We start from the raw sequence: 115,343 nt of genomic DNA, 5'->3' as shown, positions 1-115,343 counted from the left end.
AGCTTAAATTAAATAGGGAAATTGAAGCAGATAAAGATTCCCTTTTTGGTATTTCTAATTTTAAAAGGATTTTAATATATTTTGCAGGTCCTCTTTTTAATTTAATTTTGTCTTTTATTATTTTTATTGCAATAGATATGATAGGAATTGTATTTCTTGATTATTCTAATAAAATAACTGTTGTCGATAATAATTCTTTAATTAAGTTTAAAGATGGAGATGTTATTTTAAGCGTTAACAATGATGTCATAGGTTACTTTTCCGATTTAAAGAGATTTATTCCTGTAAAGGAATCTAAAATAGCTTTTACAGTTTTAAGAGATAATGAAGAAATTAATTTTGAAGAATATTTAAATATAGAAAAGTTTTTCAAGGAAATTGGTCCTTGGATAGATCTTGTGATTTCTAAGGTTGAGAGAAACTCTCCAGCTGAAGTTGCAGGTCTTAAAAAAAACGATAGGATAATAAGTATTAATGGTGTTATTTTAATTAATAATAAGCAGTTGCAAAATTTAATTATGAATCTCGATGTTGATAAGGTGGTTGAAGTTAAATATGATAGAAATGGGGAGGTTTTAACTTCTAATTTGGTATTTCAAGATACTAATAAAATTTTGGGTGTTTATTTTTTACCTCGTCTAGAAAGATTAGCTAGAGCAGATAATATTGGGATTGCTATTGTAAATTCTTTTAATAGAGTTTTAGGAATTTTAGGTGATATTCTATATTCCATTTTTGAATTGTTAATGAATTTTAAAAAGAGCTCCAGGTATATTGTAGGTCCTGTTGGGATTATTAATATTCTTGCCTACTCTTCTTCTATTGGGTTTTTATATTGGTTTAATACTATAGCTCTTTTTAATTTGCTAGTTGCTGGGATGAACCTATTTTTTATTATAATACCCATATTTGATGGAGGTCAAATTTTTATTAGTCTAATTGAAATTTTACGTGGTAAAAGATTTAAAGCAAAATTTATTTATTATTATTATGGTATTGGTATTTTTTTTGTGTTGGGACTTTTCATTTTAGGGCTTTTTAATGACTTAAGCAATATTTTAAGATAGATTAATTAACAGGAAATACATAATTTAACATAATCAAAAAATTAGAAAAGAAATTAGAAATATTAAATATGGAAAGCATCATTCATTCTAATGCTTATTATTGGGTTAAATTCCTTACTTATTTTACTTGTTGAGTATGTTATTTCTCCTATTGTATAAAGAATGCTACCAAATACTAGTCATGAAATCCTTTTAGATATAAGGAGTTATAGGTAAATTTAATTCTAAAAATAATCATCCGTCCTACAATTATAAATATTAATCCATTTAACCATACAATGCTGTTTATGTATTTATTTAGAATCATTCTCAAAGCAGTAAGAGCCCAAACAGCCAAAAGAATTATTTTTCCCATAAACATTTTTAGTATGGAGAATTAGATAAAGTTGGAGTATAGGTGCCTGCTATAAATATGAATATAGAGATATGGTTAGCTTTTTGAAATTTTTTATTTTATTTTCTTTTAAGAAAGTAAGGTAAAGAATATTCATTATGTATATTAATATCATTGAAAGTTAATAAGTAAAAATATTATTTCTTGAAATTTTTTTTGAAATAATTTATAGAGATAACAATAATAGCATCTTCTATATTTGGTAAAATAATGTCAAATAGGTAGGATATTGAACTAAAGATACTTGATATCTATATAAATTGAAGGTTTTATCTTTTACAAACATGAATTTATTCTTTTTTCTTTTATATTTTATTAAGTTTAAATTTGTTTTTGATATAATTATTATTAATTCAAAAAATATAATTCAAATGAAAATAGTAAATAAGGCATATAGATTTAATTTAAGATAATACTTAAGTCTATTTTCGCTTTATTAAATAGAATTTTACTCTTTAATTTTTGTTAAAGTATAATTTTTTGGAAAAAAGATATATAATGATATTGCTTTAAGTTTTTGAATGGAGAGGAGTGAAGTGATAAATTTTTTAAAAATTTTTAGGTTTGCAAAGTTACAAAAATTTGCAAATGCGATAAGTTTACCAATTTCTGTTTTGCCAATTTCTTGTTTAATGTTAGGAATTGGATCTGTTATGTCTAATCCTTCTAATTTACTTTATGTTGACAATAATGTTTTACAGAGTATTTTAGGGCTTATGAAGGCTACAGGTAATATTATTATATTAAACATACCTTTGCTTTTTGCTGTAGGAATTACTGTTGGAGTTGCAAGAACCCAAAAAGGAGCTGCTGCTCTTTCAGTACTTGTTGGATATTTGACTTTTAATGTTACTGAAAATTATTTTCTTGATATGTTTTCAGAGCTTGTTGATCCCAGTTTGATGTCTTCTATTGGGCAAGTCAATGTTCTTGGTATCCAAACTTTAAATACGGGTATTGTTGGATCTTTGCTAGTTGGACTTTTAGTTGGATATTTACATAATAGATTTTATGGAATTAAATTGCCTGCACCTTTTCATTTTTTTTCTGGATTTAGATTTGTACCTATAATAGTTTTTCCCTTTTGTATTTTGTTAGGTATATTATTTTGTTTTGTTTGGCCAAATCTTGATGAAATAATTACTTCTTGTGGATTATTTATTTCTAGATTTGATTATTTGGGTAGTTTTCTTTATGGTATGTTAAACAGGATACTTGTTCCTTTAGGTTTGCATTCTATTCTTACATTTCCTTTTAATTTTACTTCATTGGGAGGTATAGAAATGATTAATGGGCAGTCTATTGGCGGTATTCAGAATATATTTTATGCTCAGTTGTCTGATCCTAAGCTTACTAAATTTTATTCAGGACTTGCTAGGTATAGAAGTGGATTTTATCTTTCTATTATGTTTGGGTTACCAGGAGCAGCATTTGGAGTTTATAGGGGTATTATTCATGATGATAAGAGTAAAATTATGTCTCTTCTTTTTTCAGGTGCTATTACTGCTTTTTTAACAGGAATTACGGAGCCCTTAGAGTTTTTATTTGTTTTTACGGCACCTTTACTTTATTTTGTGCATGCTATCTATACAGGACTTGCATTATTAATTGCCAATATGTTTAATATTGCAATTGGATCTACATTTTCTACTGGATTTTTTGGTTTCTTTATGTATGGGATACTACAAGGAAATGATAAGACAAATTGGATTTATGTATTGCCCTTAGGAATTGCATTTTTTAGTTTATATTATTTTACTTTTAAATGGATTTATAATTATTTTGATTTTCAGCTTTTTGGTGTTGATGAACCATTTTTTGGTGGAAATGAAGGCAAGGTTGAGGGAATTGGGATAGCGCATCTTATAGTTCAAGGGCTTGGAGGTCTTGATAATATACAAGAGTTTGATATTGTATCAACAGATCTAAGATTTGTTGTATTTAGTCCTGAACTTGTATCTCAGGATTTACTTAAAGAAACAGGAACTTTAAATATTCTTATAAGTGATAATACAATTAGAATTGCTTATGGAACTCATGTCTATTATATAAAACAAGCAATTGAAAATTATTGTCCCAAGAGGCTTTTTGGAGCTAGTGTTGTTGTTGCTTCTGATCATGTAAAACAGGGAATTAAGGCTTATATTGAAATGAAAGAAGATGATAAACTTGAAAAAAAAGGTAAGATAGGGAAAGTTTATAGACTTAATAAAAAAAATGATGACTAAAGCTTGTGTTGATTCAATGTATTTAGTTATTGATTTATTGGTAAATAAATAAGAATAAGGGAATAGAAAAAATTTTCTAATTATTTTGAAAATTTTTTAAAAAAGGTTTTCTCAATATTGAAAAAAGTTATACACTCTTATATACTACTTAAATGACCTTTGCCACAAGTATAGATGGTTTGTGGTGCTATAGACCATAAGGAGTTATAATGATAAGAAAGTATGAATCTTGCTTTTTATTTAAGAGTGAAGAGCTTGAATATAAAGCGGCTTTAGAAGAGGTTCGTAAACAGTTGATAGCTTTTAATGCTAGTAATATTGTTGAAAGTTCTCTTGGAGAAAGAGCGTTAGAATATCCTATTAAGAAGCAAGATCGTGGTAGATATGAGGTGATAGAATTTAAAATGGAAAGGAGTAATTTAAGAGATCTTGAAGTGCAGTTGAAGCTTATTAAAAATTTGTTAAGATATATAATTTTAATTAAAGTTAATAAAAAAATTAATACTAAGAATATTAAGAGAAGAAATTATAGAGAATTTAGAGACAATAGAGAGAATGAGTTACTAGAAGTTAATGCTGATCTTAAAGAAGGCTAAGGAATTTAAATGGCAGATATTAATTCATTAGTTTTATCTGGTAGACTTACTAGAGATTCTGAGCTTACGTACACTGAAACAGGAATGGCCATTCTTAAGTTTGGATTGGCTAATAACAGAAGAATGAAGAGAAATGATGAATGGATTGATCATGCTCAATTTTTTGAATGTGTTGTTTTTTCTAAGAGAGCAGAGAGTCTTAGTGCTTTCCTTAAGAAGGGAAAACAAGTCGTAGTAAGTGGTTCTTTAAAATATGAAAGTTGGCAGGATAGAAATACTGGAGATAAAAGAAGCAAGATTAGTATTTTAGTAGATGATCTTCAAATGTTTGGATCCTTGCCTAGTTCTCAGAATACAAATAATCTTGGATTTGAAAGTTATAAAAAGTCAGATACATTTAAAGATATTGACTTTGATGACAGTTTTAATGAGGATATACCTTTTTAGGAGTTTTAATTTATGTATAAAGATAGAGAATATCATCAGAGAGATTCACGGTCTGATGGATATCAGGATGGTTTTAAGAAAAATCCTAATTTTAGATTTTTTAAGAAAAAAGTATGTAAGTTTTGTGATATGGAAAGAGTTCCAGATTTTAAAGAATTTGATTTCCTTAAGAAGTTTATTACAGAACAAGGGAAAATATTGCCTAGAAGGATTACGGGTACTTCTGCTAAGCACCAAAGGCGTCTTGCGTTGGAGATTAAAAAAGCTAGATATATGGGATTACTTCCTTTTGTGAAGAGATAAAAGATAGATATATTTGAGGAGAAATCATGAAAGTAATTTTAAAGGAAGATTTTATTAATCTTGGTAAAGAAGGTGATACTGTTGATGTGAAAGATGGGTTTGCAAGAAATTATTTGTTGCCAAAGGGATTTGCTGTTTTTGCAAATAGTCATAATATTGATATTTTTAGGCAGAAGAAGAGATCGATACTTAAGAGACAGGACAAGAAGAGAAGGTTGGCTCTTGAACTTAAAGAAAAACTTGATGTTGTTAAGTTAGAGTTTGTAATGCAATCTAGTGGGGGTGAAAAGTTATTTCATAGTATTAATAGTTCAAATATTTCTGATGAACTTTTAAAGCTTGGATTTGAAATTGAAAGGAGAAAAATAGATGTGCATCATGGTATGTTAAAAACTTTTGGAGTATATGATATAACTATCAAGCTTTATGAGGGGATTCATTCTGTTATTAAGGTTGAGATAAAAAAAGAAGATCAAAAAAATACTCTTAAAAAGTCTAAGAGAGTTGAAAAGGAAGCTTAATAAGAGGAATAGCTTGTGGCTTTTGCTTCCGTAAATAATGCTTCTATGCTTTTTTTTAATGATGGGGCAGAAAAAGCAGTTATTTCTAGCATATTTTATAATCCAGAAAAATTAGAAGAGGCTTCGTTGTATTTAAAGTCGGAAGACTTTTACAATAATATGCATCAAATGATTTTTAGGGCTATGATTTCTCTTTATGAAAAGAGGGAAAATATTGATCCAATAACTGTATTTGAAGAAGTATCTGCTTTAACACCTAAGTCTCAGCTTTTAAGCAGCTTTAAGACTTTATCTGGGTTGCAAGATTATTTAAGTCTTTTGTCAGGATATCTCCCAACAGACAAAACAATAAATGTGCATGCAAAAATTATAAAAGAATATCGCATTAGAAGAGATGTTTCTAAAATATCTAGAGAGCTTAATGATTTAGCAAATGATTCTACAAAAAAAGTTGACCAGTTTGTAGAAGAAGCACAAAGACAGGTTCTTTCAATTAATTTAGATTATTCCAGCAAAAATTTACATCATGCAAAAGCTATTGTTGAGAGAGTGCATGCTGAAATATACGAGAGAAGCATGAAAACACGAGAAGCTAATTTTGGAATTTTAAGTGGGTTTAGAAAGGTTGATTCTCTTATAGGAGGTTTCAGAGATAGTGATTTTATTATTATTGGTGCTCGTCCTAGCGTTGGTAAGACAGCATTTGCATTGAATATTGCGTCAAATATTGCATTAAGAAGTGATAAAAAAAATAAGGTAGGTTTTTTTTCTCTTGAAATGACATCAGATGCTTTAATAAAGAGGATAATGGCATCTATGGCAAATATTGATAGTTTTAAGGTTCAAAATAGCATTTTATCTGGGCGTGAAATTCAGGCATTGAATGCTGTAGCAAATGATATTAGTAATTCTGAGCTTTATATTGCAGATACTGCTAATATGAGTTTATTGACGTTATCAACTCAAGCTAGAAAGCTTAAGAAATTTTTTGGTGTGGATATAATATTTATTGATTATATTAGTCTTATTTCGCTTGAGGCTAGGAATCTTCCAAGACATGAGCAAGTAGCTTCAATTAGTAAGGCGCTTAAGGAGCTTGCAAGGGAGCTTAAAATTCCTATTGTTGCTCTGTCTCAACTTACAAGAGATACTGAAGGGAGAGAACCTAATCTTGCAAGTTTAAGAGAATCAGGTGCGTTGGAACAAGATGCTGATATTGTTATATTGCTTCATAGAGACAAAGATTTAAAAAATTTTGTTGGAGAGGAGACACCAGTAGCACAAACTCAAGTTATTATTGCAAAACATAGAAATGGGCCTACGGGAAGAGTTGATATATTGTTTTTGCCTCATGTTGTTAGCTTTGTCAACAAAGATAACGAAAATGAGTATTAGAATTTTGTTAAAAACTATTTATCTACATATTTATGTAATAAGTGTGGATAAGCTAGAGGAAGTGTAGCATAAAAGTTTAGGGTTTAATTTCCAAACCAATTCCAATATAATGAAAGGTTAATTTATATTTATCCAATTTGTTATTATCTATGTTATAAACAAATGAAGAATAATTAATTTTTGTGAATATTTTTAAATTGTATATTGCTTCATTATATTTAAATGATTTTATTAGTATACCAGGTTCAAATTCGAATCCTAGATGAAGTGTGTCTTTTATCTTTAATGGTCTGTATATAGATTTAATATCTTTATTGTCTTTATTGTAAGACAAAAATATTCCTGAACTTATATATATTGTAAATAAACCTTTTGTAAATATTTCATATTTTATTCCGGATGAAAATCTATTGGTGAAACTATTTGTTTCAGCTATATCAATATCATAATTTGTTGCAATAGCAAAGTAATATTGTAATTCAGTCATGAATTTGTAATATATCAAATTTCTTATTTGTAGTGGAACCATAAGTTCATATCCAATAGAAAAATTTTGGTTTAGAATATGAAAATTATTTTCAAGAATATTTTCATACTCTTTAGTTAAGGTTATACCAAACCCCCCAACACTTAAAAATTTTTCTTTATTTGAAAAGTTTATTAAATTTAAATTATTTGTTGTAAAAAAATTTTTAGAGTAAAATCTATATTGAAATCCAATCCCATTTTCTGCTTTTTGTACTTTTGCATATGTTTCTATATTTTCTATTTTGCTTTGAGTCTGATAAAAAATTTGAGTTTCGATTCCAATAGATTTATTTTTAAAATTTATTCCAATGCTTGTTTTGAAAAAATAGTCAATAAAGTAGGATAGATCCAAATAAGTTTCAATGTTTAAGAATCTCATGTAAGAATAGTTTATTGCTGAACTTAAGAATCCTCTGTAATTATAATTGTCATAATTTACAGGAAATGGTCGATATTGTCTTAGAATAAAATGTATTAACTTTTGCATTAATCTTCCACCCCAGTTTCCATATAGTAGGTTTTTAATGCCAATGCCTACGTTAATTTCTCCAAAATATTTTGTTCCTGATTGCATTAAGAAAGGAAAATAGTACATAAAGCCAATTTCGAAAAGATCGACTCTTTTTCTAAGATATTCTGGATCATCTTTGTATCCTCTAAAGCTTAACATATGTGCTTCTGAATTTATTATGAAATTATATTTTGACTCGTGGGTAAATATAAGAGAACCACTTCTAAGATCATCAAAGAAGTCACTAAATGAGAATCCAAAACCATCATTTAGTGATTCAAAGTGGTATTTATCAACTTTATCATTTTTATATTTTATTGAGTAATTGTAAGAATAAGAATTAATAGTTAGAATTGTCATTATTATATTTAGATGAAATTTTGTTAAACACACTTAACAAAAAATTTTATCATATTTGTGTTTAAATAGTTAGCATTTCAAATGCTTTCTATAAATTATTATTAATAAATTAAGCTGTCTTTTTTGTGTTGATATTTTGTTATTATATAAATTAAAAATATTTTATTTGAGGTTTTAAATGAGGAAAGTAGCAATTATTGATGGACTTAGATTACCAATTACTAAGTTTGGAGGTGTATTGAAAGGAAAAGAGATGGACATTATTGAGATATCTTCAAGTATTATTAGAGCTTTACTTGGAAGAAATAACATTGATAATGTAGATGAAGTTATTATTGGAAATGTAATATCTGCAGGACTTGGTCAAAATATAGCTAGGCAAATTGTTTTAAGATCTAATTTGAGCGAAAGTACTCCTGCTTATACTGTGAATAAGATTTGTGGTTCAGGACTTAAATCTTTGGAGCTTGCTTTTAATTCTATTGTTATTGGAAATAATGACATTGTTTTATCTGGTGGTGTTGAGAATTTAAGCAGTGCACCCTATCTCTTGCCAAGAGATGTAAGATTTGATGGGTTAAAGTTTGGAGACTTTAAGATAGAAGATTTAATATATAAAGATGCCTTAGTAGATACTTTAAGCGGTACTGTTATGGGTATTACAGCAGAGAACTTGGCGGAAATGTATGAGATTTCAAGAGAAGAGCAGGATGAATTTGCATACAATTCACACATGAAGGCTAAGGAAGCTAGAGATAGTGGATATTTTGAAGATGAAATACATCCTTTGTTGGTTGTTGATAACAAAACAAATCTTAAGAAGATTATATCTAGTGATGAGGAGATACGAGATAATTTAACTTTAAAGAAACTTGCAACTTTAAAGCCATTCTTTAAAGAAGATGGTACTGTTACTGCAGGTAATTCTTCTAGTTTAAATGATGGAGCTTGTTTTTTAGTATTGGCAGGTGAAGATATTGTCCAAAATATGGGAATTAAGCCTTTGGCTTATATTGGTGGATTTAAAAGTGTAGGACTTAATCCTCTCCATATGGGATTTGGTGCTTATCTTGCTATTGATGAAATAATAAAGAAATTTAATTTACTTCCTGGTGAAATTGATTTTATTGAGATAAATGAAGCTTTTGCAGCTCAATCTTTAAGTGTTTTAAAAGCTTTGTATAAAAAGTATAATATTAAAGATAACATTATTAATGTTAAAGGAGGGGCTATAGCGTTAGGGCATCCATTTTCGGTTAGTGGCTCAAGAATCTTATTAACGCTGGCTCGTCTGATGAAAATTAATAATAAGTATAAAGGAATAGCATCTATTTGTGTGGGAGGAGGACAGGGCATAGCTTCTTACTTGTATAGATAGATTATTTTGATTATTGTAAAACTAGATTTAAATTTAATGTTTTGTTAAAATTTTGATTATTGATGTAAGGTTGGTTTTATGCGTATTTTTTTATGTTTTCTGTTAGTTTTTATGTTGAGAGTAAATTTTTTTGCTCAAAATGCTCCTGTTGTGATTGTTAATTTGCATAGTAATGAAATTATTACTAAAACAGAATTTGATTCCAAAGTGAATACTTTAAAGAAAACACAAGGACGAGATTTAAGTATTGCTGAAAAAAAACAAGTTTTACAGGTTTTAATAGCAGATATTCTTTTTAGTCAAGAGGCTTTAAAACAGGGGATTAAGGTTGAAGAATCAGAGGTTGTGCAAACTATTAAAACTCAGTTTGGGCTTACGACTTTCACAGATGAACAGATTAGGCAAATGATAGAAAAGCAAGGTACAAATTGGAGTGAACTTTTGTCTTCAATGAAGAGATCTATTTCTGCCCAAAAATTGGTTTTAAAATTTGCTCAACCTAAATTTTCTGAAATAAAAACACCAGATGAAAAAGAAGTCATTAATTATTATGAGGCTAATAAAACCAAGTTTGTTAATCCAGATATAGCAAGGGTAAGTCATGTTTTCTTTTCTTCTAAGGATAAAAAGAGATCGGATGTTCTTACTAAGGCAAAGGATATTACAAATCAGATAAAGACAAAAAAGATTACTTTTGAAGAAGCTGTAAGAAAATATTCAGAAGATGAGGGATCTAAGTCTAAGAATGGTGATCTTGGATTCTTAGCAAGAGGAGAGCAGAACGCACAAAATGTTCTTGGAGCAGATTTTATTAGAGAAATTTTTAACCTTAATAAGGGAGATATTTCTCAACCAATATCTTCAAAAGAAGGATTCCATATTATTAAAGTTACTGAAATGTATTCTCAAAAGTTTTTGGGACTTAAAGATAAAATATCTCCTAATGTAGATATGACAGTAAAAGATGCTATAAAAAATAATATGGTTAATGCTCAGCAACAACAAATTGTTGCTAAGGTGCAACAAGATATGTATGATAAACTTAATAAATCTGCTAATGTGCAAATTTTGGACTCTGATCTAAAATAGAGAGATGCTTACTATTAATTATGGACTTAAAACATAAGGTTAGAGAATTAGCTTTTAAAAAGATTTATAGTATCGATATTAATCGTAATGCAAAGGATGATATTTATGATATTTTTGTGCTTGAAGATGTATTGGAAATAGAAGAATTGAAACTATTTTATTCTGTGTTAGTTAATGGCACTTATGATAATTTAGCATCTATTGACAAATTAATCAGTGATATTTCTTTTAATTGGCAATTGGATCGTATGGATAAAGTAGACCTTGCTATATTGAGGATGAGTGTATTTTCTCTTAAATATCAAAATTTGGAAGTTCCTAAGAAAGCAATAATAGATGACGCTGTTTTGATTGCCAGAAAATATGGGAGTAAAAATTCTCATAAATTTGTTAATGGAATACTTGATGGTTTATTAAAAGATATGGAGAATTAATTTGAGATTAAGTAAAAAATTAATACTTATTTTTATATTTTTAATAATTCTGTCCTTAGGTGTTTTTTACTTTAATTCAAATCCATATGCTTTATATATGTTAAAGGGTAAAAGAGATTTTAATGAGCTTATTATGGAAGTTGATGATCATCTTTTAAAAGATGATTTATACAGTGCTGAAAGAGTAATAAAATTATCTGCATCTTATGCGGATACTGAGTTTAAATGGATTTCTTTAGTTAAGAGAGCAAAACTTTATTCTCTTAAAGTTAATGATTACTTATTGATGAGAGATATTGTTGAGTTAGGGGTTAAGATTTTACCTGGTAATTTAAAGCTTAGGGCTCTTGAAGTATATTCAAAATTAAAAGTGGGTTCTGTTTCAGAAGCTTGTAAGATTGCGAAACAATATCTTTTTGAACATGAAAAATATAGGCATTTATACAATGAAGCTTTTATTAAAAATTTGACTTTAAATTATGGTTTAAAAAGTATCAAAGATTATTTGATTAAGATAGAAAAAGAAAAGGATGCTTATACTTTTAAGAATATAGGTTTAAATCTTAAAAACAATGCATTTTTAATTAATGCAATGCTTTTATATATAGAAAATAAGGATTTAGATTCTGCCAAGGAAATACTTTTAAAAATAAAAGGAGATAAAAATTTTGCTAAGGAACTTGCCTATATTTCTTATGACCTTGGTAATTTGGAGTTTGCCATTGCTAACCTTAAGCTTATTAATGATAATAATGAACCGAGTTTAATGTTTTTACTAGCAGATGCATATCTTAAGAAAGGTGATCTTAATAAAGCTAAAGCTGAATATTTAAAACTTTATACTAGATTTCCTGATTACAGTATGATGATTTATCTTAGCTTGGCATTTATTGCAAAGAAGGAGAATGATTTTAAAAGAGCGATTGCTTATTTGAATAAAGCTAATGAAAAGTTTAAAGATAATAAAGTAATGAACTATTATTTAGCTAATACATACTTTGAAATTAATGATTATTTTAATGCAAATGAAATTTCGAAAAAATACAAGGATGATCCTTTATTTTTTAAGCTTTACTTTGTATTAAATTATTCAAATCTTAATTATGAAGCTAAAAAATCTTTTTTGTGGCGTTTATTTTATAGGTCAAACTATAGTTCTGATATTGCTCAACTTTTATCTTGGAATCTACTTCTTTATTCTGATTTAAGAGACTTAGATTTGTTTTTTAAGACTTATACTCCTGTTGGTGATGCACATAGTTGGTATTACTTTTATAAATTTTATTATGATTTTCTCAAAAAAAACTTAGATTATTCAAAAAAAATGGTTTTTGAGAATCAAGTAGGAAAATATTTATATGGTTTATATTATAATCTTGGAATTTTGCAATTTTATCAAAAAGAGTATAAGAAAGCTGAAGAGTATTTTAAGAAGTCAGTTTCTTTTTTGCCTTTTAATTTAGATGACAAAAATAGAATGAGTTTGGAAGAACGAGAGAATGTAGCAAAGGTCTATTTAAAGAGGGGTATTAATTATCTTTATTTGGGCAAATTTAAAGAAGGGCGAGATTCTATTTTAACTTCTCATAGATTTTATGAAACTAATGATAGTAAGGTTTATATGAATATGATAGAAGTGTTTAAGGAGAGGAAATAAATTGGGTTTAAGGTTAAAGTGTAAAAAAGATATTGATAAAATAAAGGCATCAGCAAGTCTTTTAGCTAAAACTTTTTTAGAGATTGAGCAAAGTATTGTTCCTGGGATTAGTACGAAGGAGCTAGATGCTATAGCGAGCAACTTTATTGAAAGCAATGGAGCTAAGTCTGCCTTTAAAGGGTATAATGGGTTTAAGGGAGTTATTTGTGCTTCTGTTAATGAAGAGGTTATACATGGAATTCCGGGTATAAGAAAGCTTAGAGAAGGAGATGTTATTAGTGTCGATTGTGGGGTTATTTTAGATGGTTTTTATAGTGATATGGCTAAGACTTTTAAAGTGGGTAATGTAAGTCCTGAAATTAGTAAATTATTAGAGGTGACAGAAGAGGCTCTTTATATAGGAATTTCAGAAATGAAGGTGGGCAATCGTATTTTAGATATATCAATAGCTATTGAGAATTATATTAAACCATTTGGGTTTGGAATAATTAGAGATTATACAGGACATGGGGTTGGCTTTGCTTTACATGAAGAGCCAAGTGTGCCTAATTATTATGCTCCTTTTTTTAAGAACGTCAGAATACAGGAAGGAATGGTTTTGGCGATTGAGCCAATGGTAAGCTTAGGGAGCCATAAAATTTCTATTAAGGAAGATGGATGGACAGTTTTTACATCTGATTCTAGTTGCGCTGCTCACTTTGAGCATACTGTTGCTGTAGTTGATGGCCTGCCTTTAATTTTAAGCAAAATTTAATGAATATTGAGGAAAAGTTATTTAAAAGATTTGATTGAATAACATGGAGGTGTTTAAAGTGAAAAAAAATTTTTTTTCTATTTTTTGTGCTAGTTTTTTAACCTTAGGTATTGGATTTTTTATTGGATTATACTATTTAAGACCAGATAAAAATGCTATTGTGTTTGCTCAGGAGAAAGAAGATGTTCTACAATCTTTTCAAGATTCTTTTAGAAAAGCTTCTAAGAAAATTTTGCCATCTACTGTAGAAGTTTATGCTACTGGAGTAATTAAGGAAAGAGATCCTTTTCATTTTTTCTTTTTTGATATGCCAGGATTTAATATTGAAAGAAAAGCTAAATGGGCTGGTTCCGGGATAATAATTGGAAAAGACTCTAAGAAATCAAATTTATTTTATGTTCTTACAAATAGTCATGTTGTAGATAAGGCTATTGAATTTGAAATTGGAACTTATGGTAGTAAGACTTATAAATCAAAACTAGTGGGTAAGGACGATAAAAAGGATCTTGCACTTATTAGTTTTGAGGCTGAGGATTCAGAAATTAAAATAGCTGAACTTGGAGATAGCGATGGCCTTGAAGTAGGGGATTGGGTCATTGCTGTTGGAAGTCCTCATCAATTTAGTTTTACGGTTACTGCGGGTATTGTAAGCGGACTTCATCGTTCAGCTAATCCTAATTTGAAGGCTAGAAATTTATTTATTCAGACAGATGCCGCCATTAATCGTGGTAATTCTGGAGGGCCTCTTGTAAATATTAGAGGCGAAGTTATTGGTATTAATACATGGATATCTTCTCCTTCTGGAGGCAATGTTGGACTTGGATTTGCTGTTCCTATTAATAATGCTAAAAATATTGTAGATGCTTTTATTAGTGGGAAAAAGATTGAATCAGCTTGGCTTGGTGTTTCTTTTTATAATTATAGAGAAAAAGATATGGAAATTATTAAAAGCTTAGGTTATGATGATGATTCTGTTTCATCTGCGATTATTGTAAACATTTATTTGGGTTCACCCGCTTTAAAAATGGGGCTTAAACCAGGTGATATAGTGAGCAAAGTAAATGGAATAGCAATGAATATTTCTCAAGATGTTGTTCATTATCTTAGTGATTTTTATGCGGGAGAGAAGGTTGAAATTGAAATTTTAAGAAAAGGAAAGAAAAAGAAAATAGAAGTTGTACTTGCTGTTAGACCTGATGATAAAGACATTTTATCAAGTAGTAAATTGGTTCCAGGGTTTGTTGTTTATCCTTTAACTAGTGAGGCTAGATCACAACTTGGTTTAAGGAATTGGATAAATGGAGTTGTTGTTGATAATGTTGACAAAAGTTTGGGGAAAAATTCTAAAATTTCAACAGGGGATGTAATTACAGTTGTTAATTCAAAAACTATTAAAAGTTTAAGGGATTTTTATGATGCACTTGAATTTGGTAAAAATACTTATAGTGTATTAAGAGGCGGACAGACTTTAAAAGTTTCTTTCTAAAAATTTAGTTTTAATAGATAGACTTGAAGATATATTTCTTTATGTCTATCTAATTGTTATTTATAGGTAAGTTTTATATTTAACCAATTTAATTAAGTTTAGATATAATGCCTAAGCTGGTCCTGAATTTTCTTCTATGTACGAAGCTAAAAGAGGTTTTAAGTAATGTATTATTGTGAGGTTTTTTGCTTGAACTATACTTTAATAGCAAATGAGAGAAATATAATAATGATTTTTTGTACAAATATTAATTTTTATGTATTTTTTGAGGAGTTATTTAGGTGAAAAAATTCATTTCTTATGAAGAAATAAGGGTAAATGGAATTAAACTCGCTTATAAAATATACAAAGATGGATTTATTCCTGATATTATTTATGTTTCTTTAAGAGGGGGAGCTTATCTTGGTAATATTATTAGTGAGTTTTTTAAATTTATTAAGATTGAAAAACCCCTTCTTTATGCTGCTGTTGTAGCAAGGTCTTACAGTGTATATAATTCTCAAAAAGAGATAATGATAGATGGATGGACTTATGATCCTAAATATTTAAGAACAGGAGATAATATTTTATTTGTTGATGATATTTTTGATACTGGCCGTACAATTATGCATTTGAAAGAAAAAGTTCTTTCTAGAGGCATAGACAGTCAAAATATTAAAATTGCTGTTTATGATTATAAAAATAGAGGGAATGTGAAATATGAGCCTGATTATTATGTAAATAAATATTCAGGTACAGAGGTAAATACTTGGATTCATTATTGTAATCACGAATTAATAGGTTTAACAGAAGATGAACATAAGCTAAACTTTAAAATTATAGATGATGAATTAAGTGATATTTTAAAATTTTTGTCAAAAAAAGTTTAATATTATTCAATTTTTATGTACTCTAGATCGTTGTATCCTTTTGTTGTTAGTATTTTTGTCATTGTTCCTAAATTATCTTCTAAGATTGGTCCAATTAAAGCAAATTCTTTGTTTATTTGTATTTTCATTTTGTTATTTATTGCGTTTATTGTTTTTATTTTTTTGAAGTTGTCATTATTATAATTTGGATAAATTTTAATGTTATACCATGTGTTTTTTTTTGAAAAGTTTTCTCTTATATTTAGTCTGTCTTTTGGATATTGTATTTTACTTGATTGTCTTATTTCTATGTTATTATTTGTAGTAATTTTTGAGTCTTCATTTTTTCTATATGATATATTATTTTCTATTTTTTTATAATTTTTCTGTGCTATAAGATTACAGTTATAAAATTTTTGTGGATATTGTATTTTACTTAATTGATTAATTCTAATATCTTCTTTATTTTCGTTTGATTTTGTCTTTAAAATAAATCCTTTATTTGTATCTGTGAATATCTTTAATATCTTTAGAGTTTCCTTTGATTCTTCTGAGAACAATATTGAAGTTGATAACATTATTAGCATTACCATGCATAAAATTTTTATTTTCATTCTTTTCTCCCTTTTCTCCTGTCTCTTTATTAGAAGCAAATATTTTTAGGAGTTCTTGGAAATGGTATCACATCTCTAATGTTAGTCATTCCCGTTACATATTGAACTAACCTTTCAAGGCCAAGTCCAAATCCGGAATGAGGGGTTGATCCAAATCTCCTTAAATCTAAATACCAATTAAGAGCTTCAACATCCAAGTTTAGCTCTTTTATTCTTTTATTCAATTTTTCTAGATTGTCTTCTCTTTCACTGCCTCCAATAATTTCTCCGATTCGTGGAACTAAAATATCCATTCCTTTCACAGTTTTATTGTCTTCATTTATTTTCATGTAAAATGCTTTAAATTCTTTTGGATAATCTATAATTACCGTGGGTTTTTTGAAAATTTCTTCTGTTAAATATCTTTCATGTTCTGTTTGCAGATCTATTCCCCAATAAGGCTTTATCTCAAAATTTTTATTTGTTTTTTCGAGTTTTTTAATCGCTTGAGTATAGCTAATAACTTCAAATTTTGAATTTATTACGTTTTCAATTTTTTTTATTAGACCTTTTTCAATAAAATTTTCAAAGAATTCCATATCTTGACTACAATTGTTCATAACTTCTTTGAGAACATATTTAAGGCAATTTTCTGCTAATTTAATATTTTCTTCAAGTGTATAGAATGCTATTTCAGGTTCAATCATCCAGAATTCTGAGGCATGTCGTGTTGTATTGGAATTTTCTGCTCTAAATGTCGGACCAAATGTATATATTTTTGATAAGGCCATTGCATATGCTTCACCGTGTAATTGTCCAGTTACATCAAGAAATACTTCTCTTCCAAAGAAATCATCTTTAAAGTTAATTTCTTTACCCTTTTCAATATTATTAAAATCTAAAGTGGAAACTCGAAACATTTCTCCACATCCTTCCCCATTATTTGATGTGATTATTGGAGTATTTACATATATAAATCCATTTTTTTGGAAGTATTCATGAATTTTATAAGAAATTTGATTTCTAATTCTGGCAATAGCTCCAAATGTATTAGTTCGTATTCTTAAGTGAGGAATTTCTCTTAAGAATTCAAAAGAATGCCTTTTTTTTTGTAAAGGATATGTTTCTTGATTTGTTTCTCCAATTATATCGAAACTTATTGTTTTAATTTCGTGTTTTTGTCCTTTTGCAGGGCTTAAAGTTAGAATACCTGTTAAAGATATGCTTGCTCCTGTTACAAGTCTTTTAAGTTCTTCCTCTTGAAATTTAGAGTCTTCTTCGTCAATCACAGCTTGTATTCCCTTAATATTTGAGCCGTCATTTATTTCGACGAATGAAATTTTACCATTACTACGCTTTGTCCTAATCCATCCTTTTACTGTGATTTTACTTTCTATTATAGGGTTGTCTATAATATCTTTTATACTTTTGTACATACTTCCTCTTAACATAACTTAATTTATAACTATTATAGCTTAAATATACTTAAATATATTATATATATATTAATTTTTATTATATACATTAATTTTGGCATATGTTGACTTTAATATTTTGCTATTTTTTATTGAAAGAAAATATATTAATACTTATACTTAAGCTTAAAGCAAGAATATGAACAATTCAAAAGATGTGGCAATTATTTTTGATTCAGGGATAGGTGGATTGTCTTATTTTGAATATATAAAAAATAGACTCAATAATAAAAACTATGTTTATATTGCGGATAATAAAAATTTTCCTTATGGAGAAAAGACTTCAGAATTTCTTTTAAAAGAGATATTGAAGCTAATTTTAAAATTGAGAGATATTTATAATATTTCTTCAATTGTTTTTGCCTGTAATACATTATCTGTTATTACATATGGTAAGCTAGATTTTAATTTTCCCATAATATATACTTTGCCTTCAGTTAGTTTAGTAAAAGAACTGTTATCCAAAAAGGTTATTTTAATAGCAACATATGCTACTATTAATAGCGAATTTGTTCAAAACGAAAAGAAATTACATGGTGATTTAGTTTTAAAGATTGCTGAAGAACTTATAAGGTTTGTAGAGTGTGGAGATAATTTTAAAGAGGATGCATTTAGGTGTTTAAAATCTTTAAAAATAGAGGTTGAAGCTAGCAAAAGAGATGTAATTTTTTTAGGATGTACTCATTATTTGCATATTAAAGATATGATTGAAAAATTTTTGGAAATTCCTGTTTATGAAAATCGTGAATTTGTAGTAAATGAACTTGTCAGAACAGTAAAAATTACTAATAATGATGATGCTTTTACAAATTGCTTTTATTTAACAAAAGAAGAAAATTTGTGCTTTTATAAAAGTTTTTGTGAAAAATATGGTCTTCAATTTAAAGGAATAATTAATTGAATGACCTTATATTTGAAGTTCTTTGGGGTGTTAATAACATTTATTCTGTTATCGAAGTTAAAACGAATCTAATTTATGAAGGAGTTATTAAAGGTAAGATTTTAAATGTTCAAAATAAGGAATATAGCCCTTTGGTACCTGGTGATTTTGTGCTAGGAGATGTTTATGACAAATGTAAGATATATATCAAAGAAAGATTGTATCGTAAAAATGAGTTTTGGCGTTATAATAAAAAGGCTGGTCTTAGGCAAGTTATTATATCAAATATTGATAGTATTTTAATTGTTAGTTCTGCTTCGATGCCTGAGATAAAAAATTCATTTATTGATAGGATATTAATAGTTGCTGAAGAACAAGGAATTAATCCTATTATTTTGCTAAATAAAGTTGATGAGGGTATAACTAATAAAGCTGAAGCTTTAGTTAAAGTTTATGAAGAATTAGGTTATAGAGTTATTTTAACTTCTGCTGTTACCTTACAGGGTATTGAAGAGTTAAAATCAATTATTAAGTATTCTAAAACTTCTTTTATTGGACAGTCTGGAGTGGGTAAGTCTTCGCTTATAAATTTGATTGATTTAAAAGCAACTCAGGCTATAAATAAAATATCTTATAAATATGCAAGAGGAAGGCATACTACAGTTTATTCCATGGCTTTTCATTCGGATAATGGAATAATAATTGATACTCCAGGCATAAAAGAATTTGGAATTGAAACTTTAGACTATTTAAAGCTGAAATATTGTTTTAGAGAATTCAGTGATTTAAATGATTTGTGTAGGTTTAATTCTTGCTTGCATATAAATGAGCCAAATTGTTTTATAATGACTCAAATTGGATTTAAAGTTTCAGAGGTTAGATATAAAAGTTACTTAAAAATTTTAGATGAGCTTAAGAAATATAGAGTTTATGCAAGATGAATATCTAGAAAAGATTAATTTTTATCAAATATTATCATTAGTCTCTTCTTTTGTAGTTATTCCAGATACTATCAATCTTTTGGATAGTCAGAGAATGATAAAAGATAAAGAAGAGCTTAATAAATTATGTTTTTTTGTTAAATTGATCAGGAATCTTATTGAAGTTTATGATGAATATCCAAATTCTTGCCTATATAGCATAAGTGATTCTATTTTTTTAATTCTTAAGGAAAATTCAAGAGTTTCTATTGAAGAAATTAGAAATATTATTTTTTTTCTAGAAGAGGTTCTAAGAATAAATTATTTCTTAGATAGAAATGAATTTAAAGCTAAAAATGAAATTGGTAGTTTAAAAGATATATTGTTTCTGGATTCAGGCCTTAAGCATTTATTAAGGTTTTTATCTAGTTATATTGATATTGATGAGCTTAAGATAAAAAAGGGTGTTGTTAAGGATTATGATGATATTAATTTTGAGATTAAAGATTTAGACAAGAAAATAGAAAAACAGATAAAGAAAATAATAGATTTAAATTTGAAATATTTAGCATCGACTCTTATTTATTATAAATCAGATAAATATACTATTGCAATTAAAAATAGTTTTAAGAATAAAATTAAGGGGAACGTGATATCTACCTCATCTTCTGGTGAAACATTTTATATTGAACCAGATGAAATAATTAGTAATAATAATAGATTGAAATTTTTAAACATAGAAAAGGAACGCATAATTTCAAGGGTACTAAATGAACTTTCATGTGAAATACGCAAACAAATTTTTCTTTTGAAAAATCTTTATAATAATTTTTTATATTATGATTCTCTTAAAGCTAGAGCAATTTATGGAATTAAAACCCAAGGAACATTTCCTAATATTGGTATTAACCTTAATATTTTAAATGCTCGTCATCCTTTAATACAGGACGCAAAAGAGATAAATTTTTGTCCATCTGAGAATAGAGTTATAGTTATTACAGGCCCTAATGCTGGTGGAAAGACAGCAACTTTAAAAACTGTTGCTCTCTTGAGTGCTATGTTTCAATTTGGAATTCCTATTCCTGTTGATGAAAATAGCACTTTTAAGCTTTTTGATAATATTTTCATTGATATTGGAGATGAACAATCAATTGAAAATTCACTCTCAACTTTTTCAAGTCATATGAGCAATATTTCTTATATTTTGAAGCGAGCAACTATAGATAGTCTTTTAGTATTTGATGAATTTTGTTCAGGCACTGATATTGAGCAAGGACAGTCATTAGCAATAGCTATTCTTGAGTATTTAATAAAAATTAATTGTTATGTGATTATATCTACTCATTATAATGCTCTTAAGTATTTTGCATATACGCATGAAGGTATTATAAATGCATCTATGCAGATGAATCTAGAGATAATGGAGCCTAATTATGATTTAATATTTTCTCTTCCAGGAGAAAGTTTTGCCTTTGTTTTGGCAAGTAAGTCTTCTATTCATCCTGATATTGTGCTTAGAGCGCAAGAAATTTACTCATCTAGCAAGACAGAGGTGAATAAAATACTTGAAAAGCTTGAGGATAAGGAAAGGGAATTGTATTTAATTGAAGAGAATTTAAAAAATAAGATTAAACTTGTTGAGTTTAGAGAGAATGAGATTAATAATGTGCAGAAGCAGATTCTTCTTAAAGAGAAAAATATAGAAGAAAAACTTATAAATGAACAAAAGGAGTTTTTGAATTATTCAAGAAAAATTTTAGAGAATTTAGTTAGAGAAACAAAAGAAGGAAAGATTTGTTTTCACAATAATAAAAAGTTTATATCCAATATTTCAGAGAAAATATCAGGCAAGACTGCTAAAGTTGAAATGCTTACTAATGAAATTACTACTAATGTCAAATTTAGTGTGGGTGATAAAGTTAGAATAACCAATACAAATGTTTTAGGGGAAATAGTAAGTATTACTAAAAAGGGACTTGTTGTAAATACTGGCGTTTTTAACATTACGGTTTCATCTTCTAATTTAGAAAAAATATTAATCAATAAAGAATCTAAAGATAGTTTACAGAGAAAATTCAGTTTTTCTTTTGAAAGTCAAGATGATGATTTATTAGGTATTACTCTAGATATTAGAGGAATGAGAGCAGTTGAGGCTATAGCTTTTTTAAGTAAGAATGTAGATAATATGTTATTAAGAAATATTAGTAAATTTGAGATAATTCATGGCAAGGGAGAGGGTCTTCTTATGAATAGCGTTCATGAATTTCTGAAAGAGTTAAAATTTATTAAGAAATATTATTTTGCTCATCCTAGTAATGGAGGAGCTGGGAAAACAATAGTAGAAATTTAAATGGGCATAGCAAAGTTTGAAGAACTTGAGAATATGTTATTTAATATTTGTCTTTATGTTGATAATGTTCTTGAAAATGAATTTGGTAGTACTTATACGGTACATCCGAATAGACCTTCTAGAGGCAAATCAGCTAATGGTATTTCGGATGGACTTTTTAGTGTGACTACATCTTTTACTCCTGGGTATGGTTCTAATTTTGGCAGGGGATACTTGATTATTATTGATATAATAACTCTTGATATAGTTAATATAGAATTTAGGATGAAGGTAATAAATAGGGGTATTTCAGTTTTTAAGGAAAAGTTAAGAGAAAAATTCCCAGGAAAAAAACTTTTTGTAGTGCATGATATTAATGTTTATAAAATTATCGGAGATTTTTTTAATAATTAATTTTTGAATTTGTTAACTGTTGCGTTTAAAAGTAATCAAAATTATTAAAAATAGATTTATTTTAAAAATTTAATTTTGATTTATACTTAAAGTATATATAAAATAACCTTGAATATTTTATATATTAGTAATAGTATTTTAATATTGAAATTTATTAATATAGTTTCTCTATTTGTTGAATGTTTTGAATATTTTATATTTACTTGAGGAGTTCTCATGCAATTTGAAGTTAAGGATCTGATAAGTAGAATTAAGAAAGATGGACTTGAAGAAGCTGAAAAGTTGGCTAGCGAGATTGTTGGCAATGCAAAGAAGGAAGCCGCTGCTATCGTTTTGAAAGCTGAAGGTGATATTAGAGAATTAAAAATAAAAGCAGAAAAGGAAGTTAGTGAATATAAGAGGCATGCTCTTGAGGTATCTCGTCAAGCTGTTAGGGATTTGATTATTGGTACTGAGAAAAACATTAAATCTCTTTTTGAGGCTGCTTTAAAGAGTTCCGTTTCTAAGCAGTATGACATTAAATTTTTGAGCACGCTTATTGTTAAGGTTGTAGATGGCTGGAGTAGAGGAGATAAGATAGACATCATAATTAATGAATCTGATTTTTCTGATTTATTGTCTCTTTTAAGAACAGAGATAAGCGAGAAACTTAAGGATAAGGTGGAAATTAGACCTTTTAGAGGAATAAATAAGGGATTTAAAATACAGCAAAGAGATAGTAATCTGTATTATGATTTTACTGCAGAAACTATTTCTGATATCCTTTTTGAATATTTAAATCCAAAATTTAAAGAAGTTATTAAGATGGCTTAAGGGGGGGAGGGAGATACTATGCTGAATCCTTATTATTATGTTATATCTTCATTGCCTTATCTTGATTTAAAGATTGGAAGAGGATTAAGTATTTCGAATTTTTTTGAGAATGTTGAAATTGCTTTAAGTAAAGAAGATTTTATATTTTTAAAGAACTTGTCAGAGTTTGTAATTGTTAGAGGAAGTTTAAATCTAATTGATTGCTTTCTTGATTTTGAAGAAGAGATAAAATATACATTGGCTTATGTTAGGGCAGAAAAATTAGGGCTATCAAGAGATTTTTATTTAGATTCTTCTTATTTTTCAGGTTATTATTTAAGTATTTTAAAAGCTATTTGTCTTAAAGAAAATCCTTTTGAGGTGGAATTAGGACTTGATATGTTAAGATGGCAATTTTTAACGGACCTTGAAATAGGGAATGATTTTAGTTTTGAGAGATTAGTAATTTATTTTTTGAAATTAATGTTAGTTTCAAGAAGATGCCTGTTTATAGAAAAAGTAGGTAAGAAAAATTTTTCAGACATTTGTCAAAAAATAAGCTTGGATATGAGTAGAAATATTAAAGAGGAATTTTGATGGAAACAAAAGGGAAAGTAATAGGAGTAATTGGGAATTTAGTTACTATTGAGGTTGTTGGTAAAGTTGCCATGAATGAGGTTGTTTTTATTAAGAGTGCTGGTAGGAGTCTAAAGGCTGAGATAATTCGTGTTAGGGATGGAGAAGTTGATGCTCAGGTTTTTGAGATGACTAGGGGGATTTCTGTTGGAGATAATATTGAGTTTACAGATAAACTATTAACAGTTGAGCTTGGTCCTGGTCTTTTAACTCAGGTGTATGATGGTCTTCAAAATCCTTTGCCAGAACTTGCTGCTCAATGTGGTTTTTTTTTAGAGAGAGGTTTATATCTAAGAGCACTTGATAAAAATAAAATTTGGTATTTCAAAGCAACTGCAACAGTGGGTGATGTTGTTACTTCAGGAGATTATCTTGGATTTATTATTGAAGGTACGGTTAAACATCAGATAATGATCCCATTTAATAAAAGAGATGCTTATAATGTTGTAGAGATTGTTAGCGATGGAAATTATACTGTAGATGATAAGATTGCTGTTATTGAAAACGATGCTGGAGATAAACACATTATAACTATGTCATTTCATTGGCCTGTTAAAATTCCTATTACAAACTATAGGGAAAGAATTATTCCTAGTGAACCCATGATAACTCAAACAAGAATAATAGATACATTTTTCCCAGTGGCCAAAGGAGGTACGTTTTGTATTCCTGGTCCTTTTGGTGCTGGAAAGACAGTCCTTCAGCAGGTTACAAGCCGTAATGCTGATGTTGATATTGTAATTATTGCTGCTTGTGGAGAGAGAGCAGGTGAGGTTGTAGAAACTCTTAAGGAATTTCCTGATCTTATAGATCCTAGAACAGGTAGGTCATTAATGGAGAGAACATGTATCATTTGTAATACATCTTCTATGCCAGTTGCTGCTCGTGAAGCTTCAGTTTATACGGCTATTACTATTGGTGAATATTATAGGCAAATGGGACTTGATGTTCTTTTATTAGCTGACTCAACTTCAAGGTGGGCTCAGGCTATGAGAGAGATGTCAGGTCGTCTTGAAGAGATCCCTGGAGAAGAAGCTTTTCCTGCTTATCTTGAGTCTGTTATTGCATCATTTTATGAAAGAGCAGGTATTGTTGTATTAAATAATGGTAATGTTGGTTCTGTAACTGTAGGTGGATCTGTTAGTCCTGCTGGAGGTAATTTTGAAGAGCCGGTAACTCAGGCAACTTTAAAGGTAGTAGGAGCATTTCATGGCCTTACAAGAGAAAGATCTGATGCTAGAAAATTTCCGGCTATTAGTCCTCTTGAGTCTTGGAGTAAGTATGAAGGAGTTGTTGATACTGAGAAGACAGAATATGCAAGATCGTTTTTAGCAAGGGGCAATGAGGTGAATCAGATGATGAAAGTTGTCGGAGAAGAAGGAATAAATAATAATGATTTCTTGGTTTATTTGAAAGCAGAACTTTTAGATTCGTGTTATTTACAGCAAAATTCTTTTGATAATATTGATGCAGCTGTTGGCCCTGAACGTCAAAATTATATGTTTGATATTATATATAATATTTTGAAGTCAAGTTTTAAATTTGAAAATAAATTGGAAGCAAGGGATTTTTTTAATGAGTTAAGACAGTATATTTTAGACATGAATCTTACTTACTTTAAAGAAGAAAAATTTAATAAATTGGAGTTTATTTTGTCTGGTTTAATCAATTCTAAAAAATTAAATTTTAGAGGGAATAAAGATGAAAAGAATATACAGTAAGATAGAGTCTATTGTTGGGAATGTAATAACTGTTACTGCTTGTGATGTTAAGTATGGAGAACTTGCTATTGTAAATGCAAAAGACAATAGTTCTTTAGCTGAAGTTATTAAGTTAGATAGGAATAAGGTTTCTCTTCAAGTTTATAATGGTACAAGGGGTGTTTCAACATCAGATCAAATTAAGTTTTTGGGTCATCCGATGAAAGTTACATTTTCTGAGAATTTGCTTGGTAGGGTTTTTGATGGGTCTGGAAATCCAAAGGATGGGGGTCCTCGTCTTGAGGATGATTTAATTGAAATTGGAGGCCCTCCTGCTAATCCTGTTAAGAGAATTATTCCTAGAAATATGATACGCACAGGAATTCCAATGATAGATGTCTTTAACACTCTTGTTGAATCGCAAAAGTTGCCAATATTTTCTGTATCTGGAGAGCCTTATAATGAACTACTTGTAAGAATAGCCTTGCAGGCAGAAGTTGATTTAATTATTCTTGGAGGAATGGGACTTAAGAATGATGATTATTTAACTTTTAAAGATTCTCTTGAAAAAGGTGGGGCTTTAAGTAGAACCATATTTTTTGTTCATACGGCTAGTAATTCTGTTGTTGAATCTTTGACAGTTCCTGATATTTCTCTTGCTGTTGCTGAAAGATTTGCCCTTCAAGGGAAAAAAGTTTTAGTATTGCTTACTGATATGACTAATTTTGCTGATGCGATGAAAGAAATTGCTGTTACTATGGAACAAGTCCCTTCTAATAGGGGCTATCCTGGCGATTTATATTCTCAGCTTGCATCTCGATATGAAAAAGCTATTGATTTTGAAGGAGCAGGGTCTATTACTATACTTGCAGTTACTACTATGCCTGGTGATGATATTACTCATCCGGTTCCTGATAATACGGGGTATATTACTGAAGGTCAATATTATTTAAAAGGAGGAAGAATTGAGCCTTTTGGATCTCTTTCAAGGCTTAAACAGATGGTTAATGGTAAGACAAGAGATGATCATAGAACAATTATGGACTCAATGATTAGGCTTTATGCATCTTCAAGGGAATCTATAGAGAAAAAAGCTATGGGATTTAATATGACCAGTTGGGATAAGAAGCTTCTTAAGTATAGTTATATGTTTGAAAGTAAATTGATGGATTTATCTGTTAATATTCCTTTAGAAGAGGCTTTAGATTTAGGATGGGATATACTTTCTAGTTGTTTTGATCCAAAAGAAACTGGAATTAAGACAGAGCTTGTAGAAAAGTATTGGCCTAAAAAAGAGGCTTAGATGGCTGGTAAAGTTAAATTAACTAAAAATGAGCTTAAGAAACAAAAAGATAGTCTTAAAATGTTTAGTAGGTATTTACCCACATTGCAACTTAAGAAACAACAACTTCATTTAGAAGTTAGAAAGGTGGAAATTATTAAGAGAGAGAAAGAGCTTGAGCAAGATAGAATAAGAGAAAATATTAGTTCTTGGGTTTCTTTATTTGGAGAAGAATTTCCTTTTCAGGATTGGATTCAAGTTAAGAGGATAGTTAGAGGTTCTACAAATATTGCAGGCATTAATATTCCTATTTTTGATTCTATTGAATATGAAGATATTAGGTATGATCTTTTATCTACTCCTTATTGGGTAGATAGAGGGATAGAAGTTATTAAGGGTGTAATTCAGATAAGTGCAGAACTTGAAGTTTTGAATGAACAGAGTAGGTTATTAGAGGCAGAGCTTAATGTTACTTCTCAGAGGGTAAACTTATTTGAGAAGGTTATGATACCTGTAACTAAAACTAATATAAAGAAGATTAATGTTTATCTTGGAGATCAACAAACAGCTGCTGTTGTAAGGGGAAAGATGGCCAAGGCCAGTTTGATTGATAGTAGGTAGGAATGAATTTATGATTGTGAAAATGAAAAAAGTTTTACTTTTGACTTTGTTGAAATATAAAAGAGAAGCGCTTGAGAATTTAAGAGAACTGGGAGTTGTCCACATTGACTTTTGCAATAAAGTTTCAAAATCTCTAGAAGAGATTGTTGAAACAAGGGAAATTTTTATACAGGCTTTAGCTTTGCTTGAAGATGATTATGAGGTAAAAACTTTGAAATCTTCAAGTGAAAATTTTTTGGATATTGCTAAAAATATAGTTAATTTAGGTAATGAGATTAAAGATCTTAGAGATACAAGACAAGAATTATTATATAAAAAAGATAGCATATCATTTTGGGGATATTTTTCTATTGATTTGGTAAATCAATTGAAAGAAAACAATATTTATGTGCAATTTTTTAAGTCTAGAATTAGTGAATATAAAAAATTATTGATGTCTTCTGATATTAAGGTTGCTCTTATTAATAATGTGAAAGGATTAGCTTATTTTATAGCTATTAATGATTCTATGCAAACAATAGAGACATCAGAGGAATATAAATTTGAAATTGATCTTATTTTAATTGAAAATAAATTAAAGATTGTTAACGAGATTTTAGATCAAAAGTTAACTCAATTATCACTTTTAAATAAGTATAAAGATGTTTTAAAAGATGAGATAAGGGAATATGATCAGATGGTTGAGTTTGAACAAGTCATAGCTGATATGAATGTAGAATATGACGATTTTGTTTATATTACAGGATTTGTTCCTGAAAATAAGCAAGAGAAACTTAGAGATATGGTTGGGGATAAATTTGCTCTGCAATTTGCAGAGCCAAACAAAGAAGATATTGTCCCAACTTGTGTAGAAAGAAAAGGATTAGCTAAACTTGCTAAACCTATTTTTGATGTTTTAGATACAATTCCTGGGTATAAAGAGAGAGATGTTAGTTTTATTTTTATGTTATTTTTCTTTGTGTTTTTTGGAATGATAGTAGGTGATGCAGCTTATGGTATTTTATTTTTATTAGTTGGAATTATGCTGAGTTTAGTAAATTTAATTAAAAGGAGGCCTTTGACATCTGTTCATGCTTTAATATTTTATCTAAGTATATCATCTATTATATATGGTTCGATGACTGGTACTTGGTTTGGCAGTGGTACTTTTATACTTGAATTATTTCCTGCTTTAGAGTTTTTTAAGATTGAGTATTTAACAGGTAGTAACAGTATGCGAAATATTATGTTTATATGTTTTACAATAGGTCTTTTACAAATATTATTAGCTCATATATGGAATTTTATTCGACAAATAAAGGAAAGGCCTCATATGCATGCAATTGCTCAAATAGGTTGGATTATTGTAATTTCTGGGCTTTACTATGTAGTTCTTAATTTGATATTGGGAGAAGATAGATTTCCTGTGGGTAGTTCTGTTTTAAATATGATATTTATTGGAGTTGTTCTTGTATTTACTTTTGAAAATCAAGATGGTTCAAACTTCTTTATATGTATATTAAAAAGTTTGGTTGGGATAATAGAACAATTTTTGACTACTGTAGCAGGATTTGCGGACATAATATCTTATATTAGGCTTTTTGCTGTTGGGCTTGCAGGACTTGCAATTTCTGATAGTTTTAATAGTATGTCAGCATCTTTATTAAAATCATCTAATATTGGTCTTATAATAAGTGGCATTATTATAATACTGTTTGGACATAGTCTAAATATAATTTTATCTTTATTGTCTGTTGTTGTTCATGGAGTAAGACTTAATATGCTTGAATTTTCAAACCATTTGGGTCAAGAGTGGAATGGATATTCTTATAAGCCCTTTAGAAAAATAAAAAATAAATAAGGAGATACGTATGGATATAGGTTTAATAGGAGTTAATTCAGCTTTAACAATACCTGCGATAGGTTCGGCTTTAGGTATGGGTGCTGCAGGAAGTGCTGCTATTGGAGCATGGAAAAGATGTTATATGCAAGGCAAGTCTGCTCCATTTTTGTTAATTGTTTTTGTTTCAGCACCTTTAACTCAAATAATATATGGATATATACTAATGAATACTTTAGCTGGGATTATGGGACAGGTAAATCCTTGGTTATTATTTGGAGCGGGGTTTGGTGGTGGATTTGCTATTTCTATTTCTGCCTTTGCTCAGGGAAGAGCTGCTGCCGGAGCTTGTGATGCTTTTGCTGAGACTGGCAAGGGATTTGCAACAAATCTTTTGATTTTAGGATTAATAGAATCTGTTGCCCTTTTTGTAATGGTATTCTTAATGATATTTAAGTTTGTTTAAATTTTGAGGAATTAAATATTAAATTTTCTCGCAATTTATGAGAAAATTTAATATATTTATTATTGTTATGATAAAAAGATGTTTATTCTTTTTAGTTTTCAGTTTTATTTTAAGTGTAAATGCATCAGTAAATAAAGAATTACCCTATTGGATTTTACTTGAGAAAGGAAGACAGCTTATTTATCATAAAGAAAAGTTTATTCAGTCTAACCTTACTGTTGCTATTAGTTATTTACAGGAAGCTTTGCTTAGAAAGGGAATATATCCTGAAGCTAATTATTACTTATCAATAGCTTATGGCAGGACTGGTAATGTTGTCCTTGAAAAATTACACCTTCAGAAGGCTTTGGAATATAAGGATTATTTATTAGATCAATCTTTTGAGAAGAATATACTTTTTTCATTAGCTAGGCTGGCTGAATTTGAAAATAATTATGTAGATATGATTGATTATTTAGACGAGATTTTAAATAGATTTTCAAATAACGATGATTATTATCATTATCATTATATTGTGCATAAGCATGAAGGTGTTTCAAACAATAAATTTAATATGGGATTTTATTTAGATTCTTACTTAAAGAATGTGAGAGGAACCTCTGGTCTTGATTTCACTTTTAATCTTTATAGGTTTAAAAATTATAATGTTATTGATGTTCATGAGTTGTTATCAAAAGTGTATTTGAAAATAGGGGCGCACGAGCTTGCAATTACCCATGGACTTGTAGCTGCTGTTGGTATTTTGACTAGAATGAATGAATATGTAAGTTACTATGAGCCTCTTTATAAGTTTAAAAATTTAAGGTCTTTTGTTCAAAAAATAAATGAATACAATGATATTAGATCTAGTTTTGAATCTACGGATTTTTGGGAAGTAGTGTATAGGGTTGCTTATGCTACTTATATGTATGATACTCATAAAAACAAATTGAGAGCTATAGATACTTGGAAATTAATTATTGATCTTGCTCCTAAATTTTCACCTTATGTTTCGAAATCAAAGATTCAGATCAAAAATCTTTTAATGAATAAGAATATATAAATTAATGTGGTATTTCTAAATGTTATAGTTTGATTTAGGGAGTTTGAATATTAATTCTTATAAAAAAAATTTTTGTATTATCGCGCATATTGATCATGGTAAGTCAACCTTGGCAGATAGATTTATACAGAAGGCCAATATAGTTTCAGATCGAGATTTTAAGAGTCAAATGCTTGATAACATGGATATTGAAAGAGAGAGGGGTATTACAATTAAGAGTCAGGCTGTTACTATTGAGCATAGGAGTACAGATGGAAATGTTTATAAGCTTAATTTTGTAGATACTCCAGGTCATGTTGATTTTTCTTACGAAGTTTCAAGGGCAATTTCATCTTGTGAGGGGGCAGTCTTACTTATTGATGCAAGTCAAGGAATTGAAGCTCAAACTGTTTCTAACTTTTATATGGCAATTGAACATAATCTTGAAATTATTCCTGTTATTAATAAAATAGATTTACCAAGTGCAAATGTGAATTTTGTAAAAGAGCAAATAGAGCATGATTTAGGCATAGATTCAAGTCTTACTGTTTCAATATCTGCTAAAAATGGAATAGGTATTGATGAATTGCTTGAGTCTATTTGTAAATATGTACCTTCCCCTAAGGGCAGCTTTAACAATGCGTTGAAGGCTTTAATTTTTGACTCACATTATGATTCTTATCGTGGTGTTATTGTTCATTTTAGAATTTTTGAAGGTCAAATTAAAACAGGTGATAAGATTAAATTTATGCATGCAGATAAGGAGTATTTAGTAGAAGAGATTGGAATCTTTAGAATATTTCTTGAGAAAAGGGATGTTTTGGAAGCTGGTGATGTTGGATATTTTATTGCAGGAATAAAAAATATATCAGATGTTAAGATTGGAGATACTGTAACTCTTTTCGATAAGCCAGCAAGTTTTCCTCTTGAGGGATTTAAGGAAGTTAAACCTGTTGTATTTTCTTCTGTTTATCCAGTTGATTCTAATCAGTATGATGATCTTTTAAAGGCGATGAACAGACTTAAGCTTAATGATGCATCTCTTACTTTTGAAAAAGATTCTTCTTCTGCACTTGGTCATGGATTTAAATGTGGATTTTTAGGTTTGCTACATCTAGAAGTGATTCAGGAAAGAATTGAGCGTGAGTTTGGACTTAATGTTATTTTGACTTCTCCTTCAGTTCGTTATAAAATTTTTCCTAAAAAAGGGAAGCCTTATTTTATAGAGAATCCTGAACAATTTCCTGGAAATGAGTATATTGATAATGCTCTTGAACCTTATATTAGAGCTAATATTATTGTACCTACTGAGTTTTTGGGTAATATTATGAGTATTTGTTTATTTAAAAGAGGAATACAAGAAAATTTAAGTTATCTTGATGCAAGAAGAGTTGAGGTTATTTATAAAATGCCTCTTTCTGAGGTACTTTTTGATTTTTACGATAAAATTAAATCTGTAAGTCGAGGATATGCTTCTTTTGACTATCAATTATTAGGATATGAAGAAACAGATTTAGTTAAATTGGATATTTTAGTTAATGGAGACAAAGTTGATTCTTTATCTCAGTTGGTCTTTAGAGAAAATGCAAGGATAAAAGCTATGAGTATTTGTAAAAAATTAAAAGAAGAGATTTCAAGACAACAGTTTAAAATAGCTATTCAGGGAGCCATTGGTTCAAATATTATTGCTCGTGAGACAATTTCACCTGTTAGAAAAGATGTTACTGCTAAATGTTATGGTGGTGATATTACTCGTAAAAGAAAGCTTTTAGAAAAGCAAAAAGAAGGTAAGAAGAGAATGAAGATGATAGGAAATGTCGAGATACCTCAGAGTGCATTTCTTTCTGTTCTGAAGTCGGAAGATAAATAGGAAATAGGTTTGTCATTTTGTATATTTTAAAGAACTTAATTAGTTTGTAGATTTTAGGTCTATTAAAATTATTAAAGTAGAAGTATATAACTTAAAAGAGAAGAAAGTGATTAGAATTTATAGAAAAAATGTAGTACAATTTTTTGTTTTCCCTTTATTAAAGCTTTAATATATGATTATAAAAATCTTGATTTGTATCTAATTATATAAATTTTTAGAAGAGGTTAAATCTAGTTTTAATAAAAAAATAAAAGACATAGGAATTAATTGAATCAGATTTATTTTAAAAATTAGTAATTTAAGTAAGATAATATTTAAATTTTTAAGATATTTAATTTATATTTTAAGGTAAAAATTTTAAAGAATTTTTATGTCTAATGAGAGTAGAAAATGAAATTTAGAAAGGAATGTGACTATATCAATTCTATTATTATTGAACAGAAATTTACTTTTTAACAAGAATCAAAAAGTGGGTTATGCCTTCTTATTAGAAGATAGTTAGGTATTATTTTAATGGAATTTAAGAATCATAGTTAGTATTTAGAAATACTATTGGTTAATTGATAAATTTTTTAATAATCTTAATCTTAAGAGATTGGTTGAATTTAATTTTTAGATCAAAGGTCTCTAGTATTAATTTTTACATTTTTAAGTAATGATAGTTTATGGAATACAAAGATCATTGAGAAATTAGAAAATTTTATAAAAAAAATTATACATGATTCATTTAATTTTGGTAGTCTTTTTTTAAGTTAATATTTGGGCTTTTAATTTGAAAATGTGTTTATAGAGAATATATTATACATGTATTAGTGGTCTTAAAAGTTATTTCAATGAAATATTAAAATTGTTTAATGAATATAAATTTGTTTTTGATTAAAAATTTATCAAGTTCATTTAATTGTTTATCTTGTTTATTTTTATAATTTTGGTATTAAGTTAATTTAATGCATTTTTAACTATATCATTGAATATTTAATACTTATTAAAAAATGTTGGAAAAGTATTTTAAAATGTTATAAAATTGTTTTATTGATATGAAATAATTTTATATGGAGATGATTTATGCTTAAATGTAATAAGGTGGTTCTTGTTGGATCAGGGGGAGTTGGTTCGAGCTTTGCTTATGCTTTGACAATAGATAACTCACTTGTTCATGAACTTGTAATTATTGATGTAGCTAAAGATAAAGCTAAAGGTGAAGTCATGGATTTAAACCATGGACAGATGTTCTTAGAGAAAAATATTAAAATAAAATATGGAACTTATGTGGATTGTTCTGATGCTGATATTGTTGTAATTACTGCAGGACTCAATCAAAAACCAGGTGAAACAAGACTTGACTTGGTTGGAAAAAATACTAAAATCTTTAAAGATATTGTTACAAGCGTTGTTTCAAGTGGTTTTAGTGGTATTTTTGTGGTTGCAAGTAATCCTGTTGATATTATGACTTATGTTACAATGAAATATTCTAATTTCCCAATTCATAGGGTTATTGGTACTGGAACAACACTTGATACATCAAGACTTAGATATTTTTTATCAGAGCATTTTTATGTGAATACTCAAAATATACATTCATATATTATGGGAGAGCATGGTGATAGCTCTTTTGCTACTTGGGATGAAACCAAGATCGCTATGAAACCTTTATCTGAATACATTAATGAGAAAAAAATAAAAGAGGAAGAATTAATTGAGATTCATAGTCGGGTTGTTAATGCTGCTTATGAGGTCATTAAACTTAAGGGTGCTACTTATTATGCTATTGGACTTGGAATTAAAAATATTGTAAATGCTATAATTAGTGATCAAAATCTTATTTTACCTATATCTTCATATATTAATGGTCAATACGGTGGTTTTATTAAAGATATTTATATTGGAGCACCTTCTATAATATGCAAAGATGGTGTTAAAGAAGTTATTGATTTTAAAATTAGTGATAGAGAACTTGAAAAGTTCAAGACTTCTGCTAATCAACTTAAGAGTTATATTGATAAGATAGAATTTTAAAGCCTTCAGAAGGCTTTAAAATTTTTAACAAACTGTTCACTGTTTTTATGCTTAATGATTTTATTAGTTATTTTCTATGTTATCTTGAGGTAGTTTTTTTGTTTAAGACATAAATTATACTTTTATTTTTAATATTAAATGATAATGAGTATATCCTAATTTATATGTTTATGTTAAAAAAATATAAATTAATTTATCTTTTATATTTTATCTAGTCCGTAGTGCATTTAATATTTTTTGTGTTAAAGCTATAACTTTCGTGTATAAATTTCAATGTTTTTATATTTTTTGTTTTTGTATATTCATTGTATTTATTATCTTCTTTTTTATTTCAATTGAACTTTCACTTTTTCTTGTTTTTCTTGAAATAATTTTTGTTAATCAATAATTTGTTTTTAGCTCTAATATCGATTCTATCAAGCATTGCTGCTATAAGTTTTTACCAAAATAATTTGAAATTTCTTGTGGAAAGAATGAACAATTTTATATTACTAATATTTCCGTATGAGGGGTGGTTTTTGAGATGATCTTTTATTTGATGTTATCTGAAAATCTTTGGTTTTATTATTTTATATCCATTAATTTTCATTCATTATCATATAGACCATCGAGAGCTTATTTCATATAATTTTCCTTGAATTAGAATTTATTTCATCATATTTAAACTTTCATTTAGGGCTTTATAAGGTAGTATGAAGCATTCTTGTCTATTCGTGTGTATAAAATTTACAAAGTTTTTAAGACTTGTATCAATTTCTTCTAAACTTTTAAAATTTTTATTAATTGTCTTTGTAATGATTTCTAATATTTCTTTTTTAGGTTTGTTATCGCATATTTTAGCTAATGTATAAGCGCTTGCAAGGAGGATAATACATCCTGATGCATTATATTTTAATCTGATTTTATCAATGTCTATATTTATTTTAAAAGCTATTTGATCACCGCAATTGGATTTATATGTCAAAGTTTGATTTTTATTTGTTTTAAAAGTGTATTTATTTATTTTGCTTAGTCTTATTAGTTCTTTTTTTATTTTCTCTGAGAGCATAATTCAATTTTAAGTAGTTTATTTGATTAAATCAATATTAAAATTAGTAATGGTTATTATAAAAGGGTTAGCGAAATGATGCTATTATACTTTTCAGACAAATTATAAAAGTATCAATTTCTTCTTTTGTATTATATAAATAAAAACTTATTCTTAGAAGATGGTTTTTTTTAATATTTTCTGAAAGGAAAGCAAGATAAGCACAAATACGGCCAGATCGGATTGCAATTCCCATTGCAGCGAGATACGTTTCAATATCATGTGAATGTATGTCTTTTATTGTAAATGACATTATTGCTTTTCTTTTAATATCTTGGTTTAGAAGAAACTCGACTTCATCAATTTCTTTTAATTTTTCAATGCAATAATTAACTAGTTCTTTGTCATGTTCTTTAATAAATTCCATTGTAATATTATTAATGTATTCTATTGCTTTGCCAAGACCGATTATTCCCGCAATGTTGGGAGTTCCTGATTCAAATTTATTTGGAGATTTGAGAAGTTTAAAGCAAATTTTTTCATTTTCTATGAAAAGGTCTTCTATAGTATTGCCTCCTAGTTTACAACTATTAAGTTTATCTATAATGTTGTTGGATATATATAGCACTCCTGTTCCTGTTGGAGCAAGCATTTTGTGACCTGAAAATACTAAAAAATCACAGTTTATTTTGCATACATCTATATCTGTGTGGGGTGCCATTTGAGCTGCATCTACAAAAAAAATAATCTTATTTTCTTTAGCAATTTTTCCAATTGATTCTAAATCTTGAGAAGTTCCTAATATATTGCTTATGCCAGATATAGCAATGATTTTGGTTTTATCTGTAATTAAGTTTTGTATTTGTAATGATGTAATAAGTCCCATTTTGTTAAACTTTGCAATTTTAATTTTTAGATTTAAATACTTAGAGATATTGATCCAGGGAAGTAAATTACTGTTGTGTTCAAGGTTTGTTAAAATAATTTCATCTTTTTCTTTTAAAATTTTTGAAAAAAGTAATGAATTTGCTACTGTATTTATTCCATCTGTTGTCCCAGAATTAAATATTATATTTTCATTGGATTCTGCATTAATAAATTTTTTTACAAGTTTTCTTGTCTTTTCTATTTTTAGACTGGATTTAATTGCAAGTTCATGTCCACTTCTGTGAACATTTGCATTGTAATTTTTGTAATAATCGACTTCAGATAAAATTACATTTTTAGGTTTTTGAGAGGTAGAAGCGTTATCAAAATAGATAATTTTTTTATTATTAATAGTTTTATTTAAGATGGGAAAATCTTTTCTTAAAATTTTAGCTTTTTTATTTGTATCTTTTATAAGATAAACCTCCATTTTAAAGCTTCTTTTATTTTATTATTTTGTTGTCATTTTAAAATGAAGCTTTTACTTTAAGAAAAGTATAACATTATTTATTGTTTTATTTTGATAATGAAAATTATTTTACATTTGATATTTTATTTTTAATATAATAGGTATTATCTTTCTGTTATATTTTGAGTATATCTTTATGATATAATTCGTTTTATGAAAGAAATAATTTATAGATTTGAAAAAGCTGAAGATTATAAGTTAGTGCCTGTTAATAATATTTATGGAAATGTAACTAATACTGGAGAGATTTTTTGTGACCTTGTTTTTGAAGCAACAGAAATACCTGAGGAGATTGTGTTTACTAAGACTAAAGAAGGTGTCTTGGAAGAGATATCTGGAGAAATTAAAGGCTCTAAGGAAAAAATCATTTTAATAAATTCTTTTGTTGGAATATCTATTACGAAAGATACTGCTAAAAATATTGCTTATTGGCTTTTGAAGAAGGTTGATGAGTTAGAAGATAATGAATAAGACTTCTGAAGAACGAGTTAAAGTTTATTTATCTAATTTAAATAAATATAAAAATAGGATCTTAAAAGAAAAAAATATAAAGGATATTATTTTACGAGCAGATTTATCCGATAATGATATTGAAAATATTAAAGTACATTTTTATAAGGGATATGAAAGGGCAAAAAGGTTAGAACAGTTGGGTCAGTTTAAATCTTCTTTAAAAGAGCTAGAAGATATATATTTATATTCTCTTCATAATAAAACTATATTTGCTTCATTTTTAAATCTTTATGACAAGGTTTTAAGGAAATTAAATAATATCAAGGGAAATAAAAGAGCAATAAATATAGGATTGCAAGCTAGAGAATTTGGAATAACAGGTGGAATTGATTTAAGCTTTTATGATGAGAGTAAAAAATTTAAACATAGAATACTAGTATTATTATTAAGTCTTGTATTAATAGGTATTGTCTCATTTATTACATATACAATTGCATATTCTTTTATTGGTGGAGAAGAAGAGTTTACTAGTGAATATAGTGTTGCTGAAAATATATTACAACAAGAACTGCCTTCAGTCACAAGAGCATCTGATTTAGTCGTTGAGTCTGCCAATCTTTCAGCAGATTCTTCTGCATTGTATTATGTTGAAGTTGAGGGAGCTAAGGTATTAGTTTTTGATGATGCCCATTCTTACCAGTTAAAGGCAGGAGTTATTTCCAATAAAGAACATATTAAAAAAATTTCTTATGGTGTTACTATTTATGATGATTTAGGTAGACCTATGTTTAATAAAGTGTATGAGAAGGTAAGTGATTTGCCTAATAGATGGGGTAAGGGTGTATATGCTCCACTTGATTTTATACATAATATTCCGAAAGATATTAAAGGCCATCCTAAGAGGATGGTTCTTGATATATTTTTAGTTGAATTTTTTAGTGAAGTTGATAGTATTTATAGTGTTAATTTGTGCACAAATTCTTCAATTTTGAATTTTAAATATCTTGGAAGTTACTTCAAACAATCTTTCGGAATTTATGAGGCAAATTCTTTAATAGAGGTGTTTAATAACTTAAAAGACGATATTAAAAGTTTAGAAGTTGAGGTTGCTTATCTCACTAAAGGAGGTTTAACTATTAGATCTTTGCGACGAAAGTTAATTTCTGAATCAAACTCTTCTCTTAAGAAGCATACTAAACAAAGTTTTGTATTGAAGACTATCTTTCCGAAAGAGATTTATCCTAATATTAGAGAAGAGATATCTTCTATTAAAATTATTAATTTTCATGTATATTAATTTTCATGTAACATAGTGCATTAACTTTAAAATTATTTGTTTACTTTAGAATTTCTTTTTCTTTAAGTTTTGAAATGATATTTAGAGGAATAAGTGTTGTTGCAATGCTTAGTAAGGTGTAGGATAATAATAGTATTAAACTAAATTTAGTACTTATTTGAATATTAAACTCAGATACATAATAATCAGGGCTTAAAAATTCTGTATTTTCAACCCCAAATGTTTTTGAAATTATGTTAATGATTATGTCTATCATGTTAATTAGATATTCGATATTAATTATTATATAATTTCCAATGAATATTCCTATTATACAAGATATTAAACTTATAGCAGCTGCTATTAATATGAATATTATTTTAAGGCTTAAATTATTCATTCCAATTGATTTAAATATTGCAATCTTTTTTTTATTTTCAAGTATTATCATGCAAAGAGAAGATGATATATTAATACTTGCAAATATGATAATAAATGCCATTATAAATAATAAAAGCTTTTTGCTTGTTTTTAGATTCGTATATTTGCTGAAGTAAAGTTCATAAAATGTTTTTATTTTATATTCTGGAAATTCTTTTACTAGGGATTCCTTTAGGCAGTCAATTTTTTCTTTGGTATTAGTATTAATGGAAATACCAATTATACTTTTAGAAAATTCTTCTGACATTATGTGTGAGTCTTGTAGTGAGATGAAAGCTAAGTTTTTATCAATTTCTGTTATTCCTGTTTCAATTATTCCAGTTATATTAAATTGCTTTATTCTAGGTATTGTTTTTTGATGCTTGTTATTTGGTACTACTACATAAATAGTTTCATTGATATTTAAATTAAGCTTATCTTTGATTTGTTTTGAGATTAGTATTTCATCTTGTTTTAAGATTTTTTTACCTTCTATTAATTTCATTTGTTTATTTTCATCAATAAATTTTGATTCTACTGCTCTTATTAAAGTTCCTTGCTTTTTAAGGTTTCCGATTATGCCATAGGTTCTTCTTTCAAAAGAATATTTTAACATATTATATTTATGTTCTTTTTTAAATTTTTCTAATATCGATCTAAATCGTGAATCTTTTTGAACTTCATTATATTCAATTTGTACAGAGAATCCTTCGTTTTCTATATATTTATTTATTGTTGAATTCATGATGTTATTTGACATATAGTAAACAATAATTAAAGGAATCATTACTAAGCTTAAAGATATCCCAGAGCCAATTAATGCCTTTTTGTTTTTTGAATTTATGAAAATTATGTATGCTATTTTTGTCAGTTCTTTAATATTTGGTTGCATTATATTCTATTTAATTTTTTTTCTATAAGTTCATATTTTATGTCTGCTTTATTTGCAAATTCTGGATTATGACTAACTAAAATTAATGTTTTTTTAAATTTTTTAGCAGTATCTATTAGCAGAGATTCAACTGTTTTTGCAGTTTTAATGTCTAGGTTTCCAGTAGGTTCATCGCATAATATTATATTTGGTTCATTTATTAAAGCTCTAGCAATTGCTACTCTTTGTGCCTCTCCTCCTGAGAGTTCTGAAGGATAATGTTCTGCTCTTGCATTTATTTCTAATATTTTCATTAAATTTAGAGCTTTTCTATTTATTTTTTCTAAATTGTCTTGTCCTTCAATTATTTTAGGTAGAATAATATTTTCAAACACATTGAATTCATCGATTAAATTATGATTTTGAAAAACAAGTCCTATTTTTTTATTTTTATATAAGCTTAATGTTTTTTCATTTGCATCTTTTAATGCTATTCCACAAGATACTATTTCGCCAGAATCCATTTTATCAATTCCTGCTATGAGGTTAAAGAGTGTTGATTTTCCACATCCGCTTTTTCCTTGAATAGAAATAAAATCTCCTTTTTTTACGTTTATACTTAAATTTTCTATTACTTTTATTTTTTTTTCATTTTTAATATATGCTTTATGTATTTCTTTGATAGTTAGTATATTTATCATTTATATTACCTATTTATTTTCTGTACATGTTTAATCTTTTTTGTTAGCCTAAGGCTTGAATATATTGTGAAGAAGCAGGCAAAAGAGAATGTAAATAGTAAATCGCTAAGGAATATTTTGGGAGTAATTATATTTTTTACTATTTTGATTTCAATATTTTCTAGTTTTATTTTTAACATATAGTTAATAGTGTTGATTAAACTGTTTAATAGAATATCTATTAAATTTAATATTTCATTAATATTTAAAGCTATAAGAATAGCTACAGTAAGTCCAATAATGTTTCCTATTATGCAAATTATTGCTGAGTGAATTAAAAAAATTTGCCTAATTTTTTTATATTTAAGGCCAAGAAATAAAAGTATTGAGATTGATTTACTTTTATTTATTAGTATTCTTTTTTGTAAGTAATATGTATTGACAGCAATAACAAGAAATATGCTAGTTAAAATTATGAGCATTGTGTTTCTTTCTATTTTTAGTGTTTTATATAGTTCCTTGTTGTATTCGTTCCAAGTTTTAAACTTTATATTTGGATTTATATTTTTTATGCTGTTTATTAATGTTTGACTTGGATATAAATTTGATGTTTTTATTTGATATCTGATATCAGAATCTCTTATGATTTTTTTTTTATAAAAATAGTTAATGTTCATAAATACTGTAGATTCATTAATTTTTGCATAATTACTTTTAAAAATTGATCTTATTTTAAAATGTTTAATTTGATCCTTTAATGTTTTAAAGTTTTGGATTTCATCACTCACTATTAATTCTATTAAGTCACCTTCTAATAAGCCTAAGTTGTAAGAAAGTACATCTCCTATTATAATTTCATCTTCGTTAATGTTAAGCTCGAATTTTTTAAGTCCCGTTAAAAGAAGAAAATTTTTATCCTTTATAATATCTCTCGTATCAAAAGCGATGATATTTAAAATAATTGGGTAGTAATAGCTTTCAGTTGCAATTCCTTGTGTTTCATATATTTTGTTGATTTGAATTATTTCTTTTATACTCTTAAGAATATTAAGTTCTTCTTTATTTAATTTGCTTTCAATTTTTAAATTTCCAATTTCTAATGTAGATATACTTGTAAAAAAATCATTTTGAAATCCATTCATTATTGATATTGTGATGATAATAGTTATCTGTCCAAGTACTATGCTTAAAATTATTACAAATGTTAGTGATAAACTATTTTTTTCATCTAATATTAGTCTTTTTAATAATAATTTATTTAGTCTCATTTTTGTTTCTATTGATATCAATGTCTTGATTTATTTCTTCAATAATCTCATCTTCCTTATATCTTACTTTAAAAATAACTCTTCCATTATAGTATATTTCTTGTTCATATTCTTTGTCATTAAAGTACTCAATTTTTAGTGAGAGTAAATCATTTTCATAAATTCTTTTTAGCTTTAATTTGTTATTAAAATCATATTCATATTCTGTTCTAGTAACAGAATCTTTTCCTTTTTCTTTTACAGTTACTTTTTCCATTGTAAGAAGTCCAGATTTATTATAATCGAAATCACTTGTCTCGATTATTTTATTTTTTTTGTATACTTCTTTTTTAAATAAATCATTTCCTTTATATTTTGATATGGTTTTCATATCATTTTCTTCAAGAATATTTATTGTTTCATTTTCTAGATATTTATTTTTTTCTTTAGTTTTTATTTTATTATTAATTGTTATTATACTTTCTAAGTTCTTTTTATTTTTATCATATCTGATTGCTTTTGCTTTGGATTTATTTATATCAAAGTAGGTTGATTTTATGTCTCCATTAGGGCCATAATTCCAAATTTGGAGATTAGATCCAGTTATTTTTAAAAGTTTTCCATCCGTGTTTTTCATGTAGTGTAGTATTTTTGGGTTTTGATTTAAAATTTTTATTTCTTTATAAATTAAATTGTTATTTTTGTAAAAGTAATTTACGGATTCAAGTACTATTCCTTTATTGCTGTACCTTATCTCTTTTATTTTATTACATAAATTGTCATATATTTCTTCTTTTATTTTTATTTCTTTCTCATTATAATGTGTTATTTTTTGCTGATCTTCTATTATTTCTTTTGTTTTATATTTTACTAATTTCGAGTCTTTAAAAAGACTAATTTTTTCCATTTTATCAATTTTTTCATATTCAATATAAAACCCTGTTTGCGGTATTTTGTATATTTCCTGGTATTTGTTGAAAAATACATCTGATAAAAAATAACTTTTGCCATATGTGATAGTTGTTGTAATCAATAAAAATAAGATTAATAACTTATTTATCATAGCAGCTTATTCAAGTATTCATCAATATTAAATTCTTTAATATGTTCTACTTTTTCTCCAAATGTAAGGAAATATATTGGTTTATTAAATAGTTTTGAAATATTTATTATCCCACCAGCTTTGGCGGATGAGTCAAATTTTGTAGCTATTATTCCATCTATTTCTGTTGCTTTGTTGAATATTTCTGTTTGGTTATTTATATTCTTTCCAGATGTAGAGTCTATTACTAGTATTTTTTTATAACTGGCTTCTATTTGAGATATTTGTTTTTTTATTACATTGTCCATCTTTTGAAGTTCCTTAATGAGATTATCTTTGTTTTGAAGTCTTCCTGCTGTATCAATGATTAGTATGTCATAATTTTTAGCATTTGCACTTGAAATGCTATCGAATATTACTGCAGTTGCATCACTACCTTGTTTTTGAGATATGACTTTAACTCCAATTTTTTCACTTTGTATTTTAATTTGTTCTATAGCTGCAGCTCTGAATGTATCTGCTGCGGCTATTAAAACATTTTTTCTTTCATTCTTAAACTTATTTGCAAGTTTGATAATACTTGAAGTTTTACCGACCCCGTTTACTCCAGTGATTAATAATATGTTTAAGATTCCCTTTTTTAAATTAAGGATTTCTTGATTTATATAACTTTTAAATAATTCTTTTAGTTTAATAAGTATTTCGGATTCTCCTTTAACTTTTGCTTTTTTTATTATTTCTATTGTTTCAATAACTATATCATATTTAATGTCTGCTTCTAGAAGGATATCTTTCAAATTTTCAAGTATTTGTATCTCTTCTTTATTCTTATTTTTGAATAGATTCTTTATTTTTATAAAAATACTCAAAATTTTCTTTCTCCTATTTCTTGAAATTGCTTAAATAATTTTACAATAATTTATTCACCTCTGTTGGCCTCTTGAATATATTGTACCAAATGTATGATTAATGGAATCAAACTTCCGACAGATAAGGTTATTCCTGTACCCATTATAAATGTTGTAATCATTTGTTCTGATTTTTTCTTGTATAGATTTTGGGTTGTTATTCTTTTATTAATAAGATGGTCTAATGCCATGTTGTAAAGTTCTGATGATTCATTATATAGGGTACTTGCAAATGCCGTACTTATTAAGCTTATTGTAAAAACGGCAAGATTTACATAAAATAGGTCCCTTGCGACAATAAGGTTAGTCTTATTGTCCTTTAGCATTTCTATATATATTTTTTTATCTTCTTTTTTTAGAATTTTGAACATATTTTTATATCCATCGGCTTGAAATAAAATAGATTCTATTTCTTCAGGTTCTTCAATTTCAATTGGAGTTTCACCCATGAATATTCCTTTTCTAAATACTCTAGCCTTTACATTACTTGTTATTAATATTTTATTAAAATTTTCTTTTTGCAAACTAACATTTAAGTTAATAGTGTCTCCATTTTTTACCCTTATTTTTTCTGAATGAGGTTTAAAAGATAAACTTATAATGTGAATGTTAATTTCTTTTTTTTGTAGTTCTGAAATATCAAATATATTGTTTTGATATATTCCCTTTGACATAAATTTTTCATTTATATATATTTTGGCATCTAAGTTATTTAGAACATTGATTTTAATTTTAATAAATTCTCTTCCCAATATTTCTTCAAAACTAAGTTCTGCTATTTTATATGCAATGTCGTCAACAGAAGATGATAATTTAAAAATTTCTTTCTTAACTTTTATTTCTTTAGGTGTAATGTTACTAATTTCAACTAGATAATATTTTTCTATTCTTTTAAAGTGAATATAATTCATAAAAAACAGTTCTTCACTTGTTAAAAATTCTGAGTTCAAATTTGATAAATTGATTTTTTCTTTCATTTTTTTGTACTTTACTTTTATCTTTTTTAAATTACTAAGATACCTTTCAAGTTCTTTTTGTTTAATTTTTATGTTTTCAATATCTTGTCTAAGTTCATTTATCTTTGTTTCTGTGTTATTTTCTTCTCTTGAACTTATTGAATTTTTAAGTTTTTTTTTGTCCATGTCTTCTTTAAGATTACTAATTTCTCTTTCTTTACTTATTATATGTTGGTGTATGTAGAGATGTCTGATAAAATCTTTATCTTTATTATTAACAATATGTTCACTTATTGTTTCATAGATCTTATCTAATGTTTTTTCAATTCCTTCCTTAAGATTTTTGTTTTCATCTTTTGTATTGATGATATAAGAAAATCCATATTTAATATCACTTTGAGCATATAATAAATTTGTTATAAAAATTAAAAATAGTATTATGATATTTAGCTTAAATTTTTCCATTTTAGATATTCTTCTATAAAATTTTCGATATTTCCATCCATAACGGAGATAATATTGGGATTTTCAAATTTTGTTCTGTGATCTTTTACTAGATTATAAGGATGAAATACATAAGATCTTATTTGATTTCCCCAGGATATATCTTTTTTCTCTTCTTTTTTGTATTTATTTTTTTGTTGTTCAATTTTTTTATAGTGTTCATAGAGTCTTGATTTGAGTACTTTCATTGCTAACTCTTTATTTTTATGCTGACTTCTATCATTTTGAGACTGAGTTACTATTCCCGTTTTAAGATGAGTAATTCTTACTGCTGATGATGTTTTATTAACGTGTTGTCCTCCAGCTCCCGATGCTCTATATGTGTCAACTCTAATGTCCTCTGGTTTAATTATTACTTCAATTTTATCATCAATTACGGGATTAACAAAAACAGATGCAAAAGATGTGTGTCTTTTTTTTGCAGCATCAAAAGGAGAGATTCTTACAAGGCGGTGTACACCCACTTCACTTTTTAAAAAACCATAAGCATATTCTCCTTTTATTTCAACTGTAACAGATTTGATTCCTCCCTCAGCTTCAAGTAGATCTATAAGTTCTACTTTATATCCTCGTCTTTCTGCATATCTTATATACATTCTATATAACATGTTAACCCAATCACAGGCTTCTGTGCCGCCTGCGCCTGAGTGTATTGTTAAAAAAGTGTTATTTATATCAGTTTCTTCTTTAAAATAAGATAATATAAGTAAATTTTTATATGCATTTCTTAATGCATTAAAATCATATTCTATTGATTTTATATCCTTCATATTCTCTGCTAGTAAGTAAAGCTCTTTTAAGTCTTTAAGTTTGCATATTAAATCTTCCCATGGTTCTATTTTATTTTTTAAAATATTTTGTTCTTTAAGAATTTTTTGTGCTTTTTTGTTATCTTCCCAAAAATTTTCATCATTTATTTTTATTTCATATTTTTTGATGTTTGCCTTAATTGAATGACTGTCAAAGCTTCCTCCATACATTTTCAATTTGTTTCAGTAATTCATTAATTTTTTCTTTCATTATAAATTCTCACTGCTGTTTATTAATATAATTATATTTGGAATTAAAGATAAAATGAACATTATAAAGAAATATATTGCTTCGTTTTCTAATATTTCAGACATTAATTTTTTTTCAAAGTTTCTCTTTATTATTACTATTAGCATAAGGGCTATTAATACACTTAGCGAAGATAGAGTAATAATTAAGATTCCTTCAAAAAAACTATGACTTTTATCTAGACCAAAAAATATTATTGCAATTAAGCTACTATTGGATAGCAAAAAATCATTTGAGTATTTCAACTTTTTGTTGTAAACAGATAGTATATTAGTTATTGATTTAAGTCCTATTATTATTATGTAAAGCAATATTACATATATAATTGGGATTATAAGTAATAAGTTATATTTTTCAAATAATTTATAAAAATAAAAAAGGAATGAATAAATAAATAGAGAAGATATTATTATTGTTAAATATTTTTTTGTTAATGTCTGATTATTTTTTATTTTAATATCTTCAATACCGATAAAGTGTATTAATAATAAATTATTTACTAATAAGTACATCATTAATTTGTTGGTCATAATTTTATAATTTCTTCTCCATTCTCTTTTTTGTTTTCTATTGTTTTTTCTTTATTCATGCTTAAATGATGTAAGATTTTTTTAATCTGAAATGTTAAGCTGTATTTTTTAATTAAAGTTGAATTTACTTGTAATATAAAAATGGATATTACAGCTGATAGTGTTTCAAATGGGATGTGACTTAGTATTATAAGGTAAAATATAGATAACATACACCCATAGAGTATTTGTTCAAATTTAAATGAGGGTGATATTTGTAGTTCTGTTCCCATTGTGAATATTAATAGCATTGGAATTGGTGAGATTGTAAGAGACAGAATATCAGAAGTTATATGACTGTAAATATTCATATTTTTTAGTATGTAAGCAATTGATAGAAGGCTTAAGTAGAAAGACAAGGGTATTAATTTATTTATGATAAATTTTCCAAGAATAAATGAAAATCCGACATAAAGCAAAATAGGAGATAGATATTTTTCGTTTTTTAATCCAAATAGACTTTCAATATGGAATCTTGGGATGATAATATTTAAATGAGATAATATTTTTTCATTTGTAAACTTTTCAATTATGTCAATGTATTTATTTTCATGCCTTTTAAATTCTGTTAAACTTTCTAAGTTTTTGATATTTGGATTTTCCTTAATTGCTTTATCCCAAGTGGGGATTATGCTTTCTAGTTTTGAAATTTTTTCTGAATATGTTTGTTTAAAGCTTGACGGAAAATTGAGTAATAAAAACATGAAAGAAATTAATATTGGATTTACAAGGAATTTTGAAAGTTTAAGAAAGTAAAAAAGTACTAAAAATGTTAAAAATAATGATATTATTTTTAACATTATAGAAAGGTTTAAAGGAAATATTATGCTAATAATTAATGCAGCATATATGAAGAATGGTAGACATTTATGTTTAGCCTTAAGCATTATTGGGAAATAGACTAATAAGCTTATTGTTGTTAGTAATAAAGTATCAGTAAAAAATTTTGTATTATTTAAAAAAGAAAAAATCAAATTAGGAATTAGAGCCAGTATGATGGTTAAATATATGTCTTTTAGATTGTTTTCAGTGTATATTGGTTCATTTTTTGGAGTAATATTTAATATTTTTTCTTTGATTTCTTTTTGAATCTTATCTATTTCTTCTTCTATTTCTATTTCAGTATATTGTAGGAATTGAAATTTTTTATTTTCATTTTTACCTTTGATTTTTGAGAAAATAATCTCTTCAATGTATAGAGGTGAAAAACTCGGTATTTTAAATAATTTTAGCTTGCTAAATATTGATTCTTTCTTGAGTATTGTAATACTATATATGTCTCTTGTTATGGGTACATTTAAATTATTTATTTTTATTTTATTTACTGGATTATTTAAAAATATATCGTATTTTTTTGTATCAATATCTTCATTTATTATTTGACGAATAGATGTTCCAATTTTTACTTTTATCAGTTTACTTTGTATTTTTTGATTGCCATTTATAGTTATAAACTTTTCTTTATATGGAATGTTTTTTTTGATTGCATTGTAAACATTGTAAAGGTCTTCAACATTTGCTAAAAGTATATTTTTATTTGGATTTATACTTTCTTGCATGTTCTCTTTATTATATAGAAAGTGCATAATCATTTCATGATTTGAATATGGGTTTTTGTCATTTGGAATGAGTTTAATTCTTAGTTTTTTGTCTTTGAAGTTAATTAAATTTTCAATTTCTTTTTTTAAGTTATAATTGTTTATCACTATTAATATTTCTTTAAATTTAAAAATTTTGTTGATTATTTCAAATCCATAAAGGATTTCATTTAGCTTTTCTTTCATGAGTATTTCTGATATATTTGTAAATGAATCTCTTCCATTGATTAATAAAATCATTTTATCTATTTTTTTACATTTTTTTACATATTGAAATAATGAATTGTCATTAAACCAGGGAATACCTAATCTAATTAACTTTTCTAATATTTTTTCTCTTGATACTTCCTCGTCTGATTGTTCTTTTTCATTTTTAATTCTTCCTTGAAATCTTATTAGTGCTGATTTTAATTGTTGTCCATTTGGGAAATTGGCAATGTATATTTTCTCTATTATCCCAGATATTGGAGAGTATGTGCACAAGTCTACATTTATGTTTTTTGATAATATTTGTCCTTCCTCAATCCTTTGATTTTCAATCACATATATTGTAGATTTTGAATTTTCTGTCTCTAGTGGAATTAGAACATATTCAGGAATTTGGATTTCATTTATATTTATTATGTATTTTATTTTTATTCCAGGTTTTGTTTCTGGCTTTTTAAACATTTATATGTTTCCTATAATCTTTAATATAATTTTTGTAGTTTTTTTCACTAATCTTTAAAAGAATTGTAAATCTTATTGCTTTAAATAGGAATAGCAGTAAGAAAAAAGGGAGAGAAAGGAAAAATAAAATTTTAGAATTATGTTTATCCATTGTAATACTTTCATTTGTTTCTTTATATATTAAGATAGGATTTTCATTGTCTAAGAATAGTCTTGATAGTTCTTGATTAAGGTGCTTATATATAAATTTTTTATTTACTTTATATACAGTTTTAGGTTTAGTAGTGATTTTATTATTTTCTATTTCAAAATAGTCTTCTTTTACTTTTTTAGTAAAATTGCCATATTTGGATGTTATTTTATATTTAAGTTCATTTTGATAAAGGATATGGGACATATATCCCATAATGTTTGGAATTTCTTCGTTATATCCTACCATTAAATAAATGTCATTGGGATTCAGATAATTAAAATAGTTCAATTTTTTGCTGTAAAGATAATTAAAATTTTGATAAGAATTGAGTATATATTGAGAATAAAAGAATGGCATTAAGGAGACTATAAATAGGAGTAGATGTATGATGATTCTTAATTTCATAATCTTTGATTCTCTTTTTTGTGCTTTTAGTTCAATTAAAAATAGAAATGTATCTTTAAAGTTTCTCTCAGTTTTGATCCAAGTGAATATTAAAAAAATACAAAGAGTTGATATTGATACAAAAATAATAAAGATTGGTTCAAGATTAGTAGTTAAAAAATTGATTATCACAATAAAGTATAAGACTATAAATAGAAATAAAAAGATTGGAAATTTGATTCTTTTAATTAGTGTTAAAAAGCTTATGTCTTGTAAATATATTTTATTGTAATTTTTATTGAAATTATCAATTAATACAAATAGAAGATAAGAGAGAATACTCAAAGGATAAAAGTAAAGCATTTCGTTACTAAATATCAGTATTATACATGAACTTATTAAAAATAGTAGTATAAAAGGTAAATATTTGATATTCAGTAGTAATAATAATGTTATTATTAGTATGAATACTGTGTTTGAAAAATAGTTAATTTTAGTTTTATAATTAAATGAATGCAATTCTCCTTCAATATTTTTATCTTTTTTGAGTTTTTTTAACTCATTATTTGTGAATGATGAATCTACATAAAGTATTTTTTTATTAGATATATTGAAGAGGTTAGGGAGATTTTTTAAAAATAAATCTTTTCTTAAATCGCAATCATTAAGTTTTATTAATTCATGTATTGTTATTTCTTTAAAAATTGGAAAGTCTAATATGTTTACTTTTGTTGTATATTCAGATATTGTTTTATACCCTAGTGAGTTTATATAATTGTTTGCACTTTTTAAGTCTTCTTCTCCTTTAAAGTATATTGGCTTGTAATCCCCAAACTTTGCCACATTACAAGAGGTAAGAAGCACTAGTATTGTAAAAAGCTTGATTAGATTCATTTTTACCTTTGTGGTTTATTATTTATATTATTCGATGACATACTGCCCATGCAGAAATTATACCAATAAGCACTCCTGTAAATACTTCCTTTTTTTTGTGTCCTTTAACCACTTTAATTTTTAAGGGCTCGATTTCAATTGCAGTTTTTAATTGTTCAGATAAGTCATTAAGGTATTCTGCTTGAACTCCTGCCATGTATCTAACCCCAAAGGAATCTCTTATTGTTATTAAAGCGAAAGCAAGAGATATAATAAAACTGGTATTTATTCCTTCTGTTATAAATATAGATGTTGCAAGAGCTGTAACTGTTGAGGAGTGACTGCTGGGCATGCCTCCTGTTTCTAAGAATATACTTTTCATAAGGCATGTTGGGTTTAATTTAAGTTTTTTTGTTTTCATTGTTTGAATAGTATATTTAATAACTTGCGCAACAATTCCAGATACAAAGCAAGATAAGAAAAGGGTATTTGTAAATAACTCTTTTATCATTATTTAATTACTCCAATTCATTTATTATATTACGAATTTTCCATTTTGTATTATTATATGTTCTATGCCCTTTTTATCAATTCCGATAACATTTATATCATTACTTCCAATCATAAAATCAGTATGAATTAAAGAAACGTTACATCCATAATTCAATTTTTCAATATCCGTTTTTAATTTTTCTTCATTGCTTAAGCAAGAAGAATAAGCATTGCCTAATGCAATATGACAACTCGCATTCTCATCATATAGTATGCTGTAGAATGTAAGTCCACTTTGATAAATTGGAGAATTGCTGTCTACTAATGCAACTTCACCTATGTATTTTGCTTGTGCATCAGTTTCTATGTGCTTTTTAAGTATTTTTCTTGATTGTTCGTCATCACATCCAAAATTAACTAATTTCCCGTCACTAAATTCTATCCATATCCCATTTATTAGGTTTCCAAGTATCATAACTGGTCGAGTAACGTACATGATGCCATTTGTTTTTTTATAATCTGGAGTTGTGAAAACCTCTTCTGTTGGTAAGTTTGCATTAAATTCAATATCTGTTCCTTTTATCTTTTCACTTCCTCCTGTCCAAATGGAAGCATCTAAAAGGTATACTTCTAGGTTTGTTTTCTGGTTTTTAAAAATTAATTTTTTTAGTTTAAGTTTATTTAAAATTTTGCATCTTTGATGAAGTTTAATTCCATGATCTTCCCAAGCCTTTATTGGGTTTTCTGTATCAAGTAATAGTATTTTCTTTTGAATTTCAAAGAATTCTTCTAATGTTTTTTGATTTTTAGGTTTATTTAAAACTTTTGAGGCCCATTTTGGTCCTGGTGCACAAGCTACACACCAAGATAATTCATTGTTCATTGTTGCAGCTGAAACTTGCTTAGATGCTAGTCTTAATTGCCTAAAGTATGTTAATAATTTTTTACTATCAATATCTTTTAATCCATCTAAATTTTCTGTATCATCAATTCGTATCTTTGCCCACTTTTCATCTATTATTTCTTCAAAAAAATTGTACTTAAATCTTGGAATAAATTCTAATAAATCTTCTGATGAATATCTTAATCTGGTTTTTAAGATATCAGTATCTTCAATATTTAGTTCTACATACTTTGCGCCATGTTCATAAGCTTTTTTTGTAAGGATTTTTAAAAAATCATAATTTTTGATTGAGCCTGTAATTAATACACATTGATTTTTTTGTAAATTAATTCCTTTTAAAATAATGAGTTCTGCATATTTTATTAAGTCTTTTTCCATTTTTTCTCCTATACAGGTTCTTCTAGAATATTATCATTAATGTAATGAGCAACAGCTTCCTCATCATTTGTTCCTATTATTTCTAAATAGGATAGCATTACTTTAAGTCTATAATTTGCATTTCCCATTACTAATCCTTTCTTTACACTTTCTAACATATCAACATCATTAAATCCATCTCCAAATGCAATTACTTCATTTAAATTAATGTTAATAATTTTTAAAACATCTTTTAATGCACTTCCCTTTGAAACTTTGTTGTTAACAATTTCAAGTGAATGTGGTGTTGATAGATAAGCATTTATTTTTTGTCTATATTTTTCTAAAATCATGGCTTCATATTTTATTAGATTTGGTTCTTCGTCATATAAAAGAATTTTTGCTACATTGTTAAAGTTTTTAAGTTCTTTAAAGTGACTGACTTCGTGAAATTTTATGCTTGTGTCTTTTAATTCTTTTTCTATATATTTATGTTTCTTTGATAATTCGTATTCTTTTATTTTTTTATTAATAGCATTTTTAGTTATGTTGTCAGTATAGAGATAGTCATCCACACCATCAGATTTCTGTAAAAAATGAGGTATGTCTTTATATTTGCTTTCTCTAAGGTTTAAAATTTCATTTACAATTTCAGAGGATAAGTCATAACTGTTTATTAATTTCCATTCATGATTATAAACTCTTGCACCATTTAATGTTATGAAAAATGAAATATTGGAGTTTAGATTTTTTATAAAAGGTATTATTTCACTTTTGCTTCTTCCTGTAGCAATAATAAATTTTTTGTTTTCTTTTGTTAGTTTTTTTATTACAAGCTCACTAAAGGCTCCTAATTGACTCTTTGAAAGCAAAAGCGTTCCATCAAGGTCAGAAACAACAGTCTTAATATTTTTCATACTTTATCCTTCGATTTTACTCTTTCTTAAATTATAACAAATAAAGAAATTTTTTAAAATTGAATTATTTGTTATAATGAATGAAAATTTGCTAAATTATTGGTTAAAAGGAGCTTGCTTATATGGATGGAACTAAAATATTGTTTTTGAGAAATTTAATGATAAAGAATGGTATTGATGCATATATGATAGCAAGTTATGATCCACATATGAGTGAATATCCTCATATTAGATTTAATACTCGAGAATTTATTACAGGTTTTACAGGAAGTGCTGGAACAGTAATTATTACAGAGAGAGAAGCACTTCTTTTTACAGACGGTAGATATTTTTTACAAGCAGGAGTTGAGATTGAAAGAACTGGGTTTAAGCTAATGAAGCTTGGTGTTAAGGGATGTCCAGATATTTTTGATTATATCAATACAAATCTTAAAGGCTTAAGGCTTGGTTTTTATGCTGAAGATGTTAACATAAAATTTTATAATGATTTAGTTAATAAATGCAGGAATACGGAGTTTGAAATATTAGATGAAGATTTAATTTCAAGTATTTGGAATGATAGGCCTGTATTAGAAGTAAATAAAATATTTGAACTATGTGAAGTAGAAAGACATAATAAAAGAGCAGATAAGATTAGTAATCTTAAGATAAGATTAGAAGAAAAGGCAGTTGATTTTTACATTGTAAGTTCTTTAGATGAAATAGCTTGGGTATTGAATTTGAGAGGGTTAGATATTAAACAGTCTGCTTTATTTTATGCTTTTTTATTTATTACTAGGAGTAAAAGGCATAGAAATGTTCTTTTTATTAATGTTTTAAATCTTGATTCTGATTTAAAGGAAAGACTTGAAGGTGAAGGGTTTGAGATTGAAGATTATGATAATTTTTATTCATTCTTAGTAGAAATCAAGCATGAAGGGAAGTTTTTTGTATCAGTTGATGGTAATGTTAAAATATTAAAATCTATTGGTGAGACAAATACAGTTATTGGACAAAGTATTGTTAGCCAACTTAAGATAATAAAGTCAGATTATGAAATTAGCAAAATTAAAAAGGCTCATATTATTGATGCTGTAAGTTTGATAAAATTTCTGTATAGTTTTAAGCATTTAAGTAATGATGAATTATCTAAGTTAGATGAAGTTGATATTGCAAATATGCTTTTAGGTTTTAGGATGTTGAACAATGAATTTTTTAGTTCTAGTTTTGATTCAATAGTTGGATTTAAAGAAAATGGAGCATTGCCTCATTATAGCCCTAAAAAAGGTTTTAAAAGAATAGATTCTAGTGGATTGCTTTTAATAGATTCTGGAGGTTCTTATTTTGAACTTGGAACTACAGATGTTACTAGGACTATTTTGATTGGAGAATCTTCCTTTGAAGAGAGAAAAGATTATACTTTGGTTCTTAAATCTTTTATTGCTCTTGCGTCTTTAAAATTTCCATTTGGTGCTTCAGGAGCTTTTCTTGATGGGATTGCTAGACTTCCTTTATTAAGGGAAGGATTAAATTTTGCTCATGGGACGGGTCATGGTGTAGGGTTTTTTTTAAATGTTCATGAGTTTCCTGTTTCTATTAGTCCTTTTTCTAATTATTCTTTTAAGGGTTCTGAAGTTTCTTCAATTGAGCCTGGAATTTACCGTGATTCTAAGCATGGAATTAGAATTGAGAATTTGGCTTTTGTAAAGCAAGGTTATGCGAATGAATTTGGAGATTTTTTAGAATTTGAGCAATTAACTCTTGTACCTTTTGAAAAGGAACTAATTATAAATGAAATGCTTTCAGAAGATGAGTTGCAGTATATTAACAAATACCATGAATTTGTATATTTTAGCTTAAAAGAATATTTTAGTGGCAAAGAGTTAAAATTTTTAGAGAAATTAACTAGCAAAATATGAGAATTGTAGCTTTATTTGTATTATTTATTACTTTTAAATTTATTAGTTTATTTGCACTTACATCGGATATTGTTTTTGAATATTCTTATAGAAATGCCATAAATGAAGCGCAAAAATTAAATAAAAATGTTTTAATTTTAGTTGGAAAAGATATTAAAGAAAATTTAATAAAAGATTTTTTGAATTCCTTTAAAGATGATAGGTTTCTTAAGGTTGTTACACAAAGTAATGTTTTTTTAGTTATTGATATGAATAATGAAATTTTTGGTGAAATTAATTTAAAACAAAGTCCCACTTTATTTTTTGTTGATTCAAAAAGTGAGCAAATTAAGGCTGTTTATTTGGGTCCTATTAATGATACTGTTAAATTTGATAAAGATTTTTTGAGCTATGTTTTAGGCACTTCTAAAGTAAATGATATTATTCATAAGGGAAATCATTATGAAATTAATACTTTTGATGATAAGGTTTTTTTTTATAAAACATTGGATGGTAATTGGAGATTGAGGATGAATGGACAAGATAAGAAACTCTTTCCTTCAAAAATAGAACTTAAAGAATATTTAGTATTCAAGGATGCAAATGAGGATAAACTTTATGCTTTTCCTAAATCTCGAAAGGGTAGTATTTATTTTTCGGAAGTAGGAAATGAAGAATGGAAACTTTTTGGTAAGATAAAGACATAGCTTTAGATAATTGGTTTGAAGATTTTATGAAGATGATTTTATATCCTGATGATTTACTTAGGGTACAAACTAAGTCAGTCTTAAATATTGATGATTATATTAGAGATACGACTTTTAAAATGATAGATTTAATGGATATTAGTTGTGGTGTTGGGTTAGCGGCACCTCAGGTAGGGCTTGATTTATCTATTTTTGTTATAAGAGAGAATAAGATAGAAAAACCTTTAATTTTTATTAATCCTTTAATAACAGAAACTTCTTTTGAACTTTCTGTTTTTAAAGAGGGCTGTTTGAGTATTCCTGGGATTTTTTATGATCTTATGAGACCAAAAGCTATTACAGTAGAGGCTTATGATGAGAATGGTAATTTTTTTAAGATTGAAAATTCTGGATTTTTAGCTAGAATTGTTCAGCATGAGATGGACCATTTAAAGGGAGTACTTTTTATTGATTATTATGAGGATAGACTTAGAAATAAATTGTTGAAATCTTATATGAAAAAAAGGAGACTTGTTAGAATTTGAGGATTTTTTTTGCAAGTTCTAGTAGTATTGCTTTAGATGTTTTTAAAAAGATTGTCGATAGGTATAATATAGTTGGTGTTTTGACAGCTCCTGATAAGCCAAGAGGACGGGGTTTAAATTTAGTGGCAAATAGTATTAAGATTGAAGCTATTAAGAAAGGTGTGCCAGTTTTAGATCCTTTGGTAATTAATTTATCTATAATAGAATCAATTAAAAAAATGAAGCCTGATATTATGTTGGTTTTCTCTTATGGGAAAATATTTAAGCAAGAATTTTTAGATATTTTTCCAATGGGTAGTATTAATGTACATCCTTCTCTTTTACCAAAATATAGAGGACCTTCTCCTATTCAGACAGCTATTTTAAATGGGGATAATATTAGTGGAATTACGGTTCAAAAAATGTCTTTAGAAATGGATAGCGGAGATATTTTAGTACAGCGGCATTTTGAAATAAAGAGTTTTAATACAAGTGCTGATATTTTTGAATATGTTTCTGTAAATAGTGTTGATCTTGTTTTGGAGGCTTTAAGCAAAATAGAGACAAAAAATTTTGGAATTCCTCAAGATTCGAGTCAGGCAACGTATTGTTCTTTTTTTAGTAAGCAATATGGGGTTATTGATTTTAGTTTGAGTGCCTTTGAATTAAAAAATAAGATTAATGCCTGTAATCCTTGGCCGCTTGCAAGGGCTATGTTGGATGGTGATGAAATTATTTTTCATAGAGCAGACTTTGTAAAAAACAATAATTATTGTGATCAAGCAATAGGAGAAGTTGTTTCATTTTGTTCCAATAAAGGTCTTTTTATAAAGACAGGCAATGGAATTCTTTTACTCTTAGAACTTCAAAAGGCTGGCAGAAGGGTCTTAGACTATAAGTCTTTTTACAATGGAAATAGAAATTTGATAGGTAAAATTTTTCTTAAAGTTTAAATTGGGGGAGGTAATATTGAATAATGGCAAAAAACAGAACCATTTTTTTTTAAGTAATAAAAATATAAATGGTTATGATAGTGGCTCTAATAAAGAGAATGAAAATTTTGATGAAGAAATACCCAATTTGCCTAGTTATATATTAAGAGGTCTATTCATTACTATTTTTGGATCTTTAATTGTTTCATGTGGAATATTTTTTATTTTTTTAAAGAGTAATGATATTGTTATTGTTCCAAATGTCAGTGGACTTTATCTTGAAGATGCTATTACTGAACTTCAATATAAAGATCTTATTCCTTATATTGAGCTCAAATTTTCGTCAACTTCTCTTGATAAAGGGAAAGTAATAGATCAGAGACCTAGTGCTGGTACTGCGTTAAGGCTTGGTAATAGGGTTACGATATTTATTAGTAAAGGAGCAGTTGTTAATAAAGTCGATAGCTTTATTGGAAAAAATATTGATGATGTGCTTATTAATTTAAAAGCTAATTCAGTAAATAATAATAGAGTTTTTTATAATGTTCTAAAGCCTATTGAAATTGAGAGTGAGCTTTCAAAGGGTACAATAATAAGACAAGAGCCATCTCCGGGTACTAAAATTACAGGTTTAGTTGATCTTCAGTTTTTAGTAAGTAAGGGTCAAAAAAAAGATTTGGTTAAATATTTGAAAAATTATATTGGCCTTTACTATAAAGATGCAATTGTTTCTCTTTTAAATGATGAAATTGATTTTGACATAAATTTGACGAAGGGCAATAATTTTGGAAGTGTTATTCTTCAATCTTTGCCTGCAAATACTGAAATTGAAGATTTAACTAAATTAATAATTACTATTAATGAACCTAAAGTAGATAATTTAAGTGTTTTTGGTGTTTTGACTTATAAACTAGATATGTATCCTTCTAAAGTAAATGTAATGGTTAGAGTAAGAGATTCTAGTGGAAATAGTTCTTTGCTTTATTCTTTTAAGGCTAGAGGAGGTCTTATTAAGTTGCCATATGAATCATTAAAGGGTTCTATAATTGAGCTTTATATTTATGATAAGCTTATAAACCAAACAGTAGTAAATTGATTTGTTTTTGATTTAAAATATGTGCCAATATTTTTAACATTTTCTATTGAAATTGAGATTCAAAATCTTGCAACAGGCAAAAGGTTATTAGGTTATTTATTTAGTCATTTTTGATGAAATGATACTAGAGGATATAGTTGTAGCTGTTTCTGTTCTTAATATGTTTGAAGATATTGAATAAGGTATAAAGTCATTTTCTTTTATTAATTTTATTTCTTTTTCTGTAAATCCTCTTTCTGGTCCAATCATAATGATAACATTGTCTGTTGTTATGTTTATATCAATCAAATTATTATTACTCTCTTTTTCAAGTAGTATTTTTGTGCTCTTAAAGCTTCCATATTCTTTATTTTTTAAAGCATCTGTTAGATTATTGAGAATTTTTACTTTTGGTATATAGGTAATGCCACCTTGCATGGCACCTTCTATTAAATATTTTTCATATTCTTTTTCTTTAAATAGTTTGGAATATGAATAAGATTTTTCGCTAAGTGAAGCTTTGAAGAAAATAATTTCAGAAACTCCAATACTAGTAAGGTCTTTGATTATTCTTTTTGCCGTTATTGGACGCATTAAACCAATTATTACTTTTATCTTTTTTAGCTTATTTGATTTTTTTAATTTATGACTTTCTTTAAAGAAGATTCTTATATCTTTTTTGTATATACAAGAATAAATCCATTCTTCTTCAATGATTCCAAATTTAAATTTTTCATTGTTTTTAAGCTTGAGTATTTCAGTAATATGTTTTGCTCTAAAATCATTCAGAGTAATTCCGTTTTTAAATTCTTTTAAGCTTAATAGTATTAAATTCATTTTTATATTTAAGTTCTTTATTGATTATATTGTATTTATGTTATAATGAAAAATCGATTAATTTAGGAAGGAGAAAATATGGCAATTATTTTAACTAAGCAGGATTTTATTGATAAAGTTTTTGATTATGAAAATAATAAAGAATGGGCTTTTAAAGGTAAAAGACCTGCAATAATTGATTTTTATGCTGACTGGTGTGGTCCATGTAAAATGCTTTCCCCAATTTATGATAAACTTTCAAAAGAGTATGGAGATAAAATTGATTTTTATAAAGTAGATACTGATAAGGAACAAGAAATTTCTGTTTCACTTGGAGTTAAAAGTCTTCCTACTATTATGTTTATTCCTGTTGGAGAGAAACCAAAAGTTTCTGTTGGGTATCTTCAAAAAGATGATTTTGAAGGTACAATTAAGGATTTTTTAAAAATTTAATTTTTAAAGGGTTTTAATTGCAAAATTAAAATTTAATCTGTTTGTATGATATCTTTTTTTAAGCTATAATTCTACTAGGATATGTTAAGTTGATAGAAGAAGATTTAGTTTTATGGACTGAAGATATTAACTTTGAGCATTTAGATGTCTATTATAATTTTATTTTATCTGTCTTGAGCTATCTTTGCGTTAAAAAATATGAGCTTTCTGTTATTCTTTGTAGTAATGCCTATATCGAAAAGTTAAATAGTGAGTTTAGACAGATAACTGGGCCTACTGATGTTCTTTCTTTTAATTATCTTGAAGAGGATGGGCAATTGAGTCGTGAAATACATGGAGATCTTGTCATATCTCTTGAATATTTAGGATTTAGCGCTTTGGAATTTAATGTGGCAATGCATGATGAGCTTCAAAGAGTTACTATACATGGAATATTACATTTAATAGGATATAACCATAAAACAAATGATTTTCAAAAGGAAGAAATGCTAATTATTCAAGAGCAGATATTAAGAGAAACCCGAAAGGTATTTTGATGTTAAATTTTTTTAATTTAATTAAGAGTAAAAAAAGAAGAGATGCCGATGAGGATAATGAGGGGAAATCGAAATTTGAAGCTTCTTTAATAAATAATTTTAGTTCTCTTAAAGGGACCATTGTTAAGGAAATTATGGTTCCAAGGATAAGTGTAGTTTTTGTTGATTATTTTGGAAGCAAAGATGAACTCTTGAAAGTTGTAACATCTAGCAATCATTCAAGGTTTCCTGTTTATAGAGAAACAATTGATGATATTATTGGGATAATACATACAAAAGATATTCTATTTCATATGTATAAAAAGGATTTTTATGAAATAGATTTAAAAGATATTATGCGTAAGGTGATGTTTGTTCCCGAGAGTAAAAAAATAGATTCTCTTTTAAAAGAATTTCAAGAGAATCATGTTCATATTTCTATTGTGGTTGATGAGTATGGGGGAGTTTCGGGTCTTGTTACTCTTGAAGATATTCTTGAAGAGATTGTTGGAGATATACAAGATGAATTTGATAATGAGCTTGATGAAATAGTGCAACTTGATGATGGTAGTTATCTTTGTACTGCTAGAGTTTTGATAGAAGATTTAAATGAAAAGCTTGGATTGAGTCTTCCAGACGGAGATTTTGATACTCTTGGTGGGTTTGTTTATGATTTGTTTGGGAGAATCCCATTAAAAAATGAAAAAATAGAATATAATGACTTAACATTTACTATTAAAAATATGCAGCAGAGAAACATTAAGATAATAAAAATTTCCCAAAAGGAAGTGTTATGAGTTTGAAGAGATTTTTAGGCATTTTTTTAGTTTTTAATTTAAATTTTGGTAATTTAATGGGTTCTATAACATCAATCGAGTATTACCAGAGGGCGCAAGAATATTACCTTGTACAAAAATATTATGATGCTATTGATGAATTACTTGAAGCTATTAAATTGAATAATAATTATTATGAGGCATATAAGCTTATTGCAGAAATTTATTATCTATTAAAAATATATAGTCAAGCTCAATTTTTCATAGAAAAAGCTTATAAGATGTCAAATGGTGATATTGAATATAAAATTCTTTATGCTAATATTTTGCTTAAAAACAATAGAGTGGGGCAAGCTAAAAAATTTTATTCGGAAGTTCTTTCTAAACAAAAAAATAATATTGATGCTTTAGTAGGGCTTGCTTCGATTTTTGAGGAAGAGGGTTTGCTTATTGCAGCTGCTAATTATTATATCTCAATTCTTGAATATAGTCAGACGAATTACAATGCCTTTGAGCGGCTTATGAATATTTATGAAAAGTTGGATATGAATGATAAAGCGCAACATTTAATTAACAAGGTTAGAGGTAATTTTACTTCATTTCCAGATTTTCATAAGAAGGTAGCAGAATTTTCTATTAGCACTAAGAATTTAGGAGTTGCGGAGAAATATGCTAAAAATTATTTAATGTTGGTAGGGACTACTTATAAAGATTTTGGATTTGTTGATGCTTACCGCTTACTTGCGCTTGTTTATTTATATCAGGCTAAATATGAAGATGCAGTTGATGTTCTTAAAAAAACAATACTTGTAGATAAAAGCTCTGATGAGCTTTATTATTTACTTGGGTATTCTTATTTAAAACTTGGAGAAGTGAATAAAGCTATTTTAAACTTAGAAAAAGCTAAAGGCATGAAAAAGGACTTAGAATTTTATGATATTGCTTTGGAGGAGAGTTTCTTTGTGTCTAATTTTAGGGGTTTTATTCAAGATAATAGTATTAATATAGAGATATCTAAAAGATATGAAAAAGAAGGACTTAAAGCTTTTAAAAATTTGAATTTAGACGGAGCAATATTTAATGCAAAAAATGCTGTTGATATTTATCCTGACAATGATAGTGCTAGGTTTTTACTTGCAAAGATTTATAAGCTTCTGAAATTAGATGTAATGGCATATGAAGAACTTTATTATTTGGTAAATCATAGAAATATTTTGGATTCTAATATTTTAGATTTTTATGATATGATTGCATTTAATATTAGAAGTTCTTTATTTTTTAGGTATGGATATAGGAGTATTGGTGATTTAAATAAGCTTTATGAAGATCGAACAGTTTATAGGATAGGTATTTTTACTCAAAATGAGAATAGAGTTTTTGGAGCAAATGATTTAATTTTAAGATATGCTGAAAGAATAATTGAGCGCAATATAGGTATAGAGGTAGTAAATTATAATTTTGATTATAATAAAAATAAAGATTATTTAATAAATAGTTTTTCTGAAGGGTTTTCTTATGCGAGAAATAATGAGCTTGATTTGTTTTTGATTTTTGATCTTGATGTGGATGTTTTTAAAAATTCAGCTAGTTTAAAGATTGAGGTTTATTCGGGAAAGACAGGAGTTAAGGTTAATACTTTCAATTATAACTCAGGAGGGGTTCTTTATTTGAGTGAAATTTTGAGCTCTTTCTCTAGGGACTTTAATAATTATTTGCCTAAAAAAGGGAAAATACTTCAACTTAAAAAGGAAGATGTTCTTATTAATGTAGGAATTATGAATAATGTAAAAAAAGATGATGTATTTTTAGTTCTTAAAGAAGGATCCTTAAAGTATAATAGTGATAGTTCTAGTTTTATTAGTTATGATAAATCAGATATTCTTGGTGAAATTTTGATTGAGGAGGTAGGTGATTATATTTCTAGGGGTATTTTGAAATCTTCTACTCTTTTAAGAGATTATATACAGGAAGGATATATGATTTTTTTAAAAAATAGTTTGACACTTGATATTAATTAATTTATGATTTAATAATTCTAGTAGTAATAAAAAAATATGGAGGTTTTGTATGAAGTTAGCTATTAATGGATTTGGACGTATAGGTAGAAATGTTTTTAAGATTGCTTTTGAAAGGGGAATTGAAGTTGCTGCTATAAATGACTTAACAGATCCTAAAACACTTGCTCACCTTTTGAAATATGATTCAACTTTTGGGGTATATAATAGGAAAGTTGAGGCAAGAGAAAAAGCTATTATAGTAGATGGCAGGGAAATAAAGATTATTGCTGAGAAAGATCCAAAAAAGCTTCCTTGGGGGAATCTTGGAATTGATGTTGTAATTGAATCAACAGGAGTTTTCTCATCAGCGACAAGTGATAGGGGTGGATATCTTGACCATGTTGAGCATTCTGGGGCCAAAAAAGTAATTTTGACTGTTCCTGCTAAAGATGAGATTAAAACTATCGTGCTTGGCGTAAATGACCGTGATATTACTTCTGATTTGAAAGCTGTCTCAAATGCTTCATGTACAACAAACTGTCTTGCACCTCTTGCAAAAGTACTTCATGAAGCTTTTGGAATTGAGCAAGGTCTTATGACTACCGTTCATGCTTATACAAATGATCAAAAAATTCTTGATCTTCCACATTCTGACTTTAGAAGAGCAAGAGCAGGGGCATTGTCCATTATTCCTACTTCAACAGGTGCTGCTAAAGCTGTTGGTCTTGTTTTACCTGAGCTTAAGGGCAAACTTAATGGTACTTCAATGAGAGTTCCTGTTCCAACAGGTTCAATTGTTGACTTTACGGTACAACTTAAGAAAAAGGATATTACAAAGGATATAATAAATTCAACTCTTAAGAAAGCGTCTGAGTCTAAGGAGCTTAGTGGTATTTTAGGGTATACGGAGGATCCTATAGTGTCTTCAGATATTAAAGGAAATTCTCATTCTTCAATAGTTGATGGGCTTGAAACAATGGTATTGCTAGATGGTTTTGTTAAAGTGCTTTCATGGTATGACAATGAGTTTGGATATTCTACTAGAGTAGTTGATCTTGCACAAAAGTTATTTAAATAATATTTAAATAAATATAAATGCTCATGAGGTAGTTGTTAATGTCAATAAAAACAATAAAGGATTTTGACTTTTCTTATAAGCGAGCTTTGGTAAGATGTGATTTTAATGTTCCTTTAAAAGAGGGAAATATTAGTGATGATACTAGGATTAAAGCAGCTTTGCCTACTTTAGAATATCTTAAAGCTCAGGGAGCCAAGGTTATTATTATGAGTCATTTAGGTAGGCCAAATGGGATGAAAAATCTCAAGTATTCTCTTATGCCTGTTGCTAAGAGATTATCCGAGCTAATGGGAGAAGAAGTTAAGATGCTTTCTGATTGCATAGGAGATGAGGTGAGTAGGGCTATTTCTTTTATGAAGAATGGAGATGTTGTTTTACTTGAAAATGTAAGATTTTATAAGGAAGAAGAACAAAATTGTAGTGATTTTGCTAAAAAATTATCTCAGAATGGAGATATTTTTGTTAATGATGCTTTCGGAACGGCTCACAGATTTCATGCTTCTACGGCAGGAATAGCAGATTACTTGCCAGCTGTTGGTGGATTTTTAATTGAAAAAGAAGATAAATTTTTAGGTAAAATTTTAAGAAATCCCGAAAGTCCATTTGTTTCAATAATTGGAGGTTCAAAAGTTTCTTCAAAAATTGAAGTATTGGAATCACTTTTACCAAAATCAAATGTAATGGTAATTGGAGGTGGGATGGCTTATACCTTTTTAAAAGTATTGGGACATTCAATTGGGAAATCTCTTCTAGAAAATGATTATATTGATATAGCTATTTCTTTTTTAAAGAAGGCAAAAGAATTAAATGTAAGAATTATTTTGCCTATTGATCATGTGGTTGCAAATGAATTTAAGTTAGACTCTATTCCTGAATATGTAAATGCCGTTGATATACCTGATGGTAAAATTGGAATGGATATTGGTGATAAAACTTTAAGAGAAGTGGAAGTAGTTATTCGTAATGCAAAAACTGTGATTTGGAATGGACCTCTTGGGGTTTTTGAATTTGATTCTTTTTCTAGGGGAACAGCTAGAGTTGCTAATTTTGTGGCAGCTTGTTCTGGTATTACAGTTGTTGGTGGAGGAGATTCAGTAGCTGCTGTAAATAAATTTGATTTATTTGAAAAGATAACTCATGTTTCAACAGGAGGAGGGGCTTCTCTTGAATATCTTAAGGAAAAAATTTTACCGGGTATAAAAATACTGGAGAAATAATTATGAGAAAGATATTTTTAGCAGGAAACTGGAAGATGAATTATACAAGTGAAGAAGCTTTAGTTGTTGCTAAACAGATTATAGATGGAGTTAAATATATTAAAGATAATGTTGTAGTTATGATAACTCCTCCCTTTACATCTCTTTGTAAAGTATGTAATGTTACTAGGGGAACTAAAGTACTTCTTGGCGCTCAAAATATGTCTTACGAGAGTAGTGGCGCAAGAACAAGTGAGATTTCATCTTCTATGTTGTTAGAATTTGGGGTTGATTACGTAATACTTGGTCATTCGGAATGTAGAACTTATCTTGGGGAAACAGATGATATAGTGAATATGAAAGTTCTTAGGGGTCTTAAAAATCCATTTAAATATTTAATTCTTTGTGTTGGAGAAACTCTTAAGGAGAGAGAAGAACATAAAACTTTAGATATTGTTTTAAATCAAATTAGAAAAGGATTAAATTCTGTATCTGAATCTGAACTTAAAAGAATAATTTTAGCTTATGAGCCTGTGTGGGCAATTGGAACTGGTAAGACAGCAACAAAAGAAGAGGCCCAAGAAGTACATGGGGCAATTAGACTTGAAATTGAAAAATTATACTCTAAAGCAGCGGCTAATAATATCATAATTCAGTATGGTGGTTCTGTTAATGTTGATAATATAGAAAGTCTTATGGGAGAGAGCGATATTGACGGAGCTTTAATTGGGGGTGCATCTTTAAAGTCGAATTCTTTTTTAAAAATAATTAATAAGGTAGCTAAGTAGAGAGGTTTATTTTGGACTTATTTAAGTTTTTGATGTTTATCTTTTTTATTATAATTTCTTTTATGATTATTCTTTTGGTATTATTTCAAGATGAACAAGGTGATGGTATTGGAGGAATGTTTGGAGGCGGGAGTTCTTCTATTTTTGGAGCTAAATCTTCAAATATTGCAATAAGGATTACGGGATTATTTATTGCACTTTTTTTTATATTTGTTGTTATGTTGTCTTTTATTAATACAAAAAGGGTAGATGACAGTTTATTAAAAGAGATCAAGACAAATGAAAAAAGTTCGCCATTTTGGAATGATGATTTGAAAGAGGATAAAGAAACAGATAATGGAAAAACTTTATACAGAAAAAGTTAATTATCTATAAGTCAAGTCGATGTTTTATTTATTCTCTTAAAAGCTAGGGAGTTTTATTTGAAGTCTATTAAAGTTTTGTTGTATTTTTTAAGATATTCTAAAGTTTGACTAAAATGATTTGAGCCTAAGAAACCATTGCTTGCAGAGTAAGGTGAAGGGTGGCTTGTCTCAAGAATTAAATGTTTTGATATGTCAATTAAGTGTTTTTTGTCTCTTGCAAAGTTTCCCCATAGCATAAATACGACATTGTTTAAATTTTTTGAAATAGTTCTTATTACTTCATTTGTAAATGTTTCCCATCCGATATTTTTGTGAGAAGATGGAATTCCTTCCTCTACTGTTAGTATTGAATTTAATAAAAAAACACCTTGTATTGCCCATCTTTTTAGATCTCCGTTTTCAATAGTTTTTATTTTTAAATTATTTTCTATTTCTTTGAAAATATTTTGTAGTGAAGGGGGTATTTTTATATCTGAATTGACAGAAAAGGCTAGTCCATTAGCTTGTCCTTTCCCATGATATGGATCTTGCCCAAGTATAACAACTTTTATATTTTTAAAAGGCAAAGAGTCAAATGCATTAAATATAAGCTTTGGAGGAGGAAATATCTTTCCATTTTTTGTTTTATATTCATTTTTTATAAAGCCTACTAGTTTTTTAAAGTATGTTTTGTTAAATTCACTTTGTAGAATTTCTTTCCAAGAATTTTCAATTTTTACTTTCATTCTTAGTATTATATAAAAAATAATTTGTTTTTAAATATATTTGATTTGACTTTGTTTGTTACTTAAATCAGATTTTTAGTTTATCAAGATAAAAGTAAAGAAAATAGATTGAATAAATATAGGCTTCTTTTAGAAAGATTTTAGAATTTTACTATTAATAAATAATAAAGGGCAGTTTAGGGATTTGTTAAAATAATAAGAAAGTTAAAATTTAGGCTTCTTGTACTTTGATAGAATTTAGAAAATAATAAATAGGAGAGTCAATTACCATGATTATTATAATAAAAATCCAAGAACCTTTCATAATACAGTTAATATTATAATCACGGTATAAATTTGGTGTTATATATATGTAAGCTTTACTTATAGTGTAAACCATCAATAAGGAAATTAATCTTGTTAGGTTATGTTTTATCCACTTGACTTTCATGTTTTTTCTTTTTAATACAGTGTACAAATATATATTAACATTCTGACATATATATATAATATATGTTCCAATAACAGTTAAAGCGGTATATGAAGTGTTATAAAATAATATTTTAAAATGTATATTTAAAGTATCAAATGTGTTATGTTGAAAAACTAATGTAAAATTTATCATTAATACAAAAGTAATATTTATAAGCATACCCAGTGTTGTGCACTTTGAGGCAGATTTAGGATTGTATTTTTCTGTAATTAAATTAAGTGAGAAAAGAATTGATAAAAATGTTATTGTTGTTAGATTTGCATTTTGTTCAAATATAATTACTTTTTTTAGTATAAGGATTTTTGATAGTATTGTAGTAATAGCTACAAAACAAAAAATACCAGACCTTCCAAATAGATAATAAAATATTGTTAAACATAGATAAAAAGATAATAATAAAGATGACCATAGAATTAGATCTGTCATATAGTTACTAATTATATCGAATTACTAAATAATAGTTAAGTTAATAACTATCAACATTTTATTTTTTTTTTCTGTGATATAATTTTTGCTGTATAAATAAAAGGAGTGCCTAAAATCCCAGCAAATGCTTTAATACAATATGTTGAAAGAACTATGTCAAAATAAACTTCTTTTGGAAATATATTGAAATATGTTGCAATGCTCACAAATACTATTGTATCTATTAGTCCACTTATCAGTGTTGAACCATTACTTCTTATGAAAAGAAATTTGGGAAATTTATTTTTAATTAGCTGATATAGATATATGTCATTTAACTGAGATATTATATATGCAATTATTGATGCGACTAATAAAATTGGGATTGAAGAAAAAATGCTTTTTAAGTTGTTAAAATATACATCATATTTGCTTTGTGAAAAGTAAAGTTGAATATTCGTATTGAAAGCAAAAAATATAAAACTTATGAAACCTATATAAACTGCTTTTTTTGAAACATGACGACCATAGAATTCTGATAAAATATCAGTTGCAATATAGGTCGATGCATAAATAATATTACCAAGCGTGGCGTTGAAACCAAATATTGTAATTTGCTTTAAAACTTGAATGTTTGCAATAGCTACAGAAGACGAAACCCAGACAAATAATCCTTTTTTTCCAAAAAATTTGTATATAGCAATTAAAATTGAATAAGTACAGATTAACATAATAAACCATAAAGATTCGTTACTCAAAAGTGTCCCTCATTGTTTCATTTATTATATTTAATAATTATTATAAAACTTTATATGTTGTTTTTCAAATTTATATTATTTTGCTTTTTTGATATATTTATATTATACTTTTACTTAAAGTATGAATAGGGGGATGTTTTGGATTTGACTAAAAAATTAGATAGCATAAGCTGCAAGCAGAGCGAATCTCTTAAAACTTCTTTAATAAATGCAAAAAATAATAGCTTTACAAGTTCAAATCTTGTAATGGCTGCTTAAGTTAGTATAGAGTTTTGTTGAATTTTGCTTTGAAGTTTGACTTATACTCTTTAATGAAAAAAGGAATCGAAGCTTGCTTAAAAATGTTTCAAGTTCATTTTTAGGGACTTTTAAACTTGAAAGTAATTTGGTGGTTTGCTAGAGTTTTCATCTCTTTACTTAATAAAATTCTGGCTAAGCTTGTAGAAGCTTGTAATATCATTTTTAGGACGCGGGTTCAAATCCCGCCATCTCCAAAAAAAATAAGCACAATGCAAGCGTCCTATCGGAATCGAACCGACATCATTAGCTTGGAAGGCTAAGGTAATAACCATTATACGAAGGACGCATGTACAAATATCAAATCTGATTTTATAAAAAAATGTATTTTATGTCAATTAACTTATTATTAATTTAATTTATTATTAAGTTTGTCTAGTATTTTTTTTTCTTAATAAGTACAATTATGTTAACTTTTATGAAAGTCAATCACATATAAATGCTTTTTGAGTGGAGGAATTAATGGGTGAGCGAGGGGAAATATATTCTGATAAGTTATTTACGAATTCTGATAGAACTTATTTTTTTAATGTTAAAGAAAATAGGAAAGGCGATTATTTTTTAAATATTGTTGAAAGTAAAAGAAATGCTAGTGGGGATTTTGAAAGACATTCAGTTTTTATTTATGAAGAAAATATTAAAGAATTTGAGTCAAGTTTATTAAAAGCAATTTCTGTAATTAAGAAAAAAAAAGTCAGAGATTATACTACAGGAGAAGCAAGACGTAATGATTTTGAAGCTCTTAATAATGGATCTAAAAGAGATAGTTCTAATTATGATAAAAATCATTACGTTTCAGGAAGATTTAGAGATAGGAATTACTAAAAGTTTATTTAAATAAGTTTAAAACTTTTTCTGTGAAGACTTAGGAGCCCATATTTTTTTATTGCATCTTTATGTTCTTGTGTTGGATATCCTTTGTTGTTTTTGAGGGAATAAAGAGGATAAATTTTATCGTATTCATCCATCAATTTATCTCTTTGTACTTTTGCGATAATTGAGGCTGCTTTTATTTCATTAATAATAGAGTCTCCTTTGATTATTGCTTTGATTTTTTTAGCTTTTATTGTTGGAATAAATTTCCCATCTACAACGACTAACTCACAGTCTATATTTAGTTTTTCATATGCAAGTTTCATAGCAAGAAGAGACGCATAATGAATATTAATTTTGTCGATAATATCATTAGATACTTCTGCAAAGGCGTAATATGAATTTTTAAGTATTAATGAAGATAGATATTTTCTTTTTTCTTTTTTAAGCTTTTTTGAATCTTTTAGTTCATTTAAAAAGTCAGGTTTCCCCTTAAAAATAACTGCTGCACTTAAAACAGGCCCTAAAATACATCCTCTTCCAACTTCATCAATTCCACAAATCATAATCAATTAATATTCTCTTAATAGAGAAAGTATGATATTTAATATATAATTTAATGCATAATTAAGGATATTTTATGAGAGAGAAAAAATTTTATTTTCAAAAATATTTTTTAACTTTAATATTTTTATCAATTATTGTTGCTTTTATTACCTATTTTTATTCGATTAAGATAATTAGAAATACTCATAAAAATGTAGAAGAAGATTTAAATAAGAAATTAAATTTCATTAATGTAGAAGATTTTTATTTTGATTTAAATTCCAATCTCAATATGAATGATTTTTTCTTTCCTAAGCCTCATCTGCCTAATACTGAGCTAGAGGATAATTTAGCTAAACAGCAGCAGCCGATTAATTATAAACTTCTTAAGGATTTCTGGATAAACCCAGAGAATTTATTTAACATTGATTTAGAAAAGCAAAATGAGGTATTAATTGATAATATTTTGGAAAAATATAAGTGAATAAATGTTATTTTGTTTATTTTAATATTTTATTTTTTATTTTAAATGTATCATCTTCTCTTGCTTCTGAGAATAGGTATGATACTTATGAACTTGATTTTAGTAGTGAAGAGAGAGAATTTTTAGTGAAAACTAATTCTAAATTTAGTTTTTATTTTAAGGATGAAGCTTGGATTTATATTAAGAACCCTAAAAATAATTCTTTTATTAGACTTTTAAGGGAATCTTACCATAATGGAGCTACTTTTACTTTTCAAACTTCAAAAAAAATTGGGAACATTGTATTAACTTTTAGTTATCAAAATGTGAAAGATTCTAGAGAATTTACTAAAAATGTGATTTTAAAAATTTCTCAAAGAAAAGTGGTTAATAAGTTAAGTGAAAAGGAGTTGAGTGAAGATAAAAAAGTTGGATTAAAAAATATTAACGATGACTTAAATTTTAAGGAGATTGCTAGAAGAGCTTTAAATTTATCTTATATTAATGATTATGAAGGTGCGATTAAATTACTTAATGGATATAATTTTAATGAGAGTGAGTATACTTTATTAAAGGCTGATCTTTATTATAAAAATGGGGATTATTTGAATTCTTATGAGAATTACTTAAGCATAAGAGATAGACATTTTGATAAGATTTTTTTAAATCTTATTCATCTTGGAATTAAGTTAAATAGGGTGGAAAATGTAATAAGGGATACTAGGTTCTTAATAGAGAATAATATTGATTTTAGTGAAAATGTTTATCTTGATATTCTTGAGTTTTTGTTACTGAATTGTAAGTATGATTTTTTTTTAAATTTTAGTTCTCTGTATTTCCCTAAGTATGCAAATTCAAGATTTCTGGATAGATATAATTATCTATTAGGTAGACTGTATGAGACGCAGGGTAAGTATAGAGATTTTTTAAAATCACTTGATTACTATAAGAAGGTTATTGATGAATATCCTTTTAGTGATTATTATGAGATTTCTAAGTTAAGATATTTATTTTTAAAAAGGTTTTTTTAGGGGAATTTTTAGGGGAATTTGTTATGATTAGACGCAAACTTACTAAACAACTTGAAGTGATAAAAGATTATCTTTGGGATATGAAAGAATGTGTTCTTAAAATAATAGAAAATTCTCTAATTGCTTTAGAGTCTAGAGACAAAAATTTGGCTAAAAAAATCATTAATGAGGATGAAAAAATAATAGATGATTATCAATATGATATTGAGGATTTGTGTGGAAGAATCATTGCTACTGAACATCCTGTGGCAACTGAACTTAGAGAAATTTTAGCAATTATTAAAATAATAAGCTCTCTTGAGCGTATTGCAGATCATTCTACTAAAATTGTAAAGGTTGTTCTTCTTTTAGAGTCTAATGCAGTAGATTTTTGTTCTGTTGACCTTTATCTTAAACCTTTAAGAGAAATGGCAGATACAGCTAAAAATATGCTTTCAAATATTTTTGATGCTTACTTTGATGGAGATTTTACTAAAATACTTAAGATAGTGAAGTATGATAATGTCATAGATAAATTATTTTCCAAACAAAAAACAGTTGTAATTGATGCTATGAAAAATAATCCAGAAAATTTGGATTATCTTTTGAATATATTGTTTTTAAATAGTTTTTTGGAAAGAGTAGGAGATCATGTTGCTACAATAGGTGAGTTACTTTACTTTGTCAAGGTGGGAGAAAAAGTAAATTTGACCTAAGAGAGAGACTATATGATAAATGATGAATTAAATAGGTATATTGATGATAAGTTCATGTTACTTTTAAATAAAGTTAGTAATGTAAGACATAGGCTTTATAAAATCTTAAAAGAGGTAAAGAAAGGAAATTTTGATAATATTGAATATGAACTTAGTGAAATTGAAAATTTAATTATTAACGTTAGCGCTTTTCAAGCTGAATTTATGATTGATGACAAATTTGTACAAAATATATATTTATCATTGACTATGTTTAATATTCAAAATTGTATCATGGGCTTATTGAGCGAGAAAAATCTTATTGAAGAGATTATTTATTTAAATAAAAAGATACAAGGCAAATAATGTACCTTATACTAGTGTAATTTTTTGTATGTTGCAGGCATAATGTACTCAAAATTTTTATTTCCTCTAATTGTTTCTGAGTGACCAATGAGTAGATAGCAATCATCCTTTAAATATTTGTTAAATTTTTCGGCAAGTAGATTTCTAGTTTCTTCATCAAAATAAATCATTACATTTCTACAGAAAATTAAATCAAATTTTTTCTTGAATGGAAAGTATTCGTCCATTAAATTCAATTTTTTAAATTGAACCATTTTTTTAAGTGAATCTTTAACTTCGAATTTTTCATTTTTAAGTTGATTTAAATATTTAAGTTTTAAATGTTTAGGCAGATTTTTTATACGATCTCCTGAATAAATTCCTTGATTAGCTTCTTTTAAAACAGTAATTGAAATGTCAGTTGCCAATATTTTTATATTTAGGTGGACTTTATTAGTGCTTATGTGTTCATTTATTATCATTGCAATTGTATAAGGCTCTTCTCCACTTGAACATCCAGCTGACCATATACGAATTTCTTTTTCATCTGATTTTGACATTTGATTAATCATTTTGGGTAAAAGTTTTTTTTCAAGAAATTCAAAATGATTAGGTTCTCTGAAAAAATAAGTATGATTTGTTGATATTTTATCTACTAATTCTATTAAGGATATTTGGCTTTCATTATTTTCTAAGTAGTTAATATATTCTGTAAAATTGTTGAAATTCTTTGCTTTAATTGTCGAAGATAGCCTACTTTCAATCAACAATTTTTTTTTCTCACTAAGGTTAATGCCAAAATTATTGTAAACTATCTTTGTTAGCCTATTGAGTTCATTTGGTTTTATGTCAATAGTGAACTTATTACTTCCCATAACTTTCTGCTATATTGTTGAATTGTTAAAGAACATTAATTCATTAATTATTTACATATATTAAAAATAGTGCTTAATGTAAATATTTCAATTGAAATAATGTTTTAATTATGTTATTTTAATAATTAAAATGTTATGCTATTTAAATTTTTAAGGTTATTTTTATGAGTAAGAGAATAAAGAAGATAAGAGAAGATATGTCTAAAACTACTAATTATTTTGATTCTAATGATAAGAGGATTGGTATTTTGAGTCTTTTGTCTCTTATATTAATTGTGTTTGGATTTATCATAGCACCTTTGATTCCAGGTTTGTTTGATAGATATGATTTATCTGGGTTAAGATTTGGCACTTATAAGGGACAACCAATTTATTATGAAAAGGGAAATAAATTTGCCAGATATGTTAATTATTATTCAAATCTTTATTCTAAATTAATACAAAATAAAGATAATTCTGATATGGAGTATTCTATTTGGAATTTGGCTTTTGCTAAATATATAGAAGATATTGCTTTTCTTGATTTAGCAAAATCTAATAGCTTTTATGTTTCAAAGGGTATGTTAAATAAACATTTAATAAATTCTTATGAATATCTAGACTCTGCTGGTAATTTTAGCTTTAAGAAATATAAAAAAGTATCTGATTACCAGAAGTTTAAAATTCATAGTGAAGCAGTTGAGGATTTACTGTCTTCTAATATTCAGATTTTGTTGAACAGTAGCTTTATATTTGCAGATGTTCTTCTTAATTCTATTAAGGAGATGAGCAAGATTAGAAGAGATATTTCATATGTTACACTTTCTTATCAAGATTTTCCACAAGATGGGATAATTTCTTATGCTGAGAGATCTTTAAATTTATTTAAAAGCATTGAGGTTGTATCTATTCGTTTTAAAAATTTGGGAGATGCAAATGATGCTTATGAAAAATTATCTAATGATACGCCTTTTGAGGAGATTGCTAAATTTTACTCTGATGATATTGTTAATTTTAAGGGAGTTGCTTCTTCTAAAAAATATTATTTTGATTTTGATCTTGCTTTTGATAGGAAAGAAGATGTAAGATTAATTTTTGCTTTGAAAGTTAATGAAATTTCTAAGCCTATTAAAACTAAAAATAGTAATGAATATGAAATTTATAAAGCATTAAGTAATGTTTATAATTTTGATAAAAATTCAGAACATGATATTAGTGTGGTTAGAAACTATGTAGAAACTTATGAACCAAGCATTATTGAAGCTTTTCTTGAAGAGAATCTTAATAAGGTCATTGCCGAAATGAATACTGATGGGGTACAGAAAGCTCTTAGAAATTATAATTTATCATTGAAGAAAGATATTGTCAATCTTGCTTACAATATGAGTGTTTATCCTAGTACTTTGGGTGATGAATTGTCTGTTTTTAAGAATAGTAAGGATTTTTATGATATCATTTTTGGCTTAAAAGAAAACAATTGGTCTAAGCCTTTTTTAGCAGATCGTAAAGTTTATGTATTTTTCTTAAATTCAGATGGCAGTTATTCTATTAAGTCGAATGATATAATTACAGAGAATAGTATTCTTGATAATCTTTATCATGCAAATAGTAGGCTAATAATAGATTCTATGTTAAATAAAGGTAATTTTGAAGAAAATTTTAGTAATGCATTTTTTGCCTTGCAGAATTTTGATTAAAATTATTATTTAGTATGAATTAAATTTGTAGTAAAAATCATATGGTATGCGTTTTAAATTAATTTTATCTTTATTTTTTATGTTATTTTCTTGTGCTAAGGTAAATAAAGATTTTATTATTTTTAATAAAGGGATAAAAGGCCCTAGTGAATTGAATTATTCTGATGTGGGTGTTTCAAATAGTGGTAATAATGGAGAAGATATTTTTGGGTCGCTTATTGACCTTAAGGGTTATAAGATTCTTTCAGTTCAACAGGAAAATTTAAATTTAGATGTTTATTTTGAACAAGTGGTTTTAGCACAGGATTTCTCAGATCTTAAATCTTATCTTTTTATAATTGGTTTTGATCCTAAAACTCAAGAGGCTATAGTTCTTTTTAAAGAGCAGGTGGATATTGATTCTAAAAAGTCTTACAATATGTATCTTGAAGATATTACTGGTGATTATGATTTTGATATAGTTGTTCAAGGGTTTTTAAATGAAGAGACTGTTTTATATGTTTTTCAAAAGGCAATTGCTAATGATGTTTCTTCATATAGGCCTATATTTTTTAATAAAGTAAATGGAAGTATTATTATAAATAAATATGAAAGATCTCCAGCTTATGATGATAAGCAGTCTAGGGAAAGTTATTCTATTTCTTTGGAAAAATATGACAAACAGGGTGAAGATATAATAGTTAGCCGAGTTGAAATGTATGAATATTCTCACTTGCAGAGAAAGTATTATCCTTTATCTGCAAGTGAGAAGGTAAGACGAATAGATAGTGATGTTTATAAAACTTTAAAGGATTTAACCAAAGAGGGGGTTTATAAGTTTTTATATGGTGTTTGGTATGATAGTGGTACATATCAAAAGGCAGGAAAGTCAGGTTTTAAAGATATTTTATTTTTGTCATTTAGTAGATATTTTAATGAAATTAGTATTTTTAAGAAAAATTATCAAGAAATAGCACATATTGAATATATGTCAAAGCCTGCTTATAATACTCTTAATATTAGTACTAAGTCTATTTTTTCAGATTTAATAGTATATAATTTTTGGATAAAAATTATTGATGAAAGTAATATTGAGGTAAAAGTTGATACTGGGACTGATGCTTATGATAAATATGGGTTTTCAGGTATTTTTAAACGATTTGATAATTCTATCTTGGAAGAAAATAGCAATGGAAAGAATTTTTTTATTCCAAGTGGTAATTATGTTTATAAGGATATTATTTATGATTTTTCTTATCCTAATCTTACTTATATTATTGAAGATAATATTTATTATGGAATTTTTAATGTTTTTAGTTTAAAAAATAATTTGATTCTTGAGTATGAAGTTAGCATAGGTGATGGTAGATTGAGAGAATCTTTTATTATTGAATATAGCGAAAGAGTAGTACAGAATCAAAAATTTTCTACAATTATTCTTAATCCTGTTAAAATTTTGAAAGATGAAGTAAGTTTAGTTAAAGGACAGAAATTGAAGCTTGAGAGAATAGAAAAATTGGATTAATTTTTATGAGAATATTAAGAAATATTGTTGCTTATGTTAATATTATTTCCTTATTTTTGATTTTTACCTTTTTATTTCCAGTATATTTAATTTTTAAAATTTTTAAATTTGAAAATTTTTTTATAAAATTTAGTTTTATATTGATGAGGTTTGGTATTAATGTTAGCTTATGGCTTGCTAATATTAAGGTTGTTGTTACTAAAGATGATGATGTTTGTTTATCTAGTAAAGATGGTGTAGTGATTATGGGAAATCATGTTGGTGCAATGGATCCAATATTTTTAATTTATGTATTTATTCAACCCTTTATAATAGTTGCCAAGAGATCGCTTTTTAATATTCCTTTTCTTAATTTGATATTAATTTCAATAGGAGCCATTCCTGTAAATAGGAGTAGCATAAAATCTTCTGCTAATGCTCAAAAGAGGGCCATGGAAGTTATTAAAGAAGGAAGATTTATTGGAATTTTTCCCGAAGGAACTAGAAGCAGAAAAGGTGGTGAGGTGGGAAAATTTAAGAGGGGAGCTATGAATTTAGCTTTAAGGACAAATTCTTCAATTATACCTGTATCTCTTCTTAATACACATAAAGTCTTTATTAAAAATTTTATATTTAATTCAGGTTTGTCTGTATATGTTCATGTGCATTCTTTAATAGATGTTTCTGTTTTAAAAAATGATGAGAGAGAAAATCTTCATGTTATTGTTAGAGATAAAATAGTTAAAAAATTAGAAAAAATGAAAATGCAATATAGTGTTGATAGGGATTTAAATGAAGACAAATAATTATGATGAAAGTAAAATTATTACTTTATCTTCCCTTGAGCATATTAGATTGCGGTCTGGTATGTATATAGGGAGACTTGGTGACGGTTCTAATATTGATGATGGTATTTATGTTTTGATAAAGGAAATAGTTGATAATTCCATTGATGAATTTATTATGGGATATGGGAAGGAAATATTTATAAGGAAAGAAAATAATATTATTGGAGTCAGAGATTATGGACGAGGCATTCCTCTTGGAAAAGTTGTAGATAGTGTTTCTGTTATTAATACTGGTGCTAAGTATAATGATGATGTATTTCAATTTTCTGTGGGTCTTAATGGAGTTGGAACTAAAGCTGTCAATGCTTTAAGTTCAAGATTTTTTGTGAGGTCAATAAGAGATGGCAAATTTTTTGAAGCTCTTTTTTCTAAGGGAAATTTGATGAAGACTTCAGAGGGGAATTCTGATGAAATAAGTGGCACTTATATTGAATTTTTGGCTGATACAGAGATTTTTGGTAATTATAAATATAGCGAAGATTTTTTAAAGAGGAGATTTTTTCATTATGCTTGTTTAAATAAAGGTTTAAAAATCAATTATAATGATCAAATTTTTGAGTCTAAGAAAGGGCTATTAGATTTTATAAATTCTGAAATTAAAAATGAAGATTTACTTTATGATTTTGTTTATTATTCTAGCAAGACTTTAGAATTTGCTTTTTCTCATACAAGTAATTACGGAGAGACTTATTTTTCGTTTGTCAATGGACAGTATACTAGTGATGGAGGAACGCATCAGACAGGATTTAGAGAGGGTTTTGCTAGAGCTATTAATGATTTTCTTAAGAAAACATATTCATCTACTGATATTAGAGAAGGACTTGTAGCTACTCTTTCTGTTAAGATAAAAGACCCAATATTTGAAAGTCAGACTAAAAATAAGCTTGGAAACATTGAAACTAGGAGCAATGTTGCTAAAGAAGTGCAAAAAATAATTTCAGAAATTCTTTATAAAGATAAAACTTTAGCAAAGGTAATTGAAAGTAAAGTAGTTGATAATGAGCGCCTTAGGAAAGAATTGAGTAGCGTGCGAAAAGAAGCAAAAGAAAGAGCTAAAAAAATATCTTTTAAAATTCCTAAGCTTAAAGATTGTAAATTCCACTTTAATGAAAAGAGTATTCAATCCGAATCTACTATGATCTTCTTAACAGAAGGAGATTCTGCAACAGGTTCAATGGTGTCTTGTAGAGATGTGTATACACAAGCTATATTTTCTCTTAGGGGCAAACCTCAAAATATGTTTGAGAAAAGTAAGTCTGAGATATATAAAAATGAGGAACTTTACAATATGATGGTAGCTCTTGGGATTGAAGAATCGATTGAAAATTTAAGATACAATAAGGTGGTTATTGCTACAGATGCTGATTTTGATGGTTTCCATATTAGAAATTTACTTTTGGCATTTTTTTTAACTTATTTTGAAGATTTGGTTTTAAATGGACATATGTATATATTAGAAACTCCGCTTTTTAGAGTAAGGAATAAAAAAAATACTGTTTATTGTTATTCTGAAGAAGATAAACAAAAAGCTATTCTTGAAATAAGTGATCCTGAAGTAACAAGATTTAAAGGGCTTGGAGAAATTTCTCCGAATGAGTTTAGGAATTTTATTGACATTTCTAATATTAAACTTACAAAGGTTGATCTTTTTAATATTAAAGATATAAAAGAAAATTTGGGATTTTATATGGGCCAAAATACTTCTGAGAGACGTAACTTTATTATGGAGAATTTAATTTAATGGACGTTAGGGTATTACTTAGAGATAATTTTTTACAATATTCATCTTATGTCATTAAGGACCGTGCAATTGCTAGTGTTATTGATGGATTTAAGCCCGTACAGAGGAGGATTATACATTCTCTCTTTGAAATGCATGATAGCAATTTTCATAAGGTTGCAAATGTTGTCGGAAATACAATGAAATATCATCCTCATGGAGATACTTCGATTTATGAAGCACTTGTGAATATGGCAAATAAAGATTTGTTTATTGAGAAGCAAGGAAATTTTGGTAATCTTTTTACTGGTGATCCTGCTTCTGCGTCACGCTATATTGAATGTCGGTTAACTCCTTTAGCATTTGATGTACTTTATAGTAAGGAAATAACATCTTATGAGCCTTCTTATGATGGTCGTAATGACGAACCTTTGATTTTCCCTGCAAAAATTCCTGTAGTACTCATTCAAGGAAGTGAAGGAATTGCTGTTGGTATGGCTGCAAAAATTTTGCCTCATAATTTTAATGAGATTTTGAATGCTGTTAAAAGTGAATTACTCGGTGAACCTTATGAACTTTATCCTGATTTTCCTACAGGTGGAATAGTTGATGTTAATGAATACGCAGATGGGAATGGTAAAGTTTTAGTGCGTGCTAAGATTGAGGCTACAGATGATAATAAGACTATATTAATAAAAGAGTTGCCATTTGGGGAGACTACGGAGAGTATAATAGCTTCTATTGAAAAAGCTATTCGTAAAAATTATATTAAGGTAACAAGCATTAACGATTTTACTACGGAGAATGTAGAAATTGAATTAACCCTTCCAAGGGGAGTGTATGCTAGTGAAGTTATTGAAAAGTTATATCATTATACAAATTGTCAGGTCTCTATTTCGGTTAACTTACTTTTGCTAAGTGATAGATATCCTGTTATTTATACTATTACAGAGGTAATCAAGTTCCATGCAGAACATTTGCAGAAAGTATTAAAAATGGAGCTTGAATTACAAAGAAATAAAATCCTTGAAAAAATTTTTTATAAAACTTTAGAACAAATATTTATTGAAAAGAGAATTTATAAAGTCCTTGAAACTATTTCTAAAGAATCTGACGTTTTAAACATTATTTTGAATAAAATTTTAAAATATAAAGACAATTTTTATAGAGATATTGTTTTGAGTGATATTGAAAATTTACTTAGAATTCCTATTAGAAAAATAAGTATTTTTGATATTGATAAAAATAATAAAGATATTATAAGTCTTAATAAGGAATTAAAGAGTGTGGAGATTAATATTGGATCGATTAGGGGATATTCAATAAATTTTATAGATAAACTTCTTGCAAAATATTCTAAAGCTTATAAGAGAAAAACAAAAATATCTCTTATTCAATCAAAAAATGTTAGGGAAATAGCTACTAAAAATATGAAGGTTTATTTAAATTTGAAATCTGGTTTTGTTGGAACTAGCCTTATTGATGGTGAATTTATTGGAAATGCTAGCTATTATGATAAGATATTAATCTTTAAGAAAAAGTCTTATGTTATAAAAAATATTGAGGATAAAACTTTTATTGATAAAAATAATATAGGTGCTTTAGTTTATGATATAAATAGTTCAAAAGATCAAATATTTTCTATAATTTATCTTAATAAATCTGAAAACCTTTATTATGTTAAGAGATTTAAGATAGATAAGTTTATTACGGATAAGATTTACAAATTTTTGGATGATAAAGATGAATTTGTAGATTTTGCTTTAAACCCAGATTTTGTAGAATTTTGCACTACTAAGGGAATTGTTAAAACTATCAATATTGGTAATTTTATGATTAAGTCTAGGGTTTCTGTAGGTAAAAGAATTTCAAGCAGTAATCTTAAAAAGGTTAAGTTTAAGTAGAATTTTTTATATCTTTTTGTTATTATTATGACGTTAAATAACGTCTACTTTATAAGCATTAATAAGGAGGATATTTTATGAAAAAAATTTTGATTATGGTCTTATTTTCTTTTTTTATTTTTACTAGCTTTGCTCAGGTTGAGGATAGGAAAATTATTGATAATTCGGTAGATAAATTATTAATTTATGAATCTTCCAAGAAAGACCCTTTAATTCCATTTATTTTAAATCTGGTTTTGGGATTTGGAATAGGATCTTTTGCACAAGGAGATATTATTGGTGGATTATCTCTTTTAGGATTTGATGCTATTGGTGTTGGTTTGTTAGCTTACGGTGTATATTCTGCTGGGGGTATAAGTGAGGTTAAGGCTAAGAAAGAAGATTTACCTTGGGTTTCGGTTTCTTTAATAGCAGTGGGAGGAGTTACTTTGGCTATTACAAGACTTGTTGAAATTGTTCTTCCTTTTGTACATGCATCTAATTATAATAAAAGGCTTAGACAAAATTTAGGAAATGCTTTAGGAGGATTTCAGCCTGATTTTGGTGTTACTATGAATGAAAATAATATGCTTGGATTTGGAATTTATTTTGCAAAGAATTTTTAATTATAAACAATTAAATTTATTTGTTAGAAAAGAATGGTTATTTTTATAGCTGTTCTTTTTATAATATTTCTTTATAATTTTGATTATCTATAATGTTTGATCTCTCGACTTAAATCTTTTTTGATGCTTTTTTGTTTTAAGGTTTCTCTTTTATCAAATAATTTCTTACCTTTACATATTCCGAGTTCTACTTTTATTAATGAATTTTTTAGAAAAATTGAAATAGGAATTAGAGTATATCCTTCTTTTTCTCTAAATTTTTTTAATTTTTGTATTTCTTTTTTTTTGATAAGAAGTTTTCTACTTCTTATTTCTTTATGGTTAAAGATATTGCCTTCTTTATATTTTGATATATGTAGCTTTTCAAGCCATATTTCATCTTTTTTGATAATAGCAAAGCTATCATTAAATGAAAACTTTTTTAATTTGATAGACTTAACTTCAGTTCCTTTTAGTACAATACCGCAGTTTATTTTATTTTCAATGAAATAATTGAATCTTGCTTTTTTATTTTCAAGCAAAAGTGAGGTCACATCTACTCCTTTTCAATAATTAGCCTAAATCCAATATTTGGAGAACTCCAATTTTTTAAAAAAGAAGCTTTTGTTGAAGGTTTAAGTATTGAATTGTCTTTATATTTATATGTTCTAACTTCGGTTATTAATGAGTTAAAATGTGTACAATATATGTTATTTTGATTTTTATCTTTAAATAATAATGTATCATTAAAGTTTGAGTTTTGCATTAAATTCCAAAATCCGACTTTTTGAGATATTTCGTTAATATTTAAATGATTGATTGATTTTGGTTCTTTTCTTTGGTACAATTCCCATTCTTGAGATAAAGGAAGCCTTGCTGTAAATCCTTTTGGTAGTGTTGAAGAATACCATCTAGCATACTCTAGAGCTGCATAGTAAGATATGTCAGTAATGTCTTCGTTTGAAGCAATTTGTACAAAATTTTTAAGATACCTTTCATCTACAAGTTCTTCTTTTATTAAATTATCTTTGTTATTTAATTTCCATTTGGGATTTTCATTTAAGAATATTTGATATTCAGCTTTAGTAATATTTTGATTTTGAATTAAAAATTCTTTTAATTTATATGCAGTTTTAATCGTAATGTTATGAGAAGATAATTTATAATCTTCAGTACTTTCAATAATTTCTGAATTTATTTTTTTAAAACCTTTAAAGTCTAGATTTATATTTTTATTTTCAAATGTTAATATTTTTTTTTCGTTTTTTAATTCTTCTATTAGTGTTTTAAACCATGCTTCATTAGATATTTGTTTTTGTTGTTCTTTATCTAGATTTTGAAAAAACCAAATAATTGATCTTTTTTCTAGATTAAAGTTTTGTTGTAAAGATTCCCATATGTCTTTATTACTATTATTTTTTATTGAGTAAATTTCTTTATATACTTTCATGAAATCTTTAAACAATGAACTTGAATTTAAATACGGTATAGAAGTTTTAAAAAATTTTTTTATGTGTTCTGTACTGTTTTTAAAATCGTTTAAAATTAGTGAGAATATAGGAATTGTTTGTATATTGTCGTTAGTATTTTTAATTTTTGTCATGATAGATAGCTCTTTTTGCCTTTGATTTATGATTTTATCAGGATCTACTAACTCTAATTTAACATTAAAGTTGTAACTTGTAAAAAATCTATTTTGTATTTCAATTTGTTCTTCATAAGTATCAAATCCTAGTCTTTTTATTCTTAAGGTGCCTTTGGCGATGTTTATGTATTTATTTAATGGAGTTCTTCCAAGGTATTTTTCATCTAGATAAACATGTGCATTGTTAATATTAGTTTTTATGTGTAAATAGGATCCAGGATTTTTTATTTTGGGATTTATTAAAAAAATAAATAATAAGATTAAGAATAAGATAAGTAGCATTAATAAACAGTAAATTTTTGGAACTATTCCTAATATTGGTTTTAATTTTACTTTAAAAATTTCGTCATTAATATCAAGTTTATCATCTTTTTGCATTACATGTGTAATTATAGGTAAGTATGAGGATAAGGTCAATGTTATCTATTATTTTGTTTTTAAGCTTATTATATATGTGTAAGTATATTAATAAATTTTTATTTTATGTATATTTTATTATTAAGGGTGGGATTTATGTATTTAGGAAAATTAGATAAATTGGCTAACTTTTTGGTGGAATCTATTGAGAGGTATTTAACGCATAGAAAAAGAAAGAAGTATTTTTATAAATTAAAAGTTAAAAAACGAGGTTCTTTGGTGAATTTTTTATTTGAGTTTTTGGGCGCTGTTCTTTTTGTTTTGGCAGTAAATCAGTATTTTTTTCAAGGATTTAGAATCCCAACAGGATCAATGGAAGACACTCTTAAGATAGGAGACTTTTTATTTGTGGACAAATTTTCCTATGGACCTGAAATTTTACCTGGAATGGGCAAGATAAATGGGATTAGAGAACCAGGAGAAACAGATATTGTTATTTTTGAAAATATAGGATATAAATCAAAGGGTACTTTTTTTGATATTTTGCAAAGAATAATTTTTATGCTAACTTTATCTTTTATTGATCTTGATAGAGATGAAGATGGAAATCCTAGTGTTAGATTTTTTGTAAAAAGAGCTTTGTTTGCAGATGGTAAAGTTGTAAGATTTAGAAATGGGAAAGTATTTGTCAAAAAAGAAGGTGAAGAGAATTTTTTAGAAGAAGGTTTGTATAAAGCTTCTTTAGGATATAATTTTCTTTCTAAGAAACTTATAGAAGAAGGGGATTATAAAATTTATGATAATCTTGCTATGTTTATTGCATTAAAGCAATTGAATCTGAATTTAGAAAATATGCCAGATTTTTCATTCTTTAGTGGTAGGGTTGTTGATAGATTTGAAGTTGAGAGATTAGAATATCGATATTTAGTGGCTTTTATGCCATATGTTGATTATTATATAGAAAAAGCAATAATGAAAGATTATGGATTATATGTTCCTTATGGATATGTATTGCCTATAGGAGATAATAGAGATAATTCTTATGATGGTAGATTTTTTGGAGTTATAAATAAAAATAAGATACTTGGTAGGACTTTTTTCTTGCATTTTCCTTTTTCTAGGATGGGGTTTCTTTAAAAATGGCTACTTATTTAGCTTTTGAACAAAGACTTTTAAGAAAAAAACGAAGAAAAAAATTTTTTAATTTTATTTTGCTATTTTTAATAATAAATTATTTGTTTACGAAGTTTTTTATACAAATTTTTACTTTTCAAGGTAAAGAAATGTCACCTTTAATAGAAGAAAACCATAGTTTAATTTTTATTTCAGGGTATTTAAGAGCTTTTTTTGTACCTTTTAGAGAGGATAATATTGTCCTTTATGAGGATTTAACTTTAGAGGGCAACATTTTTTTAGATTTTTTCAGAGATTTATTTTGTTTGAATAAAATTTTTAATATAAAAAAATATAGTATATCGAGAATAGTTGCTACTTGGGGAGACTTAGTTTATGTTAAAGGTTTTGATGTCTTAGTTAATAGGATAAGTAATAATTCTTTTTATTTAAATGGTAAGTTCATAAATAATTATAGGTTAAATGATTTTTTTAAATCTAATCAACCAGTTAAATGCTTTGCTTTAAAAAAGAATGAATTTTTTCTCTTAAATGAGAATTTGGAAATTTTGAATGATTCTAGGACAGTAGGGCCTGTTAATAAAGAAAAAATAAAATCTTTTTTAGTTTTAAAGATATTGGATTATAAAATTGTTAGATAAGATTTTTGTTGATGCTGATTCTTGTAGTTTAAAAATAATAAAATTTTTGCAAAATTTTGTGCTTAATAGAAAGGTAGAACTTATTTTAGTTTCAAATAAATCTTTACATTTAAGTAGTACTAGAAATACTGTTTTTAAAGTTGTAAGGTATGTAGATTCTTTCATTTTAGAATTAGTCAATAAGGATAGTATTGTAATAACAAGAGATATACTATTTGCTAAGTGTCTTTTGAATTTAGAAATTAAAGTTATCAATGATGAAGGAAAAATTTTTAATACAGATAATATAAATTATTTATACTTTAGATCTAATATGAACAATAATTTAGGGCTTATTAAAGTAAAAAAATATTTTAATTATGAGTTTAGTAGAAATAGATATTCAAATTTTGCAATGAATTTTCATCGTTTATTCTTTAGTTAATTTATGGTTTTCAATTTTCCATAATCCTTTTCCTTGTGTTAGTATATAGGTTTTATCATCAATAGGTATGATGTTATTGAGTCTTGTTTTGCTTAATTGTGATGCATGATAAGATCCTTCTGATGCAGAATAAGAAGGTGATTGTAGAATAAATGTATTTTTGTCTTTGATAAGTTCTACAAATCCACTATTACTGCCAATAAGGATTATTCCATTTACTTCTATTGCAAAATATGCAATAAAACTACCTATATCTTCTCGGTTAAATATTGGATTTTCATAATTATTTATACTTGAATATATTCTAAATTTGTTATCTGATGTAGCATAACCTCCCCCAGTCATTACTAGAGTTTCAGCAAAGCCACGTATATTTGTATCTATAATAGGCATTATTTCATTTTTTGAATTAACATTTATAGAACTGCCGTCTAGTTTCCAAATTTTTGAGAATTTTCCTGTTATTAATTGATTTCTATTTGAGATTTGATAAAATTTATCATCTTTGTTTGTATTTGAAGGGGTTTTATTAACTCCATTAATGTCTAGAATAACTTGACTTCCATTTACTTCTGAAGCTAAAATATAAGCTGATTTGACTCCATTTTTATCTATAGACTTTAAGAATTTAATGGCATTTAAATTTTTTTGAAAAGTAAGTTTCCAGTTGTCTTGTTCAAGAGTATAGAGTTCTAGTTTTTTATCTTTGCTTTGTGCTAATAGATATGTTTTACCTGAAATGTTAACAAGATCAATTACAAATTCATAAGAATTACTAAAATTTATTTTTTTAACAACTCCATTTTCTTTTTTAAATAAGTGCATAGCTGCAATATATAAAGTATCATTAACAACTGATATGCCGCTTGGACTTGAACTGTCTAGAATATTATTATCACTATTTATTTTTTGTAACTTACTGAGTTGAGAAAAAATAGATTCACTTGAGCATGAGCTAGCTAGTATTATTAGCATAATTAGTGTGAATTCTTTAAAATTTCTATTATTATTCATATTAAACCTACAATTTATTTACATTTACTGTTACAAATAGAGAAATTAATAAAAAGTGTCCTGTTTTAGCTGAATTACCAAACTCAAACATTGTCCACCATGCAGTTGTAAACCCAAAAGCCCATTTATAGTTGAAATTCCAAAGTAATCCAGAACCAATTGAAATTATAGGCATTGCATCAAAAGTTCTTAGATTTGAGATATTATTACTTTTATCGCCGTAAGAGTTAAGAGAAAATCCTATATTTGAAAATATAGGTATTTGAAAAAGCTCACCAATATCAAATATGTAGTTTATTAAGAACGTAATAGGTACTATACTGAGTGTTTTTCCTATGCCAGAATCTGGATTTAGTAAATTAAATGAATGATTAATGTCAAAATTGAACAAATATCTAAGTTCAATTCCCATAGATAAGTTATTTAATATATGATATTGATATTTAAGCGCTCCTATTCCTCCAGGATACAAATTGGAATAAAAAATTTTTGATAAATTATTATAAAAAAGAGGTATACCTAAACTTAAATCTACCCCAATAACAGAATTTCCATTTCTATCAATTGAATATGCCTCAATTTTTGGTATACTTGTAGCTAGTAATAATATTGAGATTAAGCCTCCAGTTAAAAAGTTCTTTTTCATTGTTCTCCATTTTTCAAAAACTCGTTAGTTAAAGTTATTATATTTAAAAAAAGGTTTTATTACAATTCATTTTTTCAAATTGATTTTTATGTATATTTACAATATAAGTATAATGTGTGATATTTGACTAAGTTACGTGGAGGTTTGATTTGACCAATATTTTTGATGGTAAACATTTTGCGAGGAAATATTATTTGTTATTGAAAAAGTTTTTAGAAGAATATGATTTGGTAAATAAGATTTCTTTAAAAGTTATTTTGGCAAATGATAATCCCTCATGTAGGCTTTATGTTGCTATTAAAGAAAAAGTATCAAAAGAAATTGGTATTAATTTTTGTGTTATTAAGTTGGGCAATAAAACAGAACAAGATAATATTTTGAAGTTGATTGAAACTGAGAATTTAAATGAAGATACAGATGGAATTATTGTTCAACTACCTCTTTTGAATGAAATAAATGTAAATATGGTTTTAAATAAAATAGTGCATACAAAGGATGTTGATGGACTTTCTGCTATTAATTTGGGCAAATTAGTTTTGGGTGATAAAAAAGGATTTATTCCTTGTACAGCTCTTGCTGTACTTAAAGTTTTATTTGATGAGAAAATAGAAACTTCTGGTAAAACTGTTGTTGTAATTGGGAGAAGTGCCCTTGTTGGAAGGCCTATTTCTATCTTACTTTCTTGCAAACCTTATAATTCGACTGTGATTACATGTCATAGTAAGAGTACTTATTTGGATGTTTATGTTAGGCAAGCAGATATTATTATTTCTGCTGTAGGAAAGCCTAAGTTAATTAATCTAAATATGATTTCTGGCAATCCTTATGTTATTGATATTGGTATTTCTGAGGTAAAAATTGAAGGTATTAGTATTTTAACTGGAGATGCAGACTTTGAGTCAATAAAAGAGCATGTTAAGTTTATTACTCCTGTAAGAGGTGGAATTGGTCCTGTTACAGTACTTATGTTAATGTTTAATACAATTAAAGCATATTTGATTAGTCATGATAAGCTTGAAGTATTGGAAAAATTGGAAAAATTGGTGGAGGTTTAGATGTCTGGACATAGTAAATGGTCAACTATAAAGAGAAAAAAAGCTATTCTTGATACTAAAAGGAATAAAACTTTTACTAAATTGATTAGGGAAATAAGCATTTCTGCCAAGATGGGCGGGAGTGATATTGATTCTAATCCTAGATTAAGGGTTGCTGTTAATAAGGCAAGAGTATCTAATATGCCTAAAGATAATATTGAAAAAGCAATTAAAAAAGGTATTGGAGATAATACAGGCAATGAGTATTTTGAACTTATTTATGAAGCTTATGCTCCTTATGGAGTAGCTTTAATGATTATGTGTTTGACTGATAATAAAAATAGAACAGCAAGTGATATAAGAAATGTACTTACAAAGGGAGGCGGCTCTCTTGGAGCTCCTGGTTCTGTATCTTATATGTTTCATAGGAAAGGTTTAATTTCTTATAGTTTAAATAAATATTCTGAAGGTGAAATAATTGAGCTTGCATTAGAGGCGGGAGCAGAAGATATTTTGAGTGAAGAATCTGAGGTAGAGGTGATAACAAGTGCTGAAAATTTTGAAATAATTTTGTCTATTTTAAAAACTAAGTTTGAAGAAGAAATGGCAGAGATTGTACTTATTCCTGAAAATAAAATTTCTTTAAATAAAGATCAGGTTGATAAAGTATTTACTATTGTTGAAAAATTGGAAGATTTTGATGATGTACAGGAAGTTATACATAACTTGGAAGATTCTGATGTTTTTGATTGATTTATGGCTTAATTTTGGGACTTAAATGAGAATAATAGGAATTGATCCTGGTCTTGCTAATGTTGGGTGGGGAATTTTAGATAAGAGAGGAAGTAGATATATATATATTCAAGATGGTACAATCATAACTAGATCTTGTATGTCTTTAAAAGATAGAATAAAATTGATTTCTGAAGAAATTGTTTTTATTATTGATGAGTTTAATCCTGATGTTGCAAGTGTTGAAGATATTTATTTTTCTAAAAATAAGAAAACAGCAGTAGCTATAGCTGAGGCTAGAGGAGCTATTATTTTAACGCTTGCTTTGAAAAATATAGACTTTTATGCTTACACTCCAATACAAGTTAAAAACGCAATTTCTGGGTTTGGCAGGCTTAAAAAAATTCAAGTAAGATATATGATGCGTATTTTACTTGGAATAAAAACAGATTTTAATTTTAATAGTGATCATAGTAGCGATGCACTTGCACTTGCATTTTGCCATGGAAATTATAACTAGTCGTAATATATACTTTTAAATTTTATCTCTAAAGTTATTTTAGAATAAAATTAAGCTGTCCAGTAAGTGACAGTATCGAAAGGTATTTCTATTTTAGAGTCAGTAGAATTAAAAGACATTTTAAGAGGGTATTATAATTTGTTACAGTTTTATATTTAGATTGATAACTAGTGTTATATTATTCTGTTCTCAAAGTAATTTTATTATTTCATGACTTGTATTCCGCAATAAATAATTTGTTTTTATATTTGCTTGGTGACATCATAGAAGATATTTAACAAATATCAGATTTAAATATTTTTTGGAGCTTTAATAAAAGGGAAATGTCTTTTCTATTGTTACCAAACATGCATGGAAGTCTAAATGATTTTTTCTGAATTTAATTAGAAATTTAAAAGATTATTTATAAATAGGGCATCTAATAGTAAATTTATTTTTTATAAGGTGATCTCTTTATATTATTTTATATTAATTAGTTAATATAAAATAATATAAATTTAAGTTTTTGATGTATTATAATTTAATTCTATGATAAACAAGATTTATGGTAAAATTATCGAGAAAAGAGAGTCCAGTATTATTATTGAAGCATTCCCTTTTGAATTTGAGATTTTAGTTAGTTCTTTTTTCATGAAAGAACTAAATTTATTAGAGGATGTTAAAGTATTAATTTATCTTCATTTAAGAGAAAACGAAATTAAACTTTTTGGTTTTTTAAATATACAGGAAAGAGAAATTTTTGAGGAACTTATTAGTGTTGATGGAATAGGTCCAAGAGCAGCTTTAAGGATATTGTCAGGTATTAAATATAGTGAATTTAGAGATGCAATTGAAAGGGAAGATGTCAGACTTATTTCTAAAGTTAAAGGAATTGGAAATAAAACAGCAGGTAAGATATTTTTGAAACTTAGAGGAAAACTTGTTAAGTCTAATGATTTGAATTCAGATATATTTAAATTTAAAGATCTTGAACAGTCAATTGTTAACATGGGATTTGATAGAAAGCTTGTTGTGATTAAGATGAGAGAAATTATGTCCACTGATGAATTTTTGATGTTAATAGAAGAAGATCAGGAACAATTTTTATTCAAAGAGACTATAAAAAGGCTTTCAAATTAATTTTATTTACTTATTTAGAAAATATTTAGAGGGGGGCGTAGATGGATTTAGGAGAGGAATCTAATTTTTTAAGTTCTGACAAAAATTTTTTGTATGACACAAATGAGAATGAACTTAGGCCAAGATCCCTTAGAGATTTTTCAGGACAGTCTCATATCAAGGAGAACTTAAATATTTTTATAAAAGCATCTAGGGAGAGGAATGAGGCGCTTGATCATGTTTTTTTAAGTGGTCCTCCAGGTTTGGGCAAGACTACTCTTGCTAGTATTATTGCTTTTGAAATGAAAACTGTAATAAAGGTTACTTCAGCGCCGGCTCTTGATAAGCCAAAGGATATTGTGGGTATTTTAACAACTCTTGATGATAAGAGTGTTTTATTTATTGATGAAATACATAGACTTAAGCCTGTAATAGAAGAGATGCTTTATATTGCAATGGAAGATTATGAAATAGATTGGATAATAGGACAAGGCCCTGCAGCAAGGACTGTTAGAATTCCTATTCCTAAGTTCACTTTGATTGGGGCTACTACAAAGCCAGGAAAAGTATCATCACCTCTTTATGCAAGATTTGGCATTGTGTCTAGATTTGAGCTTTATAATGAGGAGGAACTTGTAAATATAATAAAGAGAAATTCTATTATTTTAAATGTTAAATTAGAAGAAAAGGCCGCTTATCTTCTTGCAAAAAGTTCAAGAGGAACACCTCGTATAGCAAATAGGATCTTGAGAAGAATGAGAGACTTTGCGCAGGTTGGAGGGTATGAATTAATTACAGAAGGTATTGTAAATTCTGGACTTGAGATGTTAAAAATTGATAAAGAAGGCCTTGATGAGCAGGATAGAAATATTTTAAAGAGTTTAATACTAAAATTTAAAGGAGGTCCTGTTGGTGTTGAAACCTTAGCTATTTCTGTTGGTGAAACAGCAGATTCTCTTGAAGACTTTTATGAACCTTACCTTATTTTAAAGGGTTTAATTGAGAGAACGAGTAGGGGCCGAAAGGCTACTGACTTTGCGTATTTGCATCTAAATTTAGATAAAAATGAACATAATGAATTGGTTGATGATAAACAAAATGGATACCAAAGAATTTTATTTTGATTTACCTTCTAATTTGATAGCACAGCATCCAAGTAAAAAAAGAGGATTATCAAGGTTAATGGTGCTAGATCCTAGTAATCAAAAAGTTTACCATGATCATTGTGTAAATGATATATTAAAATATGTTAATAGCAATACTTTTTTAGTTTTTAATGATTCGAGGGTTAGAAAATCAAGAATATATGCTAAGACAGATAGTGGAGATATCTTTGAATTTTTATTACTAGATAAAATATCGGATGATATATTTACATGTCTGATTTCTAGGGCAAGAAGACATAGCTTAGGTAGAGTCTACAGATTTCCTCAGGATGTATTAGCTCGAGTAATTTCAAAGTCAGATAATAAATTTATGATTAAATTTAATCAAAGTTTAGATGAATCTTATTTTGAAAAGTATGGACTTATTCCTTTGCCGCCTTATATTAAGAGAAATTGTGATAAAGAGGATGAAGAACGTTATCATACAATTTATTCAAAATATATAGGTTCAACAGCTTCAACTACAGCAGGACTACATTTTAGTAGGGAACTTTTTTCTTTATTGGATAAAAATAGTATTGAATATGATTTTATTACGCTTCATGTTGGTATCGGAACTTTTCTTCCTGTAAGAACAAAAAGAATAGAACAACATAAGATGCACTTTGAGAGATTTTTTATAAAAGATTCTGTTGCTCTTAGACTTGAAAGGGCAAAGGCTTTAGGTAAGAAAATTTTAGCTATTGGAACCACTACTCTTAGGGCATTGGAGTCAGCTTATGACCATAATAACTTTATGAGGGGAGATCAGAAAACAGATCTTTTTATTTATCCAGGATCAAATTATCGTTTTAAATTTGTTGATATGCTTTTTACAAATTTTCATACACCAGAATCAACTCTTTTAATGTTAGTTTCTTCATTTGGAGGAAAAGAATTTGTGTTTAATGCTTATAGAGAAGCTGTTGAGATGAATTACATGTTTTTCTCTTATGGGGATGCTACTTTATTTTTAAATCACATATAGAAATTAATTTTTAATTATTTTACTATTTAGGAGTAAGCTGTATAAGTCTTAAAGGAGGAAGAAATATGATTTCATCTTTACAAAAAGAAAGATCTCAATATTTACCTAAGTTGCCTGAAATTTTGCAACATGATTTTAAAAATATTAGTATAGTTTTTGGTAAAAAAATAGAAAGTCTTCAAGATAGAGAAACCTTAAGAAAGATTTTTAAAAATACATATGGACTTCCAGTTATGAGCTTTGCTCAAGGACCTTCAAGTATAGACTTTTCAAAATTTTTAAGTGTGGGAATAATTCTTTCAGGTGGACCTGCTCCTGGAGGACATAATGTTATTGCTGGTATTTTTGATGCAATAAAGAAATCAAATTCAGATTCAAAAATTTTTGGATTTAAAAATGGGCCTTTAGGTTTATTGGAAGACAATAAAATTGAAATTACTAGTGATTTAATAGATTCTTATAGAAATACTGGAGGTTTTGATATTATATCTTCTGGACGAACTAAAATAGAGACAGAGGCTCAGTATGAACAAGCTTTGTCAGTTGCCCTTAGAAATGATCTTAATGCAATTATTATTATTGGTGGTGATGATTCAAATACTAATGCAGCTTTGTTAGCAGAATTTTTTAAACAAAAGAATCGGGATATTCAAGTTATTGGTGTTCCTAAAACAATAGATGCTGATCTTAAGAATGAACATATTCAGATTTCATTTGGATTTGATTCTGCTACTAAGACTTATTCTGAATTGATAGGTAATTTATGTCGTGATGCTATGTCGACTAGGAAGTATTGGCATTTTGTTAAACTTATGGGAAGAAGTGCATCTCATGTTGCCCTTGAATGTGCATTAAAGACTCAACCTAACATATGTATTATATCTGAGGAAGTTTTAGCTAAAAATAAGACCTTATCAGATCTTGTTAATGAAATAGCCTCTGTTATCGCAAAGCGTTCTTTTAAAGGGTATAATTTTGGTGTAGTTATAATTCCTGAAGGTCTTATTGAATTTATCCCTGAAGTTAAGTCTTTGATGTCCAATTTGTGTAGTATATTTGATAGCAATGAGGATGAATTTAAAGGGATTAGAGCTGAAACCATAAGGGATATTTTTATTTCTAAACTTAATGGTTATATGAGAGAAGTTTATTTATCTTTGCCTTTATTTATTCAGATTGAACTTGTGAATTCTGTTTTAGAGAGAGATCCTCATGGTAACTTTAATTTATCAAGGGTTCCTACTGAAAAATTATTTATTGAAATGGTTCATGTTAGGCTAGAGGGATTAAGAAAGATTGGTAAATATATTGGTAAATTTATTCCTATTGATCATTTTTTTGGATATGAGGGTAGAAGTGCTTTGCCTTCAAATTTTGATAGTAATTATTGTTACAGTTTAGGTTATAATGCTGCTTTACTTGTTTTAAATGGCTTAACAGGTTATATGTCTAGTATAAAAGGCTTAAATAAAAATGTGGCTGAATGGACAGCAGGCGGGGTTCCTTTGACAATGATGATGAATGTGGAAGAAAGGTATGGGGCTTCAAAACCTGTTATTAAAAAATCGCTTGTTGATTTGAAGGGAGCTCCTTTTAATGAATTTGCTAAGAATCGTGAAAAATGGGCAATGAATAATTTATATATGTATCCAGGTCCTATTCAATATTTTGGTACTTCTAAACTTGTTGATGAGATAACTTTTACACTAAAATTAGAGTTAGAGAATTAAAATATTTATGACTATTGGAATTTTATTTTTACTTTTTAATATTTGTATTATCTATTCCAATTCTTTTGATTATTATAAACTTGATATTAATTATTTGAGTTTAAGTCGAAAAATTTTGCTGGGAGATCAAATTTTTCCCAGTAAAAATGATGTTTATTTTGATAATGAAATTTTTGTTAAACTTCAAGATAAAGAAGATAGTAATTTTCTTTATAAAAATATTCAAGAAAATGAAGTTTTAAATGTAGAAAAAACTATTGAATCTAAATGGGGAAAGAGAGCTTTTAGATTTTCAGTAATAGGTATAGGAACTTTTCCTATAGCTTTAATAGTAAGTTTGTTTTTTTTTGATTTATCTTACTATTTTAATCATGGCATGGATTCAAAATATCTCCCATATCCTTTCTCGAATGGGTTTAATCTTCCAAAAGATGAAACTTTTAAAAAATTTATGATATCGGCATCGTCTGGATTGGTAATATCTTTAATAATTGCTTTAATTGATTTTTTGATTTATTAAATGAAAAAATTTCAGGAAGAGTTTGTTGTAAAAGAGGATTGTCAAAGGTTAGATATTTATTTATCTAAAAAAGTTTGCCTCTTTACTAGAAATCAAATTAAAAAAAGACAAGTAATTGCTTTTAAGAATAATGATGGTGTTCTTGTTTCAAAAAAATTATCAAAGCCTGTTTTTGTAGGAGATAAAATATTAATAGAATTTAATGAAGAAGTTGATTTAAGAGAGTATGCAAGGCCTTTTAAATTACCTATTACTATTCTTTATGAAGATATAAATCTTATTGTTTTAAATAAGCCTCAGGGTATTTTAAGTCATCCTAGCATATCTGGTTTGGGAAATACTGTTGTGAATTTTCTTTTATATCATGTATCAAATTTAGAGGATAATTTCAAAGAAGATAAAATGAGGCCTGGAATTGTGCATAGACTAGATAAAGATACATCTGGTATATTAATTTGTGCTAAAAATCTGACAACTTTGAAATTTTTATCTATGCAATTTAAAAAAAGAGTTGTTAAGAAAGTTTATATTGCAGTTGTTAAAGGTAACCTTAAAAGTTTTTCTGGTATTATTGAGACTTTTATAGATAGAGATAGAAATGATAGAAAAAAGTTTATTGCCAATAAAAGTAGGGGTAAAAATGCATTAACTGAATATAGAGTGTTTGTTAATGTTGGGAATTATTCATTATTAGCTTTAAGTCCTAAGACAGGACGAACTCATCAATTAAGAGTACATATGAAATACTTAAATCATCCAATATTAGGTGATATTATTTATAGTAGACTAGACAGTGATTTTAAAGATATATCTTTAATGCTTCATGCTTTCAAGCTTGAAATTAATATTAAAGAAGGGATTTTAAAGAAATTTGTTTCAGAGTTTCCACGGAGGTTTATTGATTTTTTGTCAAATTTTTATAGCAAAAAAGAGTTAGATTTACTTATTATTAATTTTATTGAATTTTTAGATAAGTTTTAAGTTTCAGTAATTTGTTTAGGTTGAACTGATTCTGTAATTTTTTTACCACCAGTTATTTCGTTTGTATTAAGTACTGTAATAAAACAATTGGGGTCTACTTTTTGAGAAATATATTTAATTCTTGACATACGTATTGTGGGAACCACTATGAAAACTATAGTTTTATCGTTTCCTGCCCAAGCACCTTGTCCATCAATTAGTGTAGCTGCTACTTTTAGTTTATTTGTAATCAGGTAAGATATTTCTTTTCCTTTATCTGAGATAATAAATATTGCTTTTTGGTTACCAAACCCTATACTTGCTTTATCTGTCATAACAGATGTTACAAAAGAAGCAATTAAAGTATAGAGAGCAATTTCAACATTAAAAAAAACAGCTGCTATTAATAATATAGCAAGATTAAAAAGAAAGTTTGTAGTTCCAATACTAATTGAATATTTTTCTTTAATTATCATAGATATTATGTCTGAACCCCCTGATGATCCTTTTGCTCTAAATATTAAGCCGAGTCCAAGTCCTGATATGAGGCCTGCTAAAATAGATACAAGCATCATGTCATTGAGTTGCACTTTGCCTTGCAGAAATTGTGAATAGTTTACCATTATGGAATATAAAGCCATTGCAATCCAGCTTTGAATTACAAATGTTATGTTTAAAAATTTAATCCCAAGAATGAATAGTGGAATGTTTAAAATAAATATTGTGATACCTAAGTTGAATCTTAAAAGGTAATGAAGCATTAAAGCAATCCCAGCAATTCCTCCACTCAAAAGACCATGTGGGATATATAGAATATTTGTAGATATTGCCATTAAAAGAGAACCAATTATTATCTGTAATGTACTAATTAAGATTAGTTTAGGGTCTTTAAAGATATTTTTAAGTTGTTTTCTAAGTATTATGCGTATAATAAACCTAGTTTTTTGCTTTATCCTTTTCCACTTTTTCCTTTTTTTTTTCATGTTGACTTATGACTTACTCTTTAATGCAAAATTATTAATTCACTTGAATTCTATATTAATTTTATTAAAAAAACAATTTTATTTTATTGAAATTGTTTCTTTTTTTTTGATATTATTGTTTTATAAATAATATGCTAGTAGATTATTTAAAGTTTATACTTTTAATACTTTTCTTTATTTTTTATATTTGGATTTTTATTATTTTAAAGATGAAGAGGTCTAATCTAGCTTTGTTAAAGAGAATTAAAGAAGGAGCAATAATATTAGATATTAGATCTACTAAGGAGTATAATAAAGCTCACTATGTAAAGGCGGTTAACATTCCTTTTAATAATTTATTTGCTAAGAAAGGTAAGTTAGGTAGTATTGATAATCAAATAATAATTTATGGTAGAAGCTTTAATAAGTGTTTTGAAGCGGAAAAAATTTTAAGAGGAGTAGGATTTAAGAATATATTTGTTGCAGGAACTTTGAAAAATATGCCTAAATTGCAAGAAGAAGGTAATGGTTAAGATTATTGGAATAGCAGGTGGGTCTGGAAGTGGAAAGACTACAGTTGTTAATAAAATTAGTGAAGTTATTCCTGAATTTGTTCTTATATCTCAAGATAATTATTATAAAAGTGTTGGTGATTATGAATATCAGTTTTTAAATGTTAATTTTGACCATCCAGATGCTTTTGATAATAATTTATTTTATGAACAGTTAAGAAAATTAAAACACAATGAACCAATTAATATGCCTCTTTATGATTTTATTAATCATATAAGGAAACCGGAAACCATAGAGATATATCCAACTCCTGTTGTTATTGTTGAAGGTATTATGATTTTTGTTGAAGAAAGAGTACGGAATCTAATAGATTTGAAGATATACATTGACACACCTAATGATATTAGGTTTATTAGAAGACTTGAAAGAGATATGTCCAAAAGAGGACGTACATTGAAATCGGTTATAGAACAGTATTTAAATACTACTAGAGCAGGATATTATAGATTTATTGAGCCCACTAAGGAGTATGCTGATCTTATTATTCCTGAGGGAGGACATAATGATAGAGCTCTTTATGTGCTTTCATCTTTTTTAAGAGCTCTTGGGAAAGATAGTTCGGATTTTTTTTAAATTAGAGAAATTGGGTAATAGTCTATTTCTATATGCGTATCCTTTGTTATTTTTATTTTTTCTTGTGTATATCTTATTAGTTTTTCTAGTAAATTGAAGGATTTTGATAAGTATATTATGTTATATCTATAGTGTTTAGCTATTTTTGACATAGGGGCTTTTGAAGGACCTAGATATTCAATTTTTTCATTTAAAAATTTTTTGGATATTTCAAAAAATTCTAAGCATTTATGTTTTGCAGAGTCTTTTTTATGGCTTCTAACTATTATTCTAATTATTTTTTTGAAGGGTGGATAATTAAGTTCTTTGCGGATTTTTATTTCTTCTTTATAAAATGCTTCATAATTACCTTTATAAGCATATTTTATTGCATAATAATTGGGATTTTTTGTTTGAATAATAATTGTGTTGTCACTTTGAAATCTTGCAGCTCTACCTAATACTTGTGAAATTATTGCAAATATTCTTTCACTACTCCTAAAATCAGGAAGTCCAATTCCAACATCAGCATTAATAATTCCTAGAGTTTGTATTTGTTTAAAATTAAATCCTTTTGCAATAATTTGTGTACCAATTAAAATGTCTAGTTTTTCATTTTCAAAATCAGTTATTGTATTGATAATATCTTTTTTATTAAGGTCAGAATCTGTTCTTGCTATTCTTGCATTTGGTAAAAGATTTCTTAGCTCTCTTTCAATAAATTGAATCCCATATATTTTATATGTAATGTTTTTTGCATTGCAATCAGGACAATTGTTTATTACGTTTATTTTGTGGTTGCAATAATGACAAATGAGTTTGTTTTTATTTTTATGATATGTTAAGTTAAAAGAACAATTTGGACAGCAGATTATATATCCGCAAATTTTACATTCAAGTATTTTTGAGTATCCTCTTTTATTGAAAAATATTAAAACTTGTCTTTTGTTAATTAGGCTTTTTTGTATGTTATAAAGTAATTCTGACGATATAATGTGGCGTTCTTTTTTCATATCTATTATTTTAATTTCTTTAGCAGTTTTATTAAAAAATTTATTTTTTAATATCATTTTTTTTATCTGATTATTTTCCATTGCCATGTATGCTTCAAGTGATGGTGTTGCGCTTCCCATTACAAATTTGGAATTAAATACACCTTGTAAAAAGAAACCTATGTGTCTTGAATGGAATCTTGGAGTATTTTCAGATTTATATGTGTGTTCATGTTCTTCATCCATTATTATCAGTCCTAAATTTTTGAATGGTAACATTAATGCACTCTTAATTCCAATTATAATCAAGCTTTCTCCGTTTTTTACTTTGTTCCATGTTAAAACTTTTTTTGAATTTGTTGTTTTTGAGTTATATTCGTAAATCTTATTTGTGATTAACTTCGACTTGATTCTTTTGATTATTTGATAACCTAAAGAGATTTCGGGAATTAGAAAAATTATTTGTTTTTCTTTTTCTAAATAATATTCGCATAATTTGATAAATATTTCTGTTTTTCCAGATCCAGGCACCCCAAATAAGTAAAATATATTTTGTGTTTTTGATTCTATGATTTCTTGATAAATGTTATTTTGTTTTTCATCTAATTGAATTAGTGTAGTTGAGTTTAAATTTTTATTTTCTTTATTTTTTATTACTTTGCTTATTCTGCTTGAAGTTGAACTTTTAGGTAGTCCATAAAATAAAGCTTCTCCAAATCCAGAAAATGTTTTTCTGCTAATCCAATTTGCAAGATTAATATTATGTTCTGTTATTAGTGCATTTTCATCAATAATTTTTAGTATATCTTTAATTTCAAATGTAAAATCTCTTTTAAACTCGTCTTTAGAATATCTTTTGATTATTATTCCAAGTGTTTCTCTTCCATTAAAGTTCGTTATGACTCTTATTCCTATTTTTAATTTGAAGTTGTGTTTATAAAAAAAAACCTTATTTACAGGGATTTTAAAGGCTACTTCGTAATAAAAGGTGTTATTTAGATTATCATCCATATTTTATTATACCTTTTATTATTTTTAAGTCTTGCCAGATCTCTTTTTTTAGTATTGGATTTTTAATTTGATTGAAGGGAAGATATGTAAATACTAATGGAATCCCTTTAAATCTAAGCTCAAATCCTCTTACAATTTGAATTCTTAATTTTTGATTTAAAAAAAATTCTACTTCTTCGCAAGATAGGATTGCTTTAGGTTGTTTATTGATTTCTAAGCTTAGCATATTAAAATTATCTATTATTTTATAATTTAATATATTAATACTTTTACACCATTTTTTTACTATTTCTTTTGCGCTTTTATTTAGGTATTTTTTATCTATATATACTATTAATAAGTTTTTTTCTTCATTTTTGTTTTTATTATATTCTATTGTTTTTATTAATTTTGTATTTTTTTGTATTTTTTTGTTTAGTACTTTTATATTTTTAAATTTTCTTATTTTGTTTTTGATTTTCTTAAGTTCTTCTTCTTTATTTTCATAAAGATTACCTAATATATTATTTTTAAGCATTCTTAGAAGTATCAATTTTTTAATTAATTTGATTTTATTCATAATAAACCTTGTCTAAAAATAAAGCTTTTGCGGGTGCTGTTGTCCTTGCAAGGTTTCTGTTCTTTGAGCTTAAAATTTCTATAAAGGTATAAGTAGATTCATTTTTTATTTCTATGTCAAGCATTGTACCTACTATTGATCTTATCATTTTCCATAAAAAAGAAGAGCCTATTATTTCAAAGACAATAAACTTATTTTTTTTCTTAAATCTAGCGAAATAAATTTTTTTTATTTTTGAATTTGTTTTATCTCTTATGCATGAAAAGGTAGTAAAGTCATGTGTTCCAATTAACATTTCAGACATTTTATTTAATCTATTGATATTTAATTTTTTCTTTACATAATAAGCTTGATATGCTTCCCAAGGATAGTGATTTTCATTGTTGAGTATATAATAACTATATTTTCTTCTTTTAGCATGAAATCTAGGTTGAAATTCATCTTTTATATATTTTAATTTTACTATCCTAATGCCATCCTTTAATAGAGAATTTAATGCTATTTTTAAGTTTTTTGGGGAAATATCTATGTTTATAGAAAAAGATATTACTTGCCCTTTTGCATGAACTCCTTTATCAGTTCTACCCGATGAATGAATTTTGATTTTTGTTTTGATTATTTTTTTTAGAGCCTTTTCAATTTCTCCTTGTACTGTTGGACTTTTAGGTTGAATTTGAAATCCATGATACAGAGATCCATCATATGCTATTTCTGCAAATATTTTTTTCATTTATTTTAAAGTTTTTATTTCTTTTGAAATTTTAAAATAAACTTCTTTTATTTTGTCTAAAAGTATTGAAGGTTTTTCTCTTGATGATTTTCCCATTCCAGCTATTTTAGAAAGTGTGGTTTTAATTTCAACTAATTGATTATATCTATATTCTTTATTTTCTTTACTTCCATAAAAATATTCTAGTAATCCTGATAAATAAAGAGCGCTGTCATATCCATAATTCTTATCAGTATCAGGGCCAAATATTGCTTCAGTAGAGATTGGCTCTGAGTTGTCTTGTTCTTTTTCAATTGTTAATTTATAAAGATAAGCTGCTTTATAATAAAATATTTTTTGCAAGTAGTTATAATTTTTATTTGGATCTTCTTTGTGAAGATCTTCAAAAATCCAGGCTGATCTTATTGCACATTTTGCTTGATTTAGAGTCGGATTGTGGTTTTTATCAATAAACTCATAGCACATCATAGCAAATATATAACTGGCAGCTCCTTCTTTAAGGCCTCTTGGTTTATTAAAATCTAAATTATATTCAAAAAGTGAGTTTATTTCTTTTCGTTTTTGCTCGCAATTTATTAAAAGTTTCTTTGTTTGGTTACTAGCAAATGTTATTGCATTAAATTCATTTGGGAAGGCAGCTAGGTAACAATTAGGGCATACTATGATCGAATATATTCTAGGGTATATATTCCCATATTTTTCATTTTTTACATATTCTCTTTTTAAATCAACTTTTAGTTCTCCAGATATTAATCGACTACTTCCTGTTAAAAGGTCTTCTTTCCTAAATTTATAGCTACATAAAGGACATTCAATCTCGTATTTTGTAAAATATGATATCTTTTTCATAAATTAATTTTCTACCATTACAAATGCAATAGCATACTCCCTTTCGTGTGAGATGGTTAAGTATAATTTTAAGCTCTTTTGTTCAATTAAGCTTTCAATATTATTGTGTAATTTAAATACAATATTTCCAGCTGGTAATTTGACGACTTCAATATCTTTAAGAGAGTATTTAATTTTATTTTCTAATAAAGGGCTTAAAGATTTGATAAGAGCTTCCTTTGCTGCAAATTTACCAGCTAAACTTTCTAAAAATCCTTTTCCTTTCATTTCTAAATTTTCAATTTCTCTTTGTGTAAAAAATCTCTCTAATTTTTTTTTATTTTTTAAGAAACTGCTAAGTCTTATAATTTGTATTATATCACATCCTATTGATTTCATAGTTTTATTTTTATTGTTCACTTTGAATTACCTCTAGTCTTATTGTTTTGGGTTCTTGTTCATAAACCTCTATACCGTGAGTATTGTTTTTAAAAATTATATCTGCATTAACATTGTAAATGCCAGGGATTTCGATATGACTTAAATCTAGATTAAAATTGATATTTTTGTTATCTATATGCATTTTAATTATTTTCTCTGATAGTCTGCTTCTTATTTTAATAAACATTTCGTTTTCTGGATTTAAAATTTTGTCTTTATTTTTTATTTCTAATCCATTTTTAAGATTATTGAAAATCAAATTGGGATTTTTTATTGTTGTGTGTGTATATTTTTTGCTTAATGTAATAGTTACTATTACATGACTTTTATCAAGTGTTATAAGTGGATCTGGAGATACTACTTCAAGATATTCTGATATAAATATTGTTCTTGTGTCAAATTCTTTTATTTCAGTTTTAATTGTATTAATTGTTTGTATTACTTTTTCAGGACCATATATTGTTAATTTTTCAGGTGAAATATTATATTTAGCAATAAAATATTCTCCTTTGTTTTCTTTTTCAATTAGTGTAAATTTAGGCTCAACTTTGACTAATTTTGAGGTTTTTTTATCAAGATTTAGTGAAATTGTTTTTTTTGAAAGACTGTATTCAGAGATAGGGATAGAATTAAGGTTTTTGATTTTTATTGGAAGTTCATATTTCCCTGCTTCTTTTATGTTTGTAGCTTCGACGAATAATATTACACGATCAAGATCTAAGTATTTTAAATTTTCTTTATTAATTTTTATTGTAAGTAATATTTTTGTGAAATCAGGAATTTTACCTAATGTGATTTCATCTTTTAGTAAAATTTTAAATTCTTTTTCTATTGTAATTGATTCTATATTATTTAAGTAAAATGTTATAAACATTACAATAGCTATTAAAATAGAAATGGATTTATTTTGCCAATCTTCAAAAAAAAATTTTGTTATATTTTTAATTTTTTTGTTTATATTCATTCTATTAATGTAAGATTTAATTTTTTTCTAATTTCATTTAAACTTAAATTATACTCTAGTTTTCCATTGCTTGTGAGTGATATAGATCCAGTTTCTTCAGAGGTTATTATTGTTATTGCATCTGAGCTTTCTGAGATTCCAAGGCCTGCTCTGTGTCTTGTTCCAAAAGTTTTGCTAATAGATTCAATATTAGATAGAGGCAGGAAAGATCCAGCATAAACGATTTTATTATTGCTGATAATGACAGCTCCGTCGTGTAGAGGTGTTTCATAGTCAAAAATAGATATTAAGATTTCATTAGATACGATCGAATCTAGTTTTATTCCTTTATTTATTATTTGCTCTAACTGTATTTTTTTTTCAATGCAGATTAGGCTGCCGGATTTGTTTTCTGATAAGTGTTTAATTGCTTTGATGATCTCAGAAATAGTTTTAATAGTTTCTTCTTTTCTGTTTGCAAGTTTAAAAGATAAGTTGAAATTCCCAATTTGCATTATTATTTTTTTTATTTCTTGATTAAATAATATAAGCATTGCAATAGGAAGTATATTGGCTATGTAGTTTAATAGCCAGTTTATAGTGTGTAAATTGAAATAATAAGAAATAATTCCAATAGATGCAATTATTATCATCCCTTTAAGTAAGCTTACAGAATAAGAATTAACTAGGTTTTTATATATATAATAAACTAAAATACTTATTAAGCTTATATCTAATACTCTAGAAAGAGTATCTTTTATTTGAACTATATTAATTGTATCTATCATAAACATTCTATTTATTTTTTTGTATTACTATATTGAATATATATATTTTAATACAACTTAGTGTTAATTTAAATTAATTTTTGTTTATGAATAAGAAAGAAAGAATAGTTTGAATATTTGATTTTAATGATATATGATGAAATGACATATAAATAAATTATTCCATTAGCAATTATAATATATTAAAGAAAATATTTTAAATACTTAAATAATAATTTAAGTTTTCAGGGTTAAAATTTCTTGAATTTGTAGATGTTGTGTCATTGAATTATTTGAGAAAATATATAAACTTAGATAAAGATATCAATTAAATCGAAATTTATATTGCTTAAAGTAGGTTTAGTCAGATGCTTTAAGGGATAGGGGGGATATAAATTTTTACTTATATTGCTAAAATTTGGATTTTCAAATTTATAGTTAAATAGTGTTTTTATCCTTTTATGAGAATTTTGATATAAGAATTTGAATAGTAAAGTTTCAGAAAATAGTATTTAAGCAGTGTATTTTGTATGTATACAGTAAAATAAGTATAATTTTTGATTTTAATAAATATTTTATGATAAGATTAATGAAGTAGCTACAAAAAGTAAAATAGAAATTTCTTTTGAAAATTGAAAATATATTTTATGTTGCAAATGGATTTAATACTATTTTAGCTTTTGAAATATTAAAATAATAATTTAGATCATTGTAAAAATATATTAGTATTAGTTTATTGTGATAATAACAATGAAGTTAAAAGTTTACTTGAATAAAAATGGGTTATTTATGTAGCTGAATCTAATTACAGTAAAATAGTAAATGAATTATATAATTGGATAAAGAATATATAATTTTAATATATAAATAGTTTAATAGTTTTAAGCTTTTTTAAATTATTGCTAAAATGGTACTTATATATTTTAAGAGCTATATGGGATCATTTAAGTGTTAAAGGGGGAGAGAAGTAAAGATGGCTTTGAATTTGGAACCAACGGATAAGTTAAAATTTTTTAAAATTCAGTCTGTTTTTTATGCTATAGTATTGGTAATAATATTAATTAGTATTTTAAAGATAGCACAGACTGTGTTTAAACCTTTGTCAATTGCAGTAGTTCTTGGATTTTTAGTATATCCTATTTATACTTTTCTTAAAAGATTGCTAATTCCAAGAGTTTTGATCGTACTTGTGATTTTCTTTTTCTTATTTTTGTTTTCTTATTTAGTTTTTAATTTTGTTTATTATAGTATTACTATTTTGATAAAACAGTTGCCTTATTATCAAAAGCAATTAATTTTCATTATAAGAGATATTTTTGATAAATATAAGATAGATAGTTCTATTATTGGTAATATAGATTTTTCTGGATATATTTATCCTTTTTTAACTAGGATATCTAATGAAATTATTGGTTTTGCAAGTAGCTTAGTAGTTTTGTTTTTATTATTATATTTTTTGCTGTCAGAAATACATATTTTTGATATAAAAGTTAGAAAGGCATTTGGGCATTCTATTTCAGAGAGATTTTTTGAGGCTTTGGGTACAATAAATAATCAAATTAGTAAGTATTTAGTAATAAAGGTTTTTGTTAGTTGTTTAACAGGATTTTTAGTATTTATAGGGTTGACTTCGTTTGGGCAAGATTTTCCTCTTGTGTGGGCAGTACTTACATTTGTTTTTAATTTTATTCCAAGCATAGGGTCAATTTTGGCTGTATTTTTTATTGTGATAGCTGCTTTAGTACAGTTTTATCCTAATTTAAATTTGGTGCTTTATATATTGATATATAATACTTCTCTTCAAGTATTGATTGGAAATATTCTTGAGCCAAAAATGCAGGGACATCGCCTTGATATTTCTCCTTTTTTATTGCTTTGTTTTCTTTTCTTTTGGGGTTGGCTTTGGGGTATTGTAGGTCTTTTAATAGCATATCCTTTTACAGTAATTATAAAGGTTATAGTTGACAATATAGCTTATTTAAAGCCTTTCTCTGTATTTTTGAGTGGTTCAAAAATGTTAAGTGATATTAAAAATATTAACAATAAATTGAAAAGTAGTAAGGAGGAGAATTAATCTTGCGAAAAAAAGTTATGCTTACAGGGGACAGGCCCACAGGATCTCTTCATCTGGGGCATTATGTTGGTTCTATTGTAAATAGATTAAAGTATCAAGAGGAATATGAAACTTATGTTGTTATAGCTGATTTGCATACTCTTACCACAAGACCAGATTTAAAGAGTGTTAATGAGATATCTTATAATGTTAGGGAAATGGTTTTGGATTACCTTGCTTGCGGAATTAATCCGGAGAAGGTTCATATATATTTACAATCGGCCATACCAGAGCTTTTAGAATTAAACTTAATACTTTCAATGATTGTTATGGTTAATCGTTTAAAAAGAATTCCTAGTATAAAAGATATGAGTGTTTCTGCTGGGCTTACTGAGATTCCTTATGGGCTTTTAGGCTATCCGGTGCTTATGAGTGCAGATATTTTAATGGCTAAAGCTAATTTAGTTCCAGTAGGACGTGATAATGAAGCTCATATCGAACTTGCAAGAGAGCTTGCTAGAAAGTTTAATTTTCTTTATGGAAAAAACTTTTTTCCAATTCCTGAAGCTATTTTTACAGATTCTCAATCTCTTGTGGGAATTTACGGCAAGAATAAAATGAGTAAGAGTCTCGGAAATGCAATATTTTTAAGTGATGATGAGAATTTAATACGTAAAAAAGTTATGTCTATGTTTACAGATCCAAAAAGGGTGAGATCAGATATACCGGGAGAAGTTGAAGGAAATCCTGTTTTTATTTATCATGATTTTTTCAATGATAATCCTGATGAACTTTATGAGCTTAAAACTAGATATCAAAAGGGTACGATTGGTGATGTTGAAGTTAAAGAAAGGCTTTTTAAAGTTTTAAATGAATTTTTAAAACCTATTAGAGAGAAGAGAGCTTTTTTTAAAACTAAAAAAAAATATGTCGATGAGATAATTTTTGAAGGTACAAATAAAACTAGGAAAGTTGCAATAGAGGTTATAAAGGGAGCTAAAAAAATAATGGGTATTTCTAAAACTTGGAATGGTGTGAGGAGGAATATAGAAAAATCTTTTAAAGATAGTTTAAATGTTTGATCATTTGCCTTATCTTTAAATTACTAATAATTTACATTAATGAATATGCAATTTGAATTAATTCTTTATTAAATTCTAATAGATTTAGTAGTTTCTCTTGTTTATCGGATTTAATTTCACTGAGCACTCTCAATATTGGTTCTGTTTTTGAGCCTCTCATCCATAAAGTTGCAATTATTTCATTTTTTGCAGTTTTAAGTAGAACTTTAAGTCCTCCGGAAGAATCTCCTGTTCTTGTTTTATTTTGTTTAATACCTTCATAATTAATTATTTCAAAATTATCTATTAATAAATCTGAAATAAGTTTGTTATTATTTTTGATCTCTTTTTCTAGTAATTTTTCATAATTTGTTTTTAATATTTCTTGATTTTCAACTTTAAGTTTTAGCATAGCCTTTTCATATGATGTTTCTATATTACTGTAAAAATTTATTGTTTTCAGTATATCATCTAGATTATAGTTTTCTTTATATGTATTATTGGATAACTTACACCATGTTTTGTAGAGTTCTTTTATCCTTAATAATTTAATTATACTAAAGATTGTAGTTAGAGGGTCTCTAACTTTTGAGGGATATATAATATTTCCACCATTTGAACCTTCTCCTAAAATTCTTACTATCAGGCCTTTTCCTCTTAAGATATCTGCCATTTCTGTTAAATTTGCTTCACCAACTTCAACTCTATAAACTTTTGCATTAAATAGAGCTGCTATTTTTTCAATATTTAATGAGGTCGCATCATTAACTACAATTGCTAAATTGTTTTTAATTCCAATATGATAAAGGTAGCTAAGCTCTGAAAGTACTGATAATGCAAATAGCTTTTGTGCTTCAATAATTTTTGATTTTTTATCTATTTTATTAATGAATACCAAGTTTCCTCTATCTCCATCACAATCAGGAACATAGCCTAATTGGAAAGAATTATCTTCTTTAAATTTTTTCTCTAGTATTTTCTTACATATAGATAAAGATTTACCTTCAGGAATCATTCCATGTCTAAAAACTCCTATTTGGGAGTTATGAAATTCAAATTTTAGTCCAAAAGATTCAATAATTTCTCTATCTATTGAATTGATACGAGAGCTGCCGTTCATTTCTCCTATTATTCCTATAGGATTTTTTTTGATATTTTCTTTTATATTTTCAATATTTTTTTTATTTTTTATATCTGAATATATTATTTTTTGCATTAATTGCATATATGTTTTATAAGATTTTGCTTTATTTTGAGTCTTTTTTTGAATAATTGTTTCATATAATTTTAAATTAATTTTATTTGTGTTAAACTTTTTTAAATTTTTTATAATTTTTTTTATCAAAAAAATTTTTTTAACATTTGATTTGATTTTGTATATTATTTTATTTATTTCTTTTGAATTTAGTACACCTCCGTCTTCTAGACCAATTTTAAGTCCATTATATCCTTTGGGGTTATGGCTGGCTGAAATGTATATAAATCCTTTTGAATTTTGGCTATTCTTTGTATAAGCTAAAATTTCTGGTATTGGAAGTATGCCAAAAAATTTTATATTATTTTTGTTTGATATTAATGTCTTTATTATTATTTCAGATATTATATGTCCAGTTGCTCTTGAGTCTAGTCCTATATTAATGTATTTTTTTGGTTTATTTTTTAAATAATTTGATATTGTAAATGTTATTATTGCAATTAATACCTTATCATCATCATTTATTTCACAATCTGTTGAATTTTCGTCTTTTGATTTCGCAAATATTTTTCTAAATCCTGAAGGGGATAGTATCATTTCATCAATAGCATTTTTTAAATTTATCATATTTAGTGTATATTGTTTTAGCATTTTATCCTCTTAAAGGGTATCTTTTAGCATTGTTAAATATTATAATAACATATTATAAGATACTATCTTAGTATATTATAATTGTTGTATATTATAGGTATAATACTATTTATTTTGGATTTAGATAGGATTTTTAAATTTTTTAATCTCGAAATGATAGATAAAGATTTTTCTAGAAAAATGCTTGATGAGCTTAATAGTAATAGGCTTAAACTTTTAAATGTTTCTATTAAAAGTTTTCCAGATAAAAGTCAAGAAAATATTTTTAATATTGCAGGGAATGCTATTAAATTAAAGTTTAAAAAGCAACTTGTTGAAAATAATTTAAAAAAATATATTAATAATTTTTCAAACTTTTTAAAAGTAGAAGAAGATGATTTTTATATTTTTACTGGAGATGAATTGGAAAGTTTAGGATTAGCTTTATATCCTTATCTTTCGTTTGGAATTTTGAATGGAGGATCTGCAACTAGTTATGTTGATATTTTAAAAAATAGTGATTTTAATAAAGAATTATATCTTTTATATGAGAGTAAAATACTTGAAGCTAAGAGGGCTTTTAAGGATTTACCAAAAGGAATAACGCCTGCTTATCTTAATAAAGATGGTAGTTATGGTTTTTCATTCTTAGAATTGAAAATTCGACATCTTTTAAAGCTTTCTAAAAGATATATGGATATTTATGGAGTAAGTTTAAAGCCTTCTATTTTTCAGATGACTAGCTTTAAAACAGATGCATTCATTTCTAAATTTTTAGATAATATATTTTATGAAGATTTGGTTAAGAGTTTAAATTATTCTTTTCTTAAAAAAGAAGATATTCTTACAGCTATTCAACCTTTAGTATATTGTTATAGAAAATTGGATAATGGCCAATATGTTTATTTTGATTATGAGATGAACGGGGAAAAAATTATATTGGCTTTACCTGCAGGACACGGACAAAATTTTAGAGTTTTAAGAGATATTTATTTTAAACTTTATAAATCTGGAAAGAGATTTGTGTATATTGGTAATATTGATAATATTGGGTTTACTGTTAATTTAAAGGCTCTTGCCATAATGGCTATAATAAATAGTTCTTCTGGATTTGAGTTTAGCGTTAAAACAGCATTAGATACAAAAGGAGGAATTTTAATTATTGATAAAGATGGTAGGCTAACGTGTGTTGATATTGGAGGAGCTATTTCTAAAGAAGATGTTCTAAAGGCTGAAGATAGAGGAGATAAAATTCTATTTAATTGTGCTACTGGTCTTTTTAATTTAGAATATTTAGTCAAAAATATAGATAGAATTATAGAAGAGATACCTAGTAGGGTTATTGAACAAAATAAAGAGATAGGTCAATATTTTTCAATTGAACAAGTAACTTGGGAAGTAGTAAAGTTAGTTGATGATCCCTTAATTTTCGAAGTTAATAGAGAAAATAGATTTCTTCCTGCAAAGTTATTTATTGATATTCTTATTGCTAGTTGTTACTTGCAAGATAAGTTTTCATATAATATTTCTTATATTGCTAATTACTTAAATAATTCTCTTAATTACTTGTTAAAGAATGATTATGGTTTAGTTTTTAGAGATGGTAAATGGAATATTTAGTGCTTTATTAATAAGCATATTATTTTCTTTAAATTTATATTTATTGGGGAATGTTCCTGATATAGATTATGATTATTTTGAGGAAGATAAGTCTGATTTAGTAAGTATTGAGAACTTTTTGGGAAAAATTGATTTTAAAGGCATCCTAGACAATAGAAATTTGTTTGTTGGTATTAGGAATATTGCAAATCCTAATGCTGTTCAAAGATTTAGTAAAGATGAACTTGAAAAACTTAAAGAGATCAATCCAATAGGTATTATTTTATTTAGGGAAAATTTCAAAGACGCTAAGCAAACCAAAGCTTTGATTGACTCATTAAAACAATATTTAGGCTCTGATATTTTTATTGCTGTTGATGAAGAAGGAGGTTTGGTTAATAGAGTTAGTGGAAATGAAAAACTGGGTGTTTATAATTTTCCTTCTATGGAATCTGTAGGTAAAACAAATGATGTGCATCTTGCATATAAAATTGGTGAAGTTCTTGGAAAACAACTTGTACGTTTGGGTATTAATGTCAATATGGCACCGGTAGCTGATTTAAAATTTTCAGCTGTTAGTCCTTTAGCTAATAGGACTTTTGGACATTTAGTTTACAATGTTGGACTTATGGTAGAGTCATTTATTGATGCGATACAGAAACAAGGAGTATATGCAGTAGTTAAACATTTTCCTGGACTTGGAGGGACTAAAGTGGATACTCATAAGGAAATAGCTTTATTGCCTTATAGTAAAAATTTTTTAATGAGGAACAATTTTGTACCATTTATTTATGGTAAAGAAGCAAAATTTATTATGATTGGTCATGTTTTAGCTCCTAGTATTTCTAAATATATAACTAGTATGTCAAAAGATATTGTAGATATTATAAGATATAATTTAAATATTAGTAGTATTATAATAACGGATGCATATGATATGGGAGCAATTGTGAATAATTTTAGTATAGAAGATGCAGTTAAAACTTCTTTAGGTTCAGGTATTGATGTCGTACTTATCCCAGAAGGATATCAAAAACTTAATAAAAAAAACAAATGATTTAAATGATTTTTCAAAAATAAGGAAAGGAAATATAAATAAAAAGCCATGTGAAACAAAATTTCCCAAGACTTTTTATAAATGGTTAAAGGTTAAAGATACATAATATTTTATCACAAAATTTTAAAAAAACAATAAAAGTAGATATCTTTTATTGTTAAAAAAGAAATAACTAATAAAAATATTTAGTAATTGTATTAATTCTTATTTGATATATATTATAATAATGTACACAAAATAAAAAGAGAAAAATAACTTAGGTTTGAGGTGATAAAGATGAGAGGAGTTAAAGAAGCAAATAATAAAATTTTTCCTATGATACTTTGTTGTGAAAATAAAGTATCTGGAAGAAAGGGAACTTTTTTTGGAAATGCAGAGTATGAGGCAAACTATAAGGCTAGAGTTAATGGGTATATTATTGATTTTTTCAGAATACCTAGAAGTTTAAAAAATAAGTATGAGGTTAATATTAAAGCATTAAGTAATCCAGATCTTCCATTTGGGAATATAGCGATGAATTGCATCAATATATTTAAACTTATAGTTGATATTGTGAATATGCAGACAGGAGAGGAGTATGATTATGATAAGTTTATAACAGAAATGGAAACAGATAAGATGCTTTATTATGGAGCAAAAGTAGTTTCAGCATTAACAAGACATTTTGATGAAATTAGTGGAAATAATCATAATGAAGGATATTATGAGTGGGAAAAAGGTTGGATAGACAGGAAGTGGATTGATTATGAACCTAGTGAGATAGAGATTAAAGAGATGCAGGAATTAAATAAAAGATTTGATCAAAAAATGTGTATAGGAACAGGAAAAAAAACTAAGAAGTCAGGTATTAATAAAGGTGAACTTAGGCTTTTAAGAGCAATAAAGAAAACAGGTAAGTAAGAAGGCATAATAAAATTATTTAAAAATATTTACAAAATTAAAAAAATAAAATAATATTATAATAGATATAAGAAGATAGAAAATATTCTATCAATAGTCCCCAACACTCCTATTAATCCTCTCCAAAACAAGATATAGGAGTAGGGACTTTATTTTTAAGATTTTCTATAAATTTTAAAAAATTTATAGAAAAAAAGAAGTCAAATTTAAAAATTTATTAGTATATCCCTATTGAAATCTTATACTAAATATATGAAGCTTATTTTTATTTATTGAATTAAGTGAAATGTTAGTAAGTCTAAGTTATAGAATCTATAAATAAAGTATTGTTAGATTAGTAAAGATTGGTATATGATATTATTTATATTTTTGTATTCATTTGATTTTGAATAATTAATTTTTGAATTACAAATGTATTAGATTATATTCCAGAAATAATTGATCGTAAATGTTTAATTTTCTAATGGGTAGAAAAGGAAATTTATTAAATGTATAATATAATGCATAATTCCCTGATTCTTAGGTAAATATCTTTAATATTTGCTTTGGAACTTATTTCAGATAATCTTTTTATATTTAAAATTAAGCATAAAGTGGTTTTAACTTTGATAGAGTAAATAAGAAATAAATAAATAGTCTTTATGATAATATTTATTATAAAGACTATTTATATTTAATAAAAATAGAATTTAAAAAAGAAAAGTAGAATAAAAATAATTTAGAAAAAACTGGAAATAATCAAAATTTTGAACTAATAATTTAGTTATTAAATATTCTCCTTTTTTAAAATTAAAAGAATTTATTATCAATATTTACTTCATACCATACATTCTTTTAAATAATCCCCTTCCCCAAGGGGTTTTTTCTTTTTAAAGTTAAGTATTCAAAGGTATGTATGAAAGAGTAGAGGACAAAATCAGAATAACTTTAAAGTTAGTGATATTATATTTAAATATAAAAGAGTCTAAAAAAAATAATTTTAATTTATTTGATCTAAAAGCGCTGTATTACAGTATGGGATTGAGTGTGCTGTGAAATACAAAATATATAAAAATTAAATTATCGTACTATTAGCTTTAAAAATTCTAATCTTAAGCTTTAGATAAAATAAACTAACTTATAAAAAAATAATCTATTTAAAACTTTTTATTAATTATTATAAGAATAGGGAGAAGATATTTTAAACTTAAATCTTAATAAAAATAGCAATTTAATAAAAAGATTTTCTTTGCTTTTTAAAGCCTTAGTTTAAATAACAAATCTAATATCAATTTAATAAAATAAAATTATTATACTGTATCAAAATCCTTTTTTCTCTATTTTATAAATATCATAATACTTTTAATTATCTAATTATCAATTATTTCTACTTTTGATTTAGATTCTTCTAAAAATTTTTGAATTTCATTTTTACAAAACAAAACTAACAATAGTATAATTTATTAGCAGTAATAAACTTTAAATTTAGCTACTTCGTTGTATTTTTAAATGTTTAGTATTCTAGAATATTAGGCTTTTTAGTATAAGGATTTTATCCAGATCAGTTTAGTTTATATGTTTTGTACTAAAAAAAAATAAAT

Annotated in this window: 110 protein-coding genes, 1 tRNA gene and 1 other RNA gene (1 of these 112 running past the window's edge); 74 read left to right on the top strand and 38 right to left on the bottom strand. The window is 26.7% G+C overall.

The annotated features are described in order from the left end of the window. The 7 genes from rseP to dnaB form a co-directional block, all read left to right on the top strand. Positions 1-1,067, top strand: the 3' portion of a protein-coding gene (gene rseP / locus F0310_RS00560) for an RIP metalloprotease RseP (RefSeq protein ID WP_182117032.1). 223 nt of this gene lie to the left of the window's left edge; only the last 1,067 of its 1,290 coding nucleotides appear in the window; its start codon lies beyond the left edge, outside the window; it ends in the stop codon at positions 1,065-1,067. A 930-nt stretch (positions 1,068-1,997) separates the two neighbouring features. Continuing rightward, complete coding sequence (locus F0310_RS00555) at positions 1,998-3,689, top strand: PTS transporter subunit EIIC (RefSeq protein WP_182117031.1); 1,692 nt, start codon at positions 1,998-2,000, stop codon at positions 3,687-3,689. Positions 3,690-3,898: 209 nt separating this feature from the next. After that, positions 3,899-4,285, top strand: a complete 387-nt coding sequence (gene rpsF / locus F0310_RS00550; RefSeq protein ID WP_182117030.1) for a 30S ribosomal protein S6 — start codon at positions 3,899-3,901, stop codon at positions 4,283-4,285. Positions 4,286-4,294: 9 nt separating this feature from the next. Next, positions 4,295-4,732: a single-stranded DNA-binding protein gene (gene ssb, locus F0310_RS00545; RefSeq protein WP_182117029.1), complete on the top strand. Its 438-nt coding sequence runs from the start codon at positions 4,295-4,297 to the stop codon at positions 4,730-4,732. Positions 4,733-4,744: 12 nt separating this feature from the next. Then, positions 4,745-5,035 (top strand): 30S ribosomal protein S18, encoded by a 291-nt coding sequence (gene rpsR / locus F0310_RS00540; protein WP_182117028.1) that lies wholly within the window; start codon positions 4,745-4,747, stop codon positions 5,033-5,035. A 26-nt stretch (positions 5,036-5,061) separates the two neighbouring features. Beyond that, the gene (rplI, locus tag F0310_RS00535) at positions 5,062-5,556 is read left to right on the top strand and encodes a 50S ribosomal protein L9 (protein WP_182117027.1); all 495 of its coding nucleotides are present in this window, start codon (positions 5,062-5,064) and stop codon (positions 5,554-5,556) included. 45 nt (positions 5,557-5,601) lie between these two features. Beyond that, complete coding sequence (gene dnaB / locus F0310_RS00530; RefSeq protein WP_476577983.1) at positions 5,602-6,951, top strand: replicative DNA helicase; 1,350 nt, start codon at positions 5,602-5,604, stop codon at positions 6,949-6,951. Between the two features lie 76 nt (positions 6,952-7,027). Here the strand turns inward: dnaB and F0310_RS00525 are convergent, their stop codons facing one another. Beyond that, positions 7,028-8,350 carry a hypothetical protein gene (locus F0310_RS00525; RefSeq protein WP_182117025.1) on the bottom strand — a complete coding sequence of 441 codons (1,323 nt, stop codon included), beginning with the start codon at positions 8,348-8,350 and terminating at the stop codon, positions 7,028-7,030. Between the two features lie 178 nt (positions 8,351-8,528). Here F0310_RS00525 and F0310_RS00520 point away from each other — a divergent pair, with 178 nt between their 5' ends. The 7 genes from F0310_RS00520 to F0310_RS00490 all read left to right on the top strand — a co-directional run bounded on the left by F0310_RS00520 (position 8,529) and on the right by F0310_RS00490 (position 16,017). Then, a complete protein-coding gene (locus F0310_RS00520) occupies positions 8,529-9,728 on the top strand; it encodes a thiolase family protein (protein ID WP_182117024.1) in 1,200 nt (399 codons plus the stop codon). Between the two features lie 78 nt (positions 9,729-9,806). After that, positions 9,807-10,817 carry a peptidylprolyl isomerase gene (locus tag F0310_RS00515; protein WP_182117023.1) on the top strand — a complete coding sequence of 337 codons (1,011 nt, stop codon included), beginning with the start codon at positions 9,807-9,809 and terminating at the stop codon, positions 10,815-10,817. A 20-nt stretch (positions 10,818-10,837) separates the two neighbouring features. After that, positions 10,838-11,251, top strand: a complete 414-nt coding sequence (gene nusB / locus F0310_RS00510) for a transcription antitermination factor NusB (protein ID WP_182117022.1) — start codon at positions 10,838-10,840, stop codon at positions 11,249-11,251. A 1-nt stretch (position 11,252) separates the two neighbouring features. After that, positions 11,253-12,908 carry a tetratricopeptide repeat protein gene (locus F0310_RS00505; protein ID WP_182117021.1) on the top strand — a complete coding sequence of 552 codons (1,656 nt, stop codon included), beginning with the start codon at positions 11,253-11,255 and terminating at the stop codon, positions 12,906-12,908. A gap of 1 nt (position 12,909) precedes the next feature. Continuing rightward, positions 12,910-13,662: a type I methionyl aminopeptidase gene (map, locus tag F0310_RS00500; protein ID WP_182117020.1), complete on the top strand. Its 753-nt coding sequence runs from the start codon at positions 12,910-12,912 to the stop codon at positions 13,660-13,662. Between the two features lie 58 nt (positions 13,663-13,720). Next, entirely contained in the window at positions 13,721-15,148 is a 1,428-nt protein-coding gene (locus tag F0310_RS00495; RefSeq protein WP_182117019.1) for a Do family serine endopeptidase, read from the top strand. Between the two features lie 281 nt (positions 15,149-15,429). Beyond that, positions 15,430-16,017 carry a phosphoribosyltransferase gene (locus F0310_RS00490; protein ID WP_182117018.1) on the top strand — a complete coding sequence of 196 codons (588 nt, stop codon included), beginning with the start codon at positions 15,430-15,432 and terminating at the stop codon, positions 16,015-16,017. A 2-nt stretch (positions 16,018-16,019) separates the two neighbouring features. On the opposite strand, the gene F0310_RS00485 is transcribed toward F0310_RS00490, so the two are convergent. Further along, positions 16,020-16,610 (bottom strand): hypothetical protein, encoded by a 591-nt coding sequence (locus F0310_RS00485; RefSeq protein ID WP_182117017.1) that lies wholly within the window; start codon positions 16,608-16,610, stop codon positions 16,020-16,022. 29 nt (positions 16,611-16,639) lie between these two features. Further along, positions 16,640-18,025, bottom strand: coding sequence for an asparagine--tRNA ligase (gene asnS / locus F0310_RS00480; protein ID WP_182117016.1), 1,386 nt, complete (start codon positions 18,023-18,025; stop codon positions 16,640-16,642). A 178-nt stretch (positions 18,026-18,203) separates the two neighbouring features. On the opposite strand from asnS, the gene murI reads away from it, so the two are divergent. The 14 genes from murI (at position 18,204) to F0310_RS00410 (ending at position 34,830) form a co-directional block, all read left to right on the top strand. After that, positions 18,204-18,965 (top strand): glutamate racemase, encoded by a 762-nt coding sequence (murI, locus tag F0310_RS00475; protein WP_182117015.1) that lies wholly within the window; start codon positions 18,204-18,206, stop codon positions 18,963-18,965. Further along, positions 18,962-19,885: a ribosome small subunit-dependent GTPase A gene (gene rsgA / locus F0310_RS00470; RefSeq protein ID WP_182117014.1), complete on the top strand. Its 924-nt coding sequence runs from the start codon at positions 18,962-18,964 to the stop codon at positions 19,883-19,885. Before murI ends, rsgA begins: the two co-directional genes overlap by 4 nt. Next, the gene (locus F0310_RS00465) at positions 19,875-22,214 is read left to right on the top strand and encodes an endonuclease MutS2 (RefSeq protein WP_182117683.1); all 2,340 of its coding nucleotides are present in this window, start codon (positions 19,875-19,877) and stop codon (positions 22,212-22,214) included. The genes rsgA and F0310_RS00465 overlap by 11 nt, the downstream gene beginning before the upstream one ends. Next, positions 22,215-22,607 carry a hypothetical protein gene (locus tag F0310_RS00460; protein ID WP_182117013.1) on the top strand — a complete coding sequence of 131 codons (393 nt, stop codon included), beginning with the start codon at positions 22,215-22,217 and terminating at the stop codon, positions 22,605-22,607. A gap of 216 nt (positions 22,608-22,823) precedes the next feature. Then, entirely contained in the window at positions 22,824-23,420 is a 597-nt protein-coding gene (locus F0310_RS00455) for a V-type ATP synthase subunit E (protein WP_182117012.1), read from the top strand. An 18-nt stretch (positions 23,421-23,438) separates the two neighbouring features. Then, positions 23,439-23,996 carry a DUF2764 family protein gene (locus tag F0310_RS00450; protein WP_182117011.1) on the top strand — a complete coding sequence of 186 codons (558 nt, stop codon included), beginning with the start codon at positions 23,439-23,441 and terminating at the stop codon, positions 23,994-23,996. Beyond that, on the top strand, positions 23,996-25,756 hold the full coding sequence (locus F0310_RS00445) for a V-type ATP synthase subunit A (protein ID WP_182117010.1): 1,761 nt from the start codon (positions 23,996-23,998) through the stop codon (positions 25,754-25,756). The genes F0310_RS00450 and F0310_RS00445 overlap by 1 nt, the downstream gene beginning before the upstream one ends. Beyond that, the gene (locus F0310_RS00440; protein WP_182117009.1) at positions 25,737-27,038 is read left to right on the top strand and encodes a V-type ATP synthase subunit B; all 1,302 of its coding nucleotides are present in this window, start codon (positions 25,737-25,739) and stop codon (positions 27,036-27,038) included. The genes F0310_RS00445 and F0310_RS00440 overlap by 20 nt, the downstream gene beginning before the upstream one ends. Next, complete coding sequence (locus F0310_RS00435) at positions 27,039-27,638, top strand: V-type ATP synthase subunit D (RefSeq protein WP_182117008.1); 600 nt, start codon at positions 27,039-27,041, stop codon at positions 27,636-27,638. A 10-nt stretch (positions 27,639-27,648) separates the two neighbouring features. Then, a complete protein-coding gene (locus F0310_RS00430; protein WP_182117007.1) occupies positions 27,649-29,478 on the top strand; it encodes a V-type ATP synthase subunit I in 1,830 nt (609 codons plus the stop codon). Positions 29,479-29,488: 10 nt separating this feature from the next. After that, complete coding sequence (locus F0310_RS00425; protein ID WP_182117006.1) at positions 29,489-29,923, top strand: V-type ATP synthase subunit K; 435 nt, start codon at positions 29,489-29,491, stop codon at positions 29,921-29,923. A 67-nt stretch (positions 29,924-29,990) separates the two neighbouring features. Then, positions 29,991-30,965, top strand: a complete 975-nt coding sequence (locus F0310_RS00420; RefSeq protein WP_182117005.1) for a tetratricopeptide repeat protein — start codon at positions 29,991-29,993, stop codon at positions 30,963-30,965. Between the two features lie 43 nt (positions 30,966-31,008). Further along, on the top strand, positions 31,009-32,814 hold the full coding sequence (gene lepA / locus F0310_RS00415) for a translation elongation factor 4 (protein WP_182117004.1): 1,806 nt from the start codon (positions 31,009-31,011) through the stop codon (positions 32,812-32,814). 1,065 nt (positions 32,815-33,879) lie between these two features. Beyond that, the gene (locus F0310_RS00410) at positions 33,880-34,830 is read left to right on the top strand and encodes an L-lactate dehydrogenase (RefSeq protein ID WP_182117003.1); all 951 of its coding nucleotides are present in this window, start codon (positions 33,880-33,882) and stop codon (positions 34,828-34,830) included. A gap of 646 nt (positions 34,831-35,476) precedes the next feature. Here the strand turns inward: F0310_RS00410 and F0310_RS00405 are convergent. After that, positions 35,477-35,878 carry an iron-sulfur cluster assembly scaffold protein gene (locus F0310_RS00405; protein ID WP_182117002.1) on the bottom strand — a complete coding sequence of 134 codons (402 nt, stop codon included), beginning with the start codon at positions 35,876-35,878 and terminating at the stop codon, positions 35,477-35,479. Positions 35,879-35,945: 67 nt separating this feature from the next. Next, positions 35,946-37,214 (bottom strand): cysteine desulfurase, encoded by a 1,269-nt coding sequence (locus tag F0310_RS00400; protein WP_182117001.1) that lies wholly within the window; start codon positions 37,212-37,214, stop codon positions 35,946-35,948. 192 nt (positions 37,215-37,406) lie between these two features. Between F0310_RS00400 and F0310_RS00395 the strand changes: the two genes are divergently transcribed. Both F0310_RS00395 and F0310_RS00390 read left to right on the top strand, forming a co-directional pair. Next, positions 37,407-37,724, top strand: a complete 318-nt coding sequence (locus F0310_RS00395; protein ID WP_182117000.1) for a hypothetical protein — start codon at positions 37,407-37,409, stop codon at positions 37,722-37,724. After that, the gene (locus tag F0310_RS00390; protein WP_182116999.1) at positions 37,717-39,003 is read left to right on the top strand and encodes a hypothetical protein; all 1,287 of its coding nucleotides are present in this window, start codon (positions 37,717-37,719) and stop codon (positions 39,001-39,003) included. The genes F0310_RS00395 and F0310_RS00390 overlap by 8 nt, the downstream gene beginning before the upstream one ends. A gap of 40 nt (positions 39,004-39,043) precedes the next feature. Here the strand turns inward: F0310_RS00390 and F0310_RS00385 are convergent, their stop codons facing one another. The 13 genes from F0310_RS00385 to F0310_RS00325 all read right to left on the bottom strand — a co-directional run bounded on the left by F0310_RS00385 (position 39,044) and on the right by F0310_RS00325 (position 53,625). Further along, positions 39,044-40,297 carry an ABC transporter permease gene (locus tag F0310_RS00385; protein ID WP_476577982.1) on the bottom strand — a complete coding sequence of 418 codons (1,254 nt, stop codon included), beginning with the start codon at positions 40,295-40,297 and terminating at the stop codon, positions 39,044-39,046. Next, positions 40,294-40,974: an ABC transporter ATP-binding protein gene (locus tag F0310_RS00380; protein ID WP_182116997.1), complete on the bottom strand. Its 681-nt coding sequence runs from the start codon at positions 40,972-40,974 to the stop codon at positions 40,294-40,296. The genes F0310_RS00385 and F0310_RS00380 overlap by 4 nt, the downstream gene beginning before the upstream one ends. Before the next feature lie 5 nt (positions 40,975-40,979). Beyond that, on the bottom strand, positions 40,980-42,221 hold the full coding sequence (locus F0310_RS00375; RefSeq protein WP_182116996.1) for an ABC transporter permease: 1,242 nt from the start codon (positions 42,219-42,221) through the stop codon (positions 40,980-40,982). After that, positions 42,208-43,260: a hypothetical protein gene (locus F0310_RS00370; RefSeq protein WP_476577981.1), complete on the bottom strand. Its 1,053-nt coding sequence runs from the start codon at positions 43,258-43,260 to the stop codon at positions 42,208-42,210. The genes F0310_RS00375 and F0310_RS00370 overlap by 14 nt, the downstream gene beginning before the upstream one ends. Continuing rightward, positions 43,260-44,111, bottom strand: a complete 852-nt coding sequence (ftsY, locus tag F0310_RS00365) for a signal recognition particle-docking protein FtsY (protein WP_182116994.1) — start codon at positions 44,109-44,111, stop codon at positions 43,260-43,262. Before ftsY ends, F0310_RS00370 begins: the two co-directional genes overlap by 1 nt. 50 nt (positions 44,112-44,161) lie before the next feature. Then, positions 44,162-45,571, bottom strand: coding sequence for a hypothetical protein (locus F0310_RS00360; protein WP_182116993.1), 1,410 nt, complete (start codon positions 45,569-45,571; stop codon positions 44,162-44,164). Then, positions 45,553-46,630, bottom strand: a protein-coding gene (gene prfB, locus F0310_RS00355; RefSeq protein ID WP_182116992.1) for a peptide chain release factor 2 whose coding sequence is annotated in 2 segments (ribosomal slippage) — positions 45,553-46,576 and positions 46,575-46,630 — 1,080 coding nt in all. Because the reading frame shifts where the segments join, the coding sequence is not laid out codon by codon here. Before prfB ends, F0310_RS00360 begins: the two co-directional genes overlap by 19 nt. After that, positions 46,630-47,199 carry a hypothetical protein gene (locus F0310_RS00350; RefSeq protein ID WP_182116991.1) on the bottom strand — a complete coding sequence of 190 codons (570 nt, stop codon included), beginning with the start codon at positions 47,197-47,199 and terminating at the stop codon, positions 46,630-46,632. Before F0310_RS00350 ends, prfB begins: the two co-directional genes overlap by 1 nt. Continuing rightward, positions 47,196-49,505, bottom strand: a complete 2,310-nt coding sequence (locus F0310_RS00345; RefSeq protein ID WP_182116990.1) for an RnfABCDGE type electron transport complex subunit D — start codon at positions 49,503-49,505, stop codon at positions 47,196-47,198. Before F0310_RS00345 ends, F0310_RS00350 begins: the two co-directional genes overlap by 4 nt. Continuing rightward, the gene (locus F0310_RS00340) at positions 49,498-50,976 is read right to left on the bottom strand and encodes a hypothetical protein (RefSeq protein ID WP_182116989.1); all 1,479 of its coding nucleotides are present in this window, start codon (positions 50,974-50,976) and stop codon (positions 49,498-49,500) included. Before F0310_RS00340 ends, F0310_RS00345 begins: the two co-directional genes overlap by 8 nt. A gap of 22 nt (positions 50,977-50,998) precedes the next feature. After that, positions 50,999-51,466 (bottom strand): divergent PAP2 family protein, encoded by a 468-nt coding sequence (locus F0310_RS00335; RefSeq protein WP_182116988.1) that lies wholly within the window; start codon positions 51,464-51,466, stop codon positions 50,999-51,001. A 24-nt stretch (positions 51,467-51,490) separates the two neighbouring features. Further along, complete coding sequence (locus F0310_RS00330; RefSeq protein ID WP_182116987.1) at positions 51,491-52,729, bottom strand: aminopeptidase; 1,239 nt, start codon at positions 52,727-52,729, stop codon at positions 51,491-51,493. Between the two features lie 8 nt (positions 52,730-52,737). Next, the gene (locus F0310_RS00325; RefSeq protein WP_182116986.1) at positions 52,738-53,625 is read right to left on the bottom strand and encodes an HAD family hydrolase; all 888 of its coding nucleotides are present in this window, start codon (positions 53,623-53,625) and stop codon (positions 52,738-52,740) included. A 122-nt stretch (positions 53,626-53,747) separates the two neighbouring features. On the opposite strand from F0310_RS00325, the gene F0310_RS00320 reads away from it, so the two are divergent. From F0310_RS00320 to F0310_RS00300, 5 genes are all read left to right on the top strand, one after another. Further along, positions 53,748-55,523, top strand: a complete 1,776-nt coding sequence (locus F0310_RS00320; RefSeq protein ID WP_182116985.1) for an aminopeptidase P family protein — start codon at positions 53,748-53,750, stop codon at positions 55,521-55,523. Next, positions 55,520-56,209, top strand: coding sequence for a hypothetical protein (locus tag F0310_RS00315; protein WP_182116984.1), 690 nt, complete (start codon positions 55,520-55,522; stop codon positions 56,207-56,209). Before F0310_RS00320 ends, F0310_RS00315 begins: the two co-directional genes overlap by 4 nt. 26 nt (positions 56,210-56,235) lie before the next feature. Continuing rightward, positions 56,236-56,733 carry a peptide deformylase gene (gene def / locus F0310_RS00310; protein WP_182116983.1) on the top strand — a complete coding sequence of 166 codons (498 nt, stop codon included), beginning with the start codon at positions 56,236-56,238 and terminating at the stop codon, positions 56,731-56,733. After that, positions 56,730-57,665 (top strand): methionyl-tRNA formyltransferase, encoded by a 936-nt coding sequence (fmt, locus tag F0310_RS00305; RefSeq protein WP_182116982.1) that lies wholly within the window; start codon positions 56,730-56,732, stop codon positions 57,663-57,665. Before def ends, fmt begins: the two co-directional genes overlap by 4 nt. A gap of 127 nt (positions 57,666-57,792) precedes the next feature. Continuing rightward, the gene (locus F0310_RS00300) at positions 57,793-58,740 is read left to right on the top strand and encodes a PASTA domain-containing protein (protein ID WP_476577980.1); all 948 of its coding nucleotides are present in this window, start codon (positions 57,793-57,795) and stop codon (positions 58,738-58,740) included. A 96-nt stretch (positions 58,741-58,836) separates the two neighbouring features. Here F0310_RS00300 and F0310_RS00295 read toward each other — a convergent pair whose 3' ends face one another. After that, positions 58,837-59,556, bottom strand: coding sequence for a 16S rRNA (uracil(1498)-N(3))-methyltransferase (locus F0310_RS00295; RefSeq protein ID WP_182116981.1), 720 nt, complete (start codon positions 59,554-59,556; stop codon positions 58,837-58,839). A gap of 78 nt (positions 59,557-59,634) precedes the next feature. Between F0310_RS00295 and trxA the strand changes: the two genes are divergently transcribed. The 8 genes from trxA (at position 59,635) to secG (ending at position 66,703) form a co-directional block, all read left to right on the top strand. Further along, the gene (gene trxA / locus F0310_RS00290; RefSeq protein WP_182116980.1) at positions 59,635-59,988 is read left to right on the top strand and encodes a thioredoxin; all 354 of its coding nucleotides are present in this window, start codon (positions 59,635-59,637) and stop codon (positions 59,986-59,988) included. Positions 59,989-60,077: 89 nt separating this feature from the next. Further along, the gene (ybeY, locus tag F0310_RS00285; RefSeq protein WP_182116979.1) at positions 60,078-60,524 is read left to right on the top strand and encodes an rRNA maturation RNase YbeY; all 447 of its coding nucleotides are present in this window, start codon (positions 60,078-60,080) and stop codon (positions 60,522-60,524) included. Further along, complete coding sequence (locus tag F0310_RS00280) at positions 60,524-61,300, top strand: hemolysin family protein (protein WP_182116978.1); 777 nt, start codon at positions 60,524-60,526, stop codon at positions 61,298-61,300. The genes ybeY and F0310_RS00280 overlap by 1 nt, the downstream gene beginning before the upstream one ends. Continuing rightward, positions 61,297-63,297, top strand: coding sequence for a tetratricopeptide repeat protein (locus F0310_RS00275; RefSeq protein ID WP_182116977.1), 2,001 nt, complete (start codon positions 61,297-61,299; stop codon positions 63,295-63,297). Before F0310_RS00280 ends, F0310_RS00275 begins: the two co-directional genes overlap by 4 nt. Positions 63,298-63,346: 49 nt before the next feature. Continuing rightward, on the top strand, positions 63,347-64,354 hold the full coding sequence (gap, locus tag F0310_RS00270; RefSeq protein WP_182116976.1) for a type I glyceraldehyde-3-phosphate dehydrogenase: 1,008 nt from the start codon (positions 63,347-63,349) through the stop codon (positions 64,352-64,354). Between the two features lie 38 nt (positions 64,355-64,392). Next, positions 64,393-65,571, top strand: a complete 1,179-nt coding sequence (locus F0310_RS00265; RefSeq protein WP_182116975.1) for a phosphoglycerate kinase — start codon at positions 64,393-64,395, stop codon at positions 65,569-65,571. A 2-nt stretch (positions 65,572-65,573) separates the two neighbouring features. After that, positions 65,574-66,338: a triose-phosphate isomerase gene (gene tpiA / locus F0310_RS00260; RefSeq protein ID WP_182116974.1), complete on the top strand. Its 765-nt coding sequence runs from the start codon at positions 65,574-65,576 to the stop codon at positions 66,336-66,338. A gap of 11 nt (positions 66,339-66,349) precedes the next feature. Beyond that, positions 66,350-66,703 carry a preprotein translocase subunit SecG gene (secG, locus tag F0310_RS00255; protein WP_182116973.1) on the top strand — a complete coding sequence of 118 codons (354 nt, stop codon included), beginning with the start codon at positions 66,350-66,352 and terminating at the stop codon, positions 66,701-66,703. 53 nt (positions 66,704-66,756) lie between these two features. Here secG and ung read toward each other — a convergent pair whose 3' ends face one another. From ung to F0310_RS00240, 3 genes are all read right to left on the bottom strand, one after another. Continuing rightward, entirely contained in the window at positions 66,757-67,428 is a 672-nt protein-coding gene (ung, locus tag F0310_RS00250) for a uracil-DNA glycosylase (RefSeq protein WP_182116972.1), read from the bottom strand. Between the two features lie 211 nt (positions 67,429-67,639). Then, positions 67,640-68,326, bottom strand: a complete 687-nt coding sequence (locus tag F0310_RS00245; protein ID WP_182116971.1) for a queuosine precursor transporter — start codon at positions 68,324-68,326, stop codon at positions 67,640-67,642. Between the two features lie 50 nt (positions 68,327-68,376). Beyond that, positions 68,377-69,063, bottom strand: a complete 687-nt coding sequence (locus F0310_RS00240; protein WP_182116970.1) for a queuosine precursor transporter — start codon at positions 69,061-69,063, stop codon at positions 68,377-68,379. A gap of 129 nt (positions 69,064-69,192) precedes the next feature. Between F0310_RS00240 and ssrA the strand changes: the two genes are divergently transcribed. Next, positions 69,193-69,560: a transfer-messenger RNA gene (ssrA, locus tag F0310_RS00235) on the top strand. A 17-nt stretch (positions 69,561-69,577) separates the two neighbouring features. On the opposite strand, the gene F0310_RS00230 is transcribed toward ssrA, so the two are convergent. Beyond that, positions 69,578-69,649 (bottom strand) — tRNA-Gly (locus F0310_RS00230). Between the two features lie 173 nt (positions 69,650-69,822). Between F0310_RS00230 and F0310_RS00225 the strand changes: the two genes are divergently transcribed. Then, a complete protein-coding gene (locus F0310_RS00225; protein ID WP_182116969.1) occupies positions 69,823-70,185 on the top strand; it encodes a DUF3276 family protein in 363 nt (120 codons plus the stop codon). Between the two features lie 8 nt (positions 70,186-70,193). Here the strand turns inward: F0310_RS00225 and F0310_RS00220 are convergent, their stop codons facing one another. Further along, the gene (locus F0310_RS00220; RefSeq protein ID WP_182116968.1) at positions 70,194-70,739 is read right to left on the bottom strand and encodes a ribonuclease HII; all 546 of its coding nucleotides are present in this window, start codon (positions 70,737-70,739) and stop codon (positions 70,194-70,196) included. A 74-nt stretch (positions 70,740-70,813) separates the two neighbouring features. Here F0310_RS00220 and F0310_RS00215 point away from each other — a divergent pair, with 74 nt between their 5' ends. From F0310_RS00215 to F0310_RS00200, 4 genes are read left to right on the top strand one after another with little or no spacing between them, the layout of a single operon-like run. Further along, entirely contained in the window at positions 70,814-71,203 is a 390-nt protein-coding gene (locus tag F0310_RS00215) for a hypothetical protein (RefSeq protein WP_182116967.1), read from the top strand. After that, on the top strand, positions 71,200-72,213 hold the full coding sequence (locus F0310_RS00210; protein WP_182116966.1) for a tetratricopeptide repeat protein: 1,014 nt from the start codon (positions 71,200-71,202) through the stop codon (positions 72,211-72,213). The genes F0310_RS00215 and F0310_RS00210 overlap by 4 nt, the downstream gene beginning before the upstream one ends. Before the next feature lie 23 nt (positions 72,214-72,236). Continuing rightward, complete coding sequence (gene phoU, locus F0310_RS00205; RefSeq protein WP_182116965.1) at positions 72,237-72,908, top strand: phosphate signaling complex protein PhoU; 672 nt, start codon at positions 72,237-72,239, stop codon at positions 72,906-72,908. A gap of 12 nt (positions 72,909-72,920) precedes the next feature. Next, positions 72,921-73,253: a PTS lactose/cellobiose transporter subunit IIA gene (locus F0310_RS00200; protein ID WP_182116964.1), complete on the top strand. Its 333-nt coding sequence runs from the start codon at positions 72,921-72,923 to the stop codon at positions 73,251-73,253. Between the two features lie 11 nt (positions 73,254-73,264). Here the strand turns inward: F0310_RS00200 and F0310_RS00195 are convergent, their stop codons facing one another. Then, entirely contained in the window at positions 73,265-74,107 is an 843-nt protein-coding gene (locus F0310_RS00195) for a CheR family methyltransferase (protein WP_182116963.1), read from the bottom strand. 164 nt (positions 74,108-74,271) lie between these two features. Between F0310_RS00195 and F0310_RS00190 the strand changes: the two genes are divergently transcribed. The 6 genes from F0310_RS00190 (at position 74,272) to F0310_RS00165 (ending at position 82,343) form a co-directional block, all read left to right on the top strand. Next, positions 74,272-75,783: a peptidylprolyl isomerase gene (locus tag F0310_RS00190; RefSeq protein WP_182116962.1), complete on the top strand. Its 1,512-nt coding sequence runs from the start codon at positions 74,272-74,274 to the stop codon at positions 75,781-75,783. A 46-nt stretch (positions 75,784-75,829) separates the two neighbouring features. Then, positions 75,830-77,287 (top strand): pallilysin-related adhesin, encoded by a 1,458-nt coding sequence (locus F0310_RS00185; protein WP_182116961.1) that lies wholly within the window; start codon positions 75,830-75,832, stop codon positions 77,285-77,287. A gap of 5 nt (positions 77,288-77,292) precedes the next feature. Next, positions 77,293-78,072, top strand: coding sequence for a lysophospholipid acyltransferase family protein (locus F0310_RS00180; RefSeq protein ID WP_182116960.1), 780 nt, complete (start codon positions 77,293-77,295; stop codon positions 78,070-78,072). Next, complete coding sequence (locus tag F0310_RS00175) at positions 78,059-79,855, top strand: DNA topoisomerase IV subunit B (protein ID WP_182116959.1); 1,797 nt, start codon at positions 78,059-78,061, stop codon at positions 79,853-79,855. The genes F0310_RS00180 and F0310_RS00175 overlap by 14 nt, the downstream gene beginning before the upstream one ends. Continuing rightward, entirely contained in the window at positions 79,855-81,738 is a 1,884-nt protein-coding gene (locus F0310_RS00170; protein ID WP_182116958.1) for a DNA topoisomerase IV subunit A, read from the top strand. The genes F0310_RS00175 and F0310_RS00170 overlap by 1 nt, the downstream gene beginning before the upstream one ends. Before the next feature lie 77 nt (positions 81,739-81,815). Continuing rightward, on the top strand, positions 81,816-82,343 hold the full coding sequence (locus F0310_RS00165; RefSeq protein WP_182116957.1) for a P13 family porin: 528 nt from the start codon (positions 81,816-81,818) through the stop codon (positions 82,341-82,343). An 83-nt stretch (positions 82,344-82,426) separates the two neighbouring features. On the opposite strand, the gene smpB is transcribed toward F0310_RS00165, so the two are convergent. Both smpB and F0310_RS00155 read right to left on the bottom strand, forming a co-directional pair. Then, entirely contained in the window at positions 82,427-82,876 is a 450-nt protein-coding gene (gene smpB, locus F0310_RS00160) for an SsrA-binding protein SmpB (RefSeq protein ID WP_182116956.1), read from the bottom strand. A gap of 2 nt (positions 82,877-82,878) precedes the next feature. Further along, positions 82,879-84,345 carry an SUMF1/EgtB/PvdO family nonheme iron enzyme gene (locus F0310_RS00155; RefSeq protein ID WP_182116955.1) on the bottom strand — a complete coding sequence of 489 codons (1,467 nt, stop codon included), beginning with the start codon at positions 84,343-84,345 and terminating at the stop codon, positions 82,879-82,881. A gap of 135 nt (positions 84,346-84,480) precedes the next feature. Between F0310_RS00155 and lepB (F0310_RS00150) the strand changes: the two genes are divergently transcribed. From lepB (F0310_RS00150) to F0310_RS00140, 3 genes are read left to right on the top strand one after another with little or no spacing between them, the layout of a single operon-like run. Then, positions 84,481-85,461, top strand: coding sequence for a signal peptidase I (gene lepB, locus F0310_RS00150; RefSeq protein WP_182116954.1), 981 nt, complete (start codon positions 84,481-84,483; stop codon positions 85,459-85,461). A 2-nt stretch (positions 85,462-85,463) separates the two neighbouring features. Next, complete coding sequence (lepB, locus tag F0310_RS00145; protein ID WP_182116953.1) at positions 85,464-86,099, top strand: signal peptidase I; 636 nt, start codon at positions 85,464-85,466, stop codon at positions 86,097-86,099. Next, positions 86,089-86,523 carry a DUF188 domain-containing protein gene (locus tag F0310_RS00140; protein ID WP_182116952.1) on the top strand — a complete coding sequence of 145 codons (435 nt, stop codon included), beginning with the start codon at positions 86,089-86,091 and terminating at the stop codon, positions 86,521-86,523. Before lepB (F0310_RS00145) ends, F0310_RS00140 begins: the two co-directional genes overlap by 11 nt. Here the strand turns inward: F0310_RS00140 and F0310_RS00135 are convergent. Beyond that, positions 86,509-87,537, bottom strand: coding sequence for a hypothetical protein (locus F0310_RS00135; RefSeq protein ID WP_182116951.1), 1,029 nt, complete (start codon positions 87,535-87,537; stop codon positions 86,509-86,511). The genes F0310_RS00140 and F0310_RS00135 overlap by 15 nt on opposite strands. A 7-nt stretch (positions 87,538-87,544) precedes the next feature. Next, positions 87,545-88,183: a BB0027 family outer member beta-barrel protein gene (locus tag F0310_RS00130; protein ID WP_182116950.1), complete on the bottom strand. Its 639-nt coding sequence runs from the start codon at positions 88,181-88,183 to the stop codon at positions 87,545-87,547. 149 nt (positions 88,184-88,332) lie between these two features. Between F0310_RS00130 and F0310_RS00125 the strand changes: the two genes are divergently transcribed. The 9 genes from F0310_RS00125 (at position 88,333) to F0310_RS00085 (ending at position 96,931) form a co-directional block, all read left to right on the top strand. Further along, on the top strand, positions 88,333-89,238 hold the full coding sequence (locus F0310_RS00125; RefSeq protein ID WP_182116949.1) for a bifunctional 5,10-methylenetetrahydrofolate dehydrogenase/5,10-methenyltetrahydrofolate cyclohydrolase: 906 nt from the start codon (positions 88,333-88,335) through the stop codon (positions 89,236-89,238). Beyond that, positions 89,239-89,970, top strand: a complete 732-nt coding sequence (locus F0310_RS00120) for a YebC/PmpR family DNA-binding transcriptional regulator (protein WP_182116948.1) — start codon at positions 89,239-89,241, stop codon at positions 89,968-89,970. Positions 89,971-89,995: 25 nt separating this feature from the next. Further along, a complete protein-coding gene (gene ruvC / locus F0310_RS00115) occupies positions 89,996-90,469 on the top strand; it encodes a crossover junction endodeoxyribonuclease RuvC (RefSeq protein WP_182116947.1) in 474 nt (157 codons plus the stop codon). Between the two features lie 528 nt (positions 90,470-90,997). Beyond that, on the top strand, positions 90,998-91,588 hold the full coding sequence (gene ruvA, locus F0310_RS00110) for a Holliday junction branch migration protein RuvA (protein ID WP_182116946.1): 591 nt from the start codon (positions 90,998-91,000) through the stop codon (positions 91,586-91,588). Positions 91,589-91,629: 41 nt separating this feature from the next. After that, entirely contained in the window at positions 91,630-92,691 is a 1,062-nt protein-coding gene (gene ruvB, locus F0310_RS00105) for a Holliday junction branch migration DNA helicase RuvB (protein WP_182116945.1), read from the top strand. Further along, positions 92,666-93,700: a tRNA preQ1(34) S-adenosylmethionine ribosyltransferase-isomerase QueA gene (gene queA / locus F0310_RS00100; RefSeq protein ID WP_182117681.1), complete on the top strand. Its 1,035-nt coding sequence runs from the start codon at positions 92,666-92,668 to the stop codon at positions 93,698-93,700. Before ruvB ends, queA begins: the two co-directional genes overlap by 26 nt. A 65-nt stretch (positions 93,701-93,765) precedes the next feature. Continuing rightward, entirely contained in the window at positions 93,766-95,430 is a 1,665-nt protein-coding gene (locus F0310_RS00095; RefSeq protein ID WP_182116944.1) for a diphosphate--fructose-6-phosphate 1-phosphotransferase, read from the top strand. A 7-nt stretch (positions 95,431-95,437) separates the two neighbouring features. Continuing rightward, positions 95,438-95,950 carry a hypothetical protein gene (locus tag F0310_RS00090; protein ID WP_182116943.1) on the top strand — a complete coding sequence of 171 codons (513 nt, stop codon included), beginning with the start codon at positions 95,438-95,440 and terminating at the stop codon, positions 95,948-95,950. After that, positions 95,951-96,931, top strand: coding sequence for an RluA family pseudouridine synthase (locus F0310_RS00085; RefSeq protein WP_182116942.1), 981 nt, complete (start codon positions 95,951-95,953; stop codon positions 96,929-96,931). Here the strand turns inward: F0310_RS00085 and F0310_RS00080 are convergent. Beyond that, positions 96,928-97,893 carry a YitT family protein gene (locus F0310_RS00080; protein ID WP_182116941.1) on the bottom strand — a complete coding sequence of 322 codons (966 nt, stop codon included), beginning with the start codon at positions 97,891-97,893 and terminating at the stop codon, positions 96,928-96,930. The genes F0310_RS00085 and F0310_RS00080 overlap by 4 nt on opposite strands. Positions 97,894-98,024: 131 nt before the next feature. Between F0310_RS00080 and F0310_RS00075 the strand changes: the two genes are divergently transcribed. Both F0310_RS00075 and udk read left to right on the top strand, forming a co-directional pair. Further along, positions 98,025-98,405, top strand: coding sequence for a rhodanese-like domain-containing protein (locus tag F0310_RS00075; protein WP_182116940.1), 381 nt, complete (start codon positions 98,025-98,027; stop codon positions 98,403-98,405). Then, positions 98,398-99,018: a uridine kinase gene (gene udk, locus F0310_RS00070; protein WP_182116939.1), complete on the top strand. Its 621-nt coding sequence runs from the start codon at positions 98,398-98,400 to the stop codon at positions 99,016-99,018. Before F0310_RS00075 ends, udk begins: the two co-directional genes overlap by 8 nt. On the opposite strand, the gene priA is transcribed toward udk, so the two are convergent. Genes priA through cdaA form a run of 7 tightly spaced genes read right to left on the bottom strand, consistent with a single transcriptional unit; the run spans position 99,015 to position 105,295 of the window. Beyond that, positions 99,015-101,000 (bottom strand): replication restart helicase PriA, encoded by a 1,986-nt coding sequence (gene priA, locus F0310_RS00065; protein WP_182116938.1) that lies wholly within the window; start codon positions 100,998-101,000, stop codon positions 99,015-99,017. The two genes, udk and priA, sit on opposite strands and share 4 nt — an antisense overlap. Beyond that, positions 100,993-101,559: a uracil-DNA glycosylase family protein gene (locus tag F0310_RS00060; protein ID WP_182116937.1), complete on the bottom strand. Its 567-nt coding sequence runs from the start codon at positions 101,557-101,559 to the stop codon at positions 100,993-100,995. The genes priA and F0310_RS00060 overlap by 8 nt, the downstream gene beginning before the upstream one ends. After that, positions 101,552-102,289 (bottom strand): tRNA pseudouridine(38-40) synthase TruA, encoded by a 738-nt coding sequence (gene truA / locus F0310_RS00055; RefSeq protein ID WP_182116936.1) that lies wholly within the window; start codon positions 102,287-102,289, stop codon positions 101,552-101,554. Before truA ends, F0310_RS00060 begins: the two co-directional genes overlap by 8 nt. After that, entirely contained in the window at positions 102,290-103,138 is an 849-nt protein-coding gene (locus F0310_RS00050) for a DUF2225 domain-containing protein (protein ID WP_182116935.1), read from the bottom strand. Between the two features lie 3 nt (positions 103,139-103,141). Beyond that, positions 103,142-103,516 carry a holo-ACP synthase gene (acpS, locus tag F0310_RS00045; protein ID WP_182117680.1) on the bottom strand — a complete coding sequence of 125 codons (375 nt, stop codon included), beginning with the start codon at positions 103,514-103,516 and terminating at the stop codon, positions 103,142-103,144. Between the two features lie 10 nt (positions 103,517-103,526). Next, on the bottom strand, positions 103,527-104,522 hold the full coding sequence (locus F0310_RS00040) for a CdaR family protein (protein ID WP_182116934.1): 996 nt from the start codon (positions 104,520-104,522) through the stop codon (positions 103,527-103,529). Further along, positions 104,519-105,295, bottom strand: coding sequence for a diadenylate cyclase CdaA (gene cdaA / locus F0310_RS00035; protein ID WP_476577973.1), 777 nt, complete (start codon positions 105,293-105,295; stop codon positions 104,519-104,521). Before cdaA ends, F0310_RS00040 begins: the two co-directional genes overlap by 4 nt. A 946-nt stretch (positions 105,296-106,241) precedes the next feature. Between cdaA and F0310_RS00030 the strand changes: the two genes are divergently transcribed. Beyond that, on the top strand, positions 106,242-107,342 hold the full coding sequence (locus tag F0310_RS00030; protein WP_182116932.1) for an AI-2E family transporter: 1,101 nt from the start codon (positions 106,242-106,244) through the stop codon (positions 107,340-107,342). Between the two features lie 2 nt (positions 107,343-107,344). Then, entirely contained in the window at positions 107,345-108,403 is a 1,059-nt protein-coding gene (gene trpS, locus F0310_RS00025; protein WP_182116931.1) for a tryptophan--tRNA ligase, read from the top strand. Between the two features lie 31 nt (positions 108,404-108,434). Here trpS and F0310_RS00020 read toward each other — a convergent pair whose 3' ends face one another. After that, the gene (locus F0310_RS00020) at positions 108,435-110,228 is read right to left on the bottom strand and encodes a phosphoglucomutase (protein WP_182116930.1); all 1,794 of its coding nucleotides are present in this window, start codon (positions 110,226-110,228) and stop codon (positions 108,435-108,437) included. 153 nt (positions 110,229-110,381) lie between these two features. On the opposite strand from F0310_RS00020, the gene F0310_RS00015 reads away from it, so the two are divergent. The 3 genes from F0310_RS00015 (at position 110,382) to F0310_RS00005 (ending at position 113,763) form a co-directional block, all read left to right on the top strand. Beyond that, positions 110,382-111,827, top strand: a complete 1,446-nt coding sequence (locus tag F0310_RS00015) for a UTP--glucose-1-phosphate uridylyltransferase (RefSeq protein WP_182117679.1) — start codon at positions 110,382-110,384, stop codon at positions 111,825-111,827. Then, positions 111,808-112,863 (top strand): glycoside hydrolase family 3 protein, encoded by a 1,056-nt coding sequence (locus F0310_RS00010; RefSeq protein ID WP_182116929.1) that lies wholly within the window; start codon positions 111,808-111,810, stop codon positions 112,861-112,863. The genes F0310_RS00015 and F0310_RS00010 overlap by 20 nt, the downstream gene beginning before the upstream one ends. A gap of 276 nt (positions 112,864-113,139) precedes the next feature. After that, positions 113,140-113,763, top strand: coding sequence for a hypothetical protein (locus tag F0310_RS00005; RefSeq protein ID WP_182116928.1), 624 nt, complete (start codon positions 113,140-113,142; stop codon positions 113,761-113,763). The last annotated feature ends 1,580 nt before the right edge of the window (positions 113,764-115,343 follow it).

The organism is Borrelia sp. A-FGy1, assembly GCF_014084025.1.
Lineage (GTDB): Bacteria > Spirochaetota > Spirochaetia > Borreliales > Borreliaceae > Borrelia.
This window is presented reverse-complemented; position numbering and strand designations above follow the sequence as displayed.

Coding starts and splice junctions, on each gene's coding strand:
- F0310_RS00425 (WP_182117006.1), top strand. CDS start 29,489: ATGGATATAGGTTTAATAGGAGTTAATTCAGCTTTAACAATACCTGCG.
- F0310_RS00315 (WP_182116984.1), top strand. CDS start 55,520: ATGAGAATTGTAGCTTTATTTGTATTATTTATTACTTTTAAATTTATT.
- F0310_RS00525 (WP_182117025.1), bottom strand. CDS start 8,350: ATGACAATTCTAACTATTAATTCTTATTCTTACAATTACTCAATAAAA.
- rplI (WP_182117027.1), top strand. CDS start 5,062: ATGAAAGTAATTTTAAAGGAAGATTTTATTAATCTTGGTAAAGAAGGT.
- acpS (WP_182117680.1), bottom strand. CDS start 103,516: ATGAAATCAATAGGATGTGATATAATACAAATTATAAGACTTAGCAGT.
- F0310_RS00060 (WP_182116937.1), bottom strand. CDS start 101,559: ATGAATAAAATCAAATTAATTAAAAAATTGATACTTCTAAGAATGCTT.
- F0310_RS00130 (WP_182116950.1), bottom strand. CDS start 88,183: ATGAAAAAGAACTTTTTAACTGGAGGCTTAATCTCAATATTATTACTA.
- F0310_RS00195 (WP_182116963.1), bottom strand. CDS start 74,107: ATGGGAAGTAATAAGTTCACTATTGACATAAAACCAAATGAACTCAAT.
- F0310_RS00185 (WP_182116961.1), top strand. CDS start 75,830: ATGCGTTTTAAATTAATTTTATCTTTATTTTTTATGTTATTTTCTTGT.
- F0310_RS00095 (WP_182116944.1), top strand. CDS start 93,766: ATGATTTCATCTTTACAAAAAGAAAGATCTCAATATTTACCTAAGTTG.
- F0310_RS00390 (WP_182116999.1), top strand. CDS start 37,717: ATGAATAAGACTTCTGAAGAACGAGTTAAAGTTTATTTATCTAATTTA.
- F0310_RS00020 (WP_182116930.1), bottom strand. CDS start 110,228: ATGCTAAAACAATATACACTAAATATGATAAATTTAAAAAATGCTATT.
- udk (WP_182116939.1), top strand. CDS start 98,398: ATGGTTAAGATTATTGGAATAGCAGGTGGGTCTGGAAGTGGAAAGACT.
- F0310_RS00265 (WP_182116975.1), top strand. CDS start 64,393: ATGTCAATAAAAACAATAAAGGATTTTGACTTTTCTTATAAGCGAGCT.
- F0310_RS00275 (WP_182116977.1), top strand. CDS start 61,297: ATGAGTTTGAAGAGATTTTTAGGCATTTTTTTAGTTTTTAATTTAAAT.
- F0310_RS00380 (WP_182116997.1), bottom strand. CDS start 40,974: ATGATAAATATACTAACTATCAAAGAAATACATAAAGCATATATTAAA.
- F0310_RS00325 (WP_182116986.1), bottom strand. CDS start 53,625: ATGAAAAATATTAAGACTGTTGTTTCTGACCTTGATGGAACGCTTTTG.
- priA (WP_182116938.1), bottom strand. CDS start 101,000: ATGGATGATAATCTAAATAACACCTTTTATTACGAAGTAGCCTTTAAA.
- gap (WP_182116976.1), top strand. CDS start 63,347: ATGAAGTTAGCTATTAATGGATTTGGACGTATAGGTAGAAATGTTTTT.
- F0310_RS00465 (WP_182117683.1), top strand. CDS start 19,875: ATGCAAGATGAATATCTAGAAAAGATTAATTTTTATCAAATATTATCA.
- lepB (WP_182116953.1), top strand. CDS start 85,464: ATGGCTACTTATTTAGCTTTTGAACAAAGACTTTTAAGAAAAAAACGA.
- F0310_RS00225 (WP_182116969.1), top strand. CDS start 69,823: ATGGGTGAGCGAGGGGAAATATATTCTGATAAGTTATTTACGAATTCT.
- nusB (WP_182117022.1), top strand. CDS start 10,838: ATGGACTTAAAACATAAGGTTAGAGAATTAGCTTTTAAAAAGATTTAT.
- F0310_RS00165 (WP_182116957.1), top strand. CDS start 81,816: ATGAAAAAAATTTTGATTATGGTCTTATTTTCTTTTTTTATTTTTACT.
- dnaB (WP_476577983.1), top strand. CDS start 5,602: ATGCTTTTTTTTAATGATGGGGCAGAAAAAGCAGTTATTTCTAGCATA.
- F0310_RS00180 (WP_182116960.1), top strand. CDS start 77,293: ATGAGAATATTAAGAAATATTGTTGCTTATGTTAATATTATTTCCTTA.
- F0310_RS00360 (WP_182116993.1), bottom strand. CDS start 45,571: ATGGAAAAATTTAAGCTAAATATCATAATACTATTTTTAATTTTTATA.
- F0310_RS00090 (WP_182116943.1), top strand. CDS start 95,438: ATGACTATTGGAATTTTATTTTTACTTTTTAATATTTGTATTATCTAT.
- asnS (WP_182117016.1), bottom strand. CDS start 18,025: ATGTACAAAAGTATAAAAGATATTATAGACAACCCTATAATAGAAAGT.
- F0310_RS00175 (WP_182116959.1), top strand. CDS start 78,059: ATGAAGACAAATAATTATGATGAAAGTAAAATTATTACTTTATCTTCC.
- F0310_RS00445 (WP_182117010.1), top strand. CDS start 23,996: ATGGAAACAAAAGGGAAAGTAATAGGAGTAATTGGGAATTTAGTTACT.
- F0310_RS00395 (WP_182117000.1), top strand. CDS start 37,407: ATGAAAGAAATAATTTATAGATTTGAAAAAGCTGAAGATTATAAGTTA.
- F0310_RS00400 (WP_182117001.1), bottom strand. CDS start 37,214: ATGGAGGTTTATCTTATAAAAGATACAAATAAAAAAGCTAAAATTTTA.
- F0310_RS00135 (WP_182116951.1), bottom strand. CDS start 87,537: ATGAATAATAATAGAAATTTTAAAGAATTCACACTAATTATGCTAATA.
- ruvB (WP_182116945.1), top strand. CDS start 91,630: ATGGATTTAGGAGAGGAATCTAATTTTTTAAGTTCTGACAAAAATTTT.
- F0310_RS00520 (WP_182117024.1), top strand. CDS start 8,529: ATGAGGAAAGTAGCAATTATTGATGGACTTAGATTACCAATTACTAAG.
- F0310_RS00450 (WP_182117011.1), top strand. CDS start 23,439: ATGCTGAATCCTTATTATTATGTTATATCTTCATTGCCTTATCTTGAT.
- F0310_RS00170 (WP_182116958.1), top strand. CDS start 79,855: ATGGACGTTAGGGTATTACTTAGAGATAATTTTTTACAATATTCATCT.
- ruvC (WP_182116947.1), top strand. CDS start 89,996: ATGAGAATAATAGGAATTGATCCTGGTCTTGCTAATGTTGGGTGGGGA.
- F0310_RS00215 (WP_182116967.1), top strand. CDS start 70,814: ATGAGAGAGAAAAAATTTTATTTTCAAAAATATTTTTTAACTTTAATA.
- def (WP_182116983.1), top strand. CDS start 56,236: ATGAAGATGATTTTATATCCTGATGATTTACTTAGGGTACAAACTAAG.
- F0310_RS00485 (WP_182117017.1), bottom strand. CDS start 16,610: ATGAAAATAAAAATTTTATGCATGGTAATGCTAATAATGTTATCAACT.
- murI (WP_182117015.1), top strand. CDS start 18,204: ATGAACAATTCAAAAGATGTGGCAATTATTTTTGATTCAGGGATAGGT.
- F0310_RS00350 (WP_182116991.1), bottom strand. CDS start 47,199: ATGACCAACAAATTAATGATGTACTTATTAGTAAATAATTTATTATTA.
- lepB (WP_182116954.1), top strand. CDS start 84,481: ATGTATTTAGGAAAATTAGATAAATTGGCTAACTTTTTGGTGGAATCT.
- truA (WP_182116936.1), bottom strand. CDS start 102,289: ATGAAAAAAATATTTGCAGAAATAGCATATGATGGATCTCTGTATCAT.
- rpsF (WP_182117030.1), top strand. CDS start 3,899: ATGATAAGAAAGTATGAATCTTGCTTTTTATTTAAGAGTGAAGAGCTT.
- rpsR (WP_182117028.1), top strand. CDS start 4,745: ATGTATAAAGATAGAGAATATCATCAGAGAGATTCACGGTCTGATGGA.
- F0310_RS00280 (WP_182116978.1), top strand. CDS start 60,524: ATGTTAAATTTTTTTAATTTAATTAAGAGTAAAAAAAGAAGAGATGCC.
- F0310_RS00515 (WP_182117023.1), top strand. CDS start 9,807: ATGCGTATTTTTTTATGTTTTCTGTTAGTTTTTATGTTGAGAGTAAAT.
- F0310_RS00190 (WP_182116962.1), top strand. CDS start 74,272: ATGAGTAAGAGAATAAAGAAGATAAGAGAAGATATGTCTAAAACTACT.
- F0310_RS00455 (WP_182117012.1), top strand. CDS start 22,824: ATGCAATTTGAAGTTAAGGATCTGATAAGTAGAATTAAGAAAGATGGA.
- F0310_RS00335 (WP_182116988.1), bottom strand. CDS start 51,466: ATGATAAAAGAGTTATTTACAAATACCCTTTTCTTATCTTGCTTTGTA.
- F0310_RS00040 (WP_182116934.1), bottom strand. CDS start 104,522: ATGAATATAAACAAAAAAATTAAAAATATAACAAAATTTTTTTTTGAA.
- F0310_RS00010 (WP_182116929.1), top strand. CDS start 111,808: ATGGTAAATGGAATATTTAGTGCTTTATTAATAAGCATATTATTTTCT.
- F0310_RS00015 (WP_182117679.1), top strand. CDS start 110,382: ATGATAGATAAAGATTTTTCTAGAAAAATGCTTGATGAGCTTAATAGT.
- F0310_RS00120 (WP_182116948.1), top strand. CDS start 89,239: ATGTCTGGACATAGTAAATGGTCAACTATAAAGAGAAAAAAAGCTATT.
- cdaA (WP_476577973.1), bottom strand. CDS start 105,295: ATGTTTATGATAGATACAATTAATATAGTTCAAATAAAAGATACTCTT.
- F0310_RS00430 (WP_182117007.1), top strand. CDS start 27,649: ATGATTGTGAAAATGAAAAAAGTTTTACTTTTGACTTTGTTGAAATAT.
- F0310_RS00460 (WP_182117013.1), top strand. CDS start 22,215: ATGGGCATAGCAAAGTTTGAAGAACTTGAGAATATGTTATTTAATATT.
- F0310_RS00405 (WP_182117002.1), bottom strand. CDS start 35,878: ATGCTCTCAGAGAAAATAAAAAAAGAACTAATAAGACTAAGCAAAATA.
- trxA (WP_182116980.1), top strand. CDS start 59,635: ATGGCAATTATTTTAACTAAGCAGGATTTTATTGATAAAGTTTTTGAT.
- F0310_RS00375 (WP_182116996.1), bottom strand. CDS start 42,221: ATGAGACTAAATAAATTATTATTAAAAAGACTAATATTAGATGAAAAA.
- ung (WP_182116972.1), bottom strand. CDS start 67,428: ATGAAAGTAAAAATTGAAAATTCTTGGAAAGAAATTCTACAAAGTGAA.
- F0310_RS00005 (WP_182116928.1), top strand. CDS start 113,140: ATGAGAGGAGTTAAAGAAGCAAATAATAAAATTTTTCCTATGATACTT.
- ssb (WP_182117029.1), top strand. CDS start 4,295: ATGGCAGATATTAATTCATTAGTTTTATCTGGTAGACTTACTAGAGAT.
- F0310_RS00155 (WP_182116955.1), bottom strand. CDS start 84,345: ATGCAAAAAGATGATAAACTTGATATTAATGACGAAATTTTTAAAGTA.
- queA (WP_182117681.1), top strand. CDS start 92,666: ATGGATACCAAAGAATTTTATTTTGATTTACCTTCTAATTTGATAGCA.
- F0310_RS00085 (WP_182116942.1), top strand. CDS start 95,951: ATGAAAAAATTTCAGGAAGAGTTTGTTGTAAAAGAGGATTGTCAAAGG.
- F0310_RS00410 (WP_182117003.1), top strand. CDS start 33,880: ATGCTTAAATGTAATAAGGTGGTTCTTGTTGGATCAGGGGGAGTTGGT.
- F0310_RS00320 (WP_182116985.1), top strand. CDS start 53,748: ATGGATGGAACTAAAATATTGTTTTTGAGAAATTTAATGATAAAGAAT.
- F0310_RS00030 (WP_182116932.1), top strand. CDS start 106,242: ATGGCTTTGAATTTGGAACCAACGGATAAGTTAAAATTTTTTAAAATT.
- F0310_RS00435 (WP_182117008.1), top strand. CDS start 27,039: ATGGCTGGTAAAGTTAAATTAACTAAAAATGAGCTTAAGAAACAAAAA.
- F0310_RS00245 (WP_182116971.1), bottom strand. CDS start 68,326: ATGACAGATCTAATTCTATGGTCATCTTTATTATTATCTTTTTATCTA.
- phoU (WP_182116965.1), top strand. CDS start 72,237: ATGATTAGACGCAAACTTACTAAACAACTTGAAGTGATAAAAGATTAT.
- ruvA (WP_182116946.1), top strand. CDS start 90,998: ATGATAAACAAGATTTATGGTAAAATTATCGAGAAAAGAGAGTCCAGT.
- F0310_RS00080 (WP_182116941.1), bottom strand. CDS start 97,893: ATGAAAAAAAAAAGGAAAAAGTGGAAAAGGATAAAGCAAAAAACTAGG.
- F0310_RS00345 (WP_182116990.1), bottom strand. CDS start 49,505: ATGTTTAAAAAGCCAGAAACAAAACCTGGAATAAAAATAAAATACATA.
- F0310_RS00220 (WP_182116968.1), bottom strand. CDS start 70,739: ATGATTTGTGGAATTGATGAAGTTGGAAGAGGATGTATTTTAGGGCCT.
- F0310_RS00050 (WP_182116935.1), bottom strand. CDS start 103,138: ATGAAAAAGATATCATATTTTACAAAATACGAGATTGAATGTCCTTTA.
- F0310_RS00075 (WP_182116940.1), top strand. CDS start 98,025: ATGCTAGTAGATTATTTAAAGTTTATACTTTTAATACTTTTCTTTATT.
- F0310_RS00340 (WP_182116989.1), bottom strand. CDS start 50,976: ATGAATCTAATCAAGCTTTTTACAATACTAGTGCTTCTTACCTCTTGT.
- tpiA (WP_182116974.1), top strand. CDS start 65,574: ATGAGAAAGATATTTTTAGCAGGAAACTGGAAGATGAATTATACAAGT.
- F0310_RS00440 (WP_182117009.1), top strand. CDS start 25,737: ATGAAAAGAATATACAGTAAGATAGAGTCTATTGTTGGGAATGTAATA.
- F0310_RS00420 (WP_182117005.1), top strand. CDS start 29,991: ATGATAAAAAGATGTTTATTCTTTTTAGTTTTCAGTTTTATTTTAAGT.
- F0310_RS00200 (WP_182116964.1), top strand. CDS start 72,921: ATGATAAATGATGAATTAAATAGGTATATTGATGATAAGTTCATGTTA.
- F0310_RS00330 (WP_182116987.1), bottom strand. CDS start 52,729: ATGGAAAAAGACTTAATAAAATATGCAGAACTCATTATTTTAAAAGGA.
- F0310_RS00295 (WP_182116981.1), bottom strand. CDS start 59,556: ATGAATTTAATACTATTAAGCTTAAAAGAATTTAAAAACGGAATTACT.